Raw genomic sequence first — 91,674 nt, forward strand, 5'->3', positions numbered from 1 at the left:
CATATTAGCCGACTTTTTCACTTCGTCAACACCTTTTTGAAGAGGTTTTGACGCCCTTGCCGCGTTGCCGTGAAGGCGTTGCGTCAGGGGAGGGAAAGTATGGCCCCAAAACGGGCGCTTGGGAAGAGGGTGTGAAAACTTTTTTCACTCTCCCGTCGCGGGGGCCCTGTCAGCCCCACCTGCCTTACCGCGCACGCTATTCGGTGGGCGCTGCTTCGCGTGCGCGGCCACTCCCTATATATGGAGCGTGGGCAGCGACGCACCACCGTCGCCCGATTGCCTGCGCGGCAACCGGGCGGACGATCTCATGCCGCGATGAGCTGCACCCGGGCGAACGTCCGCTTGCCGACCTGCAGGACGCCCTCGAAGCCAGGCGCGAAACTCTGTTGCGGATCTTCCACCACCTCGCCAGCCACGCGCACCGCCCGCTCCTTGAGCTTGCGGCTTGCCTCGGAGTTGCTGGCGGTCAGCCCCGCAGCGGTCAGCAGCGCGGCGATCCGTAGGCCTTCCGCCGGCACGGCGACCTGCTGCAGCGGCAAGGCGCTGGTGTCGCCCTGCCCGGTCACCACGGCGTGCCAGCCGACGATGGCCTGTTCGGCAGCAGCGGCATCGTGAAAACGGGTGGTGAGTTCGCGCGCCAGGCGCAGCTTCACCTCGCGCGGATGCAGGCTGCCGGCCTGCACTTGCTGACGCAGCGCCTGTGCTTCGTTCACGCCGATCTCGAAGGACAGCAGTTCGATCCAGCGCCACATCAGCTCGTCGCCGATCTTCATGGTCTTGGTGACGATGTCGATCGCCGGCTCGCTGATGCCGATGTAGTTGCCCAGCGACTTGGACATCTTGTTGACCCCGTCCAGGCCTTCGAGCAGCGGCATCGTCAGCACGATCTGCGCCGGCTGCCCGTAGTGCTCCTGCAGGCCGCGGCCCATCAGCAGGTTGAACTTCTGGTCTGTGCCGCCCAGTTCGACGTCGGCCTTCAGCGCCACCGAGTCGTAGCCCTGCACCAGCGGGTACAGGAACTCGTGGATGGCGATGGACTGCTGCGCCGCGTAGCGCTTGGCGAAGTCGTCGCGCTCGAGCATGCGCGCCACGGTGTGCTGGCCGGCCAGGCGGATCATGTCGGCCGCGCTCATCTGCCCGAACCATTCGGAGTTGAAGCGGACCTCGGTGCGCTCCCGGTCCAGCACCTTGAACACCTGCTCCTCGTAGGTGCGGGCGTTGGCCAGCACGTCCTCGCGGGTCAGCGGCTTGCGGGTGACGTTCTTGCCGGTGGGGTCGCCGATCATCCCGGTGAAGTCGCCGATCAGGAAGATCACCTGGTGTCCCAGGTCCTGGAACTGGCGCATCTTGTTCAACAGCACGGTGTGACCGATGTGCAGGTCCGGCGCGGTGGGATCGAAGCCGGCCTTGATCCGCAGCGGGCGGCCGCTGCGCAGGCGGGCCTCCAGTTCTTCACGCTTGAGGATTTCGTCGGCACCGCGGCCGATCAGGACAAGGGACTCTTCGATCGTGGACAAAACAGGAACTCCGGCGAGTGGCTTCAACAAACGTGAATGGCGTTAAGAGCGAGTTAACCGTGCAGCCAGGTGAAAATTCGAGCCGGCTCAATGGTTTGACGCGCTGTGGAACGATGTTTATGGTAGCCGAGTTTTGAGCTCGCGCTTCGGGCTCGTGAGGAAGCCTTGATGCCCAACAGTGATCAGGAACGCGCGCGCCGGCAGCGGTTCCAGCAACGCCTTCACGTTCTCCACGACACTGCGCTGCATCGCAAGTTGAAGGAACATCTTCCCGCCGGCCGCTGGACGCGCCGCCACTGGATCCACGCCAGCCTGTTCGCCACCATCGGTGCGATGGTCGCCACGATCGTCCCGGGCTTTTCCAACGCCATCGACGTGCCGCTGCAGACCACGCAGGCGACGCTGGCGCTGCCGTTGCCGCCGATCTCGCTTGCCCAGCAACAGCAGGCCGCGATCACCGACAACTGGCAGGTGGTGCGGATCGAGTCCGGGCAGACCCTGGGCTCGGTGTTCGAGAAGCTCGGCCTCCCCGCCACGGTGATGCAGCGGGTGCTGGACCATCCGGGCACGCACGACGCGCTGACCAAGCTGCGTCCAGGCGCCGAGATCGGCTTCGACCTGGCGACGACGGGCGACCTGCGCGCCCTGCGCTTCGACCGCGATGCCACCCACCGGGTGGAACTGTCGCTGCTGGACGACGACATCAAGGAAAAGGTGATCGAGCGCGAGACCAGCACGCGCACCGTGGTCACCAGCGGCGAGATCACCAGCTCGCTGTACGTGGCCGCACGCAAGGCCGGGCTGTCGCCGTCGGCGATCGCCACGATGACCGACGAGATCTTCAAGTACGACATCGACTTCGACAAGGACCTGCAGCCGGGCGACCGCTTCAGTGTGGTCATGGACGAGACCTGGCGCGAAGGCGAGCGCATCGACACCAGCAAGATCCTGGCGGCGACCTTCACCACCCGCGGCAAGACCTACAGCGGCTTCCGCTTCGAGCGCGGCGGCAAGCCGGCCGAGTACTTCGACGTGACCGGGCGGCCGCTGAAGAAGAGCTTCATCCGCATGCCGGTGTCCTACAGCCGCATCAGCTCCACCTTCGGCGCGCGCAAGCACCCGGTGCTGGGCACCATGCGCATGCACAAGGGCATCGACTACGCGGCGCCGACCGGCACCCCGATCATGGCCGCCGGCGATGCACGGGTGCAGTTCGTCGGCACCCAGCGCGGCTACGGCAACGTGGTGATCCTGGATCACGGCAAGGGCTACAGCACGCTGTACGGGCACATGTCGCGCTTCGGCGGGATCAAGGCCGGCCAGCGCATCAACCAGGGCACGGTGATCGGCTACGTCGGCATGACCGGCATGGCCACCGGTCCGCACCTGCACTACGAATTCCGCGTGGACGGGGTGCAGCGCAATCCGGCCTCGGTGACGATGCCGCCGCCGACCCCGCTGGCCGGCGCCGAACTGGCCGCGTTCCGTGCGCAGACCTCGCCGGCGCTGGCACGCATCCAGCGCGTGGAGAAGCTGATCTACGCCGATGCCGGCGAGCCAGGGGCGAAGAAGAAGAAGGTCGTCGCCTCGTCCAAGGCCGCCACGTCGCACGACGCCGGCTGAGCACCGGCAGCCGGTTCCGCCGCGCCGCGCATTGACGGGCGGCGGCGCCTGGCCCACGCTGCGGCGCCGACCGCCGCCTGGTGTCTTGCATGCCCTCGCCTTCCGCCGTTCCCGACGAAGCCCTGTTCCTGGGCCTGATGTCCGGCACCAGCGCCGACGGCATCGATGCCGCGCTGGTGCGCTTCGGTCACGACGGCAACCCGCATCTGCAGTTGGGCCGCACCTATGCCTGGGCACCGCAGCAGCGCGCGGCGCTGATCGCGCTAGGCGAAGGCGGCGACATCGCCTCGCTGGACGCGCTGGGCCAGCTCGATGCCGAGGTCGCGATCGCCTTCGCCGAGGCGGCGTTGCGCCTGCTCGACGACGCCGGGGTGACGCCGGCCGCGGTCCGCGCGATCGGGTCGCACGGGCAGACCGTGCGCCATCGCCCGCTGGCCGACCCCGCTTTCACCTGGCAGCTCGGCGACGGCAACCGCATCGCCGAACTGACCGGCATCGCCACGGTCTGCGACTTCCGCCGCCGCGACGTCGCCGCTGGCGGCCATGGCGCGCCGCTGATGCCGGCCTTCCACGCGGCGATGCTGGGGGCCGCGCACGAAGACCGGGCCGTGCTCAACCTCGGCGGCATCGGCAACCTGACCTTGCTGCCGGCGCACGGCGCGGTGCGCGGGTTCGACACCGGCCCGGCCAACGCACTGCTCGATGCCTGGTGCCAGCGCCATCGCGGCCAGCCCTACGATGCCGGCGGCGCGTTCGCCGCCAGCGGCGCGGTCGACGCCGACCTGCTGCAGCGCCTGCTGGCCGATCCCTGGTTCGCACTGCCGCCGCCCAAGAGCACCGGGCGCGAGCAGTTCCACCTGCGCTGGCTGGAGGCCTGCCTGGACACCCCGGCGCCTGCGCCGGCCGCGGTGCAGGCGACGCTTCTGGAACTGACCGCGGCCACCGTCGCCGATGCGCTGCTGGCACAGCAACCGGCGACCCGACAGTTGCTGGTGTGCGGCGGCGGCGTGCACAACCCGCTGCTGCTGGCGCGGCTGCAGGCGCGGCTGCCGGGGGTGCAGGTGCAGTCGACCCAGGCACAGGGCCTGGACCCGGACTACATCGAAGCGATGGGCTTCGCCTGGCTGGCGCGGCAGACCCTGGCCGGACTGCCAGGCAACCTGCCGTCGGTCAGCGGCGCGCGTGGGCCACGCATCCTCGGCGCGATCCACCCCGCCTGAGCGACGACGCTAACTAGAAGGTCAAAAGCCGCTGCCGGCCGGCAGCGCGCGCAACGCCGCGATCGCCTCCGACAGCGCATCCACCTCGCGGTGCTCGAACCCGCTGCGCACGTCGTGCTCGCTGGAGAACAGGCCCTGCTCGATCAGCGCCAGCACCGCCTGGCGCTGGGTCCAGCCGCGCGCGACGGCGATGCGGCGGATGCGTTCGAGCAGGAACGGGTCGATATCGCGCAACACAAGGTCGCTCATGCGGACTCCCGGGCGGCGGCGCACGCGTGCGCCGTTGCCCATCATCCCCGTCCGGGGACGGCCTTTCAATCGCTGGACGGCAATGGCTGTGAGGCAATTGCGGATACGTGCCTCGTATACACGAGCTGCTGTGGCCGAGAAACCCAGCGATCAGGGTGTTTTCTGCACGCCCTCCTCTTCCCTCATTCGTGGCTCACGCCAGATGAGCCAGATGATCATCGGTAACGCAAGGATGCCAATCGCAGCGGTATAGACAAAGAACGGAGGATAGCCCCAGGCGTCCACGATCTTGCCCCATTGACTGGCGATCGACTTGGCGGGAAGGCTCCACAGGGTTCCGAACAGAGCGTATTGCGTCGCCGTGTAGTTCGGACTGGTCAGCGATGACATGTAAGCGATGAAGGCGGTCCCGGCGATACCGTTGGCCACGTTGTCGGCGCTGATCGCAGTCGCCAGCCAGGCGATCCCGGGGTGGATGCTGGCGATATGCGCGTAGATCAGGTTGGCGCCACTAAGCAGGACCAATCCGATCAGCAACGTCCGCGCTATGCCGTAACGACGGACCAGGACGCCTGCCAGAAAAGCGCCGACGATCGTCATGAGGATCCCATAGACTTTGGAGACCAATGCGATCTGTTCCAGCGTAAACCCCATGTCCAGATAGAACGTATTGGCCGCAACGCCCATCGTGGTGTAGTTGAGTCGGTAGGTGATCACCAGGGAAAGGGACAAGATGCCCACCTTCCAGCCCATCCGCGCGAAGAAATCGACGAACGGGCAGATCACGGCACCGATGCACCAAGCAACCGTCGCTCTGATCCACGCCGGCCAACGCTGCGCGCGCGTGCGGAACGCCTCCACCATGGGTTCGACCGGACGTATTGGACCGCTGGTGCCCGTCATGGGTTCGGCAATGCAGAGCGTCGTGACAAGACCGACCAATCCGAAGACCGCCATGATCAGGTAGGACGCCTTCCAGCCCAGTTCTGCCGCCAAGGTCAGGGCACCGGCGCCGGTACAGATCAGCGCCAACTGGTAGCCAGCCTGATAGGCGGCGACCATCGCGCCTTGCGTATCGGCCTGAGCCGCCTCGATTCGATAGGCGTCCACGACAATGTCCTGGGTTGCCGCGGCGAAAGCTGTGCAGACGGCAAGCAATGCCACCGCGCGCGCGTCCAGCGCGGGATTGGCCAGCGCGAGTGCGACCAGGCCGGCAACGACGCCGATCTGTGCAACCAGCATCCAGCTACGCCGCCGACCAAGTCGCGAGAGAACCGGGATCGGCAGACGGTCCACGATCGGCGACCAGAAGTACTTCAACGAGTACGCCAGCCCGACCAGACTGAAGTAGCCGATGGTGGTCCGGTCGATGCCGGCCTGGCGCAGACGCGCCGACAGCGTGGTCAGCACCAATGCGAACGGCAGCCCCGAGGAAAATCCCAGAAACAGCATCGCCCGCACCCGCGGGTTGGCGTATACGTCCAGCGACCGCCACCAAGCGCCCAGTGCGCCGATCACGTGCGGTAGTCCACCGTGAACGGCGCGTGGTCGGAGAAGCGCTGCGCGGTATAGATCGAACAGCCCTGCAGGCGCTCGCGCAGGGTCGGGGTGACGAACTGGTAGTCGATGCGCCAACCCACGTCGTTGGCGCGCGCCGCGCCGCGGTTGCTCCACCAGGTGTAGTCCTGGCCATCCGGATGCAGCGCGCGGTAGGCGTCGACCCAGCCGCGGCCGCTGGCCGCATCGGCCTCTTCGGCGCGGTCGGCGCACAGGCCGTTGAGCCAGTCGCGCTCGGCCGGCAGGCAGCCGGAATTCTTCTGGTTCGACTTCCAGTTCTTGATGTCCAGTGCCGAGCGCACGATGTTCCAGTCGCCGCACAGCACGTAGTCGCGGCCGCTGTGCAGCCACTCCACCAGGATCGGCCGCAGCCAGTCCATGACCTGGAACTTGTAGCCCTGGCGCAGTTCGCCGGAGGACCCGGAAGGAATGTAGAAGGACACCACGCTCAGGTTGCCGAAGCGCGCCTCGATGTAGCGGCCCTCCTCGTCGAACTCGGGCCAGCCCAGCGCGGTCCGCACCTCGTCCGGCTCGCGCTTGCTGTAGATGGCCACGCCGCTGTAGCCCTTCTTGGTACTGGCGTCGCGGAACCAGACCCGGTAGCCGTCCGGCAGGAACGCCGGCCCGGCCAGCTGATGCTCCTGCGCCTTGGTCTCCTGCACGCACAGCACATCCGCCTGCTGGGTGGCGAACCACTCGAAAAAGCCCTTGGTGGCGGCCGACCGCAGGCCGTTGGCGTTGAAGCTGATGATGCGCATGGAAGAGCCGGGAATGGGGAAAGGGGAATAGGGAATGGTGAAAAGCATAGCGGTTGTTCCGTCTTCGCGGTCCTGCTGGGGTACGCTTTATCGATTCCCTATTCCCGTTTCCCCATTCCCGGCCCCCCAATGACCGACTACCGGCACCGTTTCCTGCAACTGGCCCTGGACGTGGAGGCGCTGCGCTTCGGCGAGTTCACGCTGAAGTCCGGGCGTCTCAGTCCGTATTTCTTCAACGCCGGCCGCTTCGACTCCGGCGCCAGCATGGCGCGGCTGGCGGCGTGCTACGCCGATGCGGCCGACGCCGCCGGGCTCGACTTCGACCTGTTGTTCGGCCCGGCCTACAAGGGCATTCCGCTGGCGACGGCGGTGGCCTGCGAGTACGCGCGGCGCGGGCGCGATTTGCCGCTGGCGTTCAACCGCAAGGAAGCCAAGGCGCACGGCGAAGGCGGCAGCCTGATCGGCGCGCCGCTGGCCGGCCGCCGGGTGCTGATCGTGGACGATGTGATCACCGCCGGCACCGCGATCCGCGAAGCGCTGGGCATCATCCGCGCCGCCGGCGGCGAACCGGCCGCGATCCTGGTCGCGCTGGACCGCCAGGAGATCGCCGCCGAGGACGACCGCCGTTCGGCGGCGCAGGCAGTGGCCGCCGAGGCCGGCGTTCCTGTGGTCTCGGTCGCGCATCTGGGCGACCTGCTTGCATTCATCGACGGAAACGCAGACCTTGTCGGCTTCCGCGAACCGCTGCTGGCCTACCGGGCCCGCTACGGCTGCGCTTCGTCTGGCTGACAGCAGGGGGCTGCCACGATGCCGATCCGACCACGCACTCGCGTCCTGCCGGCGCTGTTGGCGCTGCTCGCCTTGCCGGCCGCCGCGCAACAGGCGTCGGCGCCGTCCAAGAAGCTGTACTGCTGGAACCAGGGCGGCCAACGTACCTGCAGCGATGCGTTGCCGCCGGAAGCGGTGAACCAGGCGCGCGACGAGTTCAACGCCACCAGCGGCATGCGCAGCGCCGAGGTGGGGCGTGCGCTGAACGCCGAGGAACGCGCCGCGGCCGCCGCCGACGCCGCGCAGCAGCGCGCCGACCAGGCCGCGCTGGAGACGCGCAAGCGCACCGACCAGGCGATGCTGCTGTCGTACCAGACCGAGGACGAACTGCGCCGGGTGTTCGCCGAGCGCATCGGCATCGTCGACAACAACATCCAGACCGCGCGCTACAACGTGGAGAGCCTGCGCCAGGGCCTGATCGGCCTGCTGTCCGGCGCCGGCGCGCGCGAGCTGGCCGGGCAGAGCGTGCCGGCCAAGACCGCCGACGACGTGCAGCAGCGGCACCGCGCCCTGCTGTGGCAGTTGCGCATGCAGAAGAACTTCGAACAGCAGCGGCTCGGCCTGGATCAGGAAATCGAGGACGTGCTGCAGCGCTATCGCGCGGCCCGGGGCAACGACCCGGCACAGTCCGCGACCACCGCCGGCGGCTGAGCCGTCGCACACGCCGGCGCCCGGACCAGGCCGGGCGCGCGACGCCGCCTCAGAAGGTCGGCGCCAGGCCCGGCAGCATGGCCTGCAACTGGGCGCGGAACAGCGCCTTGATCCGCTCCAGCGCCGCCGCGTTGTCGGCTTCGAAGCGCAGCACCAGCACCGGCGTGGTGTTGGAGGCGCGCACCAGGCCCCAGCCATCCGCGAAGTCGGCGCGCAGCCCGTCGATGGTCAGCAGCCGCGCGCCGGCGAACGGCGAGCCCTCCTGCTGCGCCTGGGCGACCAGCTCGGCGACCAGCGCATGCGCGTCCTGCCCGTCCACCGGCAGCTTGATCTCCGGCGTGGCCACGCTGTCGGGCAGTTCGGCCAGCACTTCCGACGGCGATTCCTCGCGCTGGGCCAGGATCTCCAGCAACCGCGCCGCCGCGTACAGGCCGTCGTCGAAGCCGTACCAGCGCTCCTTGAAGAAGAAGTGGCCGCTCATCTCGCCGGCCAGTTCGGCATCGGTCTCGCGCATCTTCGCCTTGATCAGCGAATGCCCGGTCTTCCACACCAGCGGGCTGCCGCCGTTGCGCAGCACGTAGTCGGACAACTTGCCGGTGCACTTGACGTCGTAGATCACCAGCGCGCCGGGATTGCGTTGCAGCACGTCGGCAGCGAACAGCATCAGCAGGCGGTCCGGGTAGATCACCGTGCCTTCCTTGGTGACCACGCCGAGGCGGTCGGCGTCGCCGTCGAAGGCCACGCCCAGGTCGGCATCGAAGCGCCGCACCGTCTGCACCAGATCCTCGAGGTTGTGCGGCTCGCTGGGATCGGGATGGTGGTTGGGGAAGGTGCCGTCGACGTCGCAGTACAGCGGCACGACCTCGGCACCGATCGCTTCCAGCAGGCGCGGCACCAGTTCGCCACCGACGCCGTTGCCGGCATCGGCCACCACCTTGAGCGGGCGGTCCAGCTGCACGTCGTCGGCGATGCGCTGGATGTAGTCGTCGCCGACATCGCGTTGCTGCAGCCGGCCCGGCTCCTCGGCCGTGGGCAGGCGGCCGGCGCTGATCCGCGTGTACAGGTCGGCGATGGCGGCGCCGGACAGGGTCTCGCCGCCGACCACGATCTTGAAGCCGTTGTAGTCGGCGGGGTTGTGGCTGCCGGTCACCGCCACGCAGCTGCCGGCGCGCAGGTGGTAGGCGGCGAAGTAGACCACCGGGGTCGGCGCCAGGCCGATGTCGGTGACATGGCAGCCGGCGCGGCGCAGGCCCTCGATCAGCGCGGCCGACAGCTCCGGCCCGGACAGGCGGCCATCGCGGCCGACCACCACCTCGTTGAGCCCCTGCTCCTGCATCACCGCGCCGATCGCCTGGCCGATCAGCGCCGCGACCTGCGGGCTGAGGTCGCGGCCGACCACGCCGCGGATGTCGTAGGCGCGGAAGATCTCCGGCGCCACCGTGAACGCCGGCACCGGCTTGGCCGGCGCGGTGTCCTCGGCGGTGGACGAAGGCGGCGGGGGCGGCTCCTGGCGTTGCAGGCTCTGCTGCAGGGTATGTTCTTCGGCCACCGCCGGGCCGGCGCGGCGCACCCGCGGCTGCGGCAGGCGCCCGCGCGCGGCCAGCAACAACAGCGCGCCCAGCACCAGGCACAGGCCGGCGACCAGCAGGCAGGGCAGTGCGCCCAGCCCCAGCGGACCGGCTTCGGTATCCGGCAGCGAGGCGACCATGCGCAGGCCGCTGTCGCCGACCGGGCGCGACATCGCGTCGGCGCGATCGTGCAGCGCATTGTCGCCGGCGGCGATCACGTCGTAGCCGCCCTGGCGCAGGGCCAGATAGCCGGTGCCCGGCACCGATGCCTGCGCGACCGGGTCGGTCAGCAGCGCCAGTGGCAGGCGCAGGTACACCACCCCGGCGTTGCCGCCCAGCGAGACCGGCGCGGCCAGGCCCAGCCGCGGGCCGCCGCCGTCGCGGATCACCGCGCTGGCGAGCTTGCCGGTCATCAGGGCCTTCTCCAGCAGCGCCAGGCGGCCGTAGCCGAAGTGCGCCGCATCGGTGTAGCCCGGCTCCAGGTCGGCCGGCAGCACCTGCGCGTCCTCGGCCTGCGCCCAGTCGGCACGCAGCGCCTGGGCGGCGGCCGCGGCGTCGCCGCGGCGCAGGGCCGCCTGCACGGCCGGCTGCTGCAGGCGTTCGGACAGACGTTTGCCCACGCCCGCCAGCGCCTGCTGGGTCTGCGTCACCGCGGCATCGCGCGCCTGCTCCAGGGCGGCGGCGGCCTGCTCGGCGCGCCATTGCTCGACCCCGCTCCAGCCGAACCAGACCACCAACAGCACCAGCAGCACCGTCAGCAGAGGCGCCACCTTGCGCAAACCCTGCGGCACCGGCCGCGCTTGTGTTGCCTCGCTCATGCAGACGATCCCCTGTCAGCGCACTCCGGTATGGCCGAATCCACCCGTTCCCCTGGCGCTGTCGGCGAAAGTATCCACCACCTGCAGGGCGACACGCACGACCGGCATCACCACCAGCTGCGCAATGCGGTCGCCGGGGGCGATGGTGAAGTCCTCGCGGCCGCGATTCCAGACGCTGATCAGCAGCGGCCCCTGGTAATCGGCGTCGATCAGGCCGGTGCCGTTGCCGAGCACGATGCCGTGGCGGTGGCCCAGGCCCGAGCGCGGCAGCACCACCGCGCACAGCTGCGGATCGGCGATGTAGATGGACAGGCCGCTGGGGATCAGCGCGGTGTCGCCCGGCGCCAGGGTCAGCGGCGCCTCGGTGGCCGCGCGCAGGTCGAGCCCGGCGCTGGCTTCGGTGGCGTAGTCGGGCAGCGGCCAGCTGTCGCCGAAGCGCGGATCCAGCAGCTTCACCTGCAGCGGATAGGGCGTGGGAGTGCTCATGCGTGCAGCCTCTGCGCGATCAGGTCCAGCAGTTGTTCGGCCAGCTGGGTCTTGGAGACCGCCGGGAAGTCGCGTTCGCCATCCTGCCAATAGGCGGTGGCCGCGTTCTGGTCGCTCTCGAAGCCGTTGCCGGCCACCCCCACCCGGTTGGCCACGATCAGGTCCAGGTGCTTGTCGGCGAGTTTGCCACGGGCATAGCGCTCGATGTCGTGGGTCTCGGCGGCGAAGCCGACCACCAGCTTCAGCGCCTGGGTCTGCGCGGCGACCTCGGCCAGGATGTCCGGAGTGCGGGTCAGTTCGAGGGTGAGCGTCTCGCCGCTCTTCTTGATCTTCTGCGCCGCCACCTGTTTTGGCGTGTAATCGGCGACCGCCGCGGTGCCGATGTAGATGTCCGCCGGCAGCGCGCCGAGCACCGCCTCGCGCATCTGCGCGGCCGAGCGCACATCGATGCGCTGCACGCCGTCGGGCGTAGACAAATGCACCGGGCCGCTGACCAGCACCACCTCGGCGCCTTGCCGGACCGCGGCCGCGGCCAGCGCATAGCCCATCTTGCCGCTGCTGCGGTTGCCCAGGTAGCGCACCGGATCCAGGTCTTCGTAGGTGGGGCCGGCACTGATCACCACGCGCAGGCCGCGCAGGGCGGCAGTGCCGGTGCCAGCGCCGGAACGCGCCGGGACGGCGGCCGCGGCCGGCTTGGCCGACGCGGCGCTCTGGTCGGTGCGCCCAACGAGCGCGGCGACGATTTGCTCCGGTTCGGCCAGGCGACCGGGGCCGGACTCGCCTTCGGCCAGCGGGCCATCGTTCGGGCCGACCACCTGTGCGCCGCGCGCGCGCAGGGTGGCGATGTTGGCCTGGGTGGCCGGATGCAGCCACATGCGGTGGTTCATCGCCGGGCACACGGTGAGCGATGCGGTGCTGGCCAGGCACAGCGTGCCCACCAGGTCGTCGGCCAGCCCGTGCGCCAGGCGTGCCAGCAGGTCGGCAGTGGCCGGGGCCACCACCACCTGCTCGGCCCAGCGGGCCAGTTCCAGGTGACCCATCGCCTGCTCGGCGCCGCTGTCCCACAGCGTGGTGCGGGTGAGATGGCCGGACAGCGCCTGGAAGCTCAGCGGGGTGACGAACTGCTGCGCGCCGGCGGTCATCGCCACCTGCACCTCGGCGCCGGCGTCGCGCAGGCGCCGCACCAGTTCCAGCGCCTTGTAGGCGGCGATTCCCCCGCCGACGCACAACAGCACACGTCGCCCCGGCAGGGGCCTCTCGAAAATCGCGGTCACGTCGGGAATGTCCTACCCATACAAGGACGATTAGCTTACCCGATGGTTTTTGGCGGCCTGATACCGTTGCGCCATGTCGGCCGGCACCCTGGCGATATGCACATCTCCGACTGGCCCTGCGAAGAACGTCCCCGGGAAAAGCTGCTGGCACGCGGTCCCCGGGCCCTTTCCGACGCCGAACTGCTGGCGATCTTTCTCGGCTCCGGCCTGCCCGGCAGCGACGCGGTGCGCACCTCGCGCGACCTGCTGCAGCGGCACGGGCCGTTGCGCACGCTGCTGGACCGGTCGCCCGGCGACCTGGTACGCCTGCCCGGGCTGGGCCCGGCGCGCGCCTGCCAGCTGTCGGCGGCGCTGGAACTGGGCCAGCGCCACCTGGCCGCGGAACTGCAGCGCGGCGACACCCTCAGCAATCCGATCACCGCCGGCCGCTACTTCGCGCAGCGCCTGCGGGCGCGGCCGTACGAGGTGTTCGCCGCGCTGTTCCTGGACACCCGGCACCGCTGGCTGGCGTTCGAGGAGCTGTTCCAGGGCACGCTGGACGGCGCCGAGGTGCATCCACGCGAGGTGGTGCGGCGTGCGCTCACGCTCAACGCCGCCGCGGTGATCATCGGCCACAACCACCCGTCCGGAAACCCGGAACCCTCGCCCGCCGACCGCGCCGTCACCGAGCGGCTGAAACAGGCGCTGGACCTGATCGACGTGCGCCTGCTCGACCACTTCATCGTCGGCGACGGCGTGCCTGTCTCGATGGCATCGCGCGGCTGGGCCTGAACCGAAGCGGCGGCTGGGCGTGCCATGTCGCCGGACGCCGATCCCGGCAAGGCCGGCTCCAGGCCACGCGGGCGGTCAGCCGGCCCAGGCCCCAGGCGCATGCTGGTCGCGGCGTCGCGGCTGAGGTCGGGCTGAACCCGGGACGGGCCGGGAGGCGGCGGGTCGGGTAAAATCGCCGGTTCCGCGCTTCAAGCAGAGATCTCGTGAAATCCCAACTCCGCGCCCTGATCGGTCAAGGCATCGAAGCCTTGCGCGCCAATGGCACCCTGCCGGCCGACACCCTGCCGCCGGACTTCGTGGTCGAGCGGCCCAAGACCCGCGAGCACGGCGACTTCGCCACCAACGCGGCGATGCTGCTTGCCAAGGCCGCGCGCACCAATCCGCGCGCCCTCGCCCAGCAGCTGGTGGACGCGCTGCCGGCCAACGACGACGTCAGCAAGGTCGAGATCGCCGGCCCTGGCTTCATCAATTTCCATCTCGGTCCCGGCGCCTACCAGCGCGAGGTGCTGGCGGTGCTCAAGCAGGGCGAGGACTACGGCCGCAGCCTGGTCGGCAACGGCCGCACCGTGGGCGTGGAGTACGTCTCGGCCAACCCGACCGGGCCGCTGCATGTCGGCCACGGCCGCGCTGCGGCCATCGGCGACTGCCTGGCGCGCCTGCTCGAGGCCAACGGCTGGAATGCCAAGCGCGAGTTCTACTACAACGACGGCGGCAACCAGATCGAGAACCTGGCGCGCTCGGTGCAGGCGCGCGCTTTGGGCAAGACGCCCGACAGCCCCGACTGGCCGGAAGAAGGCTACCGCGGCGACTACATCCAGGACGTGGCCGACGCCTACATGGCCGGCGCCGCGGTCGACCTGGAAGGCCATGTGGTCACCGGCGCCAAGGATCCGCAGGACCTCGATGCGATCCGCCGCTTCGCCGTGGCCTATCTGCGCAACGAGCAGAACCACGACCTGGCCGCGTTCGGCGTGGATTTCGACATCTACTTCCTGGAAAGCTCGCTGTACCGCGACGGCAAGGTCGAGGAGGCGGTGCAGAAGCTGATCACCTCCGGCCATACCTACGAAGAGGGCGGCGCGCTGTGGCTGAAATCCACCGATTTCGGCGACGACAAGGACCGCGTGATGCGCAAGTCCGACGGCAGCTACACCTACTTCGTGCCGGACGTGGCCTACCACCTGAGCAAGTGGCAGCGCGGCTACGTGCGCGCCATCACCGAACTGGGCGCCGACCACCACGGCTCGCTGGCGCGCGTGCGTGCCGGCCTGCAGGCGATGGACCTGGGCATCCCCAAGGGTTGGCCGGAGTATGTGCTGCACCAGATGGTCACGGTGATGCGCGGCGGCGAGGAAGTGAAGCTGTCCAAGCGCGCCGGCAGCTACCTGACCCTGCGCGACCTGATCGAGGAAGCCGGCCGCGATGCCACGCGCTGGTTCCTGATCGCGCGCAAGCCCGATTCCCAGCTCACCTTCGACATCGACCTGGCGCGCCAGCAGAGCAACGACAACCCGGTGTTCTACGTGCAGTACGCGCATGCCCGGGTGTGCAGCCTGCTGCGCCAGGCGCAGGAGAAGAAGCTGGACTACGACCAGGCCGATGGCCAGGCGCAACTGAACCGGCTCAGCGACGCGACCTCGCTGGAACTGATGCAGGAACTCTCGCGCTACCCGGAAGTGGTGGAGAATGCGGGGCATGCGCTGGAGCCGCATCTGATCGCGCAATACCTGCGCGAACTGGCGACGGCCTTCCACACCTGGTACCACGGCACCCCGGTGCTGGTGGACGACGCCGGCGAACGCAACGCCAAGCTGACCCTGGCGGTGGCGGCGCAGCAGGTGCTGGCGAACGGTCTGAATCTCCTGGGCGTCTCGGCCCCGGAAAAAATGTGAGTGGAGAAGCGGTAAATGGCAGCACGACGCGGTAAGACCCAGGCCCGGCGCAACAGCGGCAACGGCACGCCCGGGTGGGTGTGGCTGATCGCCGGCGCGGCGATCGCCGCGGTGGTGTTCCTCGGCGCGCCAGGGCTGTTCAAGAAGGACGGCGACTTCCTGCGCGTGGGCGGCCCGCGCGCCAATCCGGATGCGCAACCGGCGCCGGTGGCCGATGCCGACGTCGATGCGGCCCCGGACCTGCCCAAGCCCGCCGCCAACGCGGCCGGCAGCACCAAGCCGGAAGCGAAGAAGGACGCGCAGACCCAGTACGACTTCTACACCCTGCTGCCCGGCAAGGAAGTGCAGATGTCCGACGCCGAACTGGCCGCCAGCGCGCGCGCCGAGGCCATTCGCCAGGCCAAGGCGCAGGCCGCTGCAGGCACGGCCGCCACCGGCACCACTCCGGCCGCGGTCGCCACCGCACCGACCGCGACGGCGGCCAACCCGACCCCGCTGCCGGAGACGCCGAGCGCGGCCGCCAGCGCCCCCGCCGCCGCCAAACCGGCGGCCACCACGGCAACGCCGGCCGCGACCACCGCACCGGCGACTGCCGCGGCGGCGGCCGCGCCCGACAACGCCCGCTACATCCTGCAGGCCGGCTCGTTCGGCGCCTCCGGCGACGCCGAGTCGACCAAGGCCAAGCTGGCGATGCTGGGCCTGTCGGCGCGCGTGGAATCGGCGCAGATCAGCGGCAAGACCGTCTACCGCGTGCGCATGGGGCCCTACGGCACCGCCAGCGAACTGGCCGAGGCCAAGCAGAAGTTGAATGGCAGCGGGCTGTCGGCGATCGCGATCAAGGCTCAGTAGAGCCGGGATTGGGGAATCGGGATTGGGGAATGGGTGAAGCGGCCTTCTTGCCGTTTCACCTGTACGTGCGCGGATGCGATGTCGCTGCTGACATTGGGCCGCGCTGGCCCCGATATGACGTTGCAGTTCCACGACGGCGTGCTGCCGGCGACTAAGTAAAAGACTTAGTCGCCAGGGAATTTGAAATGGGGACGCGAGCACGTCCCGTTCCGCGCGACGAGGCTTGAAGACGCTTCGGATCCGCGCGCTGTCGCGCCGCGCTGGCCCGTCTCAATCATCGAAGCCGACTTCCCCCGCGGGCACACGCGCTGTCGACGCGCGCGACCGGGTTTTGCTTTTACCATTCCCGATTCCCCACTCCCCATTCCCGGCCCTCAAATGACTCAGACCGCCCTGATCACCGGCGCCACCTCCGGTTTCGGCGCTGCCGCCGTGCGCCGCTTCGTCGATGCCGGCTGGCGCGTGATCGCCACCGGCCGCCGCGCCGAGCGCCTGCAGCCGCTGCTGGACGCCTTCGGCGCCGAGCGCGTGCACATCGCCGCCTTCGACATCCGCGACACCGACGCGCTGGACGCGATGCTGGCGGCGCTGCCCGAGGCGTTCCGCGGCATCGACCTGCTGGTCAACAACGCTGGCCTGGCCCAGGGCACCGCGCCGGCGCAGGCCGCGCAACTGGACGACTGGCGCACGATGATCGACACCAACGTCACCGCGCTGGTGACGCTGACCCATCGCCTGCTGCCGACGCTGATCCAGCGCCGCGGCGCGATCATCAACATCAGCTCGGTCGCCGCGCTGTATCCCTACCCCGGCGGCAACACCTACGGCGGCACCAAGGCCTTCGTCAGCCAGTTCTCGCTGGGCCTGCGCTCGGATCTGCATGGCACCGGCGTGCGCGTCACCGCGATCGAACCCGGCATGGCCGAGACCGAGTTCACCCTGGTCCGCACCCATGGCGACCAGAAGGCCTCGGACACGCTCTACCAGGGTGCGCAGCCGATGACCGCCGAGGACATCGCCGAACAGATCTTCTGGGTGGCGACGCTGCCGCCGCATCTGAACATCAATCGATTGGAAATCATGCCGGTGACGCAGTCCTTCGCCGGCTTCCAGGTCGCGCGGCAACCGGCCTGAACGGCCGCGGGGCCGCTCCGCGCGGCCCCGCCACCTCCCGTCTCTCGCGCGCCCATGCGGCGAAGGCCCTCTGCCGCACGGTCGGGACGGACGCTTGTCGCGCCGGCCTGCTGGCGATTCCAACAACTCCTTAACGAAATGATATAACATCACCTGATCGGGGCCGCGTTCGTACGTCGGACCGCGCACCACCCGCTCGCCCGCAGCCCAGCCGCTGCCGCCAGTCTCCACTCCCCTTGTCCGCAGCCATCATGAAGACCTACACCCATGCCCTCGCCGTGCTGGCCGGGCTCGCGGCCGGCGACGGCGCCGCGCAGACGACACCCGACACCACCACCACGCTCGGCACCGTGGAAGCGCGGCGCCACAGCGCCGCCTCGCTGTCCACGCGCAACATCCTCAGCTCGGTCGACGTGCTCGGCAGCGAGCAGATCGCCGACAAGCAGGTCATGAACAGCTGGGAGTTGCTGGGGCAGATGCCCGGCATGCAGCTCACCGAAACCCGGCAGGGTGCCGAGTCCGGCAAGGTCACCTTCCGCGCTTTCAACGGCGAGGGCTACATCAACGGCATCAAGGTGCTGATCGACGGCGTGCCGAGCAACGTCAACAGCGGCAACCAACGCTTCATCGACATGATCTTCCCGCTGGAGATCGCCTACATCGAGGTGGTGCGCGGCACCAACGATCCGCGCTACGGCCTGCACAACATCGGCGGCAACTTCAACATCGCCACCCGCCAGGGCGGCGACTACCAGGACCTGCGGCTGAGCTACGGCAGTTTCGCCACCCGCGAACTGCAGTACGCCGTCGGCCATGAGGCCGATGGCCTGGCGCAGAACTATTTCGTCGGCGCGCAGGCCGCGCATGGCTATCGCCAGCACGACAGCTCGCGCAAGTACACGCTCGGCGGCAAATGGTTCTACGGCGAAGACGACGATGCCGCACGCATCGGCCTGATCGCACGCGCCTACCACCACGAGGCCGACGAATCGGGCTTCCTCACCGCCACCGAGTTGGCCGAGGACCGTGACCAGTCGCCGCCGAAGAACGCCAACGACGGCGACGACCGCGACATGCGCCAGGCCAGCGTGCACGCCGACTTCAAGCTCGGCGACGGCTTGCAATTGCGCAACACGCTGTACCTCAACCGTTACCAGGACGACCGCCGGATCACCTTCACCCGCTACCCGCTGGGCAACGCGCCACGGCAGCGTCGGCAATGGGACGAAACCCAGACCGGGTTGCTCAGCACCGTCACCTGGCAGGCCAGCGATCTGCTGAGCGTGGAAGGCGGCTTCAACGCCGAGCACCAGGACAACCGTTACCGGCGCTCGCGCTACGCCTACAGCGTGCCGACCGATTTCGACCGTGCGCCGGCACGCGTGCAGAACGACGACCGCTACAGCCTGGATAACCTCGGCCTGTACCTGCAGGCGGTGATCCAACCGAGCGATGCGCTGAAGATCGTCCCCGCATTCCGCGTCGACCGCTTCTCCGGCGAGACCGCGCTGCCCGGCGGCGTGCATGCGCCGCTGCAGCGCTACGGCTGGATCGAACAGCCCAAGCTCAGCGTGATCTACGCGCTGAACCCGCAGCTGAGCGTGTACGCCAACTGGGGCCGCACCTTCCAGATCCTCACCGGCTCGACCGCCCCGGCCTACCTGACGCCCGGGCAGAGCACGTTCCGGCCCTCGATCAATACCGGCAAGGAGCTGGGCCTGAAACTGCAGCCGGTCGCCGGCACCGAGGCGCGCGTGGCGGTCTGGCGCCAGGATGCCACCGACGAAGTGGCCAACATGCCCAGCACCGGCACCACGGTCGGGCTCGGCCAGACCCGCCGGCAGGGCGTGGACCTGCAACTGAGCACGCAACTGGGCGAGCGCTGGACGCTGTGGCTGTCGCACGCGATCCAGGAAGCCAAGGTGGTCAGCGCCTTTACCGCGAGCGGCGAGTCGCTGCGCGGACGCGAGGTGTTCTCCACCCCGCGCTACATCAGCAACGCCGGCGTCGACTACCGGCCCAACGCACGCTGGAAGCTGGGGCTGCAGGCGCGCGCGCAAGGCGACTACTACATCGACGAACGCAACACCCAGGGCAAGTACGGCGGCTTCCGCGTGGTCGATGCCAGCGTGCGCTACCAGCTCAGCCCGCGCACCAGCCTTGACCTGCAGGTCAAGAATCTCACCGACGCCCGCTACGCCTACGTCTGGTACGACAACTTCTTCTGGGGCGGCAACGACCAGCCGATGTTCTCGCCGGCGCCCGGACGCGCGGCCTATCTCGGCTTCGAACTGCGCCTGTAGCCATCGCCGACGTCGGCGCGGTCCGCTGCGGCCGCGCCTCTGCCTCCCCCGGCGCCGTCCGGGGCACGCCGATGCCACGGCGCGGTTGCCTGCGTGGCGCAGACAACCGCGCGATTTTCCCCGCGAAATCGCATAACATCGTCTTCACGGAGCGAGGTACGCCCAGCGTACCGAACAAGCAAGCCCCGCAACCTCGCCGTTGCCGCCAGCCCTCCGCTGTCCCCACTTGCTTGCAGACCCCATGAAGATCGACTCCCTTGCCCTGGCCGTGCTGGCCGGGCTTGCCGCCGGCCATGCCGCCGCGCAGACCCTCACCTCCGAGACCACCACCACCCTCGGCACCGTGGAGGCGCGGCGCGAGACCGCCGCCTCGCTGTCCACCCGCAACATCCTCAGTTCGGTCGACGTGCTCGGCAGCGAGCAGATCGGCGACAAGCAGGTCATGAACGGCTGGGAGCTGTTGGGCATGATGCCCGGCGTGCAGCTCACCGAGATCCGCCAGGGCGCCGAATCCGGCAAGGCCACCTTCCGCGCCTTCAACGGCGAGGGCTACCTCAACGGCATCAAGATCCTGATCGATGGCGTGCCCAGCGACGCCAACAGTGGCAACCAGCGCTTCACCGACATGATCTTCCCGCTGGAGATCGCCTACATCGAAGTCGTGCGCGGCACCAACGACCCGCGCTACGGCCTGCACAACATCGGCGGCAACCTCAACATCGCCACCCGCCAGGGCGGCGACTACCAGGACCTGCGGCTGAGCTACGGCAGCTTCGCCACGCGCGCACTGCAGTACGCCGTCGGCCATGAGGCCGGCGGCCTGGCACAGAACTATTTCGTCGGCGCGCAGGCCACGCAGGGCGAGCGCGCGCACGACAGCGCGCGCAAGTACACACTCGGCGGCAAGTGGTTCTACGGCGAGGACGACGACACCGCGCGCATCGGCCTGATCGCCCGCGCCTACCATCTGAAGGCCGATGCGCCCGGCTTCCTCACCGCCGCGCAATGGGACGACGACCGCGACCAGTCGCCGCCACAGAATGCCAACGACGGCGGCGAGCGCACCCTGCGCCAGGCCAGCGTGCATGCCGACTTCAAGCTCGGCGACGGTGTGCAGCTGCGCAACACGCTGTACGTCAACCGCTACGACGAGGAACGCCGCGTCACCTTCACCCCCTACCCGATCGGCAACGCACCGCGGCAACGCCGGCAATGGGACGAAACCCAGACCGGCCTGCTCAGCACCGTCACCTGGCAGGCCAGCGACCTGCTGAGCGTGGAAGGCGGCCTCAACGCCGAGCACCAGAACAACCGCTATCGCCGCTACCGCTATGCCTACGCGGTGCCGACCGATTTCTGGAGCGCGCCGGCGCGCGTGCAGAACGACGACCGTTACACGCTCGACAACCTCGGCCTGTACCTGCAGGCGGTATTGCAGCCGACCGACGCGCTGAAGATCGTGCCGGCGTTCCGCGTCGACCGCTTTTCCGGCGACACCACGCTGCCCGGCGGCGTGCACGCGCCGCTGCAGCGCTACGGCTGGATCGACCAGCCCAAGCTCAGCGTGATCTACGCGCTGAGCCCGCAGCTGAGCGTCTATGCCAACTGGGGCCGCACCTTCCAGATCCTCACCGGTTCCACCGCCCCGGCCTACCTGACGCCGGGCCAGCCGGGCGTGCGGCCGTCGATCAACACCGGCAAGGAACTGGGCCTGAAACTGCAGCCAGCCGCCGGTACCGAGGCGCGCGTGGCGGTCTGGCGCCAGGACGCCACCGACGAGGTGGCCAACAACGTCAGCTCCGGCACCACCGTGGGCCTGGGCCAGACCCGGCGCCAGGGCGTGGACCTGCAACTGAGCACGCAACTGGGCGAGCACTGGACGCTGTGGCTGTCGCAGGCGCTGCAGGAGGCCAAGGTGGTCAGCGCCTACAACGCCTCGGGCGAATCGCTGCGCGGCCGCGAGGTGTTCTCGGTGCCGCGCTACATCAGCAACGCCGGCGTCGACTACCGGCCCGATGCGCGCTGGACCTTGGGCGTGCAGGCGCGCGCGCAAGGCGACTACTACATCGACGAGCGCAATGCGCAGGGCAAGTACGGCGGCTTCCGCGTGGTCGATGCCAGCGTGCGCTACCAGCTCAGCCCGCGCACCAGCCTCGACCTGCAGGTCAAGAATCTCACCGACGCCCGCTACGCCTACGTCTGGTACGACAACTTCTTCTGGGGCGGCAACAATCAGGCGATGTTCTCGCCAGCGCCCGGGCGTTCGGCCTATCTCGGGTTCGAACTGCGGCTGTAGGGCACCTCGCATCACCTGCATCCGCCACAGCGTGCTGCATAGGAGCGGCTTCAACCGCGACGGGCTTCACGGGAACGCCCCTGTCGCGGCTGAAGCCGCTCCTTGTATCTGGACATGCCCCCGGCGAGATGAGAGGTGCCTGTCACGGTGTTGCATGGCCAAGGACGACCGTAAGTCGCCGGACGCGGCGTCCGCCGCGCTGTGGTACGGTTCCAGGCGTCGCCAGCCTTCGCGCAAGCCTCCCGCTCGTTCACAGGAGTGCTTTGCGATGACCTCTCCCGCTTCGCTCGACCACGGCGTCTTCCGCTTCCGGGAGACATCGCCATGACCGACTTCGTCACCGATGCGGCGCAGCTGCAGGACTGCGTGGGCCACCTGCCCGGTCCGCGCGACCTGAAGGTGATCGACCACCTGGACGCGCATGCGCTGCGCTGGCTGGCCGCCAGCCCCTTGCTGTTCGCCGGCGTCGCCGGCCAGCGCCTGGCATTGAGTGCGGGCAGCGGTGCACCCGGCTTCGCGCGCGGCGATACGCCGCATTTGCTGTCGATCCCGCTGCAGGCACTGGACACGGCCCACGCGCACGTCGGCGCCGGCTTCGGTTCGCTGTTCCTGGTGCCCGGATTAGGCGAAACCCTGCGGGTCAATGGCCGCATCGCCGGCGACGACGGCACGCGCGTGTTCGTTGCCGTCGAGGAATGCTATCTGCACTGCGCCAAGGCCCTGCTGCGTGCCGACTGGTGGCACGCGGAGGCGCAGACCGACACCACGCCACCGGAGACGCCGGAAGGATTGCTCGCCAGTTGCCGACTGCTGATCCTGGCCACCGCCGATGCCGAGGGCCGCGTCGATGTCAGTCCGCGCGGCGATCGCGCCGGGGCCTTGCTGCAAGCCCACCGCGACGCCTGGTGGTTCGCCGACCGGCCGGGCAATCGCCGCGTCGACAGCCTGGGCAACCTGCTGGCGCGGCCGCAGCTCGCGCTGCTGGCACTGCGCCCCGGCAGCGCGCGCTGCGTGTGCATCGAGGGGCTCGCCCGCCCCAGCACCGACGAGGCGATCCGCAACGCGCTCGCCGTCGATGGACGCGTTCCGCATCTGGCGGTGCGGGTGCTGCCGGCGCTCATGGAGGAGACGCACAGCCGCGCGCTCGGTCGTTTCGACCGTTGGCCGCCCGCCGCCATCGCACACGACCTGGACCCGCCGGCGATCTTCCGCGACCACGTCCGGCTCAGCGGCGCGCGCGGCGCCCAGGCCACGCTGATGCGCGCGGCGGTCTCGGTGCCCGGCGTGGTGCGCAAAGGGCTGCAGGCCGACTACAAGAAGAACATGTACTGAGCGCATCCAACGCCGCCGATCACCGGGCGGCGTCGGTCACGCCGGGCGCGCTGAGGTGATGCACGGCATAGCGGTGTGCGGCGGCGTCTTCCGGCGGCAGATCGCGCCACAGATGAAAACGCAGCCGCGTCCATCCCTGCGGTTCGTAGCCGCACACCGTGGCCAGCACGCGTTCGTCAGGCACGTCCATGTCATCGGTGTCGTTTCCGCAGGCAGGCGATGGCGCCGGAAGCGCGCGGGTGGCGTAGCGCGCCGAGCGCAGCGCCGCGGACGTCCACGCCGTGCCGACCATCCACGCCTGCACGGTCGGGCGTCCGAAGGCCTCGCACAGCGCGGCGAACGCGGGGCCGGCGAGGAACACGTGCATCGCCGCCGCATCGCGCCACAGATAGAACGGCGCATACAGGTTCTGCCGGCCGGGCAGCAGCGGATCGCTGCGATCGGCGACCAGGTAGGCCTTGAACTGCAGCCCCGGCAGCGTGTCGAGCAACGGGCGTTTGTCGGCGATGCGGCGGCGGATGATCGCCATGTCGTAGTCCGCCGGCAACGCGATGCTGTATTGCATGGCGATCATGCCGGCACTCCGCGGGCCGTGATGCCGGCGCGGCCGCCGCCGAACGACCAGTCCTGCGCCGCGGTGGTGACGATGGTGACCATCACGTCCTCCGGGGCGATCCCAGGCGCGATCGCCAGCAATTCGACCAGGCGCCGGTAGAACGCCTGCTTGCAGGCGTCGCTGCGTTCGCGGCCGGCGGTGATGGCGATGAGCACGAAGCCATCCGAGCGCGGCCCGCCCAAGTAGTGACGGTCGAACACCAATTCGTCCGGGTCGTGCTGGTGGATGACCTGGAAGCAGTCGCCAGCCGGCACGTCGAAGGCCTCGTGCATGGCCTGGTAGAGGCTGGCCGACAGCGCGCGCAGGTAGGCAGGCGGATGACCGCGCAGTAGCGAGATGCGGGCGTACGGCATCAGCGCATCTCCGTCATGGCCGGCCGCGCCGCGGCAGCGGTGCGCAGCAACGGCAGCGCGGACGCCGCACACGGCCAGCCGGCGTAGAACGCCAGGTGGGTGATGGCCTCGGCCAGGGTGTCGCGGTCCAGACCGTTGTCCAGTGCGCGCGCCAGGTGCAGCGGCAACTGCTCCAGTCGCGACAGGGCTACCAGTGCCGCCACCGTGACCAGGCTGCGCTCGCGCGGCGACAGCCCAGGGCGCTGCCACACCTCGGCGAACAGCACCTCGTCGGTGAGGCGGGCGAAGGCCGGCGCGATGTCGCCGAACGCGGCCTGCGGGGAAGGAAACGGCGTGGATGGGTCGGACATCGGAAGGTCTCGCAGGGGGAACGGGCACAGCCTAGTCGCGCACAACCTTTCGAAAAATCGGAAAATATCGAAACGACCGTCCGGAAAATCAGGATCGAACGATGCGCCCCATCACCTTCGACCTCGACGCGCTGCGCAGCTTCGTCGCCGGCGTGGAGTTGGGCAGCTTCGCCAAGGCGGCCGAGCGCCGCGGGCGCTCCACCTCGGCGATCAGCGCACAGTTGAAGAAGCTGGAGGAGCAGGCCGGGCAGCCGGTGCTGCGCCGCCAGGGCCGCGGCCTGGCCCTGACCGAGGCCGGCGAAGCCTTGCTGGGCTACGCGCGGCGGCTGCTCGAGCTCAACGATGAGGCGGTCGTGGCCCTGCAGGACACGGCGCTGCAGGGCTGGGTGCGGCTGGGGCTGCAGGAGGACTTCGGCGAGCACATGCTGCCGGACGTGCTCGGGCGTTTCGCCCGCGCCCACCCGCAGGTGCGGATCGAAGCGCGCATCGCCCGCCACCAGGAACTGCTGGCGCGGGTGGAGGCCGGGCAACTGGATCTGGCCCTGGCCTGGGACTCCGGCGCGGCCTCGGCGCATCGGCAGGCGCAAGCGGCGTGGCCGCTGCGCTGGATCGCCGCAGGCGACCGCAGCGCGCCGGACGTGGCCGATTGGAGCGGCGCGGCGCCATTGCCATTGGTGATGCTGGAAGCCCCCTGCCTGCTGCGCAAGGCCGCGACCACCGCCCTGGACCGCGCCGGCATCCCATGGCGCATCGCCTTCACCAGCGCCAGCCTCGGCGGCGTATGGGCGGCGGTCCGCGCCGGATTGGGCATCACCCTGCGCACCCCGGCCGGGGTGCCGGCCGGACTGGCCCTGCTCCCGCCCGGCGCCGGCGGCCTGCCCGCGTTGCCGGCGCTAGGGCTGAGCCTGCATCGCGCGGTCGCCGTGCCGCCGCCGGCGGTGGCGCGGCTGGCGGAGATCCTGCAACAGCGCCTGCAGGCGGCGCATGCAGCGATGGTCGGGGATGGCTGAGACGTCCCGCGCGCTTACCTGCCGCCCTTGCAGGGCATCCTCCTGGCGATCAGGACGCCGGCGAGCATGTGGCGCCGCCGCTGGCCACGGTCTTGAAGGATTGCCATCGCTCTTCACCGGGACGTGCCGCGCGGATCGGAAACCGTGCGCTCAACCATGCGCGGTCGCGACAGCCGGAGCGCCGCGCCGCTCGCGCAGGCGCAGGAAAGGGTGCTCCACCGCGTAGTGCAGGACAGCCGCGAACAGCAGCGCCATGCCGGCATAGCCGGCGAAGGCGAGCGGTCCACGCCCGTCCAGCAGCGCGCCGAACCACGCCTGGGTCAGATGGAACGCCGCCTTGTGGCTCAGGTACAGGCTGTAGGACACCGCGGCCAGCCAGGCCGCGCCCGGCACCCGGCAGCGCCCCAGCCATCCCTGGGTGGAGGCGCCGGCGCCGACCAGCAGCGCCAGTCCCAACGACAGCACCGGCCAGCCGATGGCATTGCCGAGCAGGCCGGTGCGGTCGCGGAACAGCCACATCGCCAGCGCACAGACCACGATGCCGGCAAGCGCCACGACGCTGGCGTGACGCTGCAGCCGCTGCCAGTGCTGCGGCCGGAAGGTCTTCAGCACCGCCAGCGCCACCCCCGCCAGCAGGCCGTCCAGGCGGTTCCAGGTGGGGTAGTAGAGATCCTCGATGAACCAGTTGCGCTGCAGCCCGGCACCGATGCGATCCAGCGCGCTGTCGTGCAGCCAGATCGCACTGCGCAGGGCGATGCCGGCCAGCACCACGGCCACGCACAGCGCCACGAAACGCGGCGCCGATGGCCGCCGCAGCAGCCACGCCGCCAGCAGCGGAAACACCAGGTAGAAGTGCTCTTCCACGCACAGCGACCACGCATGCGAGAACGCCTGCTGGTTGGCGTAGTCGATGCCCAGGTTGAGGGTGAAACTGGCGAACAGCCACCACGGCGCGATCCCGGGCGCTTCGCGGAACCCGGGCCATGCCAGGTACAACGCCAGCACCACCGCGTACGCCGGCAGGATGCGGTAGGCGCGGCGCCGGTAGAACTCGCCGTAGCGCAGCGGCTCGCCGCGGGCCAGCGGCGCCAGCACCTGACCGCCGATCAAAAAGCCGCTGAGCACGAAGAACAGATCCACGCCCATCCAGCCATAGCGCGACAGCCACTCCCAATCCGGGCCCAGCCCACCGACCACGAAGGAGTGGAACAACATCACCCAGACGATGGCGATGGCGCGCAGCAGGTCGAGGCCGGGATAGCGCATCGTGGGACGGTGGCGGTGGGGAGCGCGCAGCTTACTGGTTGCATCGCCGGTTGCGGCAGCAGCCGTCTATCGACGCCCAAGCGATCGCGCCTGGAAGATGCAAGCCGCGGCGCCAGGCGGCCAACCCCAAGATTGCGTGCACGGGCGTACCCTCACCCCAACCCCTCTCCCGGGGGGAGAGGGGCTTGCGTGGGTCGCGCGCTGTCAGCCCAGCGGTTCGTCCGACAGGTAGGTGTAGCCGGTCAGGCCGGCCTCGAGCGCGTCGGCCAGTTCCGTGGCCTGCGCGGCCGGCAACTGCGCGGCGGCGACGCGTTCGGCGTAGGCGGCGCGCAGGTCGTCCAGGCGGTAGCCGACGTAGTCCAGCATCACGTCGGTGGTGTCGCCGCGGCGCTGCTGGGCGATGCGGTAGCCGTCGCCATCCACCGCCACTTCCACCGCGTCGGTGTCGCCGAACAGGTTGTGGATGTCGCCGAGGATCTCCTGGTAGGCGCCGACCAGGAAGAAGCCGATACGGTAGCTCTCGCCCGGGCGCAGCGCGTGCAACGGCAGCGAGCTGTCCAGGCTTTCGTTCTCGACGTAGGTCTTGACCATGCCGTCGGAATCGCAGGTCATGTCGCAGACCACGCCGCGCCGCGCCGGCGCCTCGTTCAGGCGCTCGATCGGCACGATCGGGAACACCTGGTCGATCGCCCACACGTCGGGAATCGATTCGAACACGCTGAAGTTGACGAAGTACTTGTCGACCAGGCGCTCGTTGAGCTCGTCCAGCACCGGACGATGGCTCTTTTCCTCATGGCTCAGCCGCGCGCGCACGCCGTGGGCGATGGCATAGAACAGGTCGTCGATGCGCGCGCGATGGGTCAGGTCGATCTGGCCAAGGGCGTAGCCGCTGAGGCCTTCGGCGTGGAAATGCTGCGCCTCCTGGAACAGTTCCACCGCCGGGCGCTGGTCCAGTTCGGCATGGATCTCGCGCAGGTGGCGGATCGCCGCCGGTTCGTCGTCGTGCGCGTCGGGCACGCGGCCTTCCGGCGCCTGCTCCACCTCGGACACGTTGGCGATCAGCACCGCGTGGTGCGCGGTCATCGCACGCCCGCACTCGGTGACGATGCGCGGCGGCGCCAGGCCGTGCTCCTCGCAGGCGCTGGCCAGCGGCTGCACGATGTTGCTGGCGTAGGAGTGCAGGCCGTAGTTGATCGAGCAATAGCTGCGCGAGCGGGTGCCTTCGTAGTCGATGCCCAGGCCGCCGCCGACGTCGACGTGGCTGATCTTCGCGCCCAGCTTGGACAGCTCGACGAAATAGCGGGTGGCCTCGCGCATGCCGTTGGCGATGTCGCGCACGTTGGAGATCTGCGACCCCATGTGGAAGTGCAGCAGGTTCAGCGCGTCGGCGTATTCGGTGTCGCGCAGGGTCTTCCACAGGTCCAGCACCTGCCGCGGCGACAGCCCGAACTTGGCCTTGTCGCCACCGCTGTTCTGCCACTTGCCCGCGCCCAGCGAGGCCAGGCGCATGCGCACGCCCAGGCCCGGCTTCACGTCCAGCGCGCGCGCCTCCTCCAGCACCAGCTTCAGCTCCGACGGCTTCTCGATGACGATGAAGGTCTGCAGCCCGAGCTTGCGCCCGATCAGCGCCAGACGGATGTACTCGCGGTCCTTGTAGCCGTTGCAGACGATCAGCCCGCCCGGCCGCGACAGCGCCAGCACCGCCATCAGTTCCGGCTTGCTGCCCGCCTCCAGGCCGAAGCCCTCGCCCTGGTGGCTGGCCAGGGTGCCGGCCACGCCGCGGTGCTGGTTGACCTTGATCGGGTACACGGCGGTGTAGCCGCCGCTGTAGTCCCAGTCGGCCTGGGCCTGGGCGAAGGCGGCCTGCAGCTTGCCCAGGCGCTCGCCGAGGATGTCCGGGAAGCGCACCAGCATCGGCAGCTTGGCCCCGGCCGCGCGCGCGGCGTCCACCACCTCCGGCAGCGCGATCGCCACGCCGTCGGCGCCCTGCGGCCGCACCACCACCCGGCCGGCCGCGTCCACGTCGAAGTACCCGTCCGCCCAGTGCGGGATCGAGTAGGTCTTGCGGGCTTGGTCGAGGGACCAATCGCTCATCGTGGCGGCTCGGCTGAGGGAAAAAGGGCGTGGATTGTAACCCCTGCTACGCGTGGGGTCCGTTACAATCCGCGCCGTTCCGACGCCCTCGGCTCCTGGTGGAGCCGGGCCGGGTTCGCGGGCGCGTGGTGCGGGCTGGATGCGCGAGGCTGTGTCCGCCCCTCATCCGGAGAGGATGCGGTAACAGAATCGTGTGGTTCGGCTGCGCGAGGCTGCGCCCGACCCTCATCCGGCGCTTCGCGCCACCTTCTCCCGGGGGGAGAAGGAAACGCTGCATTCTTTTTGCTTTCCTAGGACATTCCATGAGCGCCAACGACAACTGGTACATCGAACACTTCCAGCCCACCGGCTCGGCCATCGGCTACCGCATCACCGGCAAGCTGGACGAGGTGCAGTCGCCGTTCCAGAAGATCGAGATCTACGACACCACCGACTGGGGCAAGCTGATGGTGATCGACGGCGCGGTGATGCTGACCACGCGCGACAACTTCTTCTACCACGAGATGATCAGCCATCCGGCGCTGTTCACCCACGCCGCGCCCAAGCGCGTGGTGATCATCGGCGGCGGCGACTGCGGCACCCTGCGCGAAGTGCTCAAGCACCCGGGCGTGGAAAGCGCCACCCAGTGCGACATCGACGAGCAGGTCACGCGCATGGCCGAGAAGTACTTCCCGGAACTGTGCGACTCCAACAACGATCCGCGTGCCGAGTTGCTGTTCGACGACGGCGTGGCCTACATGGCCAACTGCCCGGCCGGCAGCGTAGACATCGTCATCGTCGACTCCACCGACCCGGTCGGCCCGGCCGAAGGCCTGTTCAACAAGGCCTTCTACGAGAGTTGCTTCAAGGCGCTGAAGGACGACGGCATCCTGGTGCAGCAGTCCGAGTCGCCGCTGGCGCTGCTGGACCTGATCAAGGAAATGCGCACGGAAATGGGCAAGGCCGGCTTCGCCAGCTTCCACACCGTGCCGTTCCCGCAGCCGTGCTACCCGACCGGCTGGTGGAGTGTGACCATGGCGCGCAAGCAGGGCGGCTTCGACTTCCGCCAGGACGACGCCGCGGCCAAGCCGTTCGCCACCCGCTACTACAGCGCGCACCTGCACACCGGCACCCAGGTGCTGCCGCCGTTCGTGGCCGAGGCGCTGGGCGGCTAAGCCCCCGGTCCTCTTCGGCATCGGCGCGCGCCTGACGTGCGCCGATGCCGCGGATCGCCGGCGCTGTCGGGGCCCTCGGTAAGGCCGGCCCCCAACGCGTGCGCATCCGAATCGACAGGCGCGCTGCATCGCGCATGGCATCGCCTCGCCGGTTGCCGCGATCGCGCGCTGTAGGCGCCAAACGATGCCGCACGCCATGGCCGGCGCGTGCGACGATGCGCCGGCCTCCATCGCACACACCGCGAGCCTGCCATGCGCTCCCAGACGACGTCGCCGTGGACCCTGTGCGCGCTGGCCGCGATCGGCTTCGTCGTCGCCTGCGTCGCCCACGAAGCGGTAGGCCATGGCCTGGCCTGCCTGGGCAGCGGCGGCACCGTCCGCTGGCTCACGTCGGTGTACTTCCGCTGCCAGCCTGGGCGCCCCTTCGTCGATGCCGCCGGCCCGCTGGCGAATCTATGCGTGGCCGCAGCCTGCATCCTGGCGGCACGCCGCCGTCGCGCGGACACGCCGCGCCTGGCGCTCGCGCTGATCGCCGCCTTCAACGGAATGTGGGGCGCCGGCTACCTGCTGTTCTCCGCGGTCACCAATGACGGAGACCTCGCCTTCGTCCTGCGCGATCTCGCCCTGCAGCCAGCCTGGGCCTGGCGACTGGGGATGGGACTGGCCGGCGCCTGGCTGTATCTGCAGGTGCTGCGCGCCATCGCCCCATGGCTGCCGAAAGGCAGGCCAATGCTGGCGGCCTACGCCACTGCCGGCACGGTGGCCTGCGCGAGCGTGCTGTTCCATGCCGGGCCGGTGCTGCCGGCACTGCGCGAGGCGGCGCAGGAAGGCCTGTTGGCACCGATCGGCCTGGTGGTCATCGCGCTGTCGCGCCGGTCGCGCGCGCCACTGCCGCTACCGTCCAGCCGCTCCACGGTCGTCGTGGCGGTGCTGGTGGTGGCGACGTTCTGGCTCACCCTCGGCCGCGGCTACGGCGGCGTCTGAGTCGGCGGCTGACTCGCAGCGTGCCTGACCTATCCAACTGGCCCGCCACGCCTGTAGGGGCGGTTTCAGCCGCGACAGGTTCTATCGGGAACGCCCATCGCGGCTGAAACCGCTCCTACACGACACCATCCATGCCACGGCGATGCAGGCGCGGTGACTGCGTTACAGCGCGTCCGCGTCCAGTTCGCCGGTGCGGATCCGCACCACCGTGCCCAGGTCGTAGACGAACACCTTGCCGTCGCCGATCTTGCCGGTGGCGGCGGCCTTGACGATGGCCTCGACCACGCGCTCGACCTGGTCCTCGCTGACCGCCACTTCCAGTTTCACCTTGGGCAGGAAATCGACCACGTACTCGGCGCCGCGATACAGCTCGGTGTGGCCCTTCTGCCGGCCGAAGCCCTTGACCTCGGTGACGGTGATGCCGGCCACGCCCTGCGCGGCGAGCGCCTCGCGCACGTCGTCGAGCTTGAACGGCTTGATCACGGCCATGATCATCTTCATGCGGCGTTCTCCAATCACAATGGCGTCAGGATAGCGCGGTTGCGCGATTCCCGGCCGTCGGGTTCAATGGCCGCGCGCCCCCAACGCCGGAATTTTCCGACAGCGCGCCGCGTCCGATCCCGATGGTCCCGACCTTTCCGGTGCCGCAATCTGACGCCACCTGCCGGAGCACAGCCATGATCGACCTCAACCATCTCGACGACCTCGCCCGCCGCCTCAGCGATCTGGTGCCGCCGGGCCTGCGCCAATCCCGCGACGAACTGCAGAGCACCTTCAAGAGCGCGCTGCAGGCCGGGCTGGGCAAGCTCGACCTGGTCACCCGCGAGGAATTCGAAGTGCAGCGCGCGGTGCTGCTGCGCACGCGCGAGAAGCTCGAAGCGCTGGAGCGCAGCGTCGCCGCGCTGGAAGCGGCACGCAGCGGGCAGTCGCCCAGCCCCACCGCCTGATCCACCCGCCACCATGAGCCTGGCGCTGGTGCACAGCCGTGCCCGCGCGGGGGTGCTTGCGCCTCCGGTTCGGGTCGAAGTCCATCTGTCCGGCGGCCTGCCGACCACGCAGATCGTCGGCCTGCCCGAGGCGGCGGTACGCGAATCGCGCGACCGCGTCCGCGCCGCCCTGCTCTGCGCGCAGTACGAGTTCCCGGCACGGCGGATCACGGTCAACCTGGCCCCGGCCGACCTGCCCAAGGAGGGCGGCCGCTTCGACCTGCCGATCGCGCTGGGCATCCTCGCCGCCGCCGGCCAGCTTGACCCGCAGGTGCTCGGCCAGTACGAATTCCTCGGCGAACTGGCCTTGACCGGCGAACTGCGTCCGGTCGACGGCGTCCTGCCGGCCGCACTGGCCGCCGCCCAGGCTGGGCGCACCCTGATCGTCCCGGCCGACAACGGCGCCGAGGCCGCGTTGGCGCAACACGTGCAGGCCTACACCGCACGCACCCTGCTGGAAGTCTGCGGCCTGCTCAACGGCAGCAAGACCCTGCCCGCGGCCACCGCGCCGCCCACGGTCGCCGCGCCCTTTCCCGACCTGAGCGACGTGCGCGGCCAGGCGCAGGCGCGGCGCGCCCTGGAGATCGCCGCGGCCGGGCATCACCACCTGTTGCTGATCGGCAGCCCCGGCTGCGGCAAGACCCTGCTGGCCTCGCGCCTGCCCGGGATCCTGCCCGCGGCCAGCGAAGCCGAGGCACTGGAGAGCGCGGCCATCGCTTCGGTCAGCGGCCGCGGCGTGGATCCGGCACGCTGGCGGCAACGCCCCTACCGCGCACCGCACCACACCGCCAGCGCGGTGTCGCTGGTCGGCGGCGGCACTCATCCGCGCCCGGGCGAGATCTCGCTGGCGCACCACGGCGTGCTGTTCCTGGACGAACTGCCGGAGTGGAACCGGCATGCGCTGGAAGTGCTGCGCGAGCCGCTGGAATCGGGCCAGGTGACCGTGTCGCGCGCGGCGCGCAGCGCCGAGTTTCCCGCGCGCTTCCAACTGGTGGCGGCGATGAATCCCTGCCCCTGCGGCTGGGCCGGCGACCCCAGCGGTCGCTGCCGCTGCAGCGAGGACGCGGTGCGGCGATACCGCGCGCGCATCTCCGGCCCGCTGCTGGACCGCATCGACCTGCACGTGGAAGTGCCGCGGCTGCCGCCACAGGCGCTGCGCGCCGATGCCCCGCCCGGCGAAGCCAGCGCCACGGTGCGCGCCCGCGTCGAACAGGCGCGGCAACGGCAACAGCGCCGCGCCGGCCGGCCCAACGGCCAGCTCGGCCACAGCGAGACCCTGCGCGACTGCCGGCTGCAGCCGCACGATGAAGCGTTGCTGGAACACGCGATCGAGCGCCTGCGGCTGTCGGCGCGCTCGCTGCACCGTATCCTGCGCGTGGCGCGCACCATCGCCGACCTGGACGCCAGCGACGCCATCGCCACCGCGCACCTGACCGAGGCCATCGCCTACCGGCAACTGGATCGCGGCGAACCGGCCCCGGTGGCGCGTAGCGCCTAGGACCGCCGCCACCGCTGGTCTGTGGATCGAACGGATGCGGGCCATGTTGGAGCGCCGCCCGCACCACCTCCGACGCACTCACTCCTCTGCGAGCTTGAGCCGCAGGACGGTGGCCTGTCGTGTGGGTGCGGCTTCGGGGAACCGCCAATAACGACGGGAAGTAGTTTGCAGGAGCGGCTTCAGCCGCGACGGGGCCTTCCCGGCGAAGCCTGTCGCGGCTGACGCCGCTTCTACAAACGACCCGACCAATCCGCAGCCGGCGAACCCTCCCGCAGGAACGCGGCGGGCACCGCGCTCCTGCGGGATGGCGCGCGTGCCCCCTGGCGCGACGCTGCGCCTATCCCGCCCAACCGCGAGGCGGCGGCGGCCTCCTCGGGCCAATCGGCGCGGCCGTCGCCGCGCCGTGCACCACCGCTGCCCACGTCACACACACCGTTGTTCCAGGCGACTATCTCCGCCTGGAACAAGGTTGCTGCGATACGCCGCCTCGTTCAGGGCAGCGACGTGTACGGCTGTCGCCACGGATTGACTTCGACGTAGCTGCGGCCGGTCACGGCAGCGCCGTTGAGCGTGCCGACCACTTGCGAAGCGCCTTCCCAATACGTGCGGTGCCCGGTCCAGAGCATCTCCTGGTCGTCGACCAGCGGCGTGATGAGCAGGTTGCCTTCCGGCAGGATCACGTTCCACTTGGACTCGTAGGTGTAACCGGAGTTCGGACTCGTCCAGGTCGCCAGCCGTTGCAGATCCATCTGGTCGCCGGAGACGGGGGTCGCCACGCCCTTGGACACGCGCGTGCCGTACTTGTTGGTAATGGCGCCAGTGTTGGGGTCCTGAAGGTAATACAGCATGTACTGGGTGTCGTTATCCATCTGGATGGCGAACCAGTTCCAGCCGCCGCCGAAGAAGGAGCCGTTCTCGTCGGAGGCCATGCCTTTCACGAACCACTGCCGGTCCTGCCACGAGGTACCGATGATCTTGATCGGCACGCCGTTGTCGTAGACCGTGCCTTCGGTGTCCAGCGCCGTGGAAGAGTAGTACGCCGAGGTCTTGGCGATGGGACGGTAGTCCACCACGCCGTTGCCGTTATGCAGCACGAACGGCATGTCGCTGCTGGTCTTGAGGTCGATGGCGAAGCGCCCATCGCTCAGTGCGCCCTTGATCGCGTAATTCTGCTGCGACCCGCTGATCGACCAGCCGTTGTTGGCGAAGTTGAAAGAGCCCTTCTGATCGGGAATCTGATCGGTGACGACGCGCTCCTCCACCTTGTGCAGCTTGTTGTTCACGTCGGTGACCGCGAAGTGCCAGGAATAGGTGGCAGGCCCGGACCCGATCGGCCACAACTGGAACACGGTGACCTCGTAGCCGAATTCGCGCTTGGCGCCGCTGGGGTCCACGCCATACAGATGGCCGACGAAATACCACCATTCCAACTGACTGTGGTGCGGACCCTCGTCGCGCGGCAATTGCACCGGCGTGGGTTCTTCGAACACCTGCGCAGCCACGGGTGCGGACGAGAAGCCGCACGCGATGACCATGGCAGCAGCGAGCCAGCCGCGGAAGCGGCTAAACGTTTTTGTTGACAGACGCATTGTGATCCCCTGCAAGATGATGATGGATGTCGTACTGATTGGATGCGACTGGGCACTTCACGGCAGGACGCGCATCCCCCAATCCACGCCCCACGGGTTCATTTCGGCGAATGCCCTGCCGGTGATCGATTTCCCCGCCACCGTGCCGACCACCTTGGCAGGACCCTCGAAATAGAACTTCTGCGTGGCCGGCGCATACAGCTCGGCGTTCTGCAGCGTCGGCGTGATCGTGATCGCGCCGTCCGGCAAGGTGACCTTCCATTGCGCCGGATAGGTGTAGCCGGTGTTGGGGCTCGTCCAGCTGCCGATCCGTTCGAGCTTGAGCGCACTGGGATCGAGCGGGGTGTAGTGACCTTCGGCGGTCTTGACGGCGAGCGCCTGATCGACCGTACCGTCGCCCTTCATGAAGAAACTGATGTTGTATTGGCTGTTGTCGTCCAACGACACGCCGAACCAGGTCCACCCGCTGTTGGCGTCGCCCGGGATGCCGTTGGCCCATTCGTGGTCGTACCAGGAAGTGCCGGTGACCTTGACCGGCACGCCGTGATCCCAGACGGTGCCGCTGGTTGCATTGACGTTGAAGGAATAATACGGCGAGATGAATCCGCCATAGGTTTCCACGCCATTGGTTCCGTTCAAGGTCGGTTTCTGCAGCGCCTGGGTACTGAGGTCGATGGCATAATCCAGATCGACAGGCGCGGCCTTGGCATAATAACTGCCCATCGAACCGCCCATCTGGAAGCCGGCGACGTCCAGATCGAAACGATCCGTCGACGTGGTGAACGGCCCGGTCACCACCTGCTTCTTGAAACGGAAATCGCCGCGATCCAGATCCGAGATCGCGAAATGCGCGTCGTAGATCGGTGCGGTATTGGCGACACCAACGATCTGAAATACCACCATTTCATACGCGTATGAGTGTTTTCCCCCAGATGGATCGGTGCCGTCCAGAAAACCGGTCATGTACCACCATTCGGCCGGCTGGCGATGCGACGCTTCGTCGTGTGGGAGCGAGATGCTTGTTTCGATGGGTGGAAATGTCCCGATCGCCTGCGCGGACGCGGCGGGCGCAAGCAGCGTCGCGGGAAACGCGAGAGCGGCGATCGCGAAGGCATGCACGAGTTCGTGCATCCGAATCATTTTCATGACGGAATCCCCTGAGTAGCATTAAGTGAGTACCGACTGCAGCTGTCGGGCTTGCGTGGAACGCGATGACGTTTTGTGCAGTGCAGCGATGTCGCGTTCGATTCAAATCTATTGCCGCCGTTGTGGCTGTCAATGATTCAATTTTAAATTTTTCAATCCTGCAACGCAGGTCTCATCATGACAGCGCATGACGCTCAATCGGCGTCGGCGGCAGCGGGATTTATAACCAATTTCCGACAATCACCGCAGACGATGCGCAAATCGCAGAAAATTTCCCCATACTTATTTTCCGCAATGCGCACGGACGTTCCGTGCATAGAAATCCGCCGGTCACGCTTCCTGTCCAAATAATCGTCCAGTGCAAAATGTTCCACGCCGCGGCATCCGCGAGCAGAGCCTCAAAGCATCCGGTCGGCCGCGGCCACCGCATCGGCGATCAAGCCGTTGCAGCGGCGCGCATGCGTGAAGGTCATGCCATGGGAGGCGCCGGCGAGTACCTCATGGCGCACCTGCGGCAGCCAGGCCGCCAGGGCGGCGGCGTTGTCGCGGTACTGGGCCGGACTGCGTTCGCCGGCGACCAGCAACACCGGCATCGCCAGGGTGGCGGCCTGCTCGGGCCGGTACGCCGGCAGTGCATCGGCGATCTGCGGCACCAGGGTCTGCGCGTTGTCGCGCACCATCTGCCGGAAGCTCGCGCTGCTGCGCGCCCAGGCCCCGGGCTGGCTGACCGAATCGACGAAGCACTCCAGGCCCGCCTCGATCTGGCCGCCCTGCAGCAGCGCGATCGCCTGTGCGCGGACCGCCTGCACCTCGGGCGGCAGTCCCTGCGGCTGCGGACCGCCTGGATCGAACAGGGTCAGGCTGGCGATGGCGTCCGGCCGCAGCAATGCCGCCTGCCAGGCCACGGCGGCTCCGCGGGAATGCCCGACCAGGTGCACTGGCCGCGCTTCCTCGGCGAGGAAGGCGGCGAGCTGCTGCGCATGCCAGCGCCAGCCGAACGCATGCCGCGACGCCGACGGCAGTCGCGGGTAATACTGGCCCAGGCTCAGTGCACTGAGCTGGAAGCGGTCGGCCAGGCCGCGCAGCTGCGGTGCCCAGTAGCGGTAGTCGCACAGGGCCCCGTGCACCAGCAGCACCGGCGCGCCCTCGCCCACCCGCAGATAGGCCAGCGCATCGTCCGCGCCGAGCCGGCGGACGGTCGGCTTGGGCAGGGGCCTGCGCGAACTGCTCGTCGCGATCATGCGTGCGACACCGCGACTACCGCCAGCCACGCCGACAGCCAGCGGCCAACAACGCCATCGCCGCGCGAGCAACACGCCGTTTCTTGCGTCGAAAGGGAAGTGGGGAAGCGCTCGGCATCCCGATACGATAGCCGTATCGCCCCGGTGCGGCGACACTGCAGCGATGGGCGGCACAGCATCGCGCTGGCCGCGCGGCACATGCGCCGGAACGGCGGCGGCAGCCTCCCACCCACAAGGCTGCCAGAGCACACTCCCGCATGAGGGCTTGTGCGACGCAGGGTCGCGCTGTGTCGCACCCTGCATGCATCAGGCAATGACACCTCCAGAATGTGGCGCGTCCGCGGCGCGACGATGGCGAGGCGATGACCTTGATCTCACCGCAAGGGTGCTCCGCGCTTGCCACCATCGCACCGCGGACGCCGCTGCCTCCGCTTCAGGCGCATCACCCGCGCCGAGACGGTCGAACCCGGCCTGGCCTTTCCCCCGATCAGCCAGGCCGCCGGGACGCAGAGGCGGCAGCCGCCCCTGTGTCCCTCGCCACTCCGTCAGTCGACGAAGCTCAGCACCAGCGCGCGCACCTGCTGCACCGACACGCCCGCCTGCTGTTTCAGCGCGCCGAGCGCGTAGGCGCTGAGCGTTTCGCGGTCCATGCGTGCGGCCGAACGCGGCGCCACCACGTGGAGCGTGCCGTCTTCCAGCAGGGACAGGCGCAGCGTAGCGTTCTCGTCCGCATCGACGGCCACACTGGTCTGGGCGCTGGCGCGAACGTTCTGCTGCAGGTTCGGCGCGGTCGGCGCGCTGCCGTCCAGCGGGTGCAGCGCCAGGCTGCTGCCCAGGTCTTCCACCCGCAGGCGGCCAAGCGCACGGCCTTCGCCGTCGAACACCGTCAGCACCGCCACTTCAGGCTGCGCCAGGGTCTCGCCACCGGTAGCGAGGCTCACGCCGGCACCGTTGCGCAGCACCTGCTCCATCGCCACATCGCCCGGGGCACCGCCGCGCTGGCCGGCACCCTGGCTTGCGGCGCCAGCACCGCCCTGGGCATCGGCGACGTTGCCTGCGCCGTTGCCACCGGCATTGGCGCCCGCCGAGCCGGTGGCACCGTCGGCCGCGGTGGTCCCGGTGCCCGTGCCGATCGCAGCGCCGGCAGTGCCGCCGGCACCGCCCGAACCACCGACGCTACCCCCAAGGCCGCTACCGCTGCCACCGGCGCCGCCACCCGATACCGTGCTGCCGGCGCCGGTCGGATCGAGCGAGGTTCCACCCAGCCGCGGTTGCGCCGATGCGCCGAGTTCCCCCATCGCGCCGGCCGCTGCCGAAATCGCGCCCGCCGCCGTCAACGAATTGCCGTCGGCGGTGCCGCCCGGCTGCGTGCCGTTGCCCCCCATGCTCGGCTGCGAGACCGCGTCCACCGCGTTGCGGCCCGGCAGGTCCTCGATGCCGGCGACGGTCTGCTGACGCGCGTCGGTCAGGCGGTAGTTGCCCGCGTCGGCACCGCTCAGGGCCAGTGCGATCTGCACCGTCTTGCCCGCCGCGGCCGAGGCATTGTCGTACTGACCCCGACCCTGCAGCGCGACCTCGTCGCCAGCGACCACGCCACGCAGCGGCGGCAGTACCAGCACCGCGTCGCTGCCGCCGTCGAAGCGCTTGTCCAGCACGGCCACATTGCCGACGGTCAGTGCCTTCGCCGCCACGTCGCCGCGCGACTGCAGGCTGGTGTTGACCAGGCGATAGTTGCCGGCATCGCCACCGCGCAGGTCCGCGGTCACGTCCACGCGCTTGCCGGTGCCGGCGTTCTTGGTGTCGTAAAGGCCCTGCAAGATCAACGCCACGTCGTCCCCACCGACCGTGCCGACCAGGCCGCTGCTACCGACGGTGGCGGTCCGGTTGCCGTCGTACACCTTGGTGGTCACGCTCAGCGTGCCGGCGTCGATCGTCTTGGGCGTGATGTCGCCGCTGGACTGCAGGCGAGTCGCGAGCAACTGGTAGTTGCCGGCGTCGCCACCGCGCAAGCCCGCCGTCACGTCCACCCGCTTGCCCGTGCCGGCGTTCTTGTCGTCGTACTGGCCCTGCAGGACCAGTGCCACGTCGTCCCCGCTCAGCGTGCCGACCGGGTCGTTGCTGCCGACGTTGGCGGTGCGGTTGCCGTCGTACACCTTGGCCGTCACGCTCAGCGTGCCGGCGTCGATCGTCTTGGGCGTGATCGAGGCGGTACTGCCGCGCGGCGTCGAGGTGGCCACGTCCATGACGTAGTTGTCGGCATCGGTGCCGCCGAGTTGTGCGGCGACCACGACGCTCTTGTTGTCGCCGACGTTCTTGTCGACGAACGCGGCCTGGGTGGCGACGGACACATCGTCGCCGACGACGGCATTGCCGAGCGTGGCGTTGCGCACCTGCGCGCCGATCCCGCCGTCGTACACCTTGCCGGCGATGTCGACCGCCACCGTCAGCGTGCGCTTGGCGATGTCGGCATAGGCCGTGCTGTCGACCAGGTAGTTGCCTGCATCGTTGCCGCCGAGCGCGATGCCGGACACGGTGACCTGCTTGTTGACGCCGGCGCGCTTGTCGGCGAACACCGCGCCGGATGCACCGGCGAAGCGCACGTCGTCGCCGCTCACCACGCCGCTCAGGGCCGCCGACCCCAGGCTGGCGGTGGTGGTGCCGTCGTAGACCTTGCCCTGGATCGAGCCGGCCCCCAGCTGCAGCGTCTTCTGGCCGATCGTACCGATGTTGGCACTGGCGCTGGTGCTGGCCAGACCGTAACCGTACACGCGCACCGCGCCGTTGCCGGCGTGGTCCACGCTCAGGCCGTCGACGGTGACCGCCTTGCCGTGGCCGACGTTCTTGCTGTCGTAGTGCGCGGTGGTGCCGGTGACGACGACCGTATCGCCGTCGATCGCACCGCTGCTGGCCGTGTAGCCGATCCCGCCCAGTGCGGCAGCGGCATTGCCGTCATAGGTCTTGCTGGCTGCGCCGGTCAGGGCGACGGCAACGGTCGGGGCGACGCGGTAAAGGAAACCGCTGCCCGCATCCAGCACGGTGCTGCCGGTGCCGGCGTTGTACTGCTTGAACTGCGGCGCCAGACCGCCGCGGGTGTCATTGAGCGGCGAGGTGGAATACACCAGCCAGCGGCCGTTGCCGGTGCTCACCGCGCTGCTGCCTGCCTGATTGATGAAGTTGCGGCCGGCCGCCAGCAGCACGCCGGTCTGTCGCTGCGCGGCATTGCCCGCGCTCACCGCCTGTTGCAGCGTCAGGTCCGCGCTGGCGCCGGTCAGGCGCACGTCCACCGCGCCGGTGGAGGCGATGCCGGCGAGGCCATCGACACTGCCGACCAGCAGGCTGCCGTTGTTGCGGAAAGTCAGGTCGCCGCTCTGCGCCGCGATCGCGTTCACCAGGGTACTGGCGGAGGTCAGCGACACCGGGCCGCTGGAGCGCAGCGCCAGTGCCGCGGCGGTCAACGCGCCGCTGCCCTGGATGCCGGTGCCGGCCACGTCGTTGAGCGACAGCGTCTGCGCGGCGCTGATGCCGTGGTTCAGGGTCAGGCCGCCCTGCGCGGCGCTGAGATAGAGGCTGCCGCCGCTCACGCCGACATCGCCGGTCTGCTGCAAACGACGCGCCTGCACCTGCATGCGGTTGCCAACGGCGACGTTGAACGCCCCCATCGTCACGTCATTGCCCGACGCATCCACACGCAACGTGCTCACGCCGTTGAAGCGCGACAGCATGCTGCCGCTCAGGACAGTGCTGCTGCCGCCGAACGCGAACGGGTTGCCGCCGGACAGGGCGAAGGCCACGGTAGCTGCCGTCTGATTGCTCAGCGTGGTGCTGGCCGCATCGAAACCGGTGCCGGCAGTGGCGGCGAGGGTGGCGGCGCTGTTGTTGAAGTTGATCGCGCTGTTCAGGCCCAAAGTTCCTGTCGCGTTCAACCCCACCGTCCCGGTGGTGCCGGCGCGCACATTCAAGCCGGTCAGCGTGTCGGCGAGACCCAGGCCCCAAGTGGCGCTGGAACTGGCGATCTGGGTGGCGCCGCCCACGTCCAGCGCCAGCGTGGTGAAGTTGAAGGTACTGTCGCTGAGGGTGGCGCCAGCGCCGGCGGTGACCGCCAGTTTGGCCGCAGATACGCCGCCGTTGACTCCCAAGACGCGTTGGCCGCTCTTCAGGCTCACGGTGCTGGCGCCAGTGACGATGTCGCTGTCGAACACCAGGTCGCCGCCGTCGCTGCGGCCCACTTCCAGCGTGGCCGCGTTGACCTGGCCGATCGTCGCGTTGCTGAGCCCGGTACCCAGATGCAGGGCGTTGGCCGCGGTCATCTGCCGGATCGTGACCTTGCCGTTGCCGCCGTTGGCGGTGACATGCTGGCTGAGGTTGATGGTGTCGCCGGTCAGGATCACGTCGCCGGTGCTGTTGCTGAGGCTGCCGGCGGTGATGTCGAGAGTCTTGTCGAGCAGTTCGAAGCTGCCGCTGGCGTTGAAGTTGTAGTTGCCGGAGACGCTGATGGTGCCGGTGCCATCGGCGCGGCCGATGGTCAGGTTGCGGATGCCCGGCAGCTTGTTCAGCGTCGCCGCCGAAGCGAAGCCGTTGGCGTCGCCCAGCACCATGTTGACCGAAGGGTCGTACGGCTCCAAGCGCATCGACGCGGTGCTGAGGTTGTTGAGGGTCGACGAGCCCCAGTCGATCTTGTTGGCGCGCAGCACCAGCACGCCACTGCCGGTATCGAGATTGACCGGTACGTTGCCGAACACGATGTTGCCGCTGGTGTAGATGCTGGCGCCGCCCTTCATGGTGAAGGCGGTATCGATGTTGAAGTCCCCACTGGCGTCGATCAGGCCGTTGAGGATTTTTTCGCCGCTCGTGTAGCTGCCATCGGCCTTGAACAGCACGCGCCCGGCGCCGAGGGTCATGTTGGAGTTCAGCGTCACCGCGCCCTGCCCGGTGGACAGGTACACGTTGCCGCCATTGCTGAAGATCGGCGAGTTCAGGGTCAGGTCGCCGCCGCCCATGTTGTCCGAGTCGCCCCAGATGCGCACGTAGCCGCCATTGGTGGTCAGCGCGCCGCTGACCGAGATGCCGTCGGCGCCGTACAGGGTGATCGAGCCGGCGCCCGGGGTACCGTTGCCGTTCTGGGTGACGTCGTGGGTCGGCAGCGTGCCGGGATTGGTGCCGGGGCCATGTGCGATCAGGTTGCCGATGCTGCTCAGGAAGCCGGTGTTGGTGCGCCCGCTCTGCATGTAGATGCTGCCGGTCCCGAACACTTCCACCGTATTGGTCGGATTGGCGAAGCTGATGGTGCCGTTGGTGTTCTCCAGACGCAGGCTGACATTGTTGGCCATGCTCAGGCGGCCGTTGCCGCCGTTCAGCGACAGGTCGCCGAAGGTGATGCCATTGTCGGCCACCAGCATCACGTTGGCGTTCTGCGCCTGCAGGTCCCGCACGTATACCGTGCTTCCGCCCAGGGAACCGATGCCGGTGCCGCCACCTTGGATGCTGATGGTGTCCGGGTCCAGCAGCAGGTCGCCCATCGCGCCGTTGGCCGCGCTGGCATCGGTGCGGCCGCTGTAGGCGAGTTGCTGCTTGCCGGAGACTTCGGCGCGGCCGCCGTTGCCGCCTTGCGCGCCACCGCGCACGGCGATGCTGCCGGCGAACCGGGTGTCGCCGTCGGACCAGACCACCGCTTCGCCGCCGTTGCCGCTGCTGCCGGCGCTGGCGTCGAGCGCGACGCTGGCATCGGCCTCCACGTGGGTGGCGTTACGCAACGCCGGATCGTGCCCCTGCCAACCGCCGCCGACGTGGATGGCGCCACCGCCGGTCGCGCCGCTGGCGTCCAGGCGCGCGCCGCCGTCCAGGCGTAGCTGCTGGCCGAGCACGTCGATGCGGCCGCCCTGGCCGGTCGCCGAACTGGCGTCGAGGCGGCCGCTGACGTGGACCTGGCCGGCGTCGCCGCCGTCGAGCAGGATGCGACCGCCATGCGCGCCCAGCGAGGTCGCTTCGACCACGCCATCCATGTTGATGACGCTGGAGCGCAGCGCGCTGGCGCCGGCGGCGCTGAGCACCACGTTGTTGCCGCGGATGGTGCCGCTCTGCGCCAGTTCCGCCTTCAGCGCGTCCTGGGCGACCGCCAGCGACAGCAGGCCGTCGCTGCCGAAGTCCACCGCAACGCGATCGCCTGCGGCCAGGCCGACCTGGCCCGCCGCGATGCTGCCGGTGTTGCTCACCGCCGGCGCCAGCAATGCCACCACGCCGCCGTTGGCGCGGATCGCGCCCTCGTTGCGCACCGCGCCGGCCGCGCCGCTGGCGACGAAGCGCGCGTGTCCGCCCAGGAAGTCGCTGTCGCTGATGCCAAGCGAGCTGACCAGCAGCCCGCCCACGTCCACCTGCGCGCCCTTGCCGAAGTACACGCCGTTGGGATTGACCAGCCAGACCTGGCCGTTGCCGCTCAGTTCGCCCAGCACCTGGCTGGGCGTACCACCGAGCACGCGGTTCAGCGCGATGGCGGTGCTGTCGGGCTGCTCGAAGCGCACGCTGGCCTGGTTGCCGATGTCGAAGCTGTTCCAGTTCAGGATCAGCCGCTGGCTGTCCTGATGCACGGTCAGGTTGGCGCCGTGCTGGTCCAGGTGCGCATTGCCGGCGGCGATCTGCGCGCCGTCGGGCAATGCGCCAGGATCCACGGCATAGGCCGACAGCGGCACGCTGCCGATGGCGATCGCGGCGGCGGCAGCGCGCACCACGGTGCCGCTGCGCTTGCCGCGGCAGCGGGAAATTTCGGCGGCGACCACGTAGGCGCCACGCAGTTCGTCCCAGATCAAACGGTAGATGTGATTCATGCGAATCGTCCTCAGAAGGCGTGGAGTGGCGGCGTCAGAAGCGCAGGCTTGCCTGCAGCCACAGGTAGTGGTCGTCGCGCAGGCCGTCGGCGTTCAGGCCGGCGGCGCTGCGGCCGGGGTTGTCGCCCAGCCGGTGCGCCCAGGCACCGCGCAGCGACCAGCGCTCGCCTTGCAGGTTCAGGCCGATACCAGCGCTGGACAGGTCGTACGCATTGCCCGACCACGGCATCACCGACCCTGCCCACGGATCGATGTGCTGGCGCACGTGGCCGTGATCGGCGAACAACAGCGCCTGCGCACGCACGTGCCTGGCGACGAGAAAATCGCGGCGCAGCTCGGCATTGACCAGCCAGCCGTTGTCGCCGCTGCCTTCGCCGACCGCATGCCCGCGCACCCCGGACGGGCCGCCGAGCAGGAACTTCTCCGACGAATCCAGGTTCTTGCTGGCGAACTGGCCATTGGCACCCACGTACAGGCCCCAGTTGCTCAAGCCGCCCAGGCTCTGATTGCGCTCCACGCGCCAGACCAGCTTGTTGTAGCTGCCGCGGGTGCGCGCGCTCAGCCCGTCGGCGATGCGGTCGGCCGCGTTGTCCAACTCCACACGGCCGGCGACCCAGCCCAGGCTGGCGCCGAAGTAACCGCCGCCCCACCAACCGTCCCAGGCGTTGCCGCTGAGCATGGTGGTGAGCCGGTCCAGATTGCGCTCGCGCAGGACCTGGCCCAGCGCCTTGTCGACCAGCTCGCGACGCTCGGCGTCCATGCTGATCCACAGGCTGCGCTTGCGCGTGCGCAACAGCGGATAGCTGAGGCCGGCGCTGACGGTACGCGCGCTGCCGCGCAGGTCCAGCGGCTTGAACTCGGCGCCAACCGCGTAGTGCATCGACGAGGCGGCGACGTTGGCGCGCAGACCCGACGGGGTCAGGCCGATGGCGTAGTTCAGACCCAGCAGATCACTGCCGCTGCTGTGGCTGAGGTTCACGCCGAGCAGGTCCTCGTGCTCGAACGGCCGATTCACCGCGCCCCAGGCGCTGCTGCGCCACGCGCCGGTGTAGCGGTTGGCGAAGTTGTCCACGCTCGCGCCGCCGATCCACGCCGGCGCACTATCGGCACGGATCAGCAGGCGGCTGCTGCCGGGCTCGGCGCCCTTTTCCAGCGTCGCACGCGCGCTCACGCCTGGCACGTCGTTGATCAACAGCAGCGCGCGCTCCAACTGGTCGTTGCGCACCGGCCCTTCGGGCAAGGCCGCATCGGCGATGCCGGTCGCGCGGGCGCGCAGCGCGGCATCGTCGGACAGCACCTGCACGCGGCCGGGCGCGTTCTGCAGACGCCCGATCATGATCGCGATCTCCAGCTCGCCGTTGCTCAGGTCCTGCCGCGGCAGATAGGCGCGCGCCAGCAGATAACCCTGCGCCTGCAGCGCGGCACTGACCCGCTGCGCCAGCGCCTGCAACTGCGCGTGGGTCAGCGACTTGCCCAGCGCATCGGCAACCACCGCCTGCAGCGCCTGCGTGTCGATCGCGCCCTCGGCTCCGCTGAAGCGGACGCGGTCGATGCGTGCGCTGAAGCCGCCATCCGGCGCATCGGGCAACGGCGCCTGCAGCAACGCGGCCGCATCGTCGGCCGGCGGCTGCAACCGTTCCTGGCGCTGCTGCTGGTTGAGCAGCGAACCCGCGTCCGGCGGCGCCGTCTGCGCAAGAGCCAAATTGACAGCGAGTGGCAACGAGCCGAGGCCAAGAAGCTTGGCCAGCCGCGTGGTATTCATGCAATGTCCCCGTGTGGTGCGCAGAACGCGCCCTTGTTGATCGGCGCCATTCTGGAGATCACGAGGGTGTGAAAACTTACGAGTTCTGACACGCCCGCGTAACGTCAGAAGACCGCATACGCATCCCGCTCGCGCCGCAGAATTGCAGGCTTTTTCGGCGGATTTTTGGCGCACTCAAACGGTCGGCGCCCGGCACGTCACCCTCATCGGCGGCGGAATTCTGACGCGCATCGCCGGCGCCACAGCGTGCGCGCACTCGATTGCGCAAGATCGCCATCGCACGCTCGCCTTACGGTGTGGCGCAGTCACTCCACGCGCACGGGCTCGGTCGTCAGGTAGCCGCGCGCGTGCTCGGTGCGGATCGGCAGTTCTTGGCGGCAGGCGTCGCGGCAGCGCCGACGCAGCCGGCTGATCAAGGTGTCGAGGCGACGCTGGTCGAAGGACATCCAGTCCCAGCCCAGCGCCTCGGCCACCTCGCGGCGGCCGGCCATCTCGCCGGCGCGCACGGCCAGCACCCGCAACAGCGCGAACTCGCGCGCGCTCAGTTCCAGACGCGCATCCTCCGGCGTGTACAGGCAGCATTCGCTGGCGACCAGACGCCAGCCGCGCGGCAGCCGCCGCAACAGCGCACGCACGTGCGCCGCCAGTTCCGCCAGGCGCACCGGCTTGACCAGATAGTGGTCGGCCCCGTTCTCCAGGCCATGGATGCGGTCCTCGCTGGCACCGCGTGCGGTCAACATGATGATGCCGACGCCCGGGGAGGCGCTGCGCAGGCGCTCCACGATCTCCAGGCCATCGGCATCGGGGAGCCCGCGATCGAGGATCACCACGTCGAAGCGCAGCCCGGCACTTGCGGCGAAGAAGGCCGCGGCCGAGCCAGCGGATACCACGCGGTGTCCGGCGCCGACCAGATAACTCTGCAGTTCCTCGCACAGATCCACTTCGTCTTCGAGCAGACCGATCAATGCCATGTCAGCGTGCCTCCCCGGCGCGGCGGCGGCGCGCGACGCCATGCCGTGCGCCGCATGTGCGGTGCGTGCGCATGCTCACCACCCCTCCGCGGCGACGGCCTGGGGCAGGCGCAGGCTGAAGGTCGCGCCGCGGCCGTCGCTGTCCAGGGTCAATTCGCCGCCCAATCGCAGGGCGATGCGCTTGACCAGGTACAGCCCCAGCCCCGCGCCGGCAGTCCCGCCGCTGCCGCTGCCGCGCGCGAACTTGCGGAAGATCCCGGTGTGCTCGTGCTGCGGAATGCCGGGACCCTGATCGGCGACGCCGAGGATCAGGGTCTGCGCCTGCGCCGTGGCCGTCAGCCGTACCGGTTGTCCCGGCCCGGAGTACTTCAGGGCGTTGCCCAACAGATTGTCCAGGGCGATCCGCAGCAGGCCGCGGTCGCAATCCACCCGCAGCGGCGCCTGCGCCAGTTCGACCCGCACGCGCTCGCGTGACGGATCGAGCGCGTCCAGCACCTCGTCGATGAGCGCGGGCAACGCAAACACCTCGCGCTTGAGCGCGCCTTCGTCCGAGAGCACCTGTTCATCGTCGAGGAAACGTTCGATCAACTCGGACATGCGCTCCACCGATCGCTGGATCTTCTCGATGCGGCGGCGTCCTGCCGGCTGCAGCGCGGTCTCCGTGTCCTGCAGCATCTGGCCGCTGGCATGGATGATCGACAAGGGCGTGCGGAACTCGTGCGACAGCAACGTCACGAATTCGCGCTGCTCCTCGCGCAGCCGCTGCTCGGCGACCAGTGCCTGCCGCAATTGCGTCTTGCTCTCGCGCAGGCGCTGCTCGGTGGCCTGGCGCTGCACGATTTCCTCGGCCAGTTCGCGGGTGCGTTCGCGCACCTTGTGCTCCAGCGATGCCTCGGACTGCTGCGAGAGTTCCAGCGCCAGGGCCAATGCATCTTGGCGCTGCTTCTCCAGCGCGTAGAAGCGTTGCGCGAAACTGAAGGTCAGCAACAGCAGGTGCAGGGTCAGACCCACCGCCAGCGGCGCGCCATTGCGCAGCCACGGCGTGTTCGGCAGCAGGCCAAGGTTGATCAGGAAGCCGCGGAAGAATGCGATGTACAGCACCAGGAACGCCACCAGGTACAGCTTGGCCATGGCCTGGCCGCGCCAGCTCAGGTAAGCCGCCACCAGCAGCAGCAACGGTACGCTGACCAGGCTCAGCCCCTGCACGAACGGCATCACCGTGCCGAACCTGCCAAGCAGGAATCCGCTGCAGGCGACGCCGATCACCAGCCACACGAAGGTTTCGTAGGCGCGCGACAGCCGCGGGAAATGCGTGTGCAAAGCCATCAACCGCACGCTGAAGGACACGGCGATGGCCACGCTGAGCGCCAGCACCACGCCGAGTACGGTGTCGCCGCCATCGTGCGTGTCCAGACGAAAGAACGGGCCGACCAGGCCCCGGGTCTTGTACACGCTGTAGCCGCTGGTGGCGATGTAGGCGACATACCAGCGCACCGGCCCCACGCCGCTGCGTCGCCAGATGAAGGTGCCGGCCATGCACAGCGCGAGGATGAAGCCCAGGAAGATGCTGTCCTGGCTGGCGGACAAGGCCTCGTGGGCGAGCAGCGCCTGCGGCTCCCACAGCTTCAGCGCCACCGTCATCGCGTTGCGCTCGGTCAGGCGCAGGTAGACCTCCGGATAGCGTCCATCCGGCGCTTCCAACTGGAACACCGGCGTCCGCAGCAGGTAGGGGTACTCGCGCTGCGACACGTCCTCGCCGCGGCGCAGTTCGCGGAAGCCACCGCCCGGCTGCGGCACGTATAGGCGCACGGTATCGGCCAGCGGCGCGTCCACCTGCAACATCAGCACCCGAGGCAGGCTGGTCATGCGATCCAGGCGCAGCCGCAGCCAGACCGCATCAGGGATGTAGCCGAGACTGAACTCCGGCGACGTCGGCTGCAGGTCGCCGCGCGCCGCCACCGCGTGCACGTCGAGCGTGCCGGCACGATCGCGCAGCATCTGTACGTGCCCGTCCAGGGCAATGGAGCGGCGGCCCTGCTCGGAGACCGACTGGATCCCGCCGCACCCGCCAAGCAACAGGACGATCAGGAGCAACAGGGGCGTGAGCGTCGAGCGGCGGCGCATGAAGAACCCGGCGTTGTATCCGAACGTGTGCGTATGCAGGTGGCGGGCGTCACTGAAAGCACTGCGAGCGGCATCCCCATGCCGGCCCTGTGGCGGACACTACCCTGGCCGCTTCGAAATTCTACACAGGGAGACATGTAATGTGAAATTCATCAACCTATGACGTTGCGCAACACCTCGTTCCGTGCGTTCCGACGCACGTCCCGTCTCCGAACACGCACGCACCCATGCCACGTACCGCAGCCAGTACCACGCCTGGCGCCCTGCTCGGACACCGCGCAGACGGCTCCAGCAGAGCACGCCGCGTACCATGCTTCTGGGAGCGGACGGGACGCTGACCAAGCGCTGGGACAAGGTCGGGGTCGCGCGGGCATGACGCATCGGCGCCACAGCGCCCGGCAGCGAGCAACGCATGCGTTCGCACGGTCGCAGGACGGCGGAAGCGAAAGAGGAGAGAGGAGCCTGCGCAGATGGCGGACAGGACGCGGGCGATGCCAGACAGGATTGGCATGCACGGCGTGGGATGGCGCGCCCGGAGGGATTCGAACCCCCGACCAATGGCTTCGGAAGCCACTACTCTATCCGGCTGAGCTACGGGCGCAACGGACGCGCATTCTAACGGCATTCGTGGTCCGCGTCTCCCCCATTCGCACGGCCCGGCGACGTCGCGCGCGCCGTGGGCATGCGGCCGCCGCCGTCCGCTCACCGGCACCGTGCGTCGACATGCGGCGCGGCGGCCACCTCGCCGTGGACGCCTGGCGCCCGTCCGCGTCCTGCGGCGCTCGGCCAACCAACGCAGGACACGGCGCATCCACCTCCGCGACGCGCCGCCGGCACCACGCGGCTGCTACCCTTACGCGATGGGTTACGAACGCTACGAAACGCCTGCCGCGCTGCCGCCGCGCGCGCGCCTGGGCCAGTATTGGAAACTGCTGCGCGGCGACCGGCCGATCGGCGTGCTGCTGCTGCTGTGGCCGACCTGGTGGGCGCTGTGGCTGGCCGCCGATGGGATACCGCCGCTGTGGACCTTGTTCGTGTTCACCGCCGGGGTGTGGCTGACCCGCTCGGCCGGCTGCGTGATCAACGACTACGCCGACCGCTGGCTGGACCCGCAGGTCGAGCGCACCCGCAGCCGGCCGCTGGCCACCGGCGCGGTCAGCGGCCGCGAAGCGCTGGCGGTGTTCGCGGTGCTGATGCTGGTGGCGTTCGCGCTGGTGCTGACCATGAACGCGCTGACCATCGGCCTGAGCGTGGTCGGGCTGTTCCTGGCCGCCAGCTATCCCTACCTGAAGCGCTACACCTACCTGCCGCAGGTCTACCTGGGCATGGCCTTCGGCTGGGGCATTCCGATGGCCTTCGCCGCGGTGCGCGGCGAGGTGCCGGCGCTGGGCTGGCTGCTGTACGCGGTCAATATCCTGTGGGCCACCGCCTACGACACCTGGTATGCGATGGTCGATCGCGAGGACGACCTGCGCGCCGGCTCCAAGTCCACCGCCATCCTGTTCGGCGAACTCGACCTGGTCATCCAGGGCGTGCTGTACGCGCTGATGTTCGTCGCTCTCGCCTTCGTCGGGCATCGCGCGGACCTGGGCGTGTGGTACTGGGCCGGGCTGGGCGTGGCGGCGTTGCTGGTCGTCGTCGAATTCCGCATGGCCCGGCACCGCGAACGCGCTGCGTGCTTCCGCGCCTTCCTGCACAACAACTGGGTCGGCCTGGCGATCTTCGCCGGCATTGCCGCGGCGCTGGCACTGCGCGCCGGCTGACACCGACGCGGTTCGGCAGCCCGCTTCGGCGGCGCGCAACAAAACCCTGGCCACAGGCCACGCGATAGGCACGGGTCCGCCATGCGGTGCAGGCACAGCCGGTGCAGCGCTCACGGCACCCGCGCCACCACCCAGGCATCGACCCGTTCGACGCCGGCACGGCGCAGTGCCTTTGCCGCGGCGTGGAGGGTCGCGCCGGTGGTCATCACGTCGTCGATCAGCGCCACGTGCGCCGGCAACGCCGCCGAATCCGGCACCGCGAACGCACCACGCAGGTTGTGCCGGCGTGCGCGCGCATCCAGTTCGGATTGCGCCGCGGTCGCCCGCACCCGCTGCAGGTCCAGGCACAGCGGCAGCTCCAGCGCGCGCGCCAGTGGCCGCGCCAGTTCCAGCGCCTGGTCGTAACCGCGCTGGCGCAGCCGGGCCGGATGCAGCGGCACCGGCAGCAGCGCCTGCGGCCGCGGCAAGGCCGCGCAGCGTGCCTGCAGCAGCGCGGCGAGCAGGCGCCCGGCGGCCAGGTCCTGATGGAACTTGAAGCGGCGCAACAGGCCATCGACCGGCGCGGCGTACACGCAGGCGCTGGCCACCCGCTCCAGCAACGGCGGCCGGCGTTGGCACGCGCCGCAGACCTGCTCGGCATCCAGCGCCGGCAACGGCAGCGCGCAGCGGCAGCAGGCCGCCGCATTCCAGGGCACGCCGTCTCGACAGGCGGCACACAGGTCCAGGCCCGGCGCGCCGGGCTCCCCGCACACCAGGCAGCGTTCCGGCAGCAGGCGGCGCTGCAACCAGCGCCAACCGCCGTCAACCAAACCAGTCATTGTGAAGTTGACAGGACGTTGCATGCTTACCAGACTGCCCGCTTTCCCAGCCGCTGACCGTCAGGAAACCCCCATGTCCGCTGTCGTCCGACACGACTGGCAACGCCAGGAATTGCTCGCCCTGTTCGACCTGCCGTTCCCGGAACTGCTGCACCGCGCCGCCGCCGTGCATCGCGAACACTTCGATCCGGCGCAGGTGCAGGTGTCCACGCTGCTGTCGGTGAAGACCGGCGGCTGCCCGGAAGACTGCGCGTACTGCCCGCAGGCGCAGCGCTATGCCACCGGCGTGGAGGCGCAGAAGCTGATGAGCACCGAGGCGGTGCTGGACAAGGCGCGCCAGGCCAAGGCCGCCGGCGCGTCGCGGTTCTGCATGGGCGCGGCCTGGCGCTCGCCCAAGGACCGCGATATCCCGAAGGTGGCGGAGATGATCCGCGAGGTGAAGGCGCTGGGCCTGGAGACCTGCGCCACCCTGGGCATGCTCGACGGCACCCAGGCGCAGGCGCTGAAGGCGGCCGGGCTGGACTACTACAACCACAATCTGGACACCGCGCCGGATTTCTACGACTCGATCATCCACACCCGCCAGTACCAGGACCGCCTGGACACCCTGACCCACGTGCGCGACGCCGGCCTGAAGACCTGCTGCGGCGGCATCGTCGGCATGGGCGAGTCGCGCGACCAGCGCGCCGGCCTGCTGCAGGCGCTGGCCAACCTGCCGGTGCATCCGGACTCGGTGCCGATCAACCGCCTGGTGAAGGTCGCCGGCACCCCGCTGCACGGCACGGTCGAGCTGGACCCGTTCGAGTTCGTGCGCACGATCGCCGTCGCCCGCATCGCGATGCCGCGGGCGATGGTGCGGCTGTCGGCCGGGCGCGAGAGCATGAGCGACGAACTGCAGGCGCTGTGCTTCTGCGCCGGCGCCAACTCGATCTTCTACGGTGAGAAACTGCTGACCACCGGCAACCCGGACACCGAGCGTGACCAGGCGCTGTTCGCGCGGCTGGGGCTGCGGCCGATGCAGGTGATGGTGGATGCCGACGCGCACGACCATCCCGGCACCGTGCACGCGGACATCACCGCCCAGCCCACACCGGCGATCGCCGCCGCGCTGGTCTGAGCCTGGGGCGTCCGTCCGCCGATCCGGCCGTCCATCGCCGGCGGCGCCCGGCCCGGCCGGGGACGCGCTACGCTAGCCCGCCAGATGCCCGTCCCGCGCCCATGGCCCGTCCCGACCTGCACGACCGCATCCAGTCCGCGCGCGCCCTACGCGAAGCGCAGGGGCGCCTGCGCGTGCGCCGCAGCGTCGGCCGCCGCGACGGCGTGCGCCTGGAAGTGGACGGCCGCTGGCTGACCGGCTTCTGCAGCAACGACTACCTGGGCCTGGCGCAGCAGTTCGAAGTGGTCGCCGCCCTGCAGGACGCGGCCGCGCGCGAGGGCGCCGGCGCCACCGCCTCGCACCTGGTGTGCGGCCACCACGCGCTGCACGAGGCGCTGGAACGCGAGATCGCCGACTGGCTCGGCTATCCGCAGGCGCTGCTGTTCGGCAGCGGCTTCATCGCCAACCTGGCGGTGCAGCAGGCGCTGCTGAGCGAGGAAGAGGACGTGTGCGTGCAGGACCGGCTCAACCACGCCAGCCTGCTCGACGCCAGCCGCCTGGCCGGCTGCCGCCTGCGTCGCTATCCGCATCTGGATGCCGAAGGCGCGATGCGCCAGCTCAAGCACGCCGCCGACGGGGCGGCGATGCTGGCCACCGATGGCGTGTTCAGCATGGACGGCGACGTCGCCCCGCTGCGCTCGCTGGCGCTGGTGGCGCGCACCCAACAGGCGCTGTTGTACGTGGACGACGCGCACGGCGTCGGCGTGGTCGGCCCGCAGGGGCGCGGCAGCGTCGCCGAGGCCGGGCTGGGTGTCGACGACGTTCCGCTGCAACTGGTGACCCTGGGCAAGGCACTGGGCGGCTACGGCGCCGCAGTGGTCGGCGATACCACGCTGATCCGGCATCTGGCCGAAACCGCGCGGCCGTATCTGTACACCACCGCGCTGCCGCCGGCGCAGGCCGCGGCCTCGCTGGCGGCGGTCAAGCTGGCGCGGCGCGACCAGTGGCGGCGCGAGCGGCTGGTCGAGCTGATCGCCCTGTTCCGCGGCGGCGCCCGCCGTCATGGCCTGGAGCTGATGGCCTCGGACACGCCGATCCAGCCGCTGCTGTGCGGCGAGGAGCGCACCGCACTGGCGTGGTCGGCGGCGCTGGAACAGGCCGGCTACCTGGTCTCGGCGATCCGCCCGCCGACCGTGCCGGAGGGCAAGTCGCGGCTGCGCGTGACCCTGTCGGCGCTGCACACGCCGGCGCAGGTGCAGGCGCTGCTGGATGCCCTGGCGCTGGCCCGCGATCGCGTGGCCGCGCACCCGCCCGGCGTGCCGGCGTGAGCGCGACCGGCCTCGCCGCGCGACGCGCGGTGTGGGACGCGCTGGCCACGCTGTACCTGGACACCGCGGTCGACGCACACCATCCGCAGATCGCCGCCGTGCTCGCCGCCTCGCCGTTCGCCACCGACACGCTGTGGCAGATGCTGCGCGAGGACGTGCATCCGCGGCTGGCGCCGAACCTGCTGACGCCGGCTGGCGCCTGGCAGGGCATCGACGGCGACTGGCTGAGCGCGGCGATCCAGCAGCGCCGCGGTGCGCATCGCGTGTCCGCCTGGCGCACCCGCGACTATCCGCGCCAACAGTGGCGCCTGCTGCTGCCGCAGGTGCTGGCGCAGCGCGCGGCACACTGACGCGACGGCCGACGCTGCCTTTCCTGTTCCTTCGCAACGACGGACGACGATGCATATCGACACCCTGGGGCAGGGCCCCGATCTGGTCCTGCTGCACGGCTGGGCGTTGAACGGCGGCATCTTCGCGCCCTTGGTCGAGCGCCTGTCGGCGCAGTATCGCCTGCACCTGGTGGACCTGCCCGGGCACGGCCACAGCCGCGGCGCTGACACGCCGCTGGCATTGCCGCACGTGGTCAGCGCGATCGCCGCGGCCACGCCGCCGGCCCTGTGGCTGGGCTGGTCGCTGGGCGGGCTGTTCGCGCTGCACGCCGCCGCCACGCAACCGCAGGTGCGCGGGCTGGCGATGCTCGCGGCGACGCCGCGCTTCGTACGCGGCAGCGACTGGCCGCACGCGGTGGAGCCGCAGGTGTTCGAACAGTTCGGCCGCGATCTGGCCGAGGACTATCGCGGCACCCTTGAGCGCTTCCTGGCACTGGATACGCTCGGCTCGGCGCACGCGCGCGCCGAACTGCGCACCCTGCGCGAAGCGCTCGACGCCCGCGGCGCGCCCGACCCGCACGTGCTGCAGGACGGGCTGACCCTGCTGGAACGTACCGATCTGCGCCGCGCCCTGCCCGGCCTGCGCGTGCCCAGCCTGTGGATCGGCGGCCAGCGCGACCGCCTGGTCCCGCCCGCAGGCATGGAGGCCGCCGCTGCGCTGGCGCCGAACGCGCGCGCGCTGATCGTCGCCGGCGGCGGCCACGCCCCGTTCCTCGGCCATGCCGATACCGTGGCCGAAGCACTTCGCGGACTCCTGGCAACGCTGGACTAGCGGCGTCGCGCCGCGCGTTCCACGGTGCTGTCGTAGCAGTGGCTTCAGCCGCGACACGCCTGTTGCGTCGGGTCGCGGCTGAAGCCGCTCTACAAGCGCTTGCGTCGAGCCCGGCGGGTGCACTGTGGGAGGGACTTCAGTCCCGACGCATTGCGTCATCGGAAAGCGCACACCGTCTCGCGCGTCGCACGCTGCATCACAGTTGACTCCCACAAGGCATCACGCGACACGCAACGAAGTCAGAAAGACGCAAGCGGCTCCGCCGTGGGACTCAACTGTCGTGCCGCCGCGACAAGCGAAGCCGGAAGCCGACCGACACCCTCCGTCGTCGGGACTGAAGTCCCTCCCACAAGGACGCCCGGCTCATCCCTGTGGGAGCTACTTCAGTCGCGACGCATGGCAGTCGAGCGCAGCGCAGCGACGTCGCACCAACACGTGTCTTGCCTGCTCGATCGTCTTGCAGTCGCAATGTGACGAAGCCCAAAGCCGGCCGACACCCTCCGGCGTAGGGACTGAAGTCCCTCCCACAAGGATGCCGGCCACCCCTGTGGGAGCGACTTCAGTCGCGACGCATGGCAGCAAAACGCTGCGCAGCGAAGCCGCTCCTGCACCTGCCGTGCGTACTCAATGTCCTCAACGTCGCGGCGTGAAGCTGGCCGCCACCGCGCCGATGTCCGATCATCGCGGTTCCTTCGAACGAGAGTGCAAGCATGGACCTGGGAATCGCCGGAAAATGGGCGCTGGTGTGCGCCGCTAGCAAGGGGCTGGGACTGGGCTGCGCGCAGGCCTTGGCCCGCGAAGGCGTGCACGTGGCGATCGTGGCGCGCGGCCAGGCCGGGCTCGATGCGGCCGCGACGCAGCTGCGCGCGCTCGATGGCGGTGGCGAGGTGGTCGCGGTGGCGGCGGACATCGCCACCGAGGCCGGCCGCGCCGCCGCATTGGCCGCCTGCCCGCAGGTCGACATCCTGATCAACAACGCAGGCGGACCGCCGCCCGGCGATTTCCGCGACTGGGAACGCGAGGACTGGCTGCGCGCGCTCGACGCCAACATGCTGGCACCGATCGCGTTGATCCGCGCCACCGTCGATGCGATGCAGGCGCGCGGTTTCGGCCGCATCGTCAACATCACCTCGGCCGCGGTGAAGGCACCGATCGACAGCCTGGGGCTGTCCAACGGCGCGCGCGCCGGCCTCACCGGCTTCGTCGCCGGGCTGGTGCGGCGCACGGTGGCGCACAACGTGACCATCAACAACCTGCTGCCGGGGCAGTTCGACACCGACCGGCTGCGCGGCAACATCGCCCACGCCGCGCAGCGCGAGGGCATCGATCCCGCCGACCTGGCCGAACGCAAGCGCCGGCAGATTCCGGCCGGGCGCTTCGGCACCGCGGAAGAATTCGGTGCGGCCTGCGCCTTCCTGTGCAGCGCGCAGGCCGGCTACCTGAGCGGGCAGAACCTGCTGCTGGATGGCGGCAGCTATCCGGGGACATTCTGAAGAGCCGGGATTGGGGATTCGGGAGTGGGGATTGGTAAGCCGAGATGCGCCGCGCGTGCGCAGAACGCGGTGATGCAGGTGGCGCTGCTGGCCGCGGCACGACGCGGGCGGCGATAATGCGCGGATGGATCCTTCCGCGTTCGACTCCCAGCACATCCGCCGCGCCTTCGCGCGTGCCGCCGCCAGTTACGATGCCGCCGCGGCGCTGCAGCGCGAGGTGCAGGGGCGCCTGCTGGAATCGCTGGACTACCTCGGCGACCGCGTCCCGCAGGTGGTGCTGGACGTGGGCAGCGGTCCGGCGCATGCCGCCGCGGCGATGAAGAAGCGCTGGCCGCGCGCGCAGGTGATCGCGCTCGACCAGGCGCTGCCGATGCTGCAGCAGGCCAAGCGTCAGGCCGGCTGGTGGAAGCCGTTCGGCCGCGTCTGCGCCGATGCGCGCGCGCTGCCGCTGGCCGAGCACAGCGTCGATGTGATCTTCAGCAATCTGTGCCTGCAGTGGGTCGAGGACCTGCCGGCGGTGTTCGCCGGATTCCGCCGCGTGCTGCGCCCCGGCGGCCTGCTGCTGTGTTCCAGCTTCGGCCCGGACACCCTGATCGAACTGCGCGAGGCCTTCGCCCAGGCCGACCGGACCACGCCGCACGTGAGCCGCTTCGCGCCGATCGCGCAGTTCGGCGATGCGCTGATGCTGTCGGGCTTCCGCGATCCGGTGCTGGACCGCGACGTGTTCAACCTGACCTATCCGGACCTTGCCGCGCTGATGCGCGAACTGCGCGCGATCGGCGCCACCAACGCGCTGCAGGCGCGCCGCCACACCCTCACCGGCCGCGGCCGCTTCGCCGCCGCCAGCGCCGCCTACGAGCCGCTGCGCGGCGCCGACGGCACCCTGCCCAGCACGTGGGAAGTGATCTACGCGCACGCCTGGGCGCCGCCGCCGGGCGCGCCGATCCGCGAGGGCGGCGGCGAGATCGCCGCGGTGCCGCTGTCAGCGATCCCGATCCGCCGCCGCGGCGACTGAGCCGGGCAGCACCCGGAACAGCACCCGACCCTGGTAGGGCGTGCCCAACACCTGCGCCTGCGCCCCCTGCGCAGCGATGCGCGCGGCGACCTGCGCCCAGGCCTCCTGCTTGCACACCCACACCCGCCCGGCGCGCGGTTGCCGCAACACCGTGAGCAGATCGGCGTCGTACTCGGGACCGAAACGCGGCGCGTCGCGCACTGGGTCCAGGCGGATCTTGCGTACCTGCGCGCCCAGCTCCAGGCGCAGGCCGTAGCGCGCCATGTCCTCGACGAACACCACCTCGCGCACCGGCGCATCGGCACGCTGCACGATCGCCTGCGCCCAGGCGCCGGCATCCTTGTGCGTGGGCAGCAGCGCCACGGCCAGTTCGAGCGCCAGCAGCAATCCGCACCAGCCCAGCAGCCACGGCCAGCTCCACGGCGCCCGGCCCTCCTGCGCGCGTTGCCACGCCGCCAGCAACGCCAGCGGCACGAACAGCGGCAGCACGTACAGCGGCAGCCGTGAGCGCGATAGGCACAACACCAGCAGCGGCAGCAGCAGCCACAGGGTCAGCAGCAGCGGCGCGGCCTGCTGCAGGCGCAACGCCGGATCGCGCCACCACTGCCGCAGTTGCCGCGGCAATTGCCAGGCCCAACGCGCCAGCGCCGGCGTCCACGGCAGCGTGCCCAGGACCAGGATCGGCGCATACGCCACCGCCCAGCCGTACCACTGCGCGTTGCGCCCGAACGCATCGCTGGCCACGCGCTTGACCACCTCGTCGCCGACGAAGTACTGCAGCAATCCCGGATGGCCGTGGATCACCGCCAGGTACCAGGGCAGCGCCAGCACCACGAACAGGGCGATGCCGGAGAGCTGCAGCGCGCGCCGCGGCGGCCCCGGCGTCACCGCGTTGAACAGCAGCAGCGCCGGCAGCGGCAGCAGGCCAGGCGGACCCTTGGTCATGAACGCCAGGGCGAAGCCGGCCCACATCGCCGCGATCCAGCGCTTGCCCTGTCCGGGCGGATGCGCCCGCGCTTCGACGAAGGCCCACACCGCCAGGGTCTCGCAGGCGGCGAGCAGGAAGTCGGTGGAAATCCATTGCGCCGCGCCGAACGGGGCCAGCATGGTCGCGTACAGCAGCGCCGCCTGCGCCGGCAGCTCAGGGCGTTCGGGAAACAGCCGCGCGGCCAGGCGCCACACCAGCAGCACGCACAGCAGGTAGGACAGCGCCGATGGCAACCGCGCCGCCCAGGGCGACGGCCCGAACGCGGCGACGCTGGCGGCGATCGCCCAGTAGGTCAACGGCGGCTTGGTCCAGTGCGCCACGTCCTCGCTGCGCCGGGGCGTGAGCCAGTCGCCGCTGTGCAGCATGTTCAGCGCGACATTGGAGTAACGGCCCTCGTCGGCATCCCAGATGCCGCGAGCGCCCAGCAGGGCCAGCGCGAGCGTGCAGGCCAGCAGCGCCACCGCGACGGCCGGGGAACGAAGCAGCGCGCGCATCGGCAATCCTCTCGGTCGACGCGGCGACCATAGTCACCGCGCCTGCGGCCGCAGATGACGGCCGGCAGACAGTTTTGCGACAGCGCGAACGCGCCGGCCTCAGGCCGGCGCGTGGCTCAGGCAGAGACCTGCGCGATCCAGTCTTCCAGGTTGTAGTAGTTGCTCACCCGGGCGATCCTGCCGTCGCGGATGTCGAAGAACGCCCCGCCCGGCAGCACGTAGCGCTGGCCGCGCGCCTCCGGCAGGCCGGTGTCGGTGTGGTGGTATTCGCCATGCACCACGTACTCGGCGGCGGCGCGGCGGCCGTCCTGCGCGGCCAGCACCACGATGTCGTGCAACTGCTCGCGGTAGCTGGCGTTCATGCGCTGCAGGAAGGCGGCGAAGACCTCCTTGCCGGTCTCGCGCGCGCCCTGGTTGAGATCGTGGGCGACATCGTCGGTGAGCATGCCCAGCATGCCGTCCCAGTCGCCGCGGTTGAACGCGGCGTAATAGGCCTGCACCAGGGCGATGGCCTGGTCCTGCGCAGGAACTCCGTGGTTGCTCATGGCTGCCTCCCTCGGGCCGTGGAAAGGCCCATCATACGGCGCGGCACAGCCCTGCGGCGGGCAGCCACCGGCGGCGGCGATGGAGGCACTGGACCTTCTGCAGCCGCAAGCGCCAACGGGGTCGGACACAGCGCGCCAGGCCCGCGATCTTTCGCGACTCGGGACGGCACTGCCACGGGGGGGCACCAAGGCTGCGCGCGCGCTGCGTGGGCGCGCTCCATCGGCCGCGCAGTGCGCGCCTGTTTTGGGCGCCGCCCCATGGGAGCGCCTCCGATGCGACGGCAAACTCGCTTGCACATCCCTCGCAGTCGACACACCCGGCGCTGCGCAACCAATCGGAGGAGTGTGCATGTCTCGCACTGTGGTCCTGTCGCTGTCGCTGTCGCTGCTGCTCGCTGGCTGCTCGTCTGTCCGCTCACCGCCCCAGACTCCAGCCACTGCGGCACCATCGCCCCCGACACTCCTGGACCGCGGCAGTTACGACGTATCGGTGCAAACGCCCTCCCTGGCGCAAAACGAACGCGTCCGTTTCATCGTCCTGCATTACACCGCGCTCAATGACGCCCGTTCACTGAAGGTGCTGTCAGGCCCGGATGTCAGCGCCCATTACCTGGTGCCGGCGCGCCCGGCGCTGGTGGATGGAAAGCCGGTCGTCCTGCAACTGGTGGCCGAACAGAAACGGGCGTGGCACGCTGGCGTGAGCGCCTGGAATGGCCGCAGCAATCTGAACGATACGTCCATCGGTGTGGAGATCGTCAATCTCGGCTTTGCACAGGGCAAGGCCGGCAATCGGCAGTGGTACGCCTTCGCGCCGGAGCAAGTCGCCGCGCTGGTGCCGCTGCTCAACGACCTCATCACCCGCTATGGCATCGCACCGCAGAACGTGCTCGGCCACAGCGACGTGGCGCCCCTGCGCAAGTACGATCCAGGTCCGCTGTTCCCCTGGGAAATGCTCGCCCGGCACGGCATCGGCGCATGGCCGGACCAGGCGAACGTGCGCCGCTACCTGGCCGGGCGCGATCCCAATGCGCCCGGCGATGTACTCGCGCTGCAGCGGGCGCTCAAGCGTTATGGGTACAACGAGGTGAGTGTCGACGGGCGTTGGAGCGGAAAACTGCAACGCATCGTCGCCGCGTTCCAGATGCACTTCAGGCCACGCAAGACCAGCGGCATCATCGACGCTGAAACCGAGAGCATCGCCAACGCCCTGGTCGTCCAGTACGTCGACCCGGCATGGTGAGCGCGCGGGCTCGCATCCGCGGGTCGGCGCGCGCAACGCCAAGACATGCAGGAACCGCGCGCGTGCGACGACCGCGATCCAACGAAGCGCCTGCACGCCGATGACCGTCAGGTCGTGACGGGAGCGCTGCTGTAGCGTCGTCGCCTGCAGCGGCCTCGACCCGGCATCGCCGCTGGTTCGACGGATTCACCCTCGATCTCCGCCGGGATCCCTGCTCGTCCGCCGAGACGCACAGCGGCCCTGCTCCGCGATGTGCGCCCTTGCACGGCCGTGATCGCGCCCGGCCAGAGCGGCTGCATGACGTGCGCGGCCCGCATGGGCCGCGCGCCGGCCTCGCCATCACCTCGTGTACGCGACCGTTGCGGTGGCGATTGATTCGGGTGCGCTCGGCAGCGGCCGGCGCCAGGGAATGCGCCGTTGCGTACCGCACCCCGCAGGTTCAGGCGCCGGGGACCACCAGGTCGCGATGGAAGAAGTACAGCTCTTGCAGCAGGAAGCGCCAGCGGGTCTGGAAGCTGCGGAAACGGCTGCTCGGGGTCGACGACGCCAGGGCGTCGATCTGCAGTTCCTGGCACAGCCGCAGCGCCCGTGCCATGTGCAGCGGATCGCTGACCACGATCACCCGGTGCAGGCCGTGTTCGCGCATCAGCCGCCGCGCCTCGATCAGGTTCTGCCGGGTGGTGCGCGACACCGTCTCGATCAGGATCGCGTCGGCCGGCACGCCGTGGCGCAGCGCGTAGCGCCGGGCCACCTGCGACTCGGCGAAGCGCGCGCCGTTGCCGAAGCCGCCGGTGAAGATCAGGGTCGGCGCGTAGCCGCGCTGGTACAGGTCCAGGCCATGACGGATGCGCTCTTCGAACACCGGCGACGGCTTGGCGTCGTAGGCCGCGGCGCCGAGCACGATGATCGCGTCGGCCGGCGCCGCCTGGTCGCGGTCGCCGACCCAGACGATGTAGATCGCCACGCCCAGCAGCCACAGCCCCAGCAGCGCCGCCAGGCGCACCAGCCAGCGCAGCCAGCGGAAGCCGCCCCGCGCACTCATGCCGCGCCCCACGGCAAGGCGTCCAGGTCGACGTTGCCGCCGGACAGGATCACCCCGACCCGGCGCCCGGCGAAACGCGCCGGCTGCGCCAGCACCGCCGCCAGGGCGATCGCCGAGGACGGCTCCACCACCTGCTTGAGCACCTGCCACAGCAGCCGCATCGCCGCCACGGTCGCCGCGTCCTCGACCACCAGCACCTCGGCCTGGCCGTGCAGCAGGGCGAAGTTGGGTTCGCCGAGGGTGCCGCGCAGGCCATCGCAGAGCGTGTCCGGGACCATGTCCAGGCGGCGCTCGCCGGCGGCCAGCGAGCGCGCAGTGTCGGCGGCGCCGGCCGGCTCGGCCAGCAGCAACTGCGCCTGCGGCGCCCGCGCCGACAGCGCCAGGCGGCTGCCCGCGGCCAGGCCGCCGCCACCGACCGGCACCACCAGCAGGTCCAGTCCGCCGCTGGCGTCCAACAGTTCCAGCGCCGCGGTGCCCTGCCCGGCGATCACCGCCGGATCGGCATAGGGGTGCACCAGGGTCGCGCCGGTATCGCGCTGCACCTGCGCGCACAGCGCCTCGCGCGCGGCGATGCTGGGCGCGCAACGCCACAGCGTGGCGCCGTGGCGGGCGATGTTGGCGAGCTTGGCGGCGACCGCGCCTTCCGGCACCACCACATGACAGCCGATGCCGCGGGTGCGCGCAGCCAGGGCCAACGCCGCGCCATGGTTGCCGGAGGAATGGGTGACCACCCCGCAGGCCGCCTGCGCCGGGTCCAGCGCCCACACCGCGTTGCAGGCACCGCGGAACTTGAAAGCGCCACCGCGCTGCAGGTGTTCGGCCTTGAAGTACAGCTGCGCGCCGGTGGCGGCATCCAGCGCCCGCGAACGCAGCACTGGGGTCGGCCGCGCGTGCGCGGCAATGCGTGCGGCGGCCGCCAGGACGTCGCCGAACTCGGGCAGAAAACGTGAGACCATGCGCGAAAGGGTAGCGTATCGTCGCCAACGTGCAGCGCCCGCGACTCGCGCCGGTTCGCCGTCGTTGCGCGCAACTTAAGCGTTCAAGTGCAGCCGATGAAGTTAAGGGGGGATTCAATGCCACGGACCGAACCTGTCAGCCAGCCTGCTGGAGGGCAAACGCCATGAAACTGCGCCTGATCTGCGCCGCTGGACTGCTGGCCGCACTGGGCGGCTGTGCCACCTACGATTACGCCGGAGGCGGCGAGGGTGGCTACTACCGTGGCGCCCCGTCGGTCGAATACCGCTACCCGGCCGGCTACTCCGAGTACTACTCGCCCTACGGCGCGGTGCCCTACTACGGCTACGGCCCGTCCTATTACGGCTACTACGGGTACGGCGTGCCGTATTACTACTACCGTGGCTACGATGGCCCGCGCCACCGCCCGCCACCGCGTCCGCGGCCGGACGACGGCGGCTCGCGGCCGCCGCCGCCGCCCAGCGTGGGTGGTCGGGTACCGACGCCGTGGCGCGACATGGACCGCCTGCGCCGTCCGGACGCGCTCAATTCGGCACCGCGGCCGCAATCGATGCAGCCGGCCCGGCCGGCGATGCAGCGTCCCGAGGGCATGCAGCGCCCGCCGGCGCCGCGCCCCGGCAATATGGGTCGCAGCAATGGGACACGTCGCACACTCGAACCCTAAGAAAGGGCTTGCGTTCGCCTGTCCCAGCACGCACTCTACGTTCTACGGGGTGACCGCCTGCGTCGCTTTATGACCCGAAGGGGTCGACCCCACCGTCTATGTCGATGTCCGACAGGGAAATCTGGATCCCCCCTGTTCCGGCCCTGTCGGGCGTCGGCGCCTCACAACGAAAAGCCCCGGTCCGCCGGGGCTTTTCGCGTTGGGGCCTTGCCATTGCTGGCGTGGCGCCGGCGACCGGCGAAAAACGGGCATAAAAAAGGGCCGGTAGTCCCCCGACTACCGGCCCCCAGCTCCCCCAACGTGCGCGTGACTGGCCCCTGTTCCAATTCCAGTCATACGCCCCTGACGCATTGCCACGTTGGGTGCAGTGGGAATATCTGCAGATTGCGTGCCAACTTGAGGCCCGGATCCGCAATTTGTGATGCAACCGCTAAAATTCCTGTTCACACCCTGGGCGACGTCCCGTGTCGCCCCCTGCCGCCGGCCCCGCGCCGGCCGACGAGACCCCGATGAGCGATTCCTTCTACCGCCATGACGTGATCGTGATCGGCGGCGGCCATGCCGGCACCGAGGCGGCGCTGGCGTCCGCGCGTGCCGGCGCGCGCACCCTGCTGCTGACCCACAACGTGGAGACGGTGGGGGCGATGAGCTGCAACCCGGCGATCGGTGGCATCGGCAAGGGCCACCTGGTCAAGGAGATCGACGCGCTGGGCGGGGCGATGGCCCACGCCGCGGATCTGGCCGGCATCCAGTGGCGGACCCTCAATGCCTCCAAGGGCCCGGCGGTGCGTGCGACCCGCTGCCAGGCCGACCGCAGCCTGTACCGCAGCGCGATCCGGCGCCTGGTCGAGGCGCAGCCGAACCTGACCGTGTTCCAGGCCGCGGTGGACGACCTGGTCATGGACGGCGAGCGCGTGCGCGGCGTGCTGACCCAGACCGGGCTGCGCTTCGAGGCCGCGGCGGTGGTGCTGACCGCCGGCACCTTCCTGGCCGGCAAGATCCACATCGGCCAGACCCAGTACGCCGGCGGCCGCGCCGGCGATCCGCCGGCCACCGCGCTGGCGCAGGCGCTACGCGACGGCCGCTTCGGCGTGGACCGGCTCAAGACCGGCACCCCGCCGCGCATCGACGGGCGCAGTCTGGACTACGCGGCGATGGAGGAACAGCCCGGCGACGATCCGCTGCCGGTGATGTCGTTCCTGGGCGAGGTGGCGCAGCATCCGCGCCAGGTCTCGTGCTGGATCACCCACACCACCGAGCGCACCCACGCCATCATCCGCGGCGCGCTGGACCGCTCGCCGCTGTACACCGGCCAGATCGAAGGCATCGGCCCGCGCTACTGCCCCTCGATCGAGGACAAGGTGGTGCGCTTCGCCGAGAAGGCCAGCCACCAGATCTTCGTCGAGCCGGAAGGCCTGGACGTGGTCGAGATCTACCCCAACGGCATCTCCACCTCGCTGCCGTTCGACGTGCAGCTGGAGCTGGTGCGCTCGATCCGCGGCTTCGAGCGCGCGCACATCACCCGCCCCGGCTACGCCATCGAGTACGACTTCTTCGACCCGCGCGGGCTCAAGGCCTCGCTGGAGACCAAGGCCATGCCTGGGCTGTTCTTCGCCGGGCAGATCAACGGCACCACCGGCTACGAGGAAGCCGCCGCGCAGGGCCTGATCGCCGGCCTCAACGCCGCGCGCCAGGTGCGCGGGCTGGAGCCGTGGTCGCCGCGCCGCGACCAGGCGTACATCGGCGTGCTGATCGACGACCTGATCACCCACGGCACCAGCGAGCCGTACCGCATGTTCACCAGCCGCGCCGAGTACCGGCTGCAGCTGCGCGAGGACAACGCCGACGCGCGCCTGACCGGCATCGGCCACGACCTGGGCATCGTCGACACAACGCGCTGGGCGCGCTTCCAGGCCAAGCAGGAGGCGGTGGCGCGCGAGAGCGAACGCCTGCGCGCGCTGTGGGCCACGCCGGGCAACGCGCTGGGCCGCGAGGTCGCGGCGACGCTGGGCGTGGCGGTGAGCCGCGAGACCACCGTGCTCGACCTGATCAAGCGCCCGGAGCTGGACTACGCCGCGCTGATGCGGGTGCCGTCGCTGGGCCCGGGCGTGGCCGACGCGCAGGTGGCCGAGCAGGTGGAGATCGGCATCAAGTACGCCGGCTACCTGGACCGCCAGCGCGACGAGATCGCCCGCCAGCAGCGCCACGAGGACACCCCGATCCCGCCCGCCTTCGACTACGCGCAGGTGCGCGGCCTGTCGGCCGAAGTGCAGCAGAAGCTCGAGCGCGTGCGCCCGCAGACCGTGGGCCAGGCGCAGCGCATCCCCGGCATGACCCCGGCGGCGATCTCGCTGCTGCTGGTGCACCTGGAACGCGCGCGCCGCAGCCGGGTGGCGTGATGACGCCTTCGAACGACGCTGCAGCGACCGCGCCCTCCGCCTCGCCCGACATGGCGATCCACCCGATCGCCGCCGACAAGCGCGCTGCCGTGCTCGCCGCGCTGCAGGACATCGAACAGCGCCACGACGTCCGCATCCTGCTAGCCTGCGAATCCGGTAGCCGCGGCTGGGGCTTTTCCTCGCCCGACAGCGACTACGACGCGCGCTTCGTCTATGTGCATCGGCCGGACTGGTACCTCACCGTCAACGAACGGACCGGGCCGGGCGAACCGCAGCGCGACGTGATCGAGTTGCCGATCGACAGCGACCTGGACGTCAGCGGCTGGGATCTGCGCAAGGCCTTGCGCCTGGTGTCCAAATCCAACCCGACCTTGCTGGAGTGGCTGCAGTCGCCGGTGGTGTACCGGCAGGACGCCGCGGCCGTGGCGACGCTGCGGGAGATGGCCGAGCGCTTCTATTCGCCGCTGGCGACCTGGTGGCATTACTTCAACATGGCCAAGGGCAACTACCGCGGCTATCTGCGCGGCGAGCGCATCCGCACCAAGAAGTATTTGTACGTGTTGCGGCCGGTGCTGGCCTGCCAGTGGATCGAGCGTGGGCACGGCATGCCGCCGATGGCCTTCGCGTCGCTGCTGGACGCCCTGGTTCCCTCTGGCGCCCTGCGCGAGGCGATCGATGCCTTGCTGGACAAGAAACGCGCATCGGCCGAAGTCGAAGACGGCCCGCGGATTCCGGCGATCAGCGATTTCCTGGACGCGGAGTTGCAGCGGATGGAGGCCAGCGCACCGCCGCTGCCGGCAGGCAGCGGCGATCAGCGCGAGCTGGACGAGGCGTTCCGGCAACTGCTGGGCATCACTCCGCGCTGAGTGCGGGGCGGCAGACCGGCCGCGCGTCACCGTGCAAATCAGCGGCATCCGCGCTGCGGGCTGCCGATGTCACCCAGTGGCCAGCCCGCGTAGGAACGGCTTCAGCCGCGACCTGGGCGTGTCGGCAATTCCCCGTCGCGGCTGAAGCCGCTCCTTGTTTTTCCCTTCTCCCCTCGGGAGAAGGTGCCCCGAAGGGGCGGATGAGGGTACGGATGGTGCACTAAGGTCCGGAGGCGGCGCTGCGCTCCCGGACCCTCACCCCAACCCCTCTCCCGGGGGGAGAGGGGCTTTGACTACGGAAGCCGACGCATCCGCGCGACTGGCACATGGTTCCAGACGAAGCAGCGCGTGCCAGCGCCGGCGGCGGTTGCCGGAAGGGGGTACGCGCTGCGGTTGGACTCACTCTTGCGCGGCCACCGGCAGCAGCCGCTGGCGCAGCAGCAGCGCGGCCAGGTCCAGGGTTTCGCCGGCCACGCGCATCACCCTGCCCATGTTGATGAAGCCGTGGATCATGCCGGGGTGGACGCGCACCAGGGTTTCCACACCCGCCTCGCGCAGGCGCTGCGCATAGTGCAGGCCTTCGTCGTGCAGCGCGTCGCGCTCGGCCAGCACCACCAGCGCCGGGGCGACGCCGGCCACGTCCGGCGCCACCACCGGGGAGATGCGCCAGTCCGATGCCAGCGACGGGTCCGGCAGCAGCTGGCGGTCGAAGTAGCGCATCGCCGCTTCGGTCAGCGGCGGGATGCCGGCGTTGTGCACGCGCGAGGGAAAGGGATTGTCCGGGCGCACGTCGGTCAGCGGATAGATCAGGATCTGGCAGCGCAGGGCGATGCCGGCATCGCGTGCGGCCAGTGCGGCGCTCGCCGCCAGGGCGCCGCCCATGCTGTCGCCGGCGATGGCCAGGCGCTGCGGATCGGCGCCGACCTCGGCCGGGTGTGCGGCCAGCCAGTGCACCACCGCGATCACGTCCTCGATGCCAGCCGGCGCAGGATGTTCGGGCGCCAGCCGGTAGTCCACCGCCAGCACCTGGCAGCCGGCGCGTGCGGCCAGTTGCCGGCACACGTCGTCGTGCGAGTCGAGGTCGCCGACCACGCCGCCACCGCCGTGTGCATAGAGGCAAGTGGGGGCGGGGCCGGCGTCGAGGCCGTGCGGGCGGTACAGGCGCAGCGGAATCGGGGCGGCCGGGCCCGGTGCCAGCAGGTCGCGGACCTCGGCCATCTCCACGCGTGGGAAACCGAATTGCGCGGCGACGCCGCGCATCATCGCCCGCGCCTGGGGCAAGGGCAGTTCCTCCATCGGCGGCTGCCCGGACTGCTGGGCCTGGGCGAAGAAACGCACGACGTCTGGATCGAAATACATGGGTGGCCCTCCCGGGGCGGCTGCGCAAGCGGCGTCGGGCGGATTGTTATGCTCGATAACCATTTCCGCAAATAAGCGAACCGGAACGCCGATGCGCGGTAGCCGACGGGTCAGCGGCAGGCGGCCGATCGTCATGGCACGGATGCGCGTGCAATGCAGGCGCGGCGAGGCATTGCGCAGCTTGGAGCACGCGCTGGCGACGGACGCGCACGCGGTGCCGCCACATTGCGGCGCAGCATGGACTTGCGCGCTGCGTGCCGGAACGCGGCTCAGTCGTCCTGCGCGGCGGCTTCGCGGCCCTGCTGGCGGATGATGGCCTCCTGCCGCGCGTCCTCGATCGAGGCGCGCACCGCGCGCACGTCGGCGCGACGGGTGTCGAAGGTGAAGCGGCCGGTGAGCGCGCTGTCCGGGCGCAGCGTGCCCTTCTCGTACAGCGCCCACATCTCCTCGCCGTAGTGGGTGGCGTTGAGCTCGGGCGCGAAGCGGCCCAGGCAGTCGCGCAGGTTGTGCACGTCGCGCAGCAGCATGCTGCGGGCGGCGTTGTTGCCGGCGGCGCTGACCACCTGCGGGAAGTCGATCACCACCGGGCCGTCGGCGCCGACCAGCACGTTGTATTCGGACAGGTCGCCGTGCACCAGGCCCAGGCACAGCATCTTCACCACGTCGCCGACCAGCTGCGTGTGGAAGGCGCGCGCCTGCTCCGGTTCCAGTTCCACCTCGCCCAGGCGTGGCGCGCTCTGCCCGTCGGCATCGGTGACCAGGTCCATCAGCAGCACGCCGTGGAAGTAGCCGCGCGGCTGCGGCACGTGCACGCCGGCGTCCACCAGCTGGTACAGGGTGTTGGCCTCGGTGTCCTTCCACGCGGCTTCCTGCTCGCGGCGGCCGAACTTGCTGGCCTTGCCGATCGCCCGCGCCTGGCGGCTGCCGCGCACCTTGCGCCCTTCCTGGTACTGCACGCGGGCCTGGAAGCTGCGCTGCGCCATGTCCTTGTAGACCTTGGCGCAGAGCACGTCGTCGCCGGCCTGGACCACGTAGACCGCGGCCTCCTTGCCGCTCTTGAGCGGGCGCAGCACGCCGTCGATGACGCCATCGTCGATCAGCGGCTGCAGGCTCGGGGGGATCTTCATCGGGTGCGGCATACCTGGAGTGAGTCGCCGCGATTATGGCCCAAGGCTGGCGTGGTGCCCGGCGTGCCGGTACGGCGCGACCGTGTCGCCAACGCGCCGAAGATACGTACGGAGCGGCTTGCGGCCTGTGCGACGAACGATTGGGCGGCGCGGCGGCGCCCGGCATTTGTCTACGACGGCCGCCGAGGTGTACCGCCGCGTTCAGCTTTCAAGACGGTGGCGCAGGGCTGTCGTGTTGTTTGCGGCGAGGACGCGCGCGAGGCGTTGCCTGGGTGGATGGTTGGATAGGCGTTCGACTGCCGTCGCGTCGGGACTGAAGTCCCTCCCACAGGAAGCGCCTCCCGCACTGGGAAACCGGACGTCGCATGCTTGCGCACGGTCAGGTTCCGTCATGAACACGGCAGTACGGCGGCTGCCGTGTTGGTTGCCACGGGGATGTCGCATAGGGCCTCGCCTTGGTCGACGGTTGGACGGCATCCAACTGTCCTGCGTCGGGACTGAAGTCCCTCCCACAGAAGAGCGTCGTGCGTGGCGACGCTTCTGCATGCTCGTGCCAGCCTCAGGCTGGCCTCAAGCTCGCCGCAGGCCAGCCCAGGCCCGGCCTCGCGCTGCCTCGGTTCCGGCTCAGGGCGAGGCAGCGACCTGGGCCTGGGCGTCGGCGCCGCCGCCGAGTACCTGGTACAGAGTGACGCGGTTGCTGGCGTCCTGCAGGCGCAGCGCGATCAGCGCCTGCTGCGCGGCGAACAGCGAGCGTTGCGCATCCAGCACCGGCAGGTGGCCGTCCAGGCCGGCGCGGTAGCGCGCGTCGGCCAGGGTGTAGCTGCGCTGGCTGGCGTCGACCAGGGCCTGCTGCGCGGTCAGCTGCGCCTGCAGGTGGTCGCGCGTGGCCAGGGCGTCGGCCACTTCGGCGAAGGCCGACTGGATCGCCTTCTCGTACTGCGCCACGGCGATGTCCTTGCCGAGCTTGGAGGCGTCCAGCGAGGCCTTCAGCGCGCCGGCGTGGAAGATCGGCGCGGTGATGCTGGGCACGAACGACCAGGTGCGGCTGCCGGCGGAGAACAGCGTGGACAGCGCATCGCTGCTGCGCCCGGTCGAGGCGGTGAGGCTCAGCGACGGGAAGAACGCCGCGCGTGCGGCGCCGATGTCGGCGTTGGCCGCCTGCAAGGTGTGCTCGGCGGCGAGCACGTCCGGGCGCTGCAGCAGCACCGCCGAGGACAGGTGCGCCGGCAGCGGCGCCAGCGCCACGCTGTCCTGCATCGCCTGCGCGGTGGGCAGCAGCGCTGCGTCCACCGGCGCGCCGACCAGCAGTTGCAGCGCATCGCGCGCCTGCGCCAGTTGGGTGGCGGCGCTGGCGACGGCCACGCGCGCCGACTCCACGCTGGTCTGCTGCTGCGCCAGGTCCAGCCCGGACGCGCTGCCGATGCTGTGGCGGCGCTCAGTCAATTGCAGGGTCTGGGCCTGGCTGTCCAGGGTCTGCTGCGCCAGCGCCAGTTGCGCCTGGTCCGCGCCCACGGTCAGCCACGCCGCGGCGACCTGGGCGACCAGGGTCAGGCGCACGTTGCGCTGGTTTTCCGCACTGGACAGCCAGTTCTGCAGGGCTTCCTGCTTGAGACTGCGCAGTTGCCCGAACAGATCCAGCTGCCAGCTGCTGAGCCCGACCTGCAGGGTGTCGCTGGTGCTGACCTGGGAGACGCCGTCGTCGTTGCTGGCGGCGCTGGTACGGCTACGGCTCATGCTGGCGTTGGCGTCGAACGACGGCAGTTGCGCGGCGCGCTGGATGCGGTACTGCGCGCGCGCCTTGTCGATGGACAGCACCGCCACGCGCAGGTCGCGGTTGTTCTGCAAGGCCAGCGCGATGGTCTGGCGCAGCCGCGGATCCAGGAACACCTGCTGCCAGTCCGGCATCGCCAGCGTGTCGGTGGCGGCGCCCGCGGCGGGCGCCGCGTCGACCGCGGCCAGGTCGGCCGGCACGGGTGCCGCCGGGCGTACGTAGGTCGGCGCCAGGGTGCAGCCGGACAGGGCCAACAGCGTGGCCACCGCCACGCTCATACGGGTCAACGCGCTCATGCGTGCGTCTCCGGGTGGGCGACCGCCGGTCCCGGGAACATCCGGCGCACGATCACGTAGAACAGCGGCACGAAGAACAGGCCCAGGGTGATCGAGGCCAGGGTGCCGCCGGTGACGCCGGTGCCGAGCGAGTGGCGCGCGGCCGAGCCGGCGCCCTTGCTGAACACCAGCGGCAGCACGCCGAGCAGGAACGCCAGCGAGGTCATCAGGATCGGCCGCAGACGCATCTGCACCGCATGCAGGGTGGCGGCGAGCAGACTTTCGCCGCGGTGCTCGAGGTCGCGCGCGAACTCAACGATGAGGATGCCGTTCTTCGCCGCCAGGCCGACCGTGGTCAGCAGGCCGACCTGGAAGTACACATCGTTCTCCAGGCCGCGCAGGGTCATCAGCAGCACCGCGCCGAACACGCCCACCGGCACCGCCAGCATCACCGCGAACGGGATCGACCAGCTCTCGTACAGCGCCACCAGGCACAGGAACACGAACAGCAGCGAGATCGCGTACAGCGCCGGCGCCTGGTTGGCCGACAGCTTTTCCTGGTAGGCCATGTCCGACCAGGCGTAGCCAAAGCCGTGCGGCAACTGCTTGCTGAGTTCGGCCATCGCGTCCATCGCCGCGCCGGAGCTGACCCCGGGCACCGCCTGGCCGGTCAGCTCCATCGCCGACACGCCGTTGTAGCGCTCCAGCGCCGCCGGCGCGCTGGTCCAGTGCGAGCGGGTGAACGCCGACATCGGCACCATGTCGCCGCCGCCGTTGCGCACCGTCCAGCGGTCCAGGTCCTGCGGCGCCATGCGTGCATCGGCATCGCCCTGCACGTAGACTTTCTTGATGCGGCCCTTGTAGATGAAGTTGTTGACGAAGTCGCCGCCGAGCGCGCTGTTGAGCGTGGCGTTGATGTCGCCCGGGTCCACGCCGAGCGCCTGCGCCTTGGCGTCGTCGATCTTGACCGCGTACACCGGCGCGTCTTCCAGGCTGGCGTAGCGCACGTTCATCAGCTTGGGATCGTGCTGGGCCAGCCGCAGCAGCTTGTCGCGCGCGGCGACCAGGGCGGCGTGGCCGGCGCCTTCGTAGTCCATCAGTTCGAAGGTGAAACCGGAGGCGTCGCCAAGGCCGGTGATCGCTGGCGGCGAGGTCACGAACAGTTCCGCGTCGGGCACGTCGGCCAGCGCCTTGTTCAGATGGTCGGCGATGGTCGCCGCATCGTCGTCGCGGTCGTCCCAGTCCTTCAGGCGCACGAAGGCCATGCCGACGTTCTGGCCGGCGCCGGTGACGCTGAAGCCTGCCGAGGACAGCACCGAGCGCACGCCCGGATCCTTCAGCGCGGCCTTGGTCAGCCGGTCGGTCACCGCCAGGGTCTGCTCCAGGGTGGAGCCGGCCGGCAGCTTGACCAGCACGTTGAGCATGCCCTCGTCCTCGTCGGGCAGGAACGCACCGGGCAGGCGCCACAGCAGCAGGCCGGTGACCGCGATCAGCAGCGCATAGGCGAGCAGGCCCAGCGCGCGCTTGCCCAGCACCCGTTCGACCAGCGTGCGGTAGCGCTCGGACAGGTGTCGGAAGCGGGTGTTGAACCAGATGAAGAACCAGCCCAGGCGCCCGTGCGAGCCGATCGGCGCCTCGCCCTGGTGCAGCGGCTTGAGGATGGTCACGCACAGCGCCGGGGTCAGGGTCATCGCCACCAGCACCGACAGGATCATCGAGGCGGCGATGGTGATGGAGAACTGCCGGTAGATCACGCCGGTGACGCCGTTGAAGAACGCCATCGGCACGAACACCGCGGTCAGCACCAGCACGATGCCGACCAGGGCGCCGCCGATCTGCTGCATCGAGCGCAGCGTCGCCTCCTTCGGCGGCAGGCCCTCCTGGCCCATCACCCGCTCCACGTTCTCCACCACCACGATGGCATCGTCGACCAGCAGGCCGATCGCCAGCACCATCGCGAACATGGTCAGGGTGTTGATCGAGTAGCCGAACGCGGCGAGCACGCCGAAGGTGCCCATCAGCACCACCGGTACGGCGATGGTCGGGATCAGGGTGGCGCGCCAGTTCTGCAGGAACAGGTACATCACCGCCACGACCAGCAGCACCGCCTCGATCAGGGTGATGACCACTTCCTTGATCGAGGTGGTGACGAACGGCGTGGTGCTGAAGGCGATGTGGTAGTTGAAGCCGTGCGGCCAGTACTGCTTGAGTTCCTGCAGGCGCTGGTCGATGGCCTTGGAGGTCTCCACCGCGTTGGCGTCGGAGTTGAGCTCGATGCCCAGCGAGGCCGAGGGCTTGCCGTTGAAGCGGGTGATGCTGTCGTAGGTCTCCGGGCCCAGGCCGATCCTGGCCACGTCCGACAGGTGCACGGCGGCGCCGCTGGCATCGCTCTTGAGCACGATCGCGCCGAACTGCGCCGGGGTCTGCAGGCGGCTGCGGGTGGTCACGGTGGCGTCCAGGCGCTGCCCGCGCAGCGCCGGCTGGCCGCCGATCTCGCCGGCGGACACGTCGGTGTTCTGCGACTGCAGCGCGTTCTCCACGTCCGAGGGCATCAGCGCGTACTTGCGCAGCTTCTCCGGGTCCAGCCAGATGCGCATGGCGTATTCCGAGCCCATCGGCTGGATGTTGCCGACGCCGCTGACGCGGCTGATCTGGTCGTCGATGTTCGATTCCATGTAGTTGGCGACATCGAAGTTGTCCATGCTGCCGTCGTCGGAGGTGAACGCCACCACCTCGAACAGCGAGCCGCTGGACTTGGTGATGACCAGGCCGTTCTGCTGCACCGCCTGCGGCAACACCGACATCACCGACTGCAACTGGTTCTGCACCTGCACCTGCGCGGTGTCGGCGTTGGTGCCGGTCTCGAACACCAGGTTGACCTGCGCGGTGCCGTCCGAGGCGCTGGTGGAGGTCATGTACAGCAGGTGGTCCAGGCTCTGCTGCGACTGCTCGATCAGCTGGGTGACGGTGTTTTCCACCGTCTGCGCCGAGGCGCCGGTGTAGGTGGCGCGCACGGTGATGGTGGGCGGCGCCATGTGCGGATAGCGTTCGACCGGCAGCCCATGGATGGCCAGCATGCCGATCAGGACGATGACGATGGCCATGACCCAGGCCACCACCGGGTGGTTGACGAAGAAGCGCGACATGCGGGAGTCCTCAGTCGGCCTGGGCGTCGTCGCCCGGCAGCGCCGGCGCGGCATCGAGCTGGGCGGCGGTGACCGGATACGGCTGCGCCGGCTTGCCGAGTTCGGCACGGCTGCCGTTGACCACGATCAGGCGCTCGCCCGGCTTGAGCCCGGACTCCACCAGCCAGTCGTGGCCGATGGCCTCGCCGGTGCGGATGTGCCGCTCCACCACCTTGTTCTGCGCGTCGAGCAGCTTCACGACAGGCTCGCCCTTGCTGTCGCGCGTCACTGCCTGCTGCGGCACCAGCACCGCGCCCTGGTCGGTGGCCATCGGCAGCACCGCGCGCAGGTACATGCCCGGCAGCAGCAGGTGTTCGGGATTGGGCACCACCGCGCGCAGGGTGACGTTGCCGGTGCCGGCGTTGACCTGGGTGCCGACGAATTCGAGGGTGCCGGCATGCGGATAGGTGCTGCCGTCCTCCAGCCGCACCTGCACCTGCGCCTTGCCGTCGATGGCATGGATCTGCCCGGCGTCGAGCTGGCGGCGCAGCGCCAGCATCTGCGTGCTGGACTGGGTGACGTCCAGGTAGATCGGGTCCAGCCGCTGGATGGTGGTCAGCGCCGCGTCCTGCGCGGCGGTGAGCAGCGCGCCAACGGTGTAGGCGGAGGTGCCGATGGTGCCGGAGATCGGCGCGGTGATGCGGGTGTAGTCGAGGTTGATGCGCGCGGCCTGCAGCGCCGCCTTGGCCGCGACCACCGCCGCCTCGTCCTGGCGCAGCGCGGACACCGCGTCGTCGGCGTCCTGCTTGCTGGCCGCGTCCATGTCGGTGAGGCTGCGGGTGCGCTCGGCCTTGGGCCGCGCGCTGGCCAGCGCCGCCTCGGCCTGCACCAGGTTGCCGCGGGCGATGTCGTAGGCGGCCTGGTACGGCGCCGGATCGATCACGTACAGCGCCTGCCCGGCCTTGACCTCCTGGCCCTCCTGGAACAGGCGCTGACGCAGCAGCCCGCCGACCTGCGGGCGCACGTCGGCGGTCTCGTAGGCCACGGTGCGGCCGGCCAGGGTGCGCTCCACCGGCAGCGTGCGCGCGCCCAGGGTCAGCACCCCCACCCGCGGCGGCGGCGCGGACGCCGGCTTGTCACCGGAGCAGCCTCCGGCCACGGCAATGGCCAGCAATACGGCACAGCGAACGGGACGACGAGGCGCCTGGAAACGGTCGGACATGGGGGAGTGCGGCTGGGAAGAAACGCGCAACGCTACTCCACGGATGTGTCGCATCGCACCATGTCTGTAACAGTGCGTTGTACGGGCTTCACCAAGGTCGGAGAAACGTCGGAAACCGGCACACAGCGTCGCACCGGCGGACGGCGCCATTCGTTCTATTACCGAACACAAATGCGATAATCGCCCAACGTGGCGACGTCCTTTCCAGACGCGGCATGTCATCGTGCGCACGCCCGCCTTCGCCCTCGTGGCCGGCCGCGGGCGCCACGCGCCTACCCTGCTGCAGAGGATCGAAAACGTGCAAACCCAATCGGATGTGTCGGCCGGCGGCCGGATATTGCTGTGGAGCGTCGGCCTGCTGCTGGCGCTGATCGGACTGGCGCTGCTGGTCGGCGGCATCCGCCTGGCCACCCTCGGCGGCAGCCTCTATTTCCTGGCGATGGGCGCGGCCTGCGTGGCCTCGGCGCTGCTGGTGCTGCGGCGGCGCCCGGCCGGCGCCTGGCTGTACGCGCTGGCGTTCGTGCTGAGCGTGGCCTGGGCGTACTGGGATGCGGGCCTGGCGTTCTGGCCGCTGGTGTCGCGGCTGATGATGCCGGCGGTGCTGGCGCTGCTGGTCGCCTTGGTCTACCCGACCCTGCGCCGCGCCCGCGGCCTGCCCGGCGGACGCGGCGCCTATGCGCTGGCGGCGGTGCTGGCGCTGGCCTGCGCCGGCGGCCTGGCCGGCATGTTCGTGCCGCATCCGCCGGTGGTCGCCAGCGGCCCCGGCCCGGCACCGGTGCCGGTGACCCCGGCGCAGGCGCAGCGCGACTGGAGCCACTACGGCAACACCGCCGGCGGCAGCCGCTTCGCCGCGCTGGACCAGATCGGCCGCGGCAACGTCGGCCAGTTGCAGGTGGCCTGGACCTACCGCACCGGCGACATCGCCCTCAGCGACGGCAACGGCGCCGAAGACCAGACCACCCCACTGCAGATCGGCGAGACGCTGTACGTGTGCACCCCGCACAACAACGTCATCGCGCTGGACGCCAGCAGCGGCCGGCAGCTGTGGAAGCGCGAGATCAACGCGCAGTCCTCGGTCTGGCAGCGCTGCCGCGGCCTGGCCTACTTCGATGCCGATGCGGCGCTGGTCCAGCCCAGCGCCGCCAACGCCTCGCCGGTGGCGGCAGCGGCACTGCCGGCCGGCGCCAACTGCCGGCGCCGCGTGCTGACCAACACCATCGACGCGCGGCTGATCGCGCTGGACGCGGACACCGGCGCGTTCTGCAGCGGCTTCGGCCAGAACGGCCAGGTCGACCTGAAGGCCGGCCTCGGCGCCGCACCCGATCCGTTCTACCAGTTGACCTCGGCGCCGACCGTGGCCGGGACCACGGTGGTGGTGGGCGGCCGCGTCGCCGACAACGTGCAGGCCGACATGCCCGGCGGCGTGATCCGCGGCTTCGACGTGATCACCGGCGCACAGCGCTGGGCCTTCGATCCGGGCAATCCGCAGGACACGCAGCCGCCGGCGCCGGGCAAGACCTACGTGCGCAGCACGCCGAACGTGTGGGCGCCGATGTCCTACGACGCCGCCTCCAACACGGTGTTCCTGCCGATGGGCAGCCCGTCCACCGACCTGTACGGTGCCGAGCGCAGCGCGCTGGACCACCGCTTCGGCGCCTCGATCACCGCGCTGGACGCCAGCACCGGCCAGGTCAAGTGGGTCTACCAGACCGTGCACAACGATCTGTGGGACTTCGACCTGCCGATGCAGCCGAGCCTGATCGACTTCCCGATGGCCGACGGCCGCAAGGTGCCGGCGCTGATCATCGGCACCAAGGCCGGCCAGCTGTACGTGCTCGACCGCGCCACCGGCAAACCGCTGACCGAGGTCCGCGAGGTGCCGGTGAAGGCCGCCGACATCCCCCACGAACCATATGCGCTGACCCAACCGCTGTCGGTGGGCATGCCGCAGATCGGCACCAAGCACCTGAGCGAAGCGGACATGTGGGGCGCCACCCTGCTGGACCAGATGCTGTGCCGCATCGCCTTCAAGAAGATGCGCTACGAGGGCCTGTACACCGCGCCCGGCACCGACGTGTCGCTGAGCTTCCCCGGCTCGCTGGGCGGCATGAACTGGGGCGGGCTGTCGGTCGACCCGGTGCACGACGTGGTGTTCGCCAACGACATGCGCCTGGGGCTGTGGGTGCAGATGATTCCGCAGAAGGCCGACAAGGCCGCCGCCTCCAGCGGCGGCGAGGCGGTCAACACCGGCATGGGCGCGGTGCCGTTGAAGGGCACGCCGTACGCGGTCAACAAGAACCGCTTCCTGTCGGCGCTGGGCATCCCCTGCCAGGCGCCGCCGTTCGGCACGCTCAGCGCGATCGACCTGAAGACCCGCCGCATCGCCTGGCAGGTGCCGGTGGGCACCGTGCAGGACACCGGCCCGCTCGGCTTCAAGATGCACCTGCCGATCCCGGTCGGCATGCCGACCCTGGGCGGCACCCTGGCCACGCAGAGCGGCCTGGTGTTCATCGCCGGCACCCAGGACTACTACCTGCGGGCGTTCGACAGCGGCACCGGCAAGGAACTGTGGAAGGCACGGCTGCCGGTGGGCAGCCAGGGCGGGCCGATGACCTACGTGTCGACCAAGACCGGCAAGCAGTACATCGTGATCACCGCCGGCGGCGCGCGGCAGTCGCCGGACCGCGGCGACTACGTGATCGCCTACGCCTTGCCGAACGCCAAGTAGGAATCCGGCGCACCGGCGCCATCTGCGCGCGGCGGCAATGGATCGCCGCCGCATGTGCGGACCTCACAGCGCCTCGACCGAGGCGCCGCAGGTTGGCCGACACATTGGGTATGGCGCCGGACACGGCGCCGATCGTGTGACGCAAGCCAGGCCGCGCCGCAAAGCGCGTTGCGCTCGAAGACTGGAATGGAGCCGCGCCCGCGCCGCCCCGCCCTCAACGCGCCGGCTGCAGCCGCATCGTCAGCACCGCGGCAATGGCCACCAGCAGCGGCAACGCCAGCACGTAATACAGGTTGGCCGGCTGCCAGCCGGCGTCGACCAGCACGCCGACGGTCATCGGCGAAAGGATCGCGCCGACGCGGCCGATGCCGATCGCCCAGCCCAGGCCGGTGGTGCGCACGGTGGGCGCGAACACGATCGGCGCCAGCGCATACAGGCCGGCCATCGAGCCGAACAGCGCCGCGCCGATCACGAAGGCCACGGGGAAGGCCAGCTGCAACTGCGTGCCGAGCGTGGCGAACGCCGCCATTCCCAGTGCGGCGATCAGGAAGCTGACGGCGGTCAGCCGTGGCAGCAGAAAACGTGCGGCCAGGCCGCCGAACAAGGCGCCGCCGACGATGCCGCCCAGGTTCAGCAGCACCCCGCCGGTGACGCCCTGCTCGGCCGACAGCCCGGCTTGCACCAGCAGTTTCGGCGTCCAGCTCAGCACGAAATAGAAGGCGAACATGTGCATGAAGAAGCCCAGCGCGATCAGCACGCTGTTGCGGCGCAGGCCGGGGGTGAACAGCGCAGCGTAGCCCGCCTTCTCCTGCACCGGCGGTCGCGGCGGCAGCGCATCCAGGGTCGGCGCGCGCATGCGCGTCAGCAGCGCATTGAGCCGCGCCAGCGCATCCGGCGGGCGCCGGCTGAGCAGGAAGTCCAGCGATTCGGGCAGCAACGCCAGCACCACCGGGATGCACAGCAGCGAGGCGAGTGCGCCGAACAGGAAGGCCGCATGCCAGCCCCAGCGTTCCAGCAGCATCGCGGCGATCAACCCGCCCAGCGTGGCGCCGATGGGATAGCCGGTGGCCTGCAGGGCCACTGCGGTGCTGCGCCACTTCGGGCTGGCGTATTCGGCGGTGATCACGCCGACACCGGCGAGCATGCCGCCGATGCCGATGCCGGTGAACACGCGCAGCGCCGCAAGTTGCCAGATGTCCTGCGCCAGTGCCGAGGCGGCCATGCCGACGGTCAGGATCACCAGGCAGCACAGGATCATGTTGCGCCGGCCCCAGCGGTCGGCCAGCGGCGCCAGCAGCAGCGAGCCCAGCGCCATGCCCACCAGCCCGGCGCTGAGCGCGATCCCCAGCAGCTTGCCGGACAAACGCCAGGCCTCCGACACGTGCGGGGCGATGAACGCCATCACCATCACGTCGAAGCCGTCGAGCATGTTCAACAGCACGCAGACCGCGATCGCCGTCCACTGGAAACCGCTCATGCGATCCAGGACGAGGGCGGCGGGCGTGGCGGCGGCATGGCTCATGGCAACACTCCTGCAGGAACGGCGAACGAGGACGGCAGCGTCGCGGGATTACTTGGGCGGCGCGGCGGCATGCAGCGCATCGAGCGTCTGCCGCAACCGCGCCGCGTCGATCTGCCCGGGCGCCGAGGCGCTGCCGAGCATGCCGAAGGTCAGGCTCTGCCCGAAGGTCTCGCCGGACAGCCGCGACACCGCGCCCAGCGGCCCCATCGCCATGGTCAGCAGCGGCTGCCCGCTGCGCTGGCGCATCTGCCAGGTGGCGTCGAGCAGGTGCAGCACGTCGCCCGGATCTCGCGGCATCACCGCGATCTTCAGCACGTCGGCGCCCAGCGCCTGCTGCCGCTGCAGCCGCGCCACGATCTCCGCCACCGGGGGAGTGGCGTGGAAGTCGTGGCTGGACATCACCACATACACGTCCTGCCGGTGCGCATGCTCAACCACTTGCCGCAGCACCGCCGGGTCGCGGAACATCTCCACATCGAGCAGGTCGGCGAAGCGCGCGTCCAGCAGGCGCGCGTACAGCGCGCCGTAGGCGGCATCGTCGATCGCCACCGCGCCGCCCTCGGCCTTGGTGCGGAAGGTCAGCAGCAGCGGCTTGCCGTGCAGCGCCTGCGCCAGGCGCGGCCCCAGGGCCGCCAGCGCCGCCGCGTCGGTGGCCCCGTCCATCAGGTCGATGCGCCACTCGGCCAGGTCCGCATCGGGCGAGGCGGCGATGCGCTGCGCCTGCGCCAGCGCCTCCCCGGCATCGTGCGCGGTGATCGGCACGATGATCTTGGGCAGGCCGGTGCCGATGGCGAGCCCGCGGATCTGCAGCACGCGCGCCGGCGGCAGCGGCGCGCCCGCGGACGGCGCGGCGGGCGCCGCTGCCGGAGGCACCGCAGGTGCGGCCTGCAGCGGCGAGGCCAGCAGCAGGCCGGCGCAGCACAGGAAGGTCAGTCGTCGTGGCAACAAGGGCATCGGGATCGGCCTGGGCAGGAGGCGCGCAGCGCGCGCTCAGAAGGTGAGCTTGACCTGCAGCCCCACCGCCAGCGCGTTGTCGGTACGCGCATAGGCGAAGGTGCCGGGGTTGACGATGTACTGCACGTCCGGCCGCAGCATCAGCCACGGCGTCAGCTGCGCGCTGTAGGACAGTTCGTAGAGTTCCTCGGCGGTGTCGAGCGCGAACACCGGCGCCTCCGGTGGCACGCCGGCATCGAGCAGCGCCGCGCGCCGCGCGTCGAGCAGGCGGTGGTTGATGTCGGCGCCGACGTAGCCCAGCGCGATGCGGTCCTGGCTGCGCCGGCCGATGCCCTGGTACACGCCGCCCACGGCGTACCAACGGGTGATCTGCGCGGTGGCATGGTCGGACACCATGTACTGGGCGAAGCCAGTGAGGCCGCGGCCGCGCTCGCCGCCGGGCGAATAAAGCTTCTGCTCCACCAGCAGGTAGGCGCCGTCGCGGCCGGTGGTGGCGCGCGGGTCCAGACCCTTGCGCGGCACCCGCGAGGAGTCGTAGTAGCCGCCGAACTTGTAGGTGCCCGGATAGGCGCCGCTGGCGCCGGGCGTCCAGGTGAGTTCGACGGGAAACAGCGAGCCGGTGGTGCCGCGCGCGTCCAGGTCGAACGCGGTGTGCACGTTGTTGTTGGTGCTGGGGTTGACCTGGAACCAGCCGACCCGCAGGTTCGCCGCCGGCGTCAGTTGCTGCGCCGCCTCCGCGCCCCAGCGCGCGTTGGGATAGTTGTACCAGCCGCTGTTGCCGGACATCGCCAGCGGATGCGCGCAGAACGCGGCGTTGACGAAGTTGGTCAGCAGCGTGTGCGCGCCGAACTGGTTGCCCATCGCGTAGAAGCCGGCCTTGATGTAGCTGCGCCCGTCGTTGAAGCGGCGGTCGTAGCTCAGTTCGGTCAGCCGGGTGAACTGGCCGCCATAGGCTTCCTGGATCGGGAAGCGGTTGCCGAGCAGATCGGCCGAGGTGCTGCGGCCGCGGCGGTCGTTGACGGTCACGTGCAGCGTGCCGCCGCCCCAGCCGGCGAGTTTCGCCAGGTCCAGGTCCACGCCCAGCCGCACCTGCTGCGCATAGCGCGCGCCGCGCTCGCCGCGGCCGCCGTCGACCACGCCCATGGCTTCGCCGACGTAGTCGCCGCGCACGTTGACGCCGCGTTGCAGCCAGTCGCTGCGCGTACCGTCCCAGTCGCCGGTCAAGGTGCTGTGCGCCAGGTCGGCGGCGTCCTGCGCGGCGGCGACCGCCGGGTCGAAGGCGATGACCGCAGCCAGCAGCGACCAGGCCGGCAACGGCGGCAGGCGGCGCGGCGCACGCGCGCCGGCGGAGACGACGCGGCTCACGGCGTCACCGCCAGCGGTGCGCTCAGCGGCGAGGTCGCGCCATCGTCGCTGGTGACGGTGGCGGTGAGTGTGGCCAGCACCGCGCCATCGCCGTCCAGCGGCAGCGCAAAGCGGCCCTGTCCCTGTGCATCCACTTGCGTCTCGACGCGGCCAAGATAGCGTTCGGCTTCGTCGTCGCCGCGGTGGCGATTGCCGAACAGCTCCACCGTGTAGAGATGGCCGGGCCGGCCGACGAAGCTGCCCTGCACCTGCGGCACGCCGGCGCCGCGTTCGATCTTGCGCAACTGCGGAGCGGCCTGGCCGAAGTTCGGCGGCGGTTGGCAACCGTCGGGCGCAGCAGCGCCGCAGATCGCCGCGCGCTTGCGCGGGTCCGGATCGACGCCGATGCCGCGCGAGCCGACGAAGGACGCATGCTCCAGGCCCGGCACGCCGAACACGATGGCGCCGCGCGCCTGGCCGGGCACGCAGGCGCCGCCGGCGAAGCAGCGTTCGATCTTCAGGCCATTGCCGGACAGCAGGTTGGCGCTGAACCGGTTGGGCTCGCTACGCGGCTGCGGGCGTACCGCGATGCCGATGCCGTTGCCGGTCAGGCGGTTGCCCTCGATCAGATTGTCGCGGCCAGTGACGCTGACCCCGATCGAATTGCCGGCGAAGTCGTTGTCGGCGATGGTGTTGCGGTTGCCCCAGTTGATCTGCAGCCCGTCGGAATAGCGCTCGAAGCGGTTGCGCAGCACGGTGTTGTCGTTGCCCCACAGGATCTCGATGCCCTGCGAGGGCTCGGGATTGGCATCGGTGGAGCGGAACACGTTGTCGGCCACCAGGTTCCAGGCCGCGCCGCGGGTCAGTTCCAGGCCGTCGCCGTTGTCGAGGAAGGTGTTGCGCTCGATGCGGTTGCGCACGGTGGTGGTGGCGGTGGACTGGCCGTTGCCGTCGTCGCCGGTCAGCATCACCCCGGCGCCGCCGTGGTTGGCGACGATGCGGTTGTCGCGCAGCACATTGTCGCTGGCGCGGTTGAGCAGCACGCCGATGCAGAAGTTGCGGATCTCCAGGCCGCTCAGTTCCACGCCATGGGTATCGCGCAGCACCAGGCCGGGCAGCGTGGTGCTGCGCACGTTGGTGCCGAACTGGCCCTTCTCGGCGCCCGGGCAGGCGGCGGTGCCCTTGCCGTGGATGTAGCCGGCACCGTCGATGGCGATGTACTGGCCGTCGTGCGCCCGCGCCAGGCCCACCACCTGCAGCGGCCCCTGCAGCGCCGGCAACGGTGCGCGCGGGCGGATCACGTACGGCGGCGCGCCCACCGCGGCGATCTCGATGCGGTAGCGGCCGGGGGCCTGGTTGGCGGTGGTGATCGCCCAGCGCAAGGAGCCCGGGGCGTCGTCGTCGGCGTAGCGGTCCACGGTGAGCACGCTGCGCTCCGGCGGCGGCGGCTCGGCCTGGTAGGCGCACACGGCACCGGGAAGCAGGGCCGCGAGCAGGGCCAGGCCGCGGGAAAACGCACAGGACATGCACCATCTCCAACAGAATCGGGACCGCACCGGCGGCGGGCGGCGCCGCGGCCGCCAGCGGGCACGCGTCGCGCGCTGCCAGGCGCCGGGACAGCGGCAACGCTAGTTTTATCGCACTGCACCATTCAAGTGCGAATATCGATTAGCGGTGCGTTTATCGCACAATCGCGTGCTTCGCCCAGCCCCTCGGGCGCTCCACAGGCGGCAGCCGGCGCCAGGCGCCGCGCTATCATCGGCGCCCGCGTGGCCGCCGGCCGCCCACCGCCGGAGAGCAGCATGTCCCCGATCCGCCCCTACCTCGACACGACTCCGCAGCTGGGCGCGCGCGTCTATGTCGACCCGGCCTGCACCGTGATCGGCGACGTGGTGCTGGAGGACGACGTGTCGGTATGGCCGGGCACGGTGATCCGCGGCGACGTCAACTACGTGCGCATCGGCGCGCGCAGCAACATCCAGGACGGCACCATCATCCACGTCAGCCACCACAGCCCGTTCAACGCGGCCGGCTACCCGACCTTGATCGGCGCGGACGTGACCGTGGGCCACGGCACCATCATCCATGCCTGCACCATCGAGGACCTGTGCCTGATCGGCATGGGCGCGTGCATCCTCGATGGCGCCACGGTGAAGAAATACGGCTTCGTCGGTGCCGGTGCGGTGGTCGGCCCGGGCAAGACCGTCGGCAAGGGCGAGCTGTGGCTGGGCAATCCCGCGCGCAAGGCGCGCATGCTCAGCGACAAGGAGATCGAGAGCCTGCACTACTCGGCGCAGCACTACGTGCGGCTGAAGGACCGTTACCTCACCGGCAACGGCTGAGGCCACTGCGGTGGTTGCGGCACCTGCGCCGCGGCTGGCGTGCGCCGCGCGCTTGCGCGACACTAGGCGCCTCTGGCGTGGGGACGCCACCGAACGAATGGAATCGCCGATGCTCAAGATCTCGCTGCGCGGCCTGCTGGCCGCTTTTTTCTGCGCGCTGTGCGCCACCTCCGGCCCGGTGCTGGCCCAGGACAGCGGCCCGGACATGACCGCCGAGCAGTTCGTCGGCTCGCTGCATTTCCGCGACGGGCATATCGACCTGCCGCAGGCCAAGGTGCATTTCGACCTCGGCCCGGCGTTCCGCTTTCTGGACAAGGCCGACGCGCGCAGGGTGCTGGAGAGCTACTGGGGCAACCCGCCCGACGACGACGTGCTGGGCCTGATCGTGCCGCGCCAGCCCGCACTCGACGAGAAGGGCAGCTGGGCGGTGGTCGTCACCTATTCCGACGACGGCTACGTGTCCGACGAGGACGCCAGCAAGATCGACTACCAGGCCATGCTCAAGGACATGCAGGAGGAGACGCGCGAGTCCAACGCGCAGCGCAAGAAGGCCGGCTACGAGCAGGTCGACCTGATCGGCTGGGCGGTGCCGCCGCGCTACGACACCGGCAGCAAGAAGCTGTACTGGGCGCGCGAGCTGGCGTTCGCCGGCGAGCACGAGCACACCCTCAACTACGACATCCGCGTGCTCGGCCGGCATGGCTACCTCAGCCTCAATGCGGTCTCAGGCATGGGCGAACTGGCGCAGGTGCGCGAGGGCATGCAGCAGTTGCTGCCGATGGCCGAGTTCGACAGCGGCGCCCGCTATGCCGACCACAACCCGTCCACCGACAAGATCGCCAGCTACGGCCTGGCCACCCTGATCGGCGGCGGCCTGGCGGCCAAGGCCGGCCTGTTCGCCAAGCTGGGCCTGTTGTTGGCCAAGGCCTGGAAGCTGCTGCTGATCGGCCTGATGGCGCTGGTCGCCGGCGTGCGCAAGCTGTTCTCCGGGCGCCAGCGCGACGGCGGCACGGTACGCTGATCGGCGCCGCCGGCGTGCTGGGCAATTCACGCCACGCCGGCTAAAGTGCCGCTTCGGAGCAGGACGCAGTCGAGAGCAGCATGCCGCCACAGGCAGCCGGCCGAACGGAAGGACGGCCTCCCCACATCGCAGGTGCCCGTGTCCGCCGCACCACCTGGCGGCGGTAAGCGGCATGCTCGATACCTACCGCGAAGTCATCACCCCCGAGGGCGTGCCGCTGCATCTGCCGGCCGCCGGTGCGGTACCGCGCGCGCTGGCCTGGCTGATCGACCTGGCGCTGCGCTTCGCCCTGCTCACCGCCATGGGCATGTTCCTCGGCATGCTCGGCGGCCTCGGCCAGGGCCTGTACCTGGTGGCGATGTTCCTGGTGTTCTGGGCGTACCCGATCGTGCTGGAGGGCTGGCGCGGCCAGACCCTGGGCAAGCAGGCGCTGGGCCTGCGCGTGGTGGCGCGCAACGGCGCGCCGGTGGGCTGGATGGCCGCGATCACCCGCAACCTGCTGCGCACCGTGGACATGCTGCCGTTCGGCTACGCCGTCGGCCTGATCGCCTGCCTGTTCGACACCCATTCGCGGCGCCTGGGCGACCTGGTCGCGGGCACGCTGGTGGTGCACCAGCCGCCGCGCGAGGACGAGGCGCTGCCGCCGATCGCCAGCGCGCTCGCGCCGCCGCGGCCGCTGCTGCCGGCCGAACAGGCGGCGCTGATCGCCTTCGCCGAGCGCGCGCCGCGGCTCACCCCGGAGCGGCAACTGGAACTGGCCGCGCTGGCGCAGCCGCTGACCGAGACGCCGGGCCAGGCCGGGGTGCTGCGCCTGTACGCGATGGCCAACTGGCTGCTGGGCCGCCGATGAAACAGGAACAGTTCGTCCTCCGTCATCAGCAGGAATGGCAGGTGTTCGAGGCCTGGCTGCAGCGCAGCGCGCGCAGGTCGGCGCCGAACAAGGCCGGCGCCGCCAGCGACGCCAGCAAGACCGCCGCGCCGCCGACCGCGATCCCGATTCCAGACCAGCCGACGCCGCTCGCCGACGAGGACATGCCGGCGCGCTACCGGCGCGTGTGCCATCAACTGGCGCTGGCGCGCAGGCGCGGCTACAGCCCGCAGGTCACCGCGCGCCTGCAGCACCTGATGCAGCAGGGCCACACCGTCCTGTACCGGGCGCCGCGTCCGCGCTGGCGGCGCGCGGCGGAATTCCTGTTCGCCGAGTTCCCGCAGCTGGTGCGCAGCCAGGCCGGCTACATGGCGGCGGCCACCGCGCTGTTCGTGGTGCCGCTGGTGACCATCTTCGTGCTGCTGCAGTTCCGTCCGGAACTGATCCACGGGTTGATGGACCCGATGCAGGTCACCCAGGTCGAGCGCATGTACGACCCGGCCGCCAGCGCACAGAAGCTCGGCCGCGACAGCGGCACCGATTGGCAGATGTTCGGCCACTACATCATGAACAACATCAGCATCGGCCTGCGCACGTTCGCCAGTGGCCTGCTGGCGGGACTGGGCACGGTGCTGGTGCTGCTGTTCAACGGCATCACCATCGGCGCGGTGGCCGGGCACCTGCACCAGATCGGCTACGGCATCACCTTCTGGCGCTTCGTCGCCGGGCATGCGCCGTTCGAGCTGACCGCGATCGTGATCGCCGGCGGTGCCGGCCTGCAGCTCGGCCTGAAGGTGCTGGCGCCGGGACGGCGGCGGCGCATCGATGCGCTGGTGGAAGGCGGCAAGATCGGCGCGCGGCTGTGCCTGGGCGTGGCTGCGATGCTGCTGGTGGCCGCCTTCATCGAGGCGTTCTGGTCGTCCATCGCGACCGTGCCGGCGTGGATCAAGTACAGCGTGTCGGCGGCGCTCTGGACGCTGGTGCTGGCGTGGCTGTGGCGCGGCGGGCGCGGCCGCGCGGAGGCCATCGATGCGGATTGAGCGCCTGGACGTGGTGCTGCGCGCACGCTCGGCCTGGGAAGCGATGGAACTGGGCAGCGCCCTGATCCGCCGCCACGCCGGGGCGATCTGGAAGCCCTGGCTGCTGGTCACCCTGCCGCTGTTCGCCGTGCTCAACCTCGGCGCCTGGGCGATCGATGCGCTGTGGCTGGCACCGCTGCTGCTGTGGTGGCTGAAGCCGGTGCTGGACCGGATCCCGCTGTTCGTGATCTCGCGCGCGGTGTTCGGCGACGTGCCGCGCGTGCGCGACACCGTGCGCGCGCAGGGCGCCTGGGGCTGGCGCACCCTGATCGGCTACCTGACCTGGCGCCGGCTGAGCCCGGCGCGCAGCGTGTTCATGCCGCTGGAACTGCTGGAAGGCGCGAGCGCCAGCCAGCAGCGCGAGCGCCGCCGCACCCTGGGCGGGGCGATCTACGGCCACGCGCTGCTGATGGCCAGCGTCTTCGCCACGTTCGAGGGCATGCTCAGCCTGGCCTGCATCGCCACGATCTTCCTGTTCGTGCCCATCGACCTGCTGCCGGAAACCGCGCGCGCGGCCTGGTCGCTGATCGGCCAGCAGACCCCGGTGTGGGCGGACATCGGCTTCAACACCATCGCCTGGCTGGCGATGACCCTGATCGAACCGTTCTTCGTCGGCGCCGGCTTCGGCCTGTACCTCAACCGGCGCACCCAGCTCGAAGCCTGGGACGTGGAAATGGCGCTGCGTCGGATGGCCGCGCGCCTGCGTGCCGCCGCGCCACTGGCGTTGCTGTGCGTGGTCCTGCTCGCCGCGCCGGCCGTGGCGCTGCGTGCGCAGCCGGCGGCCGACGACACGGCGGTGCAGACGGCGGCGGAGCAGGATGCTCCCGCCGACGCCGGGCGCGATGACGGGACCGATGCCGATACCGATGCCGACACGGACACTGACAGTGATGCGGATGCAGATGCCGACAGCAAGCCCGCCGCCGATACCCACCACCACAACGCCGCGCATCCGGTCCCGCTGGACGAAGTGTTCGACACCGAGCCCGCCGCCGATGCGCGCTTCGCCCGCGCCGCCGACCGCGCCTACGCCGACCCGCTGCTGACCGCCAAGCGCACCATCGGCTACTGGAAGAAGCGCAATCCCGACGAACCGCCCAAGCCGGACGACAAGCAGCAAGACCTCACCGCGTTCGGCAAATGGATGAAGGCCGCCGCCCAGGCCATCGCGTTCGTCGGCAAGTGGGGCATGTGGGTGCTGGCCGGCATCCTGCTGCTGATGCTGCTGCTGACCGCCAGGCACTGGCTGCCGTGGATGCGCGGCACCGGGCGCCGGCGTGCACCGGTGGCGACGGCACCGGAGCACACGCCGGTGCTGGCGCCGCAACCGCTGCCGGACGACGTGGCGACGGTGGCACGACGCGCCTGGCGCGAAGGCCGCCACCGCGACGCGCTGGCGCTGCTGTACCGGGCCAGCGTGGCGACGCTGTGCGAGCGCGCCGATCTGGTGTTGCCGCCCAGCGCCACCGAGGCGCAGTGCCTGCGCGCCGCGCAACGCCTGCCCGACGACGCCGACCGCGGCCTGTTCGCGCGCATGGTGCGGGTCTGGCAGCACGCCGCCTATGCGGGCCGGCTGCCCGAGGACAGCGCCTTCGATGCGCTGGTCGACGACCTGCAGCGCCAGTTCCGGTGGCAGGCATGAACAGCGGCACGCGCAATGCGCTGATCTTCCTGGTCGGCCTGCTGCTGGTCAGCGTCGGCGCGGCCTGGTTCTTCGGCCGCTACGAACGCGCCGAGCGGGAGATCGTGCTGCCGCCACGCGGCGAGGCCGCCTACAACCCGCTGTACGCGCTGCGCCAGACCCTGCGCGCCGACGGCGTGCGTGCCGAGTCGCGGCAACGCCTGGACCTGGAGGCGATGCGCCTGCGCCCGCACGACAGCGTGGTGCTGTATGGCGACCCACGCATGCTCGGCAAGGCCGACGGCGACGCCTTGCTGGACTGGGTGGAGCATGGCGGACATCTGGTGCTGCGCACGCCCACCGCAGAGGTCAAGCGCGGCGACGTGCCGATCCTGGAAGCGCTGGACATCACCGTCGAGGCGCGCAGCCCGGACGACTGCCTGGTCATGGCGGTGCCGGGCGCGGCGCCACACAAGGTGTTCTGCGGCGGCCGCCGCTTCAACATCGACCCGGATACGCCCAGCAACTGGTGGAGCGGCGAGGACGACGACTTCGTGTTCGCGCGCGTGCCCTACGGCGACGGCAGCGTGGACGTGCTGTCGGAACTGGATTTCCTCGAGAACCAGGACGACCGGCTCGGCAGGATGTTCGAGGGCTCGCCGATGGAAGACGATCCGGTGCTGCGCAGCGGCGGGCTGCGCGAGGCCGGCAACCGCCTGCTGGCACGCCAGGTGCTGGGGCCGAACTACGGCCAGGGCACCATCCACCTGATCTATTCGGCCGAACTGCCATCGCTGTGGCGCACCCTGTTCACCCGCGGCTGGCCGGCCTGGCTGCCCGCGTTGCTGGTCCTGCTGGCCTGGCTGTGGTCGCGCATGCAGCGTTTCGGGCCGCTGCTCGCGCCGCCGGCCGAGGATCGCCGTTCGCTGCTGGAACACGTGCGCGCCAGCGGCGAACACCTGCTGCGCTACGGCCGCGCCGACCTGCTGCACGCGGCGGTACGCGAGGCGTTCCTGGCGCGGCTGCGCCGGCGCGCGCCGATCGCCGCCGCGCTGGAGGGCCAGGCCCAGGCCGCCGCCATCGCCGAACGCCTGCAGCTGCCCGTGGCGCAGGTCGAACAGGCGCTGCAACCGCCGCCGCCCAACCAACCCGCCGCCTTGCGCGAGCGCATCCGCCTCCTCGTCCAGATGAGAAACCAGTTATGACCACCGCCTCCTCCGACGCCGTCGCGCCGCTCGCCGGCCCTGCCCTGATCGAACGCGCCGAGGCGATCCGCGCCGCGGTCGGCCACGCCTTCATCGGCCAGCCGGAGGTGCTGGAGCAGATCCTGATCGCGCTGCTGGCCGGCGGGCATGTGCTGATCGAGGGCGTGCCCGGCCTCGGCAAGACCCTGCTGGTGCGCGCGCTGGCGCAGGCCCTGGAACTGAACTACGCACGCGTGCAGTTCACCCCGGACCTGATGCCCAGCGACGTCAGCGGCCACGCCGTGTACGACCCCAAGACCGAGAGCTTCAAGATCCGCCGCGGCCCGGTGTTCACCCACCTGCTGCTGGCCGACGAGATCAACCGCGCCCCGGCCAAGACCCAGTCGGCGCTGCTGGAAGTGATGCAGGAAGGCCAGGTCACCATCGAAGGCACGGCCTTCCCGCTGGCACCGCCGTTCCTGGCGCTGGCCACGCAGAACCCGGTCGAGCAGGAAGGCACCTACCCGTTGCCGGAAGCGCAACTGGACCGCTTCCTGCTGAAGATCCTGATCGACTACCCGCAACTGGAAGACGAGGCGCGCATGGTCGCCGCGGTCACCAGCGGCCGCAGCGCCGGCGACTTCGACCTGTCGCAGGTGCCGCGCGTGCTCGGCGCCGAGGACGTGGTGGCGATGCAGGCCGGCACCGCGGCCATCGCCGTCGACCCGCAGGTCATCGACTACGCCGTGCGCATCGTCGCCGCCACCCGCCGCTGGCCCGGCATTGCACTCGGCGCCGGCCCGCGCGGCAGCATCGCCCTGGTCCGCGCGGCGCGCGCGCAGGCCGTGCTGTCCGGCCGCGACTTCGTGATCCCCGACGACATCCGCGACGTGGCCAAGCCGGCCCTGCGCCACCGCATCGCCCTGGCCCCGGAACTGCAGATCGAAGGCCAGAGCGCCGACGACGCCCTCGGTGGGTTGCTGGCCAAGGTGGAGGCACCGCGGAAATGAGCGGGGAGTCGGGAATGGGGAATCGGGAATGGGAAAAGCCGGGGTTCCCGGCGTTGCCCGTAATTCCCGATTGCAGTGAGCTGACGAACGCAGCGACCCGTCGCGCTGCAGCCCTGCCGCTTTTCCCATTCCCCATTCCCCATTCCC

69 protein-coding genes and 1 tRNA gene are annotated in these 91,674 nt (G+C 70.1%); 35 read left to right on the forward strand and 35 right to left on the reverse strand.

The window, feature by feature from the left end; all coding sequences use genetic code 11:
- Positions 1–305 precede the first annotated feature (305 nt).
- The gene (gene tyrS, locus CEK68_RS05500; RefSeq protein WP_152238789.1) at positions 306–1,517 is read right to left on the reverse strand and encodes a tyrosine--tRNA ligase; all 1,212 of its coding nucleotides are present in this window, start codon (positions 1,515–1,517) and stop codon (positions 306–308) included.
- A gap of 168 nt (positions 1,518–1,685) precedes the next feature.
- Between tyrS and CEK68_RS05505 the strand changes: the two genes are divergently transcribed.
- Positions 1,686–3,140 carry a peptidoglycan DD-metalloendopeptidase family protein gene (locus tag CEK68_RS05505; protein ID WP_026144123.1) on the forward strand — a complete coding sequence of 485 codons (1,455 nt, stop codon included), beginning with the start codon at positions 1,686–1,688 and terminating at the stop codon, positions 3,138–3,140.
- Positions 3,141–3,229: 89 nt separating this feature from the next.
- The gene (locus CEK68_RS05510) at positions 3,230–4,360 is read left to right on the forward strand and encodes an anhydro-N-acetylmuramic acid kinase (RefSeq protein WP_152238790.1); all 1,131 of its coding nucleotides are present in this window, start codon (positions 3,230–3,232) and stop codon (positions 4,358–4,360) included.
- Positions 4,361–4,381: 21 nt separating this feature from the next.
- On the opposite strand, the gene CEK68_RS05515 is transcribed toward CEK68_RS05510, so the two are convergent.
- The 3 genes from CEK68_RS05515 to CEK68_RS05525 form a co-directional block, all read right to left on the reverse strand.
- Entirely contained in the window at positions 4,382–4,609 is a 228-nt protein-coding gene (locus tag CEK68_RS05515; RefSeq protein WP_026143529.1) for a hypothetical protein, read from the reverse strand.
- 150 nt (positions 4,610–4,759) lie between these two features.
- A complete protein-coding gene (locus CEK68_RS05520) occupies positions 4,760–6,127 on the reverse strand; it encodes an MFS transporter (RefSeq protein ID WP_152238791.1) in 1,368 nt (455 codons plus the stop codon).
- Positions 6,124–6,924 carry an exodeoxyribonuclease III gene (locus CEK68_RS05525; RefSeq protein ID WP_017912369.1) on the reverse strand — a complete coding sequence of 267 codons (801 nt, stop codon included), beginning with the start codon at positions 6,922–6,924 and terminating at the stop codon, positions 6,124–6,126. Before CEK68_RS05525 ends, CEK68_RS05520 begins: the two co-directional genes overlap by 4 nt.
- Before the next feature lie 129 nt (positions 6,925–7,053).
- Between CEK68_RS05525 and pyrE the strand changes: the two genes are divergently transcribed.
- Both pyrE and CEK68_RS05535 read left to right on the forward strand, forming a co-directional pair.
- Complete coding sequence (gene pyrE / locus CEK68_RS05530; RefSeq protein WP_017907592.1) at positions 7,054–7,713, forward strand: orotate phosphoribosyltransferase; 660 nt, start codon at positions 7,054–7,056, stop codon at positions 7,711–7,713.
- A gap of 18 nt (positions 7,714–7,731) precedes the next feature.
- The gene (locus CEK68_RS05535; protein WP_152238792.1) at positions 7,732–8,403 is read left to right on the forward strand and encodes a hypothetical protein; all 672 of its coding nucleotides are present in this window, start codon (positions 7,732–7,734) and stop codon (positions 8,401–8,403) included.
- A 49-nt stretch (positions 8,404–8,452) separates the two neighbouring features.
- Here the strand turns inward: CEK68_RS05535 and CEK68_RS05540 are convergent, their stop codons facing one another.
- The 3 genes from CEK68_RS05540 to coaBC are packed head-to-tail and all read right to left on the reverse strand — an operon-like array spanning position 8,453 to position 12,549.
- Positions 8,453–10,789, reverse strand: a complete 2,337-nt coding sequence (locus CEK68_RS05540; RefSeq protein ID WP_152238793.1) for a phosphomannomutase/phosphoglucomutase — start codon at positions 10,787–10,789, stop codon at positions 8,453–8,455.
- A 15-nt stretch (positions 10,790–10,804) separates the two neighbouring features.
- A complete protein-coding gene (gene dut, locus CEK68_RS05545) occupies positions 10,805–11,275 on the reverse strand; it encodes a dUTP diphosphatase (RefSeq protein ID WP_017907877.1) in 471 nt (156 codons plus the stop codon).
- Entirely contained in the window at positions 11,272–12,549 is a 1,278-nt protein-coding gene (coaBC, locus tag CEK68_RS05550) for a bifunctional phosphopantothenoylcysteine decarboxylase/phosphopantothenate--cysteine ligase CoaBC (RefSeq protein ID WP_193314116.1), read from the reverse strand. Before coaBC ends, dut begins: the two co-directional genes overlap by 4 nt.
- 96 nt (positions 12,550–12,645) lie before the next feature.
- Between coaBC and radC the strand changes: the two genes are divergently transcribed.
- The 7 genes from radC to CEK68_RS05585 all read left to right on the forward strand — a co-directional run bounded on the left by radC (position 12,646) and on the right by CEK68_RS05585 (position 23,126).
- Positions 12,646–13,320, forward strand: coding sequence for a DNA repair protein RadC (gene radC / locus CEK68_RS05555; protein WP_017907879.1), 675 nt, complete (start codon positions 12,646–12,648; stop codon positions 13,318–13,320).
- Positions 13,321–13,523: 203 nt separating this feature from the next.
- On the forward strand, positions 13,524–15,212 hold the full coding sequence (argS, locus tag CEK68_RS05560) for an arginine--tRNA ligase (RefSeq protein ID WP_017907880.1): 1,689 nt from the start codon (positions 13,524–13,526) through the stop codon (positions 15,210–15,212).
- 15 nt (positions 15,213–15,227) lie between these two features.
- The gene (locus CEK68_RS05565; RefSeq protein ID WP_152181185.1) at positions 15,228–16,061 is read left to right on the forward strand and encodes an SPOR domain-containing protein; all 834 of its coding nucleotides are present in this window, start codon (positions 15,228–15,230) and stop codon (positions 16,059–16,061) included.
- Positions 16,062–16,439: 378 nt separating this feature from the next.
- Positions 16,440–17,195, forward strand: a complete 756-nt coding sequence (locus tag CEK68_RS05570; protein WP_010341843.1) for an SDR family NAD(P)-dependent oxidoreductase — start codon at positions 16,440–16,442, stop codon at positions 17,193–17,195.
- Positions 17,196–17,446: 251 nt separating this feature from the next.
- Positions 17,447–19,498, forward strand: coding sequence for a TonB-dependent receptor (locus CEK68_RS05575; RefSeq protein WP_152238794.1), 2,052 nt, complete (start codon positions 17,447–17,449; stop codon positions 19,496–19,498).
- Between the two features lie 241 nt (positions 19,499–19,739).
- Positions 19,740–21,794, forward strand: coding sequence for a TonB-dependent receptor (locus CEK68_RS05580; protein WP_152238795.1), 2,055 nt, complete (start codon positions 19,740–19,742; stop codon positions 21,792–21,794).
- A 324-nt stretch (positions 21,795–22,118) separates the two neighbouring features.
- Positions 22,119–23,126, forward strand: a complete 1,008-nt coding sequence (locus CEK68_RS05585; protein ID WP_152238796.1) for a pyridoxamine 5'-phosphate oxidase family protein — start codon at positions 22,119–22,121, stop codon at positions 23,124–23,126.
- Between the two features lie 19 nt (positions 23,127–23,145).
- On the opposite strand, the gene CEK68_RS05590 is transcribed toward CEK68_RS05585, so the two are convergent.
- Genes CEK68_RS05590 through CEK68_RS05600 form a run of 3 tightly spaced genes read right to left on the reverse strand, consistent with a single transcriptional unit; the run spans position 23,146 to position 24,445 of the window.
- On the reverse strand, positions 23,146–23,700 hold the full coding sequence (locus CEK68_RS05590; RefSeq protein WP_152238797.1) for a DUF4865 family protein: 555 nt from the start codon (positions 23,698–23,700) through the stop codon (positions 23,146–23,148).
- Positions 23,697–24,095 carry a tautomerase family protein gene (locus CEK68_RS05595; RefSeq protein WP_152238798.1) on the reverse strand — a complete coding sequence of 133 codons (399 nt, stop codon included), beginning with the start codon at positions 24,093–24,095 and terminating at the stop codon, positions 23,697–23,699. Before CEK68_RS05595 ends, CEK68_RS05590 begins: the two co-directional genes overlap by 4 nt.
- On the reverse strand, positions 24,095–24,445 hold the full coding sequence (locus CEK68_RS05600; RefSeq protein WP_152238799.1) for a carboxymuconolactone decarboxylase family protein: 351 nt from the start codon (positions 24,443–24,445) through the stop codon (positions 24,095–24,097). Before CEK68_RS05600 ends, CEK68_RS05595 begins: the two co-directional genes overlap by 1 nt.
- Before the next feature lie 101 nt (positions 24,446–24,546).
- On the opposite strand from CEK68_RS05600, the gene CEK68_RS05605 reads away from it, so the two are divergent.
- The gene (locus CEK68_RS05605; protein WP_152238800.1) at positions 24,547–25,455 is read left to right on the forward strand and encodes a LysR substrate-binding domain-containing protein; all 909 of its coding nucleotides are present in this window, start codon (positions 24,547–24,549) and stop codon (positions 25,453–25,455) included.
- A 150-nt stretch (positions 25,456–25,605) separates the two neighbouring features.
- Here CEK68_RS05605 and CEK68_RS05610 read toward each other — a convergent pair whose 3' ends face one another.
- A complete protein-coding gene (locus CEK68_RS05610; protein ID WP_152238801.1) occupies positions 25,606–26,721 on the reverse strand; it encodes an acyltransferase in 1,116 nt (371 codons plus the stop codon).
- A gap of 204 nt (positions 26,722–26,925) precedes the next feature.
- Entirely contained in the window at positions 26,926–28,815 is a 1,890-nt protein-coding gene (speA, locus tag CEK68_RS05615; RefSeq protein WP_017908018.1) for an arginine decarboxylase, read from the reverse strand.
- A 302-nt stretch (positions 28,816–29,117) separates the two neighbouring features.
- On the opposite strand from speA, the gene speE reads away from it, so the two are divergent.
- On the forward strand, positions 29,118–29,969 hold the full coding sequence (gene speE / locus CEK68_RS05620; RefSeq protein WP_017908019.1) for a polyamine aminopropyltransferase: 852 nt from the start codon (positions 29,118–29,120) through the stop codon (positions 29,967–29,969).
- 252 nt (positions 29,970–30,221) lie between these two features.
- Positions 30,222–30,953 carry a hypothetical protein gene (locus CEK68_RS05625; protein ID WP_152238802.1) on the forward strand — a complete coding sequence of 244 codons (732 nt, stop codon included), beginning with the start codon at positions 30,222–30,224 and terminating at the stop codon, positions 30,951–30,953.
- 162 nt (positions 30,954–31,115) lie between these two features.
- Here CEK68_RS05625 and CEK68_RS05630 read toward each other — a convergent pair whose 3' ends face one another.
- Positions 31,116–31,454, reverse strand: coding sequence for a P-II family nitrogen regulator (locus tag CEK68_RS05630; protein WP_010341856.1), 339 nt, complete (start codon positions 31,452–31,454; stop codon positions 31,116–31,118).
- Between the two features lie 176 nt (positions 31,455–31,630).
- Here CEK68_RS05630 and CEK68_RS05635 point away from each other — a divergent pair, with 176 nt between their 5' ends.
- Both CEK68_RS05635 and CEK68_RS05640 read left to right on the forward strand, forming a co-directional pair.
- Positions 31,631–31,900 (forward strand): accessory factor UbiK family protein, encoded by a 270-nt coding sequence (locus tag CEK68_RS05635; protein ID WP_017908021.1) that lies wholly within the window; start codon positions 31,631–31,633, stop codon positions 31,898–31,900.
- Between the two features lie 13 nt (positions 31,901–31,913).
- Complete coding sequence (locus tag CEK68_RS05640; protein ID WP_152238803.1) at positions 31,914–33,437, forward strand: YifB family Mg chelatase-like AAA ATPase; 1,524 nt, start codon at positions 31,914–31,916, stop codon at positions 33,435–33,437.
- A 491-nt stretch (positions 33,438–33,928) separates the two neighbouring features.
- Here the strand turns inward: CEK68_RS05640 and CEK68_RS05645 are convergent, their stop codons facing one another.
- The 8 genes from CEK68_RS05645 to CEK68_RS05680 all read right to left on the reverse strand — a co-directional run bounded on the left by CEK68_RS05645 (position 33,929) and on the right by CEK68_RS05680 (position 49,689).
- Positions 33,929–34,972 carry a lipocalin-like domain-containing protein gene (locus tag CEK68_RS05645; protein WP_152237305.1) on the reverse strand — a complete coding sequence of 348 codons (1,044 nt, stop codon included), beginning with the start codon at positions 34,970–34,972 and terminating at the stop codon, positions 33,929–33,931.
- A 111-nt stretch (positions 34,973–35,083) separates the two neighbouring features.
- Complete coding sequence (locus CEK68_RS05650) at positions 35,084–36,172, reverse strand: carotenoid 1,2-hydratase (protein WP_226977771.1); 1,089 nt, start codon at positions 36,170–36,172, stop codon at positions 35,084–35,086.
- A gap of 398 nt (positions 36,173–36,570) precedes the next feature.
- Complete coding sequence (locus CEK68_RS05655) at positions 36,571–37,413, reverse strand: alpha/beta fold hydrolase (protein WP_152238804.1); 843 nt, start codon at positions 37,411–37,413, stop codon at positions 36,571–36,573.
- A gap of 545 nt (positions 37,414–37,958) precedes the next feature.
- Complete coding sequence (locus CEK68_RS05660) at positions 37,959–44,231, reverse strand: YDG domain-containing protein (RefSeq protein WP_152238805.1); 6,273 nt, start codon at positions 44,229–44,231, stop codon at positions 37,959–37,961.
- Between the two features lie 34 nt (positions 44,232–44,265).
- Positions 44,266–45,933 carry a ShlB/FhaC/HecB family hemolysin secretion/activation protein gene (locus CEK68_RS05665; protein WP_152237317.1) on the reverse strand — a complete coding sequence of 556 codons (1,668 nt, stop codon included), beginning with the start codon at positions 45,931–45,933 and terminating at the stop codon, positions 44,266–44,268.
- 365 nt (positions 45,934–46,298) lie between these two features.
- Positions 46,299–46,964, reverse strand: a complete 666-nt coding sequence (locus CEK68_RS05670; RefSeq protein WP_226977772.1) for a response regulator transcription factor — start codon at positions 46,962–46,964, stop codon at positions 46,299–46,301.
- A 75-nt stretch (positions 46,965–47,039) separates the two neighbouring features.
- Entirely contained in the window at positions 47,040–49,058 is a 2,019-nt protein-coding gene (locus CEK68_RS05675) for a sensor histidine kinase (protein WP_226977773.1), read from the reverse strand.
- Between the two features lie 554 nt (positions 49,059–49,612).
- Positions 49,613–49,689, reverse strand: a tRNA-Arg gene (locus tag CEK68_RS05680).
- 259 nt (positions 49,690–49,948) lie between these two features.
- Here CEK68_RS05680 and ubiA point away from each other — a divergent pair.
- Positions 49,949–50,851 carry a 4-hydroxybenzoate octaprenyltransferase gene (gene ubiA / locus CEK68_RS05685; protein WP_017909533.1) on the forward strand — a complete coding sequence of 301 codons (903 nt, stop codon included), beginning with the start codon at positions 49,949–49,951 and terminating at the stop codon, positions 50,849–50,851.
- A gap of 110 nt (positions 50,852–50,961) precedes the next feature.
- On the opposite strand, the gene CEK68_RS05690 is transcribed toward ubiA, so the two are convergent.
- Positions 50,962–51,669: a ComF family protein gene (locus CEK68_RS05690; RefSeq protein WP_152237309.1), complete on the reverse strand. Its 708-nt coding sequence runs from the start codon at positions 51,667–51,669 to the stop codon at positions 50,962–50,964.
- 73 nt (positions 51,670–51,742) lie between these two features.
- On the opposite strand from CEK68_RS05690, the gene bioB reads away from it, so the two are divergent.
- The 6 genes from bioB (at position 51,743) to bioC (ending at position 57,762) form a co-directional block, all read left to right on the forward strand.
- Complete coding sequence (gene bioB, locus CEK68_RS05695) at positions 51,743–52,786, forward strand: biotin synthase BioB (protein WP_152238807.1); 1,044 nt, start codon at positions 51,743–51,745, stop codon at positions 52,784–52,786.
- 101 nt (positions 52,787–52,887) lie between these two features.
- Positions 52,888–54,093, forward strand: a complete 1,206-nt coding sequence (bioF, locus tag CEK68_RS05700; protein WP_017909536.1) for an 8-amino-7-oxononanoate synthase — start codon at positions 52,888–52,890, stop codon at positions 54,091–54,093.
- Positions 54,090–54,443 carry a hypothetical protein gene (locus tag CEK68_RS05705; RefSeq protein WP_152238808.1) on the forward strand — a complete coding sequence of 118 codons (354 nt, stop codon included), beginning with the start codon at positions 54,090–54,092 and terminating at the stop codon, positions 54,441–54,443. Before bioF ends, CEK68_RS05705 begins: the two co-directional genes overlap by 4 nt.
- Before the next feature lie 49 nt (positions 54,444–54,492).
- Positions 54,493–55,254 (forward strand): pimeloyl-ACP methyl ester esterase BioH, encoded by a 762-nt coding sequence (bioH, locus tag CEK68_RS05710; protein ID WP_152238809.1) that lies wholly within the window; start codon positions 54,493–54,495, stop codon positions 55,252–55,254.
- 710 nt (positions 55,255–55,964) lie between these two features.
- Positions 55,965–56,747 carry an SDR family oxidoreductase gene (locus CEK68_RS05715; RefSeq protein ID WP_152238810.1) on the forward strand — a complete coding sequence of 261 codons (783 nt, stop codon included), beginning with the start codon at positions 55,965–55,967 and terminating at the stop codon, positions 56,745–56,747.
- A gap of 124 nt (positions 56,748–56,871) precedes the next feature.
- A complete protein-coding gene (gene bioC / locus CEK68_RS05720; RefSeq protein WP_043094308.1) occupies positions 56,872–57,762 on the forward strand; it encodes a malonyl-ACP O-methyltransferase BioC in 891 nt (296 codons plus the stop codon).
- Here bioC and CEK68_RS05725 read toward each other — a convergent pair.
- Together CEK68_RS05725 and CEK68_RS05730 are read right to left on the reverse strand one after the other, a co-directional pair.
- Positions 57,730–59,244, reverse strand: coding sequence for a glycosyltransferase family 39 protein (locus CEK68_RS05725; protein ID WP_152238811.1), 1,515 nt, complete (start codon positions 59,242–59,244; stop codon positions 57,730–57,732). The two genes, bioC and CEK68_RS05725, sit on opposite strands and share 33 nt — an antisense overlap.
- A gap of 116 nt (positions 59,245–59,360) precedes the next feature.
- Positions 59,361–59,789: a ketosteroid isomerase-related protein gene (locus CEK68_RS05730; protein ID WP_017914487.1), complete on the reverse strand. Its 429-nt coding sequence runs from the start codon at positions 59,787–59,789 to the stop codon at positions 59,361–59,363.
- Positions 59,790–60,138: 349 nt separating this feature from the next.
- On the opposite strand from CEK68_RS05730, the gene CEK68_RS05735 reads away from it, so the two are divergent.
- A complete protein-coding gene (locus CEK68_RS05735; protein ID WP_043094302.1) occupies positions 60,139–61,029 on the forward strand; it encodes an N-acetylmuramoyl-L-alanine amidase in 891 nt (296 codons plus the stop codon).
- 439 nt (positions 61,030–61,468) lie between these two features.
- On the opposite strand, the gene CEK68_RS05740 is transcribed toward CEK68_RS05735, so the two are convergent.
- Complete coding sequence (locus CEK68_RS05740) at positions 61,469–62,071, reverse strand: YdcF family protein (protein ID WP_193312549.1); 603 nt, start codon at positions 62,069–62,071, stop codon at positions 61,469–61,471.
- Positions 62,068–63,027, reverse strand: coding sequence for a pyridoxal-phosphate dependent enzyme (locus tag CEK68_RS05745; RefSeq protein WP_152235890.1), 960 nt, complete (start codon positions 63,025–63,027; stop codon positions 62,068–62,070). The genes CEK68_RS05740 and CEK68_RS05745 overlap by 4 nt, the downstream gene beginning before the upstream one ends.
- Positions 63,028–63,191: 164 nt before the next feature.
- On the opposite strand from CEK68_RS05745, the gene CEK68_RS05750 reads away from it, so the two are divergent.
- The 3 genes from CEK68_RS05750 to CEK68_RS05760 all read left to right on the forward strand — a co-directional run bounded on the left by CEK68_RS05750 (position 63,192) and on the right by CEK68_RS05760 (position 66,975).
- On the forward strand, positions 63,192–63,710 hold the full coding sequence (locus CEK68_RS05750) for a hypothetical protein (RefSeq protein WP_152235889.1): 519 nt from the start codon (positions 63,192–63,194) through the stop codon (positions 63,708–63,710).
- Between the two features lie 509 nt (positions 63,711–64,219).
- Positions 64,220–66,109, forward strand: a complete 1,890-nt coding sequence (gene mnmG / locus CEK68_RS05755) for a tRNA uridine-5-carboxymethylaminomethyl(34) synthesis enzyme MnmG (RefSeq protein ID WP_152238812.1) — start codon at positions 64,220–64,222, stop codon at positions 66,107–66,109.
- On the forward strand, positions 66,109–66,975 hold the full coding sequence (locus tag CEK68_RS05760; protein ID WP_226977774.1) for a nucleotidyltransferase domain-containing protein: 867 nt from the start codon (positions 66,109–66,111) through the stop codon (positions 66,973–66,975). The genes mnmG and CEK68_RS05760 overlap by 1 nt, the downstream gene beginning before the upstream one ends.
- A gap of 399 nt (positions 66,976–67,374) precedes the next feature.
- Here the strand turns inward: CEK68_RS05760 and CEK68_RS05765 are convergent, their stop codons facing one another.
- From CEK68_RS05765 to CEK68_RS05785, 5 genes are all read right to left on the reverse strand, one after another.
- On the reverse strand, positions 67,375–68,334 hold the full coding sequence (locus CEK68_RS05765) for an alpha/beta hydrolase (RefSeq protein WP_152238813.1): 960 nt from the start codon (positions 68,332–68,334) through the stop codon (positions 67,375–67,377).
- A gap of 269 nt (positions 68,335–68,603) precedes the next feature.
- Complete coding sequence (locus tag CEK68_RS05770) at positions 68,604–69,461, reverse strand: PA4780 family RIO1-like protein kinase (protein ID WP_017916317.1); 858 nt, start codon at positions 69,459–69,461, stop codon at positions 68,604–68,606.
- A gap of 624 nt (positions 69,462–70,085) precedes the next feature.
- The gene (locus CEK68_RS05775) at positions 70,086–71,528 is read right to left on the reverse strand and encodes an efflux transporter outer membrane subunit (protein WP_152238814.1); all 1,443 of its coding nucleotides are present in this window, start codon (positions 71,526–71,528) and stop codon (positions 70,086–70,088) included.
- A complete protein-coding gene (locus CEK68_RS05780) occupies positions 71,525–74,653 on the reverse strand; it encodes an efflux RND transporter permease subunit (protein ID WP_152238815.1) in 3,129 nt (1,042 codons plus the stop codon). Before CEK68_RS05780 ends, CEK68_RS05775 begins: the two co-directional genes overlap by 4 nt.
- A 10-nt stretch (positions 74,654–74,663) precedes the next feature.
- Positions 74,664–75,854: an efflux RND transporter periplasmic adaptor subunit gene (locus tag CEK68_RS05785; RefSeq protein ID WP_193314117.1), complete on the reverse strand. Its 1,191-nt coding sequence runs from the start codon at positions 75,852–75,854 to the stop codon at positions 74,664–74,666.
- 298 nt (positions 75,855–76,152) lie between these two features.
- Here CEK68_RS05785 and CEK68_RS05790 point away from each other — a divergent pair, with 298 nt between their 5' ends.
- Positions 76,153–78,582: a membrane-bound PQQ-dependent dehydrogenase, glucose/quinate/shikimate family gene (locus CEK68_RS05790; protein ID WP_152238816.1), complete on the forward strand. Its 2,430-nt coding sequence runs from the start codon at positions 76,153–76,155 to the stop codon at positions 78,580–78,582.
- Positions 78,583–78,796: 214 nt separating this feature from the next.
- Here the strand turns inward: CEK68_RS05790 and CEK68_RS05795 are convergent, their stop codons facing one another.
- From CEK68_RS05795 to CEK68_RS05810, 4 genes are read right to left on the reverse strand one after another with little or no spacing between them, the layout of a single operon-like run.
- Complete coding sequence (locus tag CEK68_RS05795; RefSeq protein ID WP_152238817.1) at positions 78,797–80,104, reverse strand: MFS transporter; 1,308 nt, start codon at positions 80,102–80,104, stop codon at positions 78,797–78,799.
- A 48-nt stretch (positions 80,105–80,152) separates the two neighbouring features.
- Entirely contained in the window at positions 80,153–81,049 is an 897-nt protein-coding gene (gene aroD, locus CEK68_RS05800; RefSeq protein WP_226977775.1) for a type I 3-dehydroquinate dehydratase, read from the reverse strand.
- 45 nt (positions 81,050–81,094) lie between these two features.
- Positions 81,095–82,423 carry a carbohydrate porin gene (locus CEK68_RS05805; RefSeq protein ID WP_152238818.1) on the reverse strand — a complete coding sequence of 443 codons (1,329 nt, stop codon included), beginning with the start codon at positions 82,421–82,423 and terminating at the stop codon, positions 81,095–81,097.
- Complete coding sequence (locus CEK68_RS05810; protein ID WP_152238819.1) at positions 82,420–83,928, reverse strand: NosD domain-containing protein; 1,509 nt, start codon at positions 83,926–83,928, stop codon at positions 82,420–82,422. The genes CEK68_RS05805 and CEK68_RS05810 overlap by 4 nt, the downstream gene beginning before the upstream one ends.
- Positions 83,929–84,204: 276 nt before the next feature.
- Here CEK68_RS05810 and CEK68_RS05815 point away from each other — a divergent pair, with 276 nt between their 5' ends.
- The 7 genes from CEK68_RS05815 to CEK68_RS05845 all read left to right on the forward strand — a co-directional run bounded on the left by CEK68_RS05815 (position 84,205) and on the right by CEK68_RS05845 (position 91,527).
- Positions 84,205–84,744 carry a gamma carbonic anhydrase family protein gene (locus CEK68_RS05815; RefSeq protein WP_152238820.1) on the forward strand — a complete coding sequence of 180 codons (540 nt, stop codon included), beginning with the start codon at positions 84,205–84,207 and terminating at the stop codon, positions 84,742–84,744.
- Positions 84,745–84,841: 97 nt separating this feature from the next.
- On the forward strand, positions 84,842–85,765 hold the full coding sequence (locus CEK68_RS05820; RefSeq protein WP_152238821.1) for a DUF2167 domain-containing protein: 924 nt from the start codon (positions 84,842–84,844) through the stop codon (positions 85,763–85,765).
- Positions 85,766–85,937: 172 nt separating this feature from the next.
- Positions 85,938–86,615: an RDD family protein gene (locus CEK68_RS05825; RefSeq protein ID WP_152238822.1), complete on the forward strand. Its 678-nt coding sequence runs from the start codon at positions 85,938–85,940 to the stop codon at positions 86,613–86,615.
- Positions 86,612–87,673: a stage II sporulation protein M gene (locus CEK68_RS05830; RefSeq protein WP_152238823.1), complete on the forward strand. Its 1,062-nt coding sequence runs from the start codon at positions 86,612–86,614 to the stop codon at positions 87,671–87,673. Before CEK68_RS05825 ends, CEK68_RS05830 begins: the two co-directional genes overlap by 4 nt.
- Entirely contained in the window at positions 87,663–89,354 is a 1,692-nt protein-coding gene (locus tag CEK68_RS05835; protein ID WP_152238824.1) for a DUF4129 domain-containing protein, read from the forward strand. Before CEK68_RS05830 ends, CEK68_RS05835 begins: the two co-directional genes overlap by 11 nt.
- On the forward strand, positions 89,351–90,538 hold the full coding sequence (locus CEK68_RS05840) for a DUF4350 domain-containing protein (protein ID WP_152238825.1): 1,188 nt from the start codon (positions 89,351–89,353) through the stop codon (positions 90,536–90,538). The genes CEK68_RS05835 and CEK68_RS05840 overlap by 4 nt, the downstream gene beginning before the upstream one ends.
- Positions 90,535–91,527, forward strand: a complete 993-nt coding sequence (locus CEK68_RS05845; RefSeq protein ID WP_043094277.1) for a MoxR family ATPase — start codon at positions 90,535–90,537, stop codon at positions 91,525–91,527. Before CEK68_RS05840 ends, CEK68_RS05845 begins: the two co-directional genes overlap by 4 nt.
- Positions 91,528–91,674 lie beyond the last annotated feature (147 nt).

This window comes from Xanthomonas sp. LMG 12461, from assembly GCF_009192935.1.
Taxonomy (GTDB): Bacteria; Pseudomonadota; Gammaproteobacteria; order Xanthomonadales; family Xanthomonadaceae; genus Xanthomonas_A; species Xanthomonas_A sontii.

Coding starts and splice junctions, on each gene's coding strand:
- CEK68_RS05505 (WP_026144123.1), top strand. CDS start 1,686: ATGCCCAACAGTGATCAGGAACGCGCGCGCCGGCAGCGGTTCCAGCAA.
- CEK68_RS05510 (WP_152238790.1), top strand. CDS start 3,230: ATGCCCTCGCCTTCCGCCGTTCCCGACGAAGCCCTGTTCCTGGGCCTG.
- CEK68_RS05515 (WP_026143529.1), bottom strand. CDS start 4,609: ATGAGCGACCTTGTGTTGCGCGATATCGACCCGTTCCTGCTCGAACGC.
- CEK68_RS05525 (WP_017912369.1), bottom strand. CDS start 6,924: ATGCGCATCATCAGCTTCAACGCCAACGGCCTGCGGTCGGCCGCCACC.
- pyrE (WP_017907592.1), top strand. CDS start 7,054: ATGACCGACTACCGGCACCGTTTCCTGCAACTGGCCCTGGACGTGGAG.
- CEK68_RS05535 (WP_152238792.1), top strand. CDS start 7,732: ATGCCGATCCGACCACGCACTCGCGTCCTGCCGGCGCTGTTGGCGCTG.
- CEK68_RS05540 (WP_152238793.1), bottom strand. CDS start 10,789: ATGAGCGAGGCAACACAAGCGCGGCCGGTGCCGCAGGGTTTGCGCAAG.
- dut (WP_017907877.1), bottom strand. CDS start 11,275: ATGAGCACTCCCACGCCCTATCCGCTGCAGGTGAAGCTGCTGGATCCG.
- radC (WP_017907879.1), top strand. CDS start 12,646: ATGCACATCTCCGACTGGCCCTGCGAAGAACGTCCCCGGGAAAAGCTG.
- CEK68_RS05565 (WP_152181185.1), top strand. CDS start 15,228: ATGGCAGCACGACGCGGTAAGACCCAGGCCCGGCGCAACAGCGGCAAC.
- CEK68_RS05570 (WP_010341843.1), top strand. CDS start 16,440: ATGACTCAGACCGCCCTGATCACCGGCGCCACCTCCGGTTTCGGCGCT.
- CEK68_RS05575 (WP_152238794.1), top strand. CDS start 17,447: ATGAAGACCTACACCCATGCCCTCGCCGTGCTGGCCGGGCTCGCGGCC.
- CEK68_RS05580 (WP_152238795.1), top strand. CDS start 19,740: ATGAAGATCGACTCCCTTGCCCTGGCCGTGCTGGCCGGGCTTGCCGCC.
- CEK68_RS05585 (WP_152238796.1), top strand. CDS start 22,119: ATGACCGACTTCGTCACCGATGCGGCGCAGCTGCAGGACTGCGTGGGC.
- CEK68_RS05590 (WP_152238797.1), bottom strand. CDS start 23,700: ATGATCGCCATGCAATACAGCATCGCGTTGCCGGCGGACTACGACATG.
- CEK68_RS05595 (WP_152238798.1), bottom strand. CDS start 24,095: ATGCCGTACGCCCGCATCTCGCTACTGCGCGGTCATCCGCCTGCCTAC.
- CEK68_RS05600 (WP_152238799.1), bottom strand. CDS start 24,445: ATGTCCGACCCATCCACGCCGTTTCCTTCCCCGCAGGCCGCGTTCGGC.
- CEK68_RS05605 (WP_152238800.1), top strand. CDS start 24,547: ATGCGCCCCATCACCTTCGACCTCGACGCGCTGCGCAGCTTCGTCGCC.
- CEK68_RS05610 (WP_152238801.1), bottom strand. CDS start 26,721: ATGCGCTATCCCGGCCTCGACCTGCTGCGCGCCATCGCCATCGTCTGG.
- speA (WP_017908018.1), bottom strand. CDS start 28,815: ATGAGCGATTGGTCCCTCGACCAAGCCCGCAAGACCTACTCGATCCCG.
- speE (WP_017908019.1), top strand. CDS start 29,118: ATGAGCGCCAACGACAACTGGTACATCGAACACTTCCAGCCCACCGGC.
- CEK68_RS05625 (WP_152238802.1), top strand. CDS start 30,222: ATGCGCTCCCAGACGACGTCGCCGTGGACCCTGTGCGCGCTGGCCGCG.
- CEK68_RS05630 (WP_010341856.1), bottom strand. CDS start 31,454: ATGAAGATGATCATGGCCGTGATCAAGCCGTTCAAGCTCGACGACGTG.
- CEK68_RS05635 (WP_017908021.1), top strand. CDS start 31,631: ATGATCGACCTCAACCATCTCGACGACCTCGCCCGCCGCCTCAGCGAT.
- CEK68_RS05640 (WP_152238803.1), top strand. CDS start 31,914: ATGAGCCTGGCGCTGGTGCACAGCCGTGCCCGCGCGGGGGTGCTTGCG.
- CEK68_RS05645 (WP_152237305.1), bottom strand. CDS start 34,972: ATGGTCATCGCGTGCGGCTTCTCGTCCGCACCCGTGGCTGCGCAGGTG.
- CEK68_RS05650 (WP_226977771.1), bottom strand. CDS start 36,172: ATGAAAATGATTCGGATGCACGAACTCGTGCATGCCTTCGCGATCGCC.
- CEK68_RS05655 (WP_152238804.1), bottom strand. CDS start 37,413: ATGATCGCGACGAGCAGTTCGCGCAGGCCCCTGCCCAAGCCGACCGTC.
- CEK68_RS05660 (WP_152238805.1), bottom strand. CDS start 44,231: ATGAATCACATCTACCGTTTGATCTGGGACGAACTGCGTGGCGCCTAC.
- CEK68_RS05670 (WP_226977772.1), bottom strand. CDS start 46,964: ATGGCATTGATCGGTCTGCTCGAAGACGAAGTGGATCTGTGCGAGGAA.
- ubiA (WP_017909533.1), top strand. CDS start 49,949: ATGGGTTACGAACGCTACGAAACGCCTGCCGCGCTGCCGCCGCGCGCG.
- CEK68_RS05690 (WP_152237309.1), bottom strand. CDS start 51,669: ATGACTGGTTTGGTTGACGGCGGTTGGCGCTGGTTGCAGCGCCGCCTG.
- bioB (WP_152238807.1), top strand. CDS start 51,743: ATGTCCGCTGTCGTCCGACACGACTGGCAACGCCAGGAATTGCTCGCC.
- bioF (WP_017909536.1), top strand. CDS start 52,888: ATGGCCCGTCCCGACCTGCACGACCGCATCCAGTCCGCGCGCGCCCTA.
- bioH (WP_152238809.1), top strand. CDS start 54,493: ATGCATATCGACACCCTGGGGCAGGGCCCCGATCTGGTCCTGCTGCAC.
- CEK68_RS05715 (WP_152238810.1), top strand. CDS start 55,965: ATGGACCTGGGAATCGCCGGAAAATGGGCGCTGGTGTGCGCCGCTAGC.
- bioC (WP_043094308.1), top strand. CDS start 56,872: ATGGATCCTTCCGCGTTCGACTCCCAGCACATCCGCCGCGCCTTCGCG.
- CEK68_RS05725 (WP_152238811.1), bottom strand. CDS start 59,244: ATGCGCGCGCTGCTTCGTTCCCCGGCCGTCGCGGTGGCGCTGCTGGCC.
- CEK68_RS05730 (WP_017914487.1), bottom strand. CDS start 59,789: ATGAGCAACCACGGAGTTCCTGCGCAGGACCAGGCCATCGCCCTGGTG.
- CEK68_RS05735 (WP_043094302.1), top strand. CDS start 60,139: ATGTCTCGCACTGTGGTCCTGTCGCTGTCGCTGTCGCTGCTGCTCGCT.
- CEK68_RS05740 (WP_193312549.1), bottom strand. CDS start 62,071: ATGAGTGCGCGGGGCGGCTTCCGCTGGCTGCGCTGGCTGGTGCGCCTG.
- CEK68_RS05745 (WP_152235890.1), bottom strand. CDS start 63,027: ATGGTCTCACGTTTTCTGCCCGAGTTCGGCGACGTCCTGGCGGCCGCC.
- CEK68_RS05750 (WP_152235889.1), top strand. CDS start 63,192: ATGAAACTGCGCCTGATCTGCGCCGCTGGACTGCTGGCCGCACTGGGC.
- mnmG (WP_152238812.1), top strand. CDS start 64,220: ATGAGCGATTCCTTCTACCGCCATGACGTGATCGTGATCGGCGGCGGC.
- CEK68_RS05760 (WP_226977774.1), top strand. CDS start 66,109: ATGACGCCTTCGAACGACGCTGCAGCGACCGCGCCCTCCGCCTCGCCC.
- CEK68_RS05765 (WP_152238813.1), bottom strand. CDS start 68,334: ATGTATTTCGATCCAGACGTCGTGCGTTTCTTCGCCCAGGCCCAGCAG.
- CEK68_RS05770 (WP_017916317.1), bottom strand. CDS start 69,461: ATGAAGATCCCCCCGAGCCTGCAGCCGCTGATCGACGATGGCGTCATC.
- CEK68_RS05775 (WP_152238814.1), bottom strand. CDS start 71,528: ATGAGCGCGTTGACCCGTATGAGCGTGGCGGTGGCCACGCTGTTGGCC.
- CEK68_RS05780 (WP_152238815.1), bottom strand. CDS start 74,653: ATGTCGCGCTTCTTCGTCAACCACCCGGTGGTGGCCTGGGTCATGGCC.
- CEK68_RS05785 (WP_193314117.1), bottom strand. CDS start 75,854: ATGTCCGACCGTTTCCAGGCGCCTCGTCGTCCCGTTCGCTGTGCCGTA.
- CEK68_RS05795 (WP_152238817.1), bottom strand. CDS start 80,104: ATGAGCCATGCCGCCGCCACGCCCGCCGCCCTCGTCCTGGATCGCATG.
- CEK68_RS05810 (WP_152238819.1), bottom strand. CDS start 83,928: ATGTCCTGTGCGTTTTCCCGCGGCCTGGCCCTGCTCGCGGCCCTGCTT.
- CEK68_RS05815 (WP_152238820.1), top strand. CDS start 84,205: ATGTCCCCGATCCGCCCCTACCTCGACACGACTCCGCAGCTGGGCGCG.
- CEK68_RS05820 (WP_152238821.1), top strand. CDS start 84,842: ATGGAATCGCCGATGCTCAAGATCTCGCTGCGCGGCCTGCTGGCCGCT.
- CEK68_RS05825 (WP_152238822.1), top strand. CDS start 85,938: ATGCTCGATACCTACCGCGAAGTCATCACCCCCGAGGGCGTGCCGCTG.
- CEK68_RS05830 (WP_152238823.1), top strand. CDS start 86,612: ATGAAACAGGAACAGTTCGTCCTCCGTCATCAGCAGGAATGGCAGGTG.
- CEK68_RS05835 (WP_152238824.1), top strand. CDS start 87,663: ATGCGGATTGAGCGCCTGGACGTGGTGCTGCGCGCACGCTCGGCCTGG.
- CEK68_RS05840 (WP_152238825.1), top strand. CDS start 89,351: ATGAACAGCGGCACGCGCAATGCGCTGATCTTCCTGGTCGGCCTGCTG.
- CEK68_RS05845 (WP_043094277.1), top strand. CDS start 90,535: ATGACCACCGCCTCCTCCGACGCCGTCGCGCCGCTCGCCGGCCCTGCC.